Source organism: Streptococcus sp. Marseille-P7376 (assembly GCF_902460385.1).
GTDB classification, from domain to species: Bacteria; Bacillota; Bacilli; order Lactobacillales; family Streptococcaceae; genus Streptococcus; species Streptococcus sinensis.
Map to the genome: position 1 here is coordinate 1 of NZ_CABPTS010000008.1, position 80,827 is coordinate 80,827.

Consider the following 80,827-nt stretch of genomic DNA (forward strand, 5'->3'; position numbering starts at 1 on the left):
ACAGATTTTCGATCAACGTAAGATTGATGTGGAACCTGTCTTTGGGCAGATAAAGGCTTATTTGGGTTACAAGAGATGTAACCTAAGAGGCAAGCGTCAGGTGAAAATTGACATGGGTTTAGTGCTCATGGCCAATAATCTCCTTAAATACAATAAGAGAACGGTTCGAATTTAAAAAGCTAGAGTTCCATAATTGGGAATCTCTAGCTTTTTTGTGACTGAGAACTATTTTGTCTCAGACTCTTTAGTTATTCAAGTTTTTAGAAAGATTCCTTACTTTTCTAAATCAAGTCATCTAGCCCACTTTCACTGATAATGACTATTTCTGTCCTATAATGAAAATCCTTTATTGGCTAGATAACATTAAAATCTTTCTAGCTATACATCATTAGCAAAAGAATTCCTGTTGCATTGCCAAGAATATGAGAAAGTGTAGAAATCAAACAATTCCCAGACTTTTTATAAATCATTGCATAAATAATACTATCAACAAAAATCATGAAAATATCGTAGCTTACAAGTCCAACGCTTCCACTAGAAATATGGGCTATCGCAAACAATAAAGACGACACAATAGCACAAAGCCAAAATGGAAAAATTGTCATTGACTTACCAAGAAAGAAACCTCGCCATGCGATTTCTTCTCCTAAGGCTGCAATTATTACTTGAACCATGAGCAGTGGTATTTTATCAAAAGATAACATAGAATCTGTTCTTCCAACAATATGACTGGTGAACGCACCCTTAAATACCAAATCACCAATAATTAACGTTACTACAGCGGTTCCTATCGGGAGTAAAACCAAAAGAATTACCCCTTGTTTTTTCAAATCATTGAAAAATGATTTAAAATGTAATCCCGACTCTATATTTGATTTTTTCTCCAAATATTCAAGAACAAAGAAAAAGAGAGTACCAATCAGTACGGTGAGACCTGATACAGAAAGTTCAGGTATTATCTTTGTCAAAGACAACACTGCCATTAGAAACAAACCAATGATTGTAGTATATACAAACTTTTTATCTATTTTAGCAAAATTAGGCATAAATATTTCTCCTTAACGTTAGTAGGGCGACATGGTTATTCTTTTGTCTTGAATTGTCAAATTAAGTGCACAATTCAAGACTTAAAAAACTTTCGCCAAAAGGTCTCCTAGGCTTTCACGAGCAGAGCTACACACTCAGCGGTTCGAAATTACCGTATCATCTGTAAAAAAGCAGTCTTTCCGAAATAAAGGAAAGTCCTTAGTTTTGATATTGTTCCATTCGTAAACAGAACCTACAATGTCTCCAACAATTGCTCCGAGCATCCGTTTCCTCCTTATGGCATATCAGATTCGTTACACATTTCTAATGAATCACTCTTTAAAAATGGCACTACCAAATCAATCCACTCATAAGGCAGGTAAGCTGATAAATAGCCGTGGTTATAGCCCTTTGCTTCATACAAAATTGTATTTGAATGTAGCTGATGAAATAATTTCGCTGATTCTTTCACACAGTTCAATTCTTTTTCACCATAGATATACAGAACCTGAGCCTTGCTAGCAGAAATCATATCTTTCAGCTTGTAACATCCCATATAGTTTTTGTAAATGGTCACCAATGTTTTGACAGGGATCCTTGGCAAATCCTCCAAATAATAAGCTTTTATTTCCTCTGGAAAAGCCAGTTTAGGATAGAGTTTGTTCATCATGCTTAACTGAAGTTTGCAAGAGAATTTATTGAACATCAGTTTACCAAATAGAGACACTAGAAAGATGCTGATTTTAGCTAACCTTGATTGAGGAATACAGAGGCTTCCATCTATGATGGCCTTCTCAGCAATTTCACTGTCTAAAGACAAAAGCTCCATGGCAATTTGACCACCAAGTGAAACACCACCGATTGCAAACAATTTCCCACCACAGTTTGCTTTGATATAGTCTAGAATCTCCAAAGCAGAATCTTCAGTAGAAACATAATCAAGTTGATATTCCTCGCCGTGGCCATTCAAAGTTGGTAGAATAATACGGTATTCTTTTGACAAGATTCGTGCTTGACGAAGATAATTCCACCAAGAACTGCCACCACCATGTATCAGTAAAATAGGAGGCAAATTCTTATCACCAAATTCATGGAATTTCATGTTTAAACTCCTTACTGTAGGACTTTCAATAGCTACACCCATGTTTAATCAGCTCGTACAAGCAGTGATACTGCCTCAACATGATGCGTTTGAGGAAATAAGTCAACTGGCTGGACTTTCTTCAGCTCATATCCCAGCTCTTGATAGAGTTTGATATCACGCGCCATGGTGGCAGGATTGCAGGAAATATAGACAATCCGCTGGGGTTCCATGCTGACACTGGAAGTGATAAAGCTTTCTGTCAAGCCCTTGCGTGGCGGATCGACTAGGATGACATCCGCCTTGATTCCCTGATTCAGCCAAGTTTGGATGGCTTTTTCTGCAGGAGCGCACACATAGCTGGCATTGGTGATGCCATTAAGTTCTGCGTTTCGCTGACTATTTTCCACGGCCTCAGGAATAACCTCGACTCCATAGACCTGCTGAACTCGGTCAGCCAGCGACAGACCAATGGTGCCGATACCCGAGTAGGCATCGAGCACAATATCCTCTTTTTTAAAATCAGCAAAGTCAAAGGCCGTCTGATACAGCTTCTCTGCCATCTCAGTATTGACTTGGTAAAAAGCTGGTGCAGCAATCTGGAACTGCTTGCCCAGCATGCTATCAGTGATAAAGTCTTGGCCGTAGAGTGTCCGAAACTCCCGACCGAAAATAGCATTGCCCTGCTGGTCGTTGATATTTTGCATGATGGACTTGATAGCTGGGAAAGCCTCTGTCAAACGCTCAATCAACTGCTCCACTCGGAAAATCTTTGGCCGACTGGTCACCAAAATCACCATGATTTCACCTGAATAATGACCGCGGCGGACAACCAAATTGCGAATTAAGCCAGTGCCTTCCTTCTCATCATAAGGTTTGAGGTCAAAGCGGCGCAGCAAGTCGCGCACAAAAACGATCACTTGGTCAATAACTGGATCCTGAATATAAAAGTCCTCAATCGGCAGAAGGTCATGAGAATTTTTACGGAAAAAGCCGGTTTCCAGCTGACCATTGACACGACGGACTGGCACCTGGGCTTTATTACGGTAGGCTAGTGGCTGATCCATGCCCAGTGTCTCCATCACTTCTACGTCCGAAATGCCAGCTATTTTATAAAGGCAGTCCTGCACCTGCTTGCCTTTAAAAGCTAGCTGGGCTGGGTAGGCCAAGTGCCCCAAATCAGCAATTCCAGTCCGCAGATAGGCTAAATTAACATGCTCATTGCGCTGGTCAGACTTTTTCACAAATTCCTCAACTCGGCCGAAGCCGATTTTTTTATTGACCTTGAGGACACGCATGCGAACCACTTCACTCGGCAGGGCATTTTCAATGAAAAAGACTCGGCCGTCTGCCTTGGCTACACCTGCTCCCTCATGACTCAGGTCCACAATTTCCACTTCAATTATATCGTTCTTTTTTAACATTTCTTTACTTTCTAATCAATCCTGCGCTCAACTGCACTTATACTAAAGCAGGGAATCACAGGATTTTCTACTGTTTATTTCTTTCTTCCTGCCTGAAATGACGTTCAAATTTCTGCTCTGCTATTTTCCAAAAAGAAAAGGAAGAGACAAAATCTGCCACTTCCTATTATATCATAAGAGCCTTATCTTAAGCCCATTTGGCGCAGTCTTTCTTTGTAAGCTTCAAAGTCAATCAAGAGCCCTTGACCGCCATACATGTCATAGGTATCGACCCAGTCTCCATTTTCTGGAATGGTCAAGCGCTCAACTCCATTGCGAGAGCTAAGTAAAAGAGAAAAACTGTTGAACACAAGAAAACTACTAGGAACATTAGTGGAAGTCAAGGCAAAGACCTTACCTAAAGCTTCTGCCCCAGTAAAGAGTTTGGTTGGATCTTTAACCTGTTGGAAAATAGCTGTTAGGACCTCCTGCTGGCGACGGGTCCGACCAAAGTCTCCCTCATCATCCTTGCGGAAACGAGCATAATTAAGTAGGGTCCGACCATCCATCTGCTGCTTGCCGACTTTAATAATCTGGTTTGGCACAACTCCGTCCTTCATGTTGAGATCATCTGGGACCTCAACCTCCGTCACTGGCTCGCCATTGATTGTCGAAAATTTTGCATCCATGCTGACACCGTTTGGAAAAAGAGTGTCGATTGCTGTGGCAAAGGTTTGAAAGTCAACTAAGGCATAATACTTGATATCAATATCAAAGTGATCTTTCAACACCTGACGGACAAGATCGGCTCCCTGATGATTTCCTTGTTCCCCAAATGTATAGGCCACATTTAATTTTTGATCATAATAATCTTCTTGCGAAGGATCCGCATAAATGTTGCTGACACCATCAACATGAATCAAGGTATCACGCATAAAGCTGACTAGTTTAATCTTGTGGTCTTTGTTGCCCACATTCAGAACCATGATCGAGTCAGTCCGTGTCTCCGTTGACTGCTCCCCCACTCTGCCGTCCGTTCCGAGAATGAGGATATTCACCCCATCTGAACTATCTTGTCCATCGAAATGTTCCACATCTGTCACGTTCGAGTTTCCAGCATTAGCCGTCGTATAGCCCTTGATAAACATAGCAATCATCCCGCCTAAGACCAGCAACAAGAAAATTCCGAACCAAAGAAGAATACGTTTGATCCTAATCTTTCTGCGTTTCTTAGGCGCTGGCTGAGGCTGATTAACTGCTGCCGCTGAACTGATCTGTCTGGATTTTTTCTGTCTCCTGCTGCACGAAGGGCGTTCAGGATATTTTGGCAAAAGCCCAGACGAATCTGTCTGCACATTGTCTATTGGGTCAGACGAAGAAATATCCTCTTCTGAATCCGCATAGTCGGCCACAGGCCGGCTATTACTCTCGTGAACATTTCCTTTCGCTTTCTGTCGAAGGTAAGCAAGTTCTCTTTTTTCTTTGTCGTTTAAATAATAATAGTTTTTATAAAGATAGTCTAAACGGAGCTGCTCATGATGGCTAAGATTTTCTGCTCTCCTCATCTTTTCTCCAATCTATTTATCATGAATAAGAAAAACGGTGTAACTGCCAAAAACTTTAAAAGTAATCCCTAAATTTGCAAGTTCTTGGTAGGCAAATTCAACCAATTTTTTCTTTTCGTTATTGATGTCAATAATGAAAAAATATTCACCCAAAGCCGTTTTAAGAGGACGGCTTTCAATCTTAGTCAAGTCAATTCCGCGCCAAGCAAAGGTAGAAAGCGCCTTGTACAAAGCACCAGGCAAATTATCTGGCAGGGTTAAGGCCAGCGTTTGCTTGTCACCTTGTTTGGGCAAATCAAGCTCAGGCACTCTATGTCCCAAAATCCAGAAACGAGTGTAGTTTTCTTCCATTTCCTGAATATCACGCGCAACTACTTTCAAATGGTATTCACTTGCAGACGCCTGAGGCGCAATGGCAGCATAATTCAAATCTGGATGCTCCGCTACAAAACGTGCTGCATTGGCCGTACTGGCAGTAATCTCAAATTGCGCATTCGGATAGTGCTGAGAAATATATTTTTGTCCCTGTGCGATGGCCTGCGGGTGGGAAAAAACTTTTTCAATCGGCTTGTCCAGGCTAGTTGCAAGCAACTGCTGCTTAATCGGCTGGACAATTTCTGCAACAGCTTGAATATCTGCTTGGTGAAAAAGATAATCCAGCGTTTCATGGACACTTCCTTCAATAGAATTTTCAACTGGCACTATCGAATAATCAACTTGCCCACTTTCGTAAGCCTTCATCACTTCAGTGATATTTTTCAAAGGGACTAGGTTTCCCTTGGGAAAGGCTTTTTGAGCCACATGGTGAGAAAAAGAACCCTTAGGTCCTAAATATCCTATAAACATCGAATCTGCTCCGCTATTTCTTCTGGTGTCTTGCCCGCTACATCAATGATATGGGTGGCAATACTTTCGTACAGAGGTAAACGTCCTTCAAAAATTTCCTTGAATTGCTCGCGGCTATTATTCAAGAACAGAGGTCTTTGCATGCCCCCATCGTTTTTAATCCGCTCGTACAGAGTATCAAAATCGACTCGCAGGTAGATATTATAAGGATTCTTCTTCAGCAATTCCCGATTGCGGGGATTGACAACAATCCCTCCTCCGGTCGATATCACATCTACCTCATCACCCAGCAAACGCTCTAGCACGCTTGTTTCAATCTGACGAAAGGCAGCCTCTCCCTCGCAGGCAAAGAAGTCGGCAATAGGCATCCCGATTTCTTCTACAATCAATTCGTCTAGGTCATGAAAATTCGGATCCAAAAGACGACCAATCGTTGTCTTGCCTGCCCCCATAAAACCTAGTAATATTTTAGCCATGTATTAATTTCTCCAAATCAGTGAAAAAGCTTGGGTAACTTGTGTTGATTGCCTCGGCTCGCTCCAGTTTCACTTGTCCTTCCTTGACGAGAAGGGCAGCAATCGCTGCCATCATTCCAATGCGATGATCTCCGAAAGTATTGACAGAAGCACCGTGAAGCGGTGTCTTCCCTTCAATAATCATTCCATCCGCTGTCGGTTGAATGCTTGCTCCCATACTGTTCAAAGCGTCTGCGACCACTTGGATGCGGTCGGTTTCTTTCACCTTCAGCTCCTCTGCATCTCGGATAATGGTGCGGCCCTTGGCCTGCGTTGCTAGCAAGGCAATAATCGGCAGCTCATCAATCAAACGCGGAATCAGTTCTCCTCCGATTTCAGTAGCAGTCAAATCAGAAGTTTCGACAGTAATCGTCGCGGACTTCGCCCTATCATCAATCTGGGATAGCTGAATCTTGCCGCCCATGGCCTTGATGACATCCAAAATTCCTGTTCGGGTTTCATTGATTCCCACATTCTCAAGAGTCACTTTCGACTGCGGGACAATCAGGCCAGCAACCAGCCAGAAAGCTGCACTGGAAATATCGCCTGGCACTGTCACTTGTTGGGCTTTCAAAACTTGACCGCCATGAACACGGATTTCCTTGCCCTCTACAGAAATTTGACCGCCAAACTGGGCAATCATGTCCTCAGTGTGGTTGCGCGTGATTTCCTTTTCAATGATGACCGACTCGCCCTTCGCCTGTAAAGCAGCAAAAATCAGGGCAGACTTTACTTGGGCCGATGCTACCGGCAACTGATAAGCAATTGGTTTCAAATCCTTAGTGCCATGAATAATGAGAGGTGGCAAATCACGTTCAGATTGGCCAGAAATTTCTACGCCCATCTGACGAAGCGGAATCGTTACCCGATCCATAGGACGTTTAGACAAACTATCGTCGCCAAACATCTCAGCTTGAAAGTCCTGACCAGCTAAAACTCCTGAAATCAGACGAATGGAAGTCCCAGAGTTCCCCATATCCAATTTATTTTTCGGGGCTTTCAGGCCATCAAAACCAACACCATGAATCTTGACAATCGAACCATCATCTTCAATTTCAACGCCTAAATCACGAAAAACCTGCATCGTAGAGAGAACATCCTCTCCTCGCAGAATATCACGAACAGTCGTGATGCCTTCCGCTATACTTCCAAAAATAATGGAGCGGTGGCTGATAGATTTATCTCCCGGCACCCGAAGAGAACCTTGTAAACTTCCTGCATTGGTCCGCAATTCCATAGCATACCTCCACATTTATTTCCTATTATTCTAACACAAATAAAGAACTAAAACAAATGAAGATTGAATTTCAATATAAAGCCCTAGCCAAACAAAAATCAAGCCCAGCTAGACAACTGGGCTCGCTAAAAGTAAGCGGGATTTTTAAAAACCTCTTTTCAATCTTCTTTAAATTTCTGCACCTATGAGGGCTTTCCTAATGACACTTACCCAACCCCTCCTATAAATCTACCCAAACATAGCGCTTAACCTCTGAATCATTAATCAAAATCTAAGATGAATACTCACCCTCCTGATACTTGACATTGTCCACAAAACCAAACTTCAAGGACTTAATCAAAGTATCCTGAAACAAAGTTACATCCCCTGGCATAGAAAAACTCTTCCTAAAATTGTTGCTAGACTTACTAAAGCTGAAAACACAGGAATTTCCCGTTTCCTCATTTTTTAAAAGCAACAAATCTCTTACCCTAAAATATTTGAAAATTATGTAAAACATCGATTATACCTGCTATCCCACTAACTAAACCAATGTAGTTACCTAATATTTCAATTATATTTGTCTTTTCATCTTCAGAAGAATTATCATTAGACAAATTATAGATAAATTGCTTAATTTTCATGCTATCACCATCCGATAACTGCCCATCAAGCAATAATTGTTCAAGAGGTTGCAATATTTGATTTTTAGTAATCTGAATATTCTGCACTCCTCTATGGTTTTCAAATTTATCTCCACCAATTTTGTCACCATTTATAAAATCTCCAAAAGTGCTTATAGTTTTAGGAACATTTTTGGGAATAAATCTTAATTCTCTTAAATATCTTGTTTCTCTAGTTCCACCGCCAAATATTTTAGGTGTAACTTTCGAAAAATGTAAGACATCATCAATAACCTTGCCATTGGACAATTCCATTCCTACAGGAAACAAACTCTCTAATATTTGTAGTTTATTTTTTTGCCAAATCCAATAATCTATACCATAATAAACATAATTTCGTTCTCTATCTTCACGTAACTTGATCTTTTTTGCTAAAGAATTTGAATTGTAATTTTTTTTATTATCTAATTTAGTGAAACTGTTTAGTATCATTTTCTCTATAGATATGTATATTAAAGCTACCAACACAACTAAAGCAAATAGAGAAAAGAAGACGAAAAACGGATTAGTAGACCACTGTTTTATTAAATCAAACATCGACAAGTACCTTCTCTCATTTCTTACACCAACTTCTTCATCTCATCAATCCGCGCCACAGTTGCATCGTACTTGGCTTGGTAATCGGCTTGTTTGTCGCGTTCTTTTTGGACGACTTCTGGTTTGGCATTGGCTACGAAGCGTTCGTTAGAGAGTTTCTTGCCGACCATATCCAGTTCTTTCTGCCACTTGGCTAGTTCTTTTTCGAGGCGAGCCAGTTCTTCTTCGACATTGAGGAGATCTGCCAGTGGCAAGTAGATTTCTGCTCCTGTGATGACGCTTGACATGGCGAGTTCAGGTGCAGCAAGCTCTGCTGCGATTTCCAGGTGTTCAGGATTAGTGAAACGCTTGATGTAGTTGACATTATCCTTGAAGAAGGTTTCCAGCACGCTGTCTGTCGTCTTAATCAAGATGGTAATCGGCTTGCTTGGCGCCACATTGACCTCAGCTCTGCTATTGCGCACCGAACGGATCAGATCCTTGATGGCTTCCACGCCAGCTGCCGCCTCGGCATTTTCAAATTCTGGACGAACCACTGGATAAGCCGCTGTCACAATGGTGCCTTCTGAGATTTGACCAAAGATTTCCTCGGTCACGAAAGGCATGATTGGGTGAAGCAAGCGCAGGATTTGGTCCAGCGTGTAAAGGAGGACAGAGCGAGTGATGACTTTCTCGTCGTCATTGTCGCTGTAAAGCACCTCCTTCGTCAGCTCCACATACCAGTCGGCAAATTCATCCCAGATGAAGTTGTAGAGGATGTGACCAGCCACACCGAACTCAAACTTGTCAAAGTTCTCAGTGACCTTGCCAATGGTTTCGTTGAGGTTGTGGAGAATCCAGCGGTCGGTGACATTGCCTGCCTGACCAGCTGCTACCTGAGCGACATTCTCACGCGCCGCATCCAGCGTCAAGCCTTCATTGTTCATAAGGATATAGCGGGAAATGTTCCAGATTTTGTTGATGAAGTTCCAAGAAGCATCCATCTTTTCATAGCTGAAGCGGACATCTTGACCAGGGGCAGAGCCGTTTGAAAGGAACCAACGAAGAGCATCAGCACCGTATTTGTCAATAACATCCATTGGGTCAATCCCGTTTCCAAGAGATTTAGACATCTTGCGTCCTTGCTCGTCACGGATAAGACCGTGGATAAGAACGTTTTGGAATGGCTGACGGCCAGTGAATTCCAAGGATTGGAAGATCATCCGAGATACCCAGAAGAAGATGATGTCGTAACCAGTTACCAAGGTTGAAGTTGGGAAGTAACGTTTGAAATCTTCTGAGTCAACATCAGGCCAGCCCATGGTTGAGAATGGCCAGAGGGCAGAACTGAACCAAGTATCCAAGACGTCTTCGTCTTGAGTCCATCCGTCACCTTCTGGCGCTTCTTCGCCCACATAGATTTCACCCTCAGCATTGTACCAAGCAGGGATTTGGTGACCCCACCAGAGCTGACGTGAGATAACCCAGTCGTGAACATTTTCCATCCATTGGAGGAAGGTATCGTTGAAACGAGGCGGGTAAAATTCAACCTTGTCCTCTGTGTCTTGGTTGGCAATAGCATTCTTAGCCAATTGATCCATCTTAACGAACCACTGAGTAGACAGACGCGGCTCAACCATGACACCAGTCCGCTCTGAGTGACCAACACTGTGGACGCGTTTTTCGATTTTAACGAGGGCACCGATTTCTTCCAACTTGGCAACGACTGCCTTACGAGCTTCAAAGCGGTCCATACCCGCAAATTCGAAGGCAAGCTCATTCATAGTTCCGTCGTCGTTCATAACATTAACTTGTGGCAAGTTATGGCGTTGACCAACCAAGAAGTCGTTTGGATCGTGGGCAGGCGTGATTTTTACGACACCCGTACCAAACTCAGGGTCGGCGTGTTCATCCGCCACGATTGGGATCAATTTATTAGCGATTGGAAGGACGACATGTTTGCCAATCAAGTCCTTGTAGCGTGGGTCTTCTGGATTGACTGCAACAGCAACGTCCCCAAACATAGTCTCAGGACGAGTTGTCGCCACTTCAAGGGCGCGTGAGCCATCTTCCAGCATGTAGTTCATGTGGTAGAAGGCACCTTCAACGTCCTTATGAATCACCTCGATATCAGAAAGAGCAGTACGAGCTGCTGGGTCCCAGTTGATGATAAACTCACCACGGTAGATCCAGCCTTTCTTGTAAAGGTCCACAAAGACCTTGCGAACAGCTTTTGACAAACCTTCGTCAAGAGTGAAACGCTCACGAGAGTAGTCTACAGAGAGACCCATCTTGCCCCACTGTTCCTTGATGGTCATCGCATATTCGTCTTTCCATTCCCAGACTTTTTCCAGGAATTTTTCACGACCGAGGTCATAGCGGGAAATGCCTTGCTCCCGCAAGCGCTCCTCAACCTTAGCCTGAGTCGCAATTCCCGCGTGGTCCATCCCTGGCAGCCAAAGAGTATCAAAGCCTTGCATCCGTTTTTGACGAATGATGATATCTTGAAGAGTTGTATCCCAAGCGTGGCCAAGGTGGAGTTTTCCAGTTACGTTTGGCGGTGGAATGACGATGGAGTAAGGCTTGGCCTTTTGATCGCCTGAAGGCTTGAAAACATCCGCATCAAGCCATTTTTGGTAACGACCAGCCTCAACCTCGGCTGGATTATATTTAGGTGAAAGTTCTTTAGACATGTGTTTGCTCCTTTTTCTAGTTTAATTCTTTAATAAATTGTTTTTTTATTTGTCCTGTAATTATAAAATAAAACAGGAGCCCTCATTGATTTTTTTACTTTTTTATCTTAAATACCTCTTTATTTCTCTAATATATGTATCTTCATAAGCATAAGGTAGATATAAATAGAAGATTTCATACGCAAAAATTAATGCAACACTAATAAAGTAAAAAGGCATACCTAAATTAAATTTATAGATTAGGTTCCATGTTATACAAATATACGGAAACGCATAAAGTATAATAAATATCCAGATTTGCTCTTTTGCTTTTTCAGATGGATTTGAAATAAAAGCATTTGTTATATACTGCTGTAATAAAATTAAAATATACGCAACAAGACTTATGAAAAGATTCATTACATAACACAAATTGGTTAAGTCACTTATATAATTAACAGATACTATATAAAGACAATATATAGCTGAAAAAAACAAAAGTAAATTCAGCACTTGATTTATCATCTTAGTAGGTTGGAATCTTACTTCATTTTTCGAACGTTCCCAATCATATTTTAGGAGCAATTCAATATACAAAGACAATCTATCATAATCAATTTCGTGTTTATCTAATATATCCCAAATATGACCATCCTTCATATAATATGGTTTAGAACATTTAATATCCATATTCTTCCCATAAGGATTAATTTGACTTTTCAACTTCGTTATTGCAACTGTTCTCTTTTCATCATCCGTCAAATCTATTAAAATTTGTTTTAATTGTCTGCGCCACTCTGCCCTCTCTGTTGTAACAAAATCCAAACTATTTTTCTTGTTAAATTGAATAAATGTAAATATTGTACCAATAATGGCGCTTATACCAACCGCACTTATAATAGAAATTAACTGTTCTATGCTTAATTTCATTCTTTCTCCTCTCATTCACTCCTCAATACTCTACACCTCAAATCGTCACAACTATTACCTTGGACATCTTTGTGGTATAGAATGCGTTCTTTGAGAACAAAGCCGAGTTTTTCTGCTACTCGTTGAATTTGAAAATTACAATCGAAATAAGATTCCCTCATTCATTCAAAAAGCGATTAATTCGCTTTTTTAAACTTCACGCCATTTTCTTTTAGTTTTTTGACCGTAGCAGGACCAATTCCTTTTAAAGCTAGGACTTCTTTTTCTGTACAATCTTTGAAATCAGCTGATGTACAGATTCCATTATCTACGAAAATTCGAGCATAATCCATTCGAATATCGTTCATTTCTGGTTCTGCCACAAAAGAAAACAAGCCAGTTAGCTCAATAAAGCCTTCTTCTAGTCCATAAGGAAAGGCAAAGTGCTCCTCATCATCCAATTTTTTCGCTTCATTTGCCAAAAACTGCGTCACAATGATATTTCTTTCTAAAAAATCCAAAAGTGGATAGAGACTCGCCATCAGTGACTCATTTGTGTTTGGGTAGTAATATTCTTGCTCCCCTATATCAAACACTTGAAAATACCAGTCTTCTTCAGCAAAGAAGGCAATCGCTTCAGCGTTAATCTCAACTAACTTTGCAAATAATTTTCTCGCTTCCTCTAGTTTTCCTCGCAAGAAAGCAGCAATAACAGCATGTACTAATATAGTATCATCGCATTTCCCTTTATTCCGTCCATCTTGATAGAAGCGCTCGACCTTTATCTCCTGACCAGTCATATGATACAAGGAAAGCATGCAGAAAACAAAGTTGGGCGGAAAACGTTCTGGTCGCTTACTCAAGTACAGATCAACTATTCCCAAGGCTTTATAGTAACAACCTTCCGCCATATAATATTCAATCAGGAACATCAGTGCAGCTAGGATAGGCCGCGCTTCAAAATAATTCCAATTGTTATAGCCGTTGATTTTCCATTTTTCTAAGACCAGAGTTTCAAATTCTAAGACTTTTTCAAAGGACGGCAAATCAAAGTCTTCAACCTCTGATACAAATAGATGAAACTCCGCTGCAAAATAATCTGGATTGAGCTTTAACACTTGTTTCAACAGTTTATTTCTCTTCTGTTTATTTTTAGTATGCATCGCTTCTCTAAATAAAGCATGATCCTGATGCCAATCAAAAGTTCCTGTTTTTAATTGGTAATTAATTTCCTGAATATTCGGATAGTCACCATACTCATCAGCATATTGCATAATTGCTGTGTGTTGCTCATCAAAGTTTTGAATTCTACGCCGCTCAACTAAGATTGGTTTGTGGGCTATTGCTTCTGTCCACGCAGCCTCTTCTTCAGAAATGACTTTGATTGCCAATTTCTGCTGACGTCTTAATTCTTTTTTACGATTTTTCTTTTTAGCCATCTTTTCTCTCCTCCCACTCACTCCTCAGCAAACCATATATCAAACCGTCACAGCGATTGCCTTGGGCATCTTTGCGGTCTCTGATGCGAGCTTCGAGGGTAAAGCCAAGTTTCTCAGCAACTCGTTGACTTTGAAGATTATAGCCAAAGCAAGACAATTCAATCTTGTGAAGACCCATTTCTTTAAAAGCTAGATCAATCAAGGCTCGCGCTGCTTCTGGGACATAGCCTCGTCCCCAATAGTCTGGGTGCAAGGTATAGCCGATTTCCAGCACATCATCTTCATAGCGATGGTTGAAATCAACAGAGCCGATGACTTTATCAGTTCCTTTAACAACAATTCCATAGCCCGCTGGGAGATTTTCCTTTTGATTACGCTCAGGAAGGATATGCTCCAGATAATAGATCTCATCTTCCAAGGTCTTGACGGGCGGAAAGCCTGCTGGATAGGAGACTTCTGGCCGACTGGCATAGTCAAAGATATCCTCAGCATCAGCCACGGTGCGGATTCGTAAAACGAGACGCTCCGTTTCTAATCGTTCTGGTAATTGTGCTTGCTCCATCTTCCTACCTCACTTTCCATAAAAAAGTCCCTGCCATATCCATGACAGGGACGAATCAATATCCGCGGTACCACCCAATTTCGGGCAGATGCCCGCAACTTTGTTTATTTCAATTTTTCATCTCATCAGCAACCAGTTTTGACACATTTGTGGACTTCTCAGCACCGCCACTTTCTGTAAAATGCTTGACTCAAAACACCTCTGATGAACTTATTCTAACACCTTTCCAGCGAAAAATCAATAATTTCTCTCACCCAAAAGTCCGTCTGGCAGGTCATGAAATCCCTTGCCCGCCTGATAGTTGGCAAATTTCCCTAAAAGGAACTGGTAGGCATCGAGACGACTTTCATAGCGAATGGCCGCTTCCTTAGCCCGCTCGTCCTGGTCCGCCTCGTAGACTGCCTGACTCTCCTTGAGCGCCATCTCGTTAATCATGATCTGGGTCTTGACCCAAGCTTCAAACTCCTGTAAAAATTCCTGTTCGTAACTCATGTTTCTCACTTTCTAACTGCAAATACCTAGTCCAAATCTCGGTAAAAATCACTGTCAATATCACGGAAGGACTGAATGTCCTGCACATACTCCAGCACCCCCTGAAATTCACCAGCCTTATCTCGCACCGCCGCATAGGTCACATGGACAAACTTGCCCCTTGATTCCGACTTGAACCACATCTCAAACTTGTCCCGCTCTCCCTTGCGCAGAGCCTTAAAAATCCGCCGCACCTTGTCCAAAAACTTTGGCGGGTGGCAGAGCTCGACATTGCGCCCTATCTGGGACGGCGTCCGCTTAAAAATCATCTCGTCCGCCGGCACACTGTCATTATAATACTGGAAAATATCGTCCTTATTGACAAAGGTAATCTCCATAGGCAGATGGTCCAAAATCAGATTGGCCTCCGTCACCGACAGATAGCCATGACCAAAAGGCTGCTGGGAGTCCCGATTAATGGCTTGCTCCTTCTTTTCCTTAGGCTTAAAGGAAATAGTGACCTGACCATCCGGCGTATCAATGACCTGCTGAAACCTGCCATCACTTGTCTGTTCTCTACTGGCTGGCGCTTCGCTTCCCTCATCAGCAGCATCCCCAGCTTCCTCCTCCGAGAATGAGTGCCGCGCAGGAATCCATTTCTCCGTTGGCTTGATGATGGCATAGCCATAAGCATCACTCTCCTCAGCAATCTTGAGCCAGTCATCCTGAGTAAAGGATTCGAGGAGAATCATGAGAAGGATGGACTCTTCCTTGAAAATCATAGCTTCAAACTCAGCAGCAAAAGTCTCAAACTTGTCCTTGACTTCTTGAATAGAAGCATCTGGTAGCTGCTCTGCAGCAATCTTAGCCTCTTGGAAGAGGTCTCGAATCTGGTCATCTACCCCCCACATGACCTTGGGCGGCGAATCGTGACCGTAGCTCTCCATGATTGGAAACATAAGCTCTTCCTTGCGCTGATAGTGGATATCAAACTGCCCCACCAAACTTAGCTGGCGCTGGAGTCCTTTGCGGATTTCAGGAAGAAGCTCCTCATCTTCTGTGCTTTCATAGGTAGATAAGAGTCTGCGAACCCGCATGAGGGCAGCCCGCAAGGCTAGATTTTCCTGCTTGAAGACCTGTACCGGATGGCCTGGATGGTCGGTATCAGCCACCTCCACATCCTGAATGGCACCTTTAAAGAGGTTGGCATGGACATTGCAGAGAGACATGACATCTTCAAATGTCACTCCCGTATCCGAGTTCATCAGCTCATGCTCCATCAGGCTAATCTCAATAGCGGACACACCAGCAAAATGCTCGTTGAAGAGCTCCTGAACGGATTCTGCAGAAGCTCCGTTATGTAGGTCCAGCAAGATTGACTTGAGGACTTCAATGCGTTCAGTAGCCATGCCTAAATCCCCACCACTTCATAGCCATTTAATTCCAGAGTTTGCTTGATTTTATTCAGGTCAATGCCATTCATGCTGGCTCCTTTTTTGATAGAAACCACGCGCCCGACTGTATTGCGCATGACAGGATTGGCCAGAGGCTTAAAGCCTAATTCTACCAGAACATCCAAAACCTCAGGCTGCTTCTCAATCACTTCTGCCACTGGGATAGACAAATCAATCACATTATCCATATGCCCTACCTCCGTGTATTTTTTATTATTATATCACAAAAAATGCGTCCAATAAAAAATCCTTTCCACACTTGCTCAAATTCGATCTTAGAGAAGATAACAAATTCTAATAGACTATAAGTTATTGTTATGAAGAAACTAATAAACTAGGTTTCACAATCTTTTATCTTTCTTAAAACCACTTTATCAAGATCCTCCAAAACACTGAAATCAAGCTATAATCCTCTAACTCAAAAACCTGCAAAATTCTGCAGGTTTTTCGCTTTTATTTCAAGCTTGTTTTTGTCGTCGTCTCAAATATGCTTCAACAAATATCTCTCTTACTTGTCTTTTTTGACCAATTTCACAACTGCTTCGGTCCGAGCGGTATGCGGAAACATATCAACCGACTGGATGTAGTGAACATCGTAGACCTGACTGAGCTTGACCAAATCGCGCGCCAAGGTTGAAACATTGCAGGAAACGTAGACCATCTTTTCAGGTGCATAGCGAACAATCGTCTCTAACAGCTTATCGTCCAGACCTGTTCGCGGCGGATCGACAATCAAGGCATTCGCCCGATAACCTTCAGCATACCAGCGAGGAATAATCTCCTCTGCCGTTCCAGCCTCGTAGAGTGTATTGTCAAAACCCATTCGTTTCGCATTACGCTTAGCGTCTTCAATGGCCTCAGGAATGATGTCCATGCCCCGCAGAGATTTGACCTTTTTAGCAAAGGCAAAGCCGATGGTCCCTACCCCACAATAGGCATCAATCAAATGGTCCTCAGCCGTCACATCCAATGCCTTGACCGCCTCTCCATAAAGAACCTCTGTCTGCTCAGGGTTGAGCTGATAGAAAGCCCGAGGCGACAGGGAAAAGTCGTAGTCCAGCACTCCTTCTTGGATGGCCTCCTTGCCCCAGATAATCTCTGTCTTATCCCCATAAATCTCACTGGACTTGCTCGTATGATAATTGACCGCCACAGTCTCCAGCTCTGGAAACTCAGCCACTAGGTCTCGAACGACTGGAGAAAAGTCCAGCTTACGCCCCGTCACAAAAATCATCTGCACCTGACCCGTTTTTCTGGCCCTGCGAATCATGACCGTGCGCACTCCAGAGGTCTTCCTCTCATCATAGATGGGCAGCCTATACTTGCCTAAAAGCCGAGCCACCTTATTGACAATAGCCTGCGTTACCTTGTCCTGAACCAAACAATTTTTCAGCGAGACCAGATAGTGGGAATTCTGGGCATAGAGCCCTGCCTTGACCTCATCCTTGAACTTGCGAGTCTGAAACTGTAGCTTGGCCCGATAATAAAGTGGCTCCTGCATGCCAATAGTAGGACGAATCTCATAGTTTTCATAGCCAACTGGCGCAAACTTTTTCAGAGCCTGACGCAGCAAATCTTCTTTAAACTCCAACTGCTTGTCATAGTGGAGGTGCATGATTTGACAGCCTCCGCAGCTTTCATAAATCTCACAAGGCGCTTCCACCCGAAATTTTGATCGTTTGTTGATTGTAAGGAGCTTGGCCTCGATAAAATTGCGCTGCACCTTAGTCACCTGACAGTAAACTTCTTCACCCTTCAAAGCCCCCGGCACAAAGACCAGTGTTTTCTTATAAAATCCAATTCCTTCCCCATTGATTCCCATTTTCTTGATTTTGAGAGGGATTCTTTGCTTCACTTTTACATTCATGCCTCTATTATACCATGCTGCCTCGCATTAGTTGAGAATATGTTACAATAAAGATGAGAAAATAGTCTAAATCATAAAAATCTCTCGACAACTACGAATAGACACAGAGAGACGATGGAATGACTTTACTCTAAAACATCGTCCAATTGAAAGGACTAGCATGAAAATCACAAAAATCGAAAAGAAAAAACGACTCTACCTCTTGGAGCTGGACGACAGTAAAAAGCTCTATATTACAGAAGACACTATCGTCCACTTCATGCTGTCTAAGGGGTTGGAAATCACGGAGCAGGAGCTAAAAGAAATTCAAGTTTACGCCCAATTTTCCTACGGAAAAAATCTAGCCCTCTACCATCTCTCCTTCAAGCAAAGAACTGCCAAGGAAGTCAAGGACTACCTGACCCAGCACGATATTCAACTAGACATCATCAGCCAAGTCTTGGACGCTTTGAAAAAAGAAAATTGGATCAACGACAGAAAATATGCTAATTCTTTTATCCAATCCAACCTTCTCACTGGAGACAAGGGCGCTTTTGTTCTCAAGCAAAAACTCAGTCAAAAAGGGATTTCTAGCACTATTATCGAAGAAGAGCTAAGACAATTTGATTTCGCTGAAGTAGCCGAGCGAGTTGCTGAGAAACTTTTAAAGAAATACCAGGGAAAACTTCCCAGCAAGGCGCTACAAGATAAAATCCTCCAAGCCTTGATAAACAAAGGATTTTCCTATGAACAAGCCAAAGAGGCCTTCCACCATCTAGACATCGAAGAAGACCAGGAAAACCAACAAGAACTGCTCTATACAGAGCTAGACAAGCAATACCGCAAGTACTCCAAAAAGTACGAAGGCTACGACTTAAAACAGCGTCTGACCCAAGCTCTAGCCCGCAAAGGGTATGATTTTTCGGACATTGCCAGCGCTCTAAGAGAATATCTTTAAGATTTTCTATGAAAACTTAGGCATTTTTATGAAAATATGTTACAATAAAGAGGATAAACTTATAAATTGTAGAAAGTTGGTAGGTTATGAAACTTCCCAAAGAAGGCGACTTTATTACAATTCAAAGTTATAAGCATGATGGGAATCTTCACCGCACCTGGCGAGATACCATGGTACTAAAGACAACAGAAAACGCCATTATTGGCGTGAATGACCACACACTGGTAACAGAAAGTGATGGCCGACGTTGGGTAACACGAGAGCCTGCCATTGTCTATTTTCATAAGAAATATTGGTTTAATATCATTGCCATGATTCGTGACAATGGCACTTCATACTACTGCAACCTCGCCAGCCCCTACTATCTGGACAATGAAGCCCTAAAATACATCGACTATGATTTAGATGTCAAGGTCTTTGCCGATGGTGAAAAACGCCTGTTGGATGTAGAAGAATATGAACGGCACAAAAAACAGATGCACTATTCTGATGATTTGGATTTCATTCTCAAGGAAAACGTCAAAATTCTGGTTGACTGGATCAATAAAGAACGTGGCCCCTTCTCCGATGCTTATGTGAAAATTTGGTACAAACGTTATGTTGAACTAAAGAATCGATAAAGTTGTCAAAGAGCGCAAGCTCTTTTTCTTTCTCTCTTTCCTCCTAATCTCCTACCCAGCAAAGGAGAAATTCCTTGCAATTCCCACTTATTTCTTGTATGATAGAACCAACAATGTTGCTGTGTCAATACTAAATGACTGATATTTGGTCTACAGCAGCTCAGTTTTCAGAAAGGAGTGAGTCTCATGGCTTTTACCAATACTCGTGGTCGCTATGCCAGCTTTGGCGTTATCACTAGCTTGCCAGATGATGTGATTGACACTTTCTGGTACATCATCGACAACTTCCTTAAAGATGTCTTTCCCCTGAATAACCTGATTCGCTTCGAATTGATTAATAACAAGGGCAAGCTGACCTTCCGCTTCTCCGAGGATCATCTCGACACACTCATCTCCTTTGACTTCGCCTATACATTTGACCCCTTCTATCCTCGAATGATCTACGTTGTGGACAATGACGGTAGAGAAACAGTCATGCTAGCTGATGAATACTCCATGTTTTAAGAAAACAAAATCCAGTTGAGACACCGTCACTAAGAGCGGTTCCTTCAACTGGATTTTTTATTTGTTGTAAATCATTTTGATGTGGGGCGTTGATTCAAAGATAAAAGGCTCTCCCTGAGTTACAAAACCGAATTTTTCATAAAGGCCTACGACCTGCTTCTGGGCTTCAATCTCAATGATTTTTTCAGGCCACTTTTCAGCACAAAGATTCAGAATTTCCTCTACTAAGCGACTGCCTAATCCTTTCCCCCGAGCTGACGGAGCTGTCACAAGGCGGCCGAAAACGACTTTCGCCTTTTCCTCAAAGACACGCGCATAGGCATCGACCTCTTCTTCCTCATTCACATGGAAAATGTGCACAGCTGTTAGATCTTTCTCATCCAATTCATGATAGATTCGCTCTTGCTCGACGACAAAAGTATCGATCCGCAGTTTTAAAATCTTGTAAAACTCTAGTGTATCCAACTCTGGCAAATATTTTTTATACCACATACTTGTTTCCATCCTTGCTTTATTATATAATGATCGTAAATGCAACTATAATAGGAGTTCTTATGAATTATCGTCAGTTATTTCGCCAAATGGGAGCCATCTCCCGTCAAGCTATGATGAAAATGAATCAGGAAGCCAGCCAATACGGGCTAGATAATAATCTCTTTCTAATTCTTACTCGCATTGTCGAACATCCTGCCATCCATCAATCCCAGCTAGCAGAGCTGGTTCAGATTGACAAGACTACGCTGAGCCGCTCTTTACGAAAACTGGAGGAAAGAGGCTTGATTGTCAAAAAAACCAAGGCTCAAAATAAGAAATTCAAGGAGCTCTATCCAACGACTTCTGCTCTAAAAGTATACGACAAGCTGATTGGCTTTGAGGATAGGTATATTCAGACGAAGCTGCATCAATTAACTTCCTCTGAGCTTTTTCAGCTCCAAAATATTCTAGATAAAATAGACACACCTAAGTTATAAGCAGTATAACAGAAAATAGTTGCACTTGCAACTATTTGTTTTTTCTAATTTAGTTTTAATTTAACAAATTAACAAATTTTCAAATCAATCTATCTAAAAAATGGCTTACCACTAAAGGGCAAAGCCATTTTATATTTTCAAAACTTACTTGGCCTCAAAGCCTTGAGCTACTGCTTCTGCGAAGTTTTCTTCGACAATTTGAGCACAGTGATCACAGACAAGTGCATTGTAGCTGCGTTCTTGAACAGTCGAATCAATGCGGCGGCAACGTTCACAGACTTGCCCCTGCGCATGCTCTACTGTGAAAGCCACATCTTCAAAGGTTACAGCACCTTCAGGAGCAGTTTCTTCAGCAATGGTCAACTGAGAAACGATGAGAAGTTGAGCTACGTCGCTATTAACTGCTGCCAGCAAGGTCTTAATGACTTCATTTGGATAGACGGTCAGGTGTGCTTCCAATGACTTCCCGATAACCTTTTCATTGCGGGCTTCTTCCAAGGCTTTCTGAGCCTGGCTGCGGAAGTCCATAAAGGCAGACCAAGTGTCCAAGATTTCTTCTTGATTTGGGAAAGTCAGAGCTTCTGGCAATTCTGACAATTGGACAAAGTCTTCTACTTCAAATTCAAGATATGACCAGATTTCTTCTGCTGTGTGTGGCAGAATTGGCGTCAACAACTTAGTAATCTTAACCAAAATGTCATAGAAAACGGTCTGCATCTGACGACGCTCCAATGATTTAGCAGCTTCGATATAGACTACATCTTTCGCAAAGTCCAGATAGAAAGCGGACAAATCAACGGTCACAAAGTTGACAATCGCTTTATAAATTGTCAGAAACTCAAAGTCTGCATAAGCCTTGCGAATAGTGCTCACCAACTGATTGAAGCGGATCGTCATGTACTTATCAACGGAGCGAAGTTCTTCGTAAGCTACGGCATCCTCAGCTGGATTGAAGTCAGCTGTATTGGCAATCAAGAAACGAAGTGTGTTCCGAATCTTACGGTAGGTTTCAGAAACTTGGCTCAAGATATCCATGGAGATACGAACGTCGTTGCTGGAGTCTACACTAGTTACCCAGAGACGCAAGATTTCCGCACCAAATTGTTTTTCTACATCACTTGGAGCAATGGTATTTCCAAGAGATTTAGACATCTTTTCACCCTTGCCGTCCAAAGCAAAACCTTGTGACAAGATTTGTTTGTAAGGGGCCACACCATGGTTGGCAACTGATGTGATGAGTGAAGAGTTAAACCAACCACGGTATTGGTCTGAACCTTCTAGATAAAGATCTGCTGGGTAAGTCAACTCTGGACGGTTAACCACCACCCCATTCCATGATGAACCCGAGTCAAACCAAACATCCATGATGTCTGTCTCTTTTTTGAATTCACCATTTGGAGAACCCGGATGGGTAAATCCTGCTGGCAAGAGGTCTTTAGCATCTCTCTCCCACCAAACGATAGAGCCATGCTCTTCAAAGAGCTGAGCCACGTGTTCGATGGTTTCGGCCGTCATGATTGGTGTTCCGTCTTCAGCATAGAAGATTGGAAGTGGAACTCCCCAAGCCCGCTGACGAGAGATAACCCAATCGCCACGGTCGCGAATCATGTTGTAGAGGCGTACTTTACCCCATTCAGAATGGAATTTAACTTTTTCAATTTCGTCCAAAATTTCTTGACGGAATTTGGAAACAGATGCAAACCACTGTGGCACTGCCCGCCAGATGATTGGCTTCTTGGTACGCCAGTCAAATGGGTAGGAGTGAGAAATTTCTTCCTGAGCAAGGAGCAGGTCACCAAGCTTTTCAATAACAGTTGGCACAACCTTGTCATAGAATTGGCCTTCAAAGTCAGAGCCAGCATTTGCCATCATGATACCGCGCTCGTTAACCGTCACAGCGACTTCAAGACCGTTGGCAACACCGACATTGTAGTCGTCCTCACCAAAACCAGGGGCTGTATGGACAATACCTGTACCAGAGTCTGTCGTAACATGGTCACCCAAAATCACCAATTCATCAACTGCTGTATCCCAAGGGTGTTCCGTCACGATGTGGTTCAATTCTTCCCCACGGTAAGTCGCCAAAACTTGAACATCGTCCCAGCCAAATTTCTCAGACAAACTACTCAATAATTCAGATGCTACAATAAACTTGCGACTTTCACCCGCTGGTTGAGCTAAAACGTAATCGATATCCGCACCGACTGTTAAACCACGAGAGGCTGTAATGGTAAATGGAGTAGTTGTCCATACGACGATGTAAGTTTCTGTGTCCAGCACTCCCTTACCATCTTTGACGCGGTTAGCATAGTAGAGAGAGGTTGAAACCAAGTCATGGTATTCAATTTCCGCTTCAGCCAAAGCTGACTCAGAAGACCAAGACCAGTAAACCGGCTTAGCACCACGGTAAATGTAGCCTTTCTTAGCCATTTCACCAAAGACGCGAATCTGAGCTGCTTCATAGTCAGGGGTCAAAGTCACATAAGGATTATCCCAGTCACCAGAAACACCCAGACGCTTGAAGTCTTCTTTTTGCTTTTCGACTTGGCTGAGGGCATAGTCCCGACACATATTGAGGTACTCTACCAAGTCCAGTTCTTTACGCTTTACACCTTGCTTGGCCAATACCTGCTCAATCGGCAGTCCATGCGTATCCCATCCTGGAATGTAAGGCGCATAGTAGCCAGCCATAGACTTTGAGCGGACAATGATATCCTTGGAAATTTTATTCATGGCATGGCCAACGTGAATATTTCCGTTCGCATAGGGTGGTCCATCATGCAGGACAAAATGCGGTTTGCCTGCATTTAATTCTTGACGGCGCTGATAAAGCTTAGCCTCATCCCATTCTTTTTGCCAGATTGGTTCTTTATTTGGCAGGCCAGCCCGCATTGGAAAAGCAGTTTTTCCAAGATTCAGTGTTTCTTTGAGTTTCATCGATTCTCCTCATAAATATCATTTTTCAAAATAAAAAACCACAAACTTCTCCTAAAGGACGAAAATTCGCGGTACCACCTTTGTTTAGACAGGAAAAAGCCTGTCCCTCTTAGCCCGTAACGTAGGCAGACGTCATATCTTACTCAGTTCAGATATAATTAGGCAGAATGATAAATCAAACAAAAGGGATTACAGGACTCTCACCATCACCTGCTCGCTGAAAATATTTTGTCTGATTTGTGTTTCTACAATTATAGGATATTAATTGGAATTCTTTGACTGCCTTCAGAATCATCTTCTTCATCTGATTCAGTTCTAAAAAGTTCCTCTTGATGCGCTTTTACTATCTCTTCATCTAGGGGAGCAAAAGATTGAGTTGCAGCCAATTCTCTATTGGCATGTTCAATCCGCTCTTGCAATTCAGCTAATTCTTCCGGAGAGAATTGGCGAGTGACGTCCACTTCTTCCGGAGTAACAACCGTTTCTCCCAGAGCTTCTTCAATAACTTCTTTAAACGCTTCATCGCTGGTCTGAAGATAGGTTGCAGTCGGACGCAAAATTTCTTCCCACTCTGGCGAATCCACAATCGTCAGCTGACTCTCAATCGTCGACTTGAGACGCTGATGGAAAACACGTGTCTTATTTTTTAATTCTTCTGTTTCAACCGCTACTTTTTTAGCATTATCAGTAGCTTGACGAAGAATCTCGTTGGCCTTATATTTAGCGCCATCCAATAGATGCTGTGCATCCTGCTCTGCTTGACGAATAATATTAGCTGAGCGCTCATTCGCCGCCTGTTTAACACGCTCGGCTGTATCTTGAGCAATCAATACAGATTGGCTGAGAGAATCCTTCATCTCGTCAAAATAGATTAAGCGTTCTTCAAGATTACGAATCTTTGCTTCCTTTTCATGATTTTCACGAACCAAATCTTCATAATCCCTTACAACAATATCAAGAAACTCATCAACTTCTTCGACATTGTAGCCTCTGAATTTCGTCGCAAAAGATTTGTCTTTAATTTCTAATGATGTTAATGTCATATCTTCTCCTCATTTACTAGATAATAATTCAACAGTTAATTTATGCTTCCCATTTTTTGAAAAACCGTTCTCGCTTAAAACTTTTGCTCTTCCAAATCTTCTAACGCTAATCAAATCGTCTAGCTCAATCTGCTGATCCGGCTTGTCGCTTACAGCATAGTTTAGCTTCACATGCTTTGCTGAGATGAGTTGAACTGCCTGACTTCTTGACAATTTAAAGATACTTGCCACTAATTTATCTAAACGCAAACTAGAAACCAGTATATCTTTTGTAACTGTCACTTTCTGTTCAATCAGTTGCTCTTCTAGCTCAACCTCTTGTAGCTTCACTGGCGATTTAGAAATCTTCAAAACATTATCAATAAAATATTGAGCTAATTTTTTATCAACAAAAATCTGAGCTCTATCTTCGATAACGAGAATATCTCCAAAAGTCTTTCTTTCAATCCCTAATTGATTAAGAAGCGTTCCCATTATCTGAGAATGGTTAATTTTATAAAATTTGCTTGCATAAACTATCTCCAGCAAGCTAATCTCAAAATCTTCAGGATTGAATTCATAGTAAGGAGGGGCAATAAGAACCTTTGCCAACTCGCTTGGAAAAAAATCTGAGCTGACAAATGCTTGCAAATCATATTGCTTTCCGATATTCCTCATAATTGCAACTTGATGAGGATTTAAGAAGGAAGTCGTTTCAAAGTGATAATAGTCTTGAACCCTCTGGAATATTTCTAAACTTCTATCAATAAAATCTTGATCTTCTTGAGCAAAATGCTGATGAATATTTCTTACCATAGTAGTGATAGATATCCAACCAGCCATAAAACTAGAACGTTCAAAAATTTTAGAACAAAGAAAGCTACCATAACCGTGAAATCTATTCTTCCAAATTGTAAAGGTAAACCTCGAAATAGACGGAGAAATGGCTCCACTACACTAATGACCAACTTCCCTAAAGCTGTTTCATATCCTCCAGGAAACCATGATAAAACTGCATAAATGAGCATCACCAAGGAATAAACGTTGATGGCATTAGAGATTATCCTAATAATAAAATAAGTCATCTATTATCTACTACGCTTCATATCAAAGTCAAATTCACTTAATTCAACATCGTTTGGAAGACGAATATCCTCAATATTGACTACAACATTGATTGGCGTCAGCAAGTACATGGTACTCGCAACCTTTTTCAAATTACCTGCTAAAACATAACGGGCACCATCAAGATAATCCAAACAACGACGTGCCTGAACCTCAGTCATATACTGAAAGTCAATCAGAATGCTTTCATTTGCCAAAAGCAAGTCTACAATCTCTGTCGCTTCCTCATACTTTTTAGGATAGCGCACATCAATCGTAATCTTCTCATCAACCTTAGCGCGGTTTTGAGCCAATTCTTGCTGGCGAGCATGTAATCTCGTAATATTTTCTGTAGAAGACTGCGGCTGCGGTTGAGCAGGAGCTGTACGAGGAGACTTAGCCTCTTTTACAGGCTGAGACTGCAACAATTCAGGCTTTTGCGAACTGCTTGGAAGCTTAGCTGCCTGTTGCGGGACAGCTGTATCCTCTCCATCTTCTGTAAAATAATCTATAAATTTATCAAATCTATCTTTAAATGACATAGTTCTTTCCTATTCAAAAAATGCGGTACCGATTCGAACATATGTTGCCCCATTGGCAATAGCCTCTGGATAATCTCGACTCATCCCCATACTCAAATCGGTAAATGGCATATTTTTCAACTGCTTCTTTTGTAATTCTTTTTGAAGTTGGTGAGTTGTCTCAAAAATGTGATTCAACTCATCATGACTAGCCTCAAATGGAGCCATTGTCATTAATCCAACAAGACGAATATTTTCTAATTTTTCAAGTTCAGACAACACATCATCAAGTTCTTCCACCTGAAAACCATGTTTACTTGCTTCCTTAGAAATATTCACTTGTAAAAAACATTGTATCACATGTTCCGCTCGCTTATCAATCTCTTGAGCTAATTTTATAGAATCTAAAGCGTGAAAATAATCAACATAATTAATTATATCTTTTACTTTTCGTCTTTGCAAACTCCCAATTAAGTGCCAAGTAAGATTTTCATTTTTTAAAGCTTGATATTTTTCCAAAAATTTATCCACACGGTTTTCACCGATATGCTGAATCCCTGTGTTTACAAGCTGGCGAGCAGTCTCACAATCAACATATTTCGTGACTGCAATGATTTTTACTGAATTTTTTAAACGATTTGATTTTTCAGCAATTCTTTCAACCGAACGAAAAATCGAATCTTTATTTTGTTGTAAATTCATTTTCTAGATTAACGATTTCTGAAAAATGGAGGTGTTTCAAGTTCATCATCCTCTTCATTTGTTTCAGCGTAACGCTCCACGCGAGTTGAAGAAGCTGGTTCAGCTGGACGAACTATCGCTTCTCGACGTAAATCCCAATCGCCAAAGGCAGAACCCTTTGGAACATCTGCTCTTGGACGGCTAGGAGTTGGCATGTCAACCTTTTCAGTCAAATCAAAATTACGATCAAAGTGTGCTGAACGAACTTCGCTATGTTTTGACTCAACTTGCGGACGAGTACTTCCTTGTGTTTGGCGAAGGCCGCTGACACGATCAACCTTATCTTGTCGGACACCTGTTGCCACAACTGTAACACGGATTTCATCTTTCATTGACTCATCGATTGATGTACCCAACCAGATATTGACACCATGGCCAGCTGCTTGGTTGACAATTTCAGAAGCTTCTTCTGCTTCAATCAAGGTCATATCAAGACCACCTGTAACGTTGACAATCACATCTTCTGCACCATCAATCGTTGTTTCAAGAAGTGGTGAGTAAATAGCCTTACGAGCTGCTTCAATAACACGTTCTTCACCGTTACCCAGACCAATTCCCATAAGGGCGTCACCCTTATTAGCCATGACAGTTTTCACATCAGCAAAGTCCAAGTTAATCAAGCCTGGGCTGGTAATTAAATCCGTAATTCCTTGCACACCTTGGCGAAGAACATTGTCTGCTTCACTCAAAGCTTCCAGCAGCGGTGTCTTCTTATCTACAATTTCAAGCAGGTTGTTGTTAGAAATGATGAGGAGAGTATCCACATGCTCACGGAGTTCATTAATGCCCTCGATAGCAAAATTACCACGTTTGGTTCCTTCAAAACCGAATGGGCGAGTGATAACTGCAACTGTCAGAGCGCCTATTCCTTTGGCAATTCGTGCAATCACAGGAGCAGCCCCTGTACCTGTTCCTCCACCCATACCTGCAGTAATGAAGACCATGTCTGCTCCTGCAAGTGCTTCTGTGAGGACTTCTTCACTTTCTTCGGCAGCTTTACGGCCAACCTCAGGCTGTCCTCCGGCACCAAGACCACGAGTCAATTTAGGGCCTAATTGAATAACAGTTTCTGCTTTAGCACCGCTAAGCGCTTGAACGTCTGTATTTGCGGCGATAAATTCAACCCCCGCAACTCCTTCATCAATCATGCGGTTAATGGCGTTTCCGCCACCTCCACCAACACCAATTACTTTGATAACTGCTCCCTGAGCAGCCATAGCGTCAAATGAAAATGTCATAGTTTATTTTCTCTCCTTAATCAAACATATTACCAATTAAATTACGTACACGATCTGTAATCGAAGTTTTTGGTTCTTGGTTTGGAACACTATTACTTAATGGCGGAATATCCGTTTCTGTTTTTTCTGCCGTTTCCTCTACTGACTTATTGTTAAAACGTGGCAAAGGCTGAGCAGAGCGTTCAAAGGCGATAGGTTGATGACGAAGCTGTTCATCACCACGGACAGCCATTTGAGCTAACATATCCACATCAGTCAAATTACCCGCATATTCTGATAAGCTAATCACATGGGCAAAGGCTGGATTGCGAATACCGATTTGATTTGGAACATAGAGCTTCACATTGACACCAAACACTTCTTGGGCTAACTCTACTACTCCTGGAAGAATCGCTGTTCCACCAACAATCACTATGCCACCTGGTAGCTCAAGCAGATGTCTTCTATCCAAATCACGCTTAACCTGTTCAAAGATATGTCTGATTCGAGCGGAAATGATTTCAGCTAAGTAACTTTCTGTTACTTCTACCGGTTCAACTTCTCCAATCACTTCTACTTGGAAAGTTTCTGAACCAGCTGCTGGTACATAAGCTTCCCCGTAATTAAATTTCAAACTTTCAGCTAATTTTTGTGAAGTTTTCAAGACCTTTGAAATATCTTTGGTGACGTAATCGCCGCCTTCTTGGTAGATATTGGTGAATTGCAGTTCTTGACCACGAACAGAAGCTACTGTTGTCTGACCTCCGCCCATATCAATAATCGTTGCACCGAATTCACGCTCTCCCTCGTTCAAAATAGACTTGGTCATAGCAAGAGGTGAGATAATCACATTTTCCAGCTGGACACCTGCACGCTCTACTGTTTTACGAAGATTATGCAAAATCGTACGAGGTCCTGTGTATAAAAGGCCGCGCATTTCCAAACGGATTCCCATCATCCCTCGCGGATCGCGAATACCTTGGAAGCCGTCTACTACAAATTCCTCTGGAATGAAAGTAATTACTTCACGATCAGGAGTCATACTCTTAGTCAGAGCTGATCTGACAACGTTCTTAACATCCTCATCTGTAATTTCTTGTGATTCACTCGTCACAGGAATCATCCCTTGCGTTGGTTCAATTTGCAATAGATTCGCAGGCAAGCCGACATTGACCAAACCAATTGAAATCCCAGCTTTTTCCTCTGCTTGAGTGATAGCTGACTTAATTGCTGCCGCTGCAGCTTCAATATCTACAATAATTCCATCTTTTACGCCAGCACTTTTTGTATTACTGACTCCAATAACATTCATTTCACCGTTGATGTGCTCTGCCACCAACACTTTGATTGAGCTAGTTCCTATATCTAATCCAGTAAAAAAGCCGTCTCTAGCCATTACATCAGTCCTCTCTATCTTCCATGTTTCCGGTCTATACAATAACTCTTGAGAATAGAGTTATCCAAACTTTATTATATCATAAAGAAAATGAAAATGGGCAGTTTTTCTCAACATAATTAGTTATTTTCAGCATTCTCATTATTTTCTGTTTGATTTTGAATTTCAGGATTCTCGTCATCCGAAGCCGCTTCCTCTATTTTGTCTTCTGTTTTCTCTTCTGGCTCAACAGAAGGCTCTTCATTCTGTGCGCCCTGCAGATAACTAAAGATACCAGCTTCCATATCCACCACGCTTGGAAATTCTAGCTGAGGCTGAATCCCCTCGTAGTAGGGGAGTTTTCTTGCAATTTGTGAAATAGGAACCAGAACCTGATGTTCGTCTCCCATTGTCAAAGTAGCTAAGTCCTGCGTCACCTTACTTGGGGTTATTTGAACTGTTCGGATATTGTTTTTTACAGAATCTGGTACTTTTTCCAACTGACTGACGAGCGATTTAATCAGCTGTCGATCAGAAAATTCCACAGAGATGTAGGAAGCAGGCAAGGACTCAGGAGCAACTGCGTCCTTGATAACCTCTCCACTAGTCAAAATAGGATAGTAGTTTTCATTTTCGTGCAAATATCCCAGAACCCCATATTCTTTTACTTTGACATTGAAGGTAAAAGGAAACTGATAGGTCATATCTACCGTATCAATCCAAGGGTTGGAGAATTTCATATTGCGTGCATGGTTCTTTTGATTGATAAAAGTTGTCAGAGTGTAATCCCTGTCATCAATCTTACTATTTTTTAGCAATTCTTCCTGACTGACCATTTGATTACCAGAAAATAGAATCGTTTTTATATTTGCCAGAGGAGTCAAAAAGTAGAGAGAAAGCAAAATCAGTATCCCGTTGATGATTAGAACTGGCAAGGCACGATAAAGATGGATTTTCTCTATCGGAATGCGATTAGCGTCTCCTTCAAGTTTGACCAATCTTTTGAGCTCTTTTTTGCTAAGTTCTTCCCCTTCATCTAACTCAAATCCATCGTTTTCTTCACCTGCAGCATCTGCTTCCTCATTCAGATTAGAAGTTTCATCTGCAGAATCATTTTCGATTTCTTGATCCTCAGAATCATCAGTAATATCCGATTCATTTTGTTGATCTTTTTCTTCAGCTAAAGCTTGTTCTTGTTCTAATTGCTTCTGCCTTTCTGCTTCTTCTTGAGCCTTCTTTTCAAGATATTCCTTATTTCTTCTCTGCCATTCAGAAAGACTTTTTCTAGCTTCTTGCTGATCATCTTGTTTCCGTTTTGTCATTTTTTCCCTTTGTTGATGTCATTTTTCAAAATTGCATAAAATTCATCTACAGACTTGATTTCATGAGAGTTTTCCATTCTTTGATAATAATGTTCTTTTTCTCTCAACAAGTCATTAACAGCTACTTGAAGATTCACTCTATTTAGGTTTTCTTCATTTATCTTCATTGCGTAGCCTTTCTTTACGAAATAGTCGGCATTTTCAATCTGATCGCCTCTGCTCGCACCAAGTCCTAGAGGTACAATGACCTGTAGCTTCTTCATAGCAAGTAACTCAAAAATAGTATTTGAACCTCCTCGTGTCACCACTACGTCTGCCAAATCCATCAGTGGTTGATATAAATCCGTCACATAAGAAACACGATATAAACCAGTAGAAAGTTCATCTAAGCGACTATCTCCCGTCAGATTGATGAGATTGTACTTAGTAAGCAAATAATTTTTATTTTTGTCTACAAAATTATTGAAAGCTTTAGCACCAGCCGATCCGCCAATAAAAAGGATCGTTGGTAGGTTCTCATTGAAATGCTGACGAATATCGATCAGTTCTCTCGGCTCCTCGGTTTTTGTTCCCCGAACTTTTGTCACAGCCCCTACATGTTCAATTTTTGTCAGAGAATGTTCTTGATCAAAAGTTGAGTACATTTTTCTTGCACATTTATAACCGATTTTATTAGCCAAGCCAAGCGACAAATCAGACTCATGAATGAAGACTGGAACGCCCGTCACTTTCGCCGCAATCACCGGCGGAACAGACACAAAGCCTCCTTTTGAAAACAGGGCTTTTGGACGTATTCTCAACATGATGCCCAGCGACTGGAGAATCCCGCCTGCCACTTTAAAAACATCCCAAAGATTCTGCCATGAAAAATAGCGACGGAGCTTGCCAGTTGCAATCGAATGGAAAACAACAGGTAGACCTAATTTCTGAATTTCCTTGTACTCAATCCCATGGCGGTCACCGATATAATGGACTTCCCAGCCCTCCTCGATAAATTTAGGCATCAGCAAAAGATTGAGGGTCACATGGCCAACTGTCCCTCCGCCTGTAAATACTATTTTTTTCATTTTATCCCTTTAATTCTTTAAATACTGCAAGGAATTCATCGCCCCGCACTTCAAAATTCTTATACATATCCCAGCTGGCATTGGCTGGACTGAGAAGGACAATATCCCCAGTCTCCGCCACAGAAAAGGCTTTGCGAGTAGCATCTCTGACATCTGAAGCGTCCAGATAGCTCACTTCTGCCTGATCCGCAGCCCGCTTGACACGCGCAGCCGATTCCCCTAAAATCACCATTTTTTTCAAGCCTTTGATATCTGGCACCAATTCATCAAATTCATTGCCTCGATCCAGACCACCAGCAATCAAAATAACCTTGCTATTGTCAAAACCTGATAAAGCTTTTTGTGTCGCTAAGATATTAGTTGATTTACTGTCATTGTAAAATTTGACTTGATTGATTTCACCCACATACTGGAGACGATGCTTGACACCACCAAAATGAGCTAGAGTTTCTTTAATCACTTGATTGTCAACCCCACGCAGTTTGGCGACAGCAATGGTTGCTAGAGCATTTTCTACATTGTGACTGCCAGGCACGCCTAGTTCAGAAGCTTTCATAATGGCTTCCCCACGGAAGGTCAGCACATCGCCGTCCAAGTAGGCTCCATCGACTTGTTCTTGAGTTGAAAAAGGAATCACCTGGGCTGCCGTTTTCTTAGCCAATTCTTTAGCCAAATCTTGATTGAAATTCAAAATGACATAGTCAGAAGCGGTCATATTTTTTTGGATATTCCACTTGGCTGCCACATAATCTTCAAAAGAGCCGTGATAGTCAAGATGTGTCGGCATCAGATTTGTAATCACCGCTATTTCCGGATGGAAAGCTTCGATTCCCATTAATTGGAAGGAAGAAAGTTCCATAACCAGAGTATCTGTTTCACCCGCATCTTGAGCGACTTGACTAGCTGGAAATCCGATATTTCCTGACAAAAGACCATTTTGTCCGCCTGCTGTTAGCACTTCCGCAATCATGGTCGTGGTGGTGGTTTTTCCATTTGAGCCAGTAATCCCGATAATCGGCGCATCTGAAATCAGATAAGCCAGCTCCACTTCGGTAATAACGGGAATCTTCTTTTCCAAAGCTCTTATGACCATAGGATTATTGTAAGGAATGCCTGGATTTTTTACCATCCACTCAAAATCTTCATCCAGCAGTTCCAAAGGATGACCACCTGTCACGACCTTAATTCCTTCTTCGAGCAAAGATTGGGCTGCTGGATTTTCCTCAAAGGGTTTCCCATCATTGACCGTCACAATCGCCCCCAGTTTATCTAAAAGACGAGCAGCTGACTCCCCAGATTTGGCCAAACCCAACACCAAGACTTTCTTATTGGCAAATTTTGAAATATTTTTCATCATAGACCTCTTCATTCATACTTCATTCTATTTTACCTTTTTTTGCGAAAATAAAAAAGCCGAAACAGTTTTTTATTTTTAGCTGTTAAGAAGATTTAACTTTTGTAACAAAGCATTGCCGCTTTAGTCAATAATTGTGATATTGACAGCCAAATTTTTGATTTATCTCACAATAACTCATTATTCCAATAAGAACACTGTGACACATATCAGTACGCTTTGGACAGCTTGACAAAGTGCTGGAAATGAAAACTGCCCAACTCATCAAAGCTGGGCAGTTATTCTATTCATAATGATTTTCGTCCACGAAATCTCGCCGTCTGACTTTAGGCTTTAAGCGCTCAATATCTCTCAGCGCCCACACAGTCAGAATCATCAGGAAGATTCCTACAAAAAATTCTGAAGGCAATTTAAAAATCTGAAAGAGTCCTAAAGCAAACAAGATAATCAAGGCAACCAGCAAAAGCACAATTGTCAAGATATTCAGCGTTCCTTTAATACTAGCCGGAACGGCAAATACATAGAAAAGCAGGATCAAAATTCCAATGATAAAGTAAACCATGCTACTCCTTTCTGCCGCCAGATAGCTTAGATCGCTTATTCTGCCGCTTGTTTTTTCTTGTTTTTATTAGCTTTTTCACGTTCTTGTTTGTTCAAAATTTGCTTGCGCAGACGGATGGACTCTGGCGTTACTTCCATATACTCATCGTCATTCAAAAATTCCAAAGATTCTTCCAAGGTCAAAATGCGCGGTGTCTTGATGACTGCCGTCTGATCCTTGGTGGCAGAACGAACGTTGGTCATCTGCTTGGCTTTGGTGATATTTACTGTCAAATCGTTTTCGCGTGAGTTCTCACCGATAATCATTCCCTCATACACTTCTGTACCTGGATTGACAAAGATGGTTCCACGCTCTTCGATAGACATAATAGAGTAGGTCGTTGCCTTACCAGCATCAATAGATACCAGGGCACCGCGATGACGGCCACCGATTTCACCTGGGATGAGTGGTAGGTATTGATCAAAGGTGTGGTTCATGATTCCATAACCACGAGTCATAGACAAGAACTCAGTTGAGTACCCAATCAAGCCACGAGCTGGAACCAAGAAGACCAATCGAGTCTGACCGTTTCCAGTAGCCACCATATCCAGCATTTCACCCTTGCGCTCAGAAAGGCTTTGGATGACCGAGCCTTGATATTCTTCAGGTGTATCGATTTGGACGCGCTCGAATGGCTCACATTTGACACCGTCGATTTCTTTCACGATAACTTCTGGACGAGATACTTGCAGCTCATAACCTTCCCGACGCATTGTTTCAATCAGGATTGACAAGTGCAACTCACCACGACCTGAAACGATCCACTTGTCTGGTGAATCAGTTGGCTCAACACGTAGCGATACATCTGTTTGCAGTTCAGCCTGCAGACGCTCTTCCACTTTACGAGAAGTCACCCATTTTCCTTCACGGCCGGCAAATGGTGAGTTGTTGACCAAGAAAGTCATCTGCAGAGTAGGCTCATCAATATGTAGGATTGGCAGAGCTTCTACTGCGTCTGTCGGTGTAATGGTTTCACCGACAAAGATATCTTCCATACCAGAAACGGCAATCAAATCACCTGCTTTTGCTTCTTGGATTTCACGACGCTCCAAGCCAAAGAAACCAAAGAGTTTTGTGACACGGAAGTTCTTGGTTGTACCATCAAGTTTAGAGAGGGTTACTTGGTCACCCACCTTAACAGTACCACGGAAAACACGTCCAATACCGATACGGCCGACGAAGTCATTGTAGTCCAAAAGAGAGACTTGGAATTGGAATGGCTCGTCAGAATTGTCCACTGGCGCTGGGATATGCTCAATAATCGTATCGAAAATCGGTGCCATGGTGTGCTCTTGGTCTGCTGGATCATCTGACATAGATGAAGTTCCATTGATAGCGGAAGCATAAACCACTGGGAAGTCCAGCTGGTCATCATCCGCTCCAAGCTCAATAAAGAGTTCCAATACTTCATCCACTACTTCTGCTGGACGAGCAGACGGCTTGTCGATTTTATTCACCACTACGATTGGGACAAGGTCTTGCTCCAAGGCTTTTTTCAAAACAAAGCGGGTCTGAGGCATGGTTCCTTCGTAGGCGTCCACAACCAGAACAACTCCGTCCACCATCTTCATAATCCGCTCTACTTCTCCACCAAAGTCCGCGTGCCCTGGCGTGTCCATGATATTGATACGAGTACCTTCGTAAGCCACGGCTGTATTTTTAGCCAAGATGGTAATACCGCGCTCCTTTTCGATATCGTTTGAGTCCATTGCCCGCTCTTGCAGCTCTTTACGCTCATCCAGCGTATGAGATTGCTTCAGCAACTCATCGACTAAGGTTGTTTTCCCATGGTCAACGTGAGCGATAATAGCGATATTGCGAATATCTTCTCTAAATTTTGTCATTTTTTCCTCTAAATCTTATTATTTATTTCCAACTAAAAATTATAACACAGTTTTTTCCAAAAAACACGAGCCAACCAAGTGTAAATGTTTTCATAAGAAAATCGTAAACTGCAGTTCTTTTTGCATTTTTGCTTCTGAAAGAGTATGATAAAAGAAGAAAATCGAGAATTAGATTTACGCTAAAACCTCGCTTTCTTGCTCTGTGACCTTTCACCATTCTCTAAATTGCAAAACGTCCAAACCTTTGAAAGGAAAACTCATGCGCCTTGATAAATTCTTAGCTCAAGCTAAGGTTAGCCGAAAAGAAATGAAACAGAAACTTCGACTGAGGCAGATTATAATTGACGGTCAGCCTGCTCGCTCTCTTAGTCAAAATGTCGATAGCGGACTCCAGTCCGTTAGTCTAGCGGGCCGTTCCTTAAGCCAGCCGGCTCACCGATATTTTCTGATGAACAAACCTGCCGGTGCTGTCACTGCCAATTCTGATGCAGATAAGACAACCGTTCTGGATCTGATTACACCAGAAGATTTTAACGACCAGCTCTACTCTGTCGGCCGTCTAGATCGTGACACACGCGGCCTGCTCCTGATTACGGATAACGGGCCACTAGGTTTTCAGCTTCTGCACCCGCAATACCATATCAAAAAGACCTACTATGTCGAAGTCAACGGTCCTCTTGCCCAAGCAGCTACAGCCACTTTCCAGCAAGGCATTGTCTTTCTGGACGGAACTCAATGCAAGCCAGCCCAGCTTCAGATTCACACGACTAGCCCCAATCACTCCACAGCCTCGGTTACCATCTCTGAGGGTAAGTTTCATCAAATCAAAAAGATGTTTCTGGCAGTTGGTGTCAAGGTCACCTATCTCAAACGCACACATTTTGGTGATTTTCAGCTGGATCCGAACCTAGCAGAAGGAGAATATCGGCCACTGAGGGCTTCCGAGCTAGAGATTATAAAAATATACTTAGAGCAAACTTGGTAAAAATAAAAAGGCTTATCACAAGCCTTTTTATTATCATTCATTACATTAATCCATTCACGGTCAAAATAATTCCTGCAATCCAGTTGACGATAGAAATCACAATGCCGATGATGTTAAGATTTTTTTCTGTTTTATAATCCAATTGAGTCTCTTTTTGGTGTGAATTGACCAAACCCAGACCAATAATACCTAAAATAAGACCCACTAATGGAATCAACAAGCCCAAAACAATGGACAAGATACCTAAAACAAGAGAGGATTTTTTCTTTTCTTGCATCTTATAAATACTCCTTAAAATTAATATTAGTTCATTTTGATATAAAACTTAAGTTTTATGTATACGATAATAACCCTTTATACTCTATCAGCTTGATTTTACCTTGCCATTCCAAGAATCCAGGCCGTAAGACAGGATATAAATTTCATTAAAACCTTGCTTTTTCAAGTAAATCGCTGCATTGGTCACCAGCTGTCCTCGGCTATTCTCATAAATAAGAACTGGTTTGTCTTTGCGAAGTGCATTGATACTGGACTTCAGCTGTTGAGACGGGATGTTGCGCGCGCCTAAGATATGCTTGCGGTGAAAATCCGATGGGTCACGCAAGTCAATCAACTGTCCCTGACGAATCAAGCCTTCAAACTCACTATTATCTACTATCTTAGCTGCACGACGAATACGAAAATAATTGAAACCCATCCAAGCCAACATCCCCAACAAAATTGCCCATAAAATCCAAATTCCCATTCTAGTTTCTCCCTTTATTTTCTAAATATTTCAACTCTGTTTGATGCTCTCTACGCAGGACAGCCTCAGCCTCCAGATAATCAAGCTTATCCATCAGACCGGCATCGTAAATCCTCTCCAACTCAATTTTCATCATCTCAATATCATAAAGACGCTTGCCCATATAAATAATGATTCCGAAATTTTTAAGAAATTGCTGCACATCGTAGAGTGTTTTCATGAGCTATATTTTATCAAATTTTGCTAAAGTTTTCAAGATGGCAAAACAGAAAAGACAGCCTCGGAGGCTGCCTTTTCGGGAGATTATTATGAAAAAGAAAAGTTTAGGAGTTCTATCAAACAAAGTTAGGAGGTCTTCATCTGATACTATTAGTATAAGGGAGTAAGCTTAAATAATCCTTAAGAAAAACAAAAGAGGCAAATTTTTTGCCTCTTTTTGAATTTCATTTTATAAACCTGGTGCTTGACCGATTTCAGCTGTCAACATCCAGATGGTCTTTTCAAGATCTGCCTTGGCACCAACGAAGATATCATTGGTCACATCATCGCCTTCTTCATCTGTCACATCCATCGCTTCTTGGTAAAGATCTGTCAGATAACGGAAGATTTCAATCACGCGCGCCAAGCTTTCTTCTACATTCTTGCTGAATTCGCCCGCTTTTTCTTCGATCTTGCTGTGTTGGATAAACTCTGTCAGAGTTGAATAGGGCTTGCCACCCAGAGTAATCAAGCGTTCGCTGACTTCATCCAAGGTCACATCTACCGTGTCCATATATTCGTCCATTTTTGGATGCCATACCATGAAGCCTGCGCCACGCATATACCAGTGAACTTGGTGAAGAGCGATGCGAGCTGTATAAAGGTCTGCTACTACTTGATTGAGAACTGCTTTCGTTTTTGGTAAAGAATTTTGGTTAGTGAAAGTTGCTACATCTGCTGCAGCGCCATATTTTACTTGAGTCATAATGATACCTCTCTTTTTATTTGTAATTATTCTAATCTTTATTGATTATGTTTTAATTATAATGCTTCTAAATAAGAAAGTCAAGTCTTAAAACTCAAAATTTTACTTTATTAGAAAAGTTGTAAAATTTCAAAATTTTTCTGCTCAAAATCACGAATAAACAAGTATGATACATCTATACTTTTTTCTGGTCGGAACGATTTTAGCTTCATTCTTAGGCTTGGTCATTGACCGCTTCCCTGCACAGTCCATCATCTCTCCAAGCAGTCACTGTGACAACTGCAAGCAGATACTCAAAGCACGGGATTTGATTCCAATCCTTTCTCAGCTTCTTAATGGCTTTCGCTGTCGTTTCTGCAAGATTCGTCTTCCTGTCTGGTATGCTGCTTTTGAATTAGTGCTGGGCTTGCTTTTTCTAAGCTGGAGTTTAGGCTATCTTTCGCTAGCCCAGCTCTTACTGCTCACTATGGGCTTGACCTTAGCCATCTACGATCAGCGCGAGCAAGAATACCCTCTCCTAATCTGGCTGATTTTTCAGTTCTTGCTGATGGCGACAGCGGGTATCAATCTGCTCATGCTCTTCTTTTTAACCCTAGGATTTCTAGCCTTCTTTTATAATCTTCGTATTGGAGCTGGCGACTTTCTATTTCTCGCTTCCTGCGCAGCTATTTTCAGCCTGACAGAAATTCTCATCCTCATCCAAATTGCCTCTTTCTCTGGCCTCGCCTGCTTCTGCTTTAAAAAGACAAAAGACAGGTTAGCTTTTGTGCCCTGTCTTTTAATCGGTGTGGGGATGATTATTTGCTATAAGTTATGGCTATTTTACTAAGTCAATGAAATTCTTGATAGACGACAGACCATCCGGCGTACCAATACTTTCAGGATGATACTGAAATCCATAAATGGGCAGGCTCTTGTGCTGGATAGCCATAATCGAATTATCATCAATTGCCCGCGCTGTCACTTCAAAGTTCTCTGGCATCTCCTCAATCAATATTGAATGGTAACGCATGACCGGCTGACCATCTTCAATCCCCTGATAGAGAGGAGAACTTGCTTCAAAGTGCAGAATACTTTGCTTGCCGTGCATGACCTTTGGAGCCAATCCTAGCTTTCCACCAAATACTTCTGCAATCGCCTGATGCCCCAGACAAATACCTAAAATCGGTTTCTTACCAGCAAAATCACGGATAAGCTCCTCCATCCGTCCTGCATCTGCGGGCCAGCCTGGACCCGGGGACAGAACCAAAGCATCTGCCTCTTCTGCCACTTGATAAAGGCCAGCATCATCATTTCGCAAAACCCTGACTTCCGCGAAATGGCTGATATACTGAGCTAAATTATAGGTAAAAGAATCATAATTATCAATTAGTAAAATCACTGCATATCTCCTATATTGACCATAGATTTGGTCTGCCCAGCAACCACAGACTCTCTGAAAGGATGGACGTTACTACTCTTCTGCTAGGTATATTATTTTCGTTTTTCTAGATAGTCGGCAATGGCTGCCACATCCTTGTCTCCTCGACCAGATACATTGATAATGATGATTTGGTCAGATGACAGTTGCGGAGCTCGCTTGATAGCTTCAGCAATGGCGTGAGAACTTTCGATTGCTGGCAATATTCCTTCCTTCTGTGTCAAGAGAAGCAAGGCATCCACAGCTTCATCATCTGTCGCAGCTACGTATTCTACTCGACCAGAATCTTTAAAGAAAGCATGTTCGGGACCAACTCCAGGATAGTCCAAGCCGGCCGAAATGGAGTAAACTGGTGCCACCTGCCCATCTTCAGCAAAGACAGCGTAAGTCTTCATACCGTCCACTACTCCGACACTTCCCTTGCTCATAGTTGCTGCATGTTGGTCGGTATCTAGGCCGCGTCCAGCCGCTTCAACACCAACCAACTTGACTTCTTCATCCGCCACATACTGGGAGAAGGCACCGATAGCATTGGAACCACCACCTACGCAGGCAATAACATAGTCCGGCAACCGGCCTTCCTTGTCCAAAATCTGCCGGCGAGATTCTTCACTAATCACCTTTTGGAACTCATGGACAATGGTCGGATATGGGTGAGGACCGACAGCCGAACCCAAAACATAGAAGGCTTCTAAATCACTCATCCAAGCCCCAAAAGCTGCATCCACTGCATCCTTGAGTGTTTTGGTTCCTGTTTCCACAGCGTGAACAGTCGCACCCATCATTTCCATGCGGAAAACATTAAGGCGCTGGCGTTCTACATCCTCTGCACCCATGTAAACATCGCACTTCATACCAAACTTCGCTGCGGCTGCCGCAGTTGCCACACCATGCTGACCAGCTCCAGTTTCAGCGATTACCCGGGTCTTACCCATGCGCTTAGCTAAAAGAATCTGCCCCAAAACATTATTGAGCTTATGGGAGCCCAGATGATTGAGATCTTCCCGCTTCAGATAAATCTTAGCTCCGCCCAGGTGCTGAGTCAGGCTTTCGGCAAAGTAGAGCGGAGTCTCCCGGCCTGAATAATCCGCCAAATAATGTCGGTATTCATTTAAAAATTCTGGGTCATCCTTATACTTCTCAAAAGTCGCTTCTAATTCATCCAGCAAGGCTTGGATCGGCTCCGGTACAAAAGAGCCGCCGAATTGTCCAAAATATCCTTTAGTTTCTGTCATCTTAATTTCCTCTTTTCTTTATTTTCAAGCAAAACAAAAACCCACACACAGAAAAAACTCTGCGTGAGGGCGTAAAATCGCGGTGCCACCTCAATTATGGAGAAAAGTACAGACTACCTCCATATCTCTGTCTTGTCTAACAACAAGTCGCACTGTAAGGTGTGCTCACCAAATTTTTATTGTTTCAAATTCATTTTTTCCATCAGCCCACTTCATAATCTTCCGCCGCCTGTTTCCACCAACCACAGGCTCCCTGAAAGTAGAAAAAATTATTACTTTTCTGATGATTAACTAAAATTATAAAGCTTCGAAAATCTTTTGTCAAGAGAAAAACGAAAAAAGAATAAATTTTTACAAAAACTCTCCCTAAATCCGAACCTTCGTCTCCCTAATTTAAGTTGAAAGCGTCGTCTTGACGATTTTTCAAAAACTTCTGACAGAGTTGAAAAGTCCGCCAAGCTAGATAGCCACCTAAAGTGTTGGTCCAGAGATCATCAATCTCAAAGACTCGGTTGGCGTTGATGAGAAGATCCAGCAAGATCTGAGTCATTTCAATGGCCAGGCTCATAGCAAAACTGAGCCAAACAATTCTCTTTGTGCTCCGCAACTGAGGAAATAGCCATAGGAGCTGAAAAATCAATGGCGACAGCAGAAAGATATTGGCTAGATTTTGGACAAAGACCTTGACCAACTGCAACCAAGAAGTAATCTCTCCGAGATTGACAAAAGAGTTAAAAGGAATCAGCAGAACCACTACTCGACCAAAGTACTGGATGCCCGGTGTCTCCATTCCTGGCTCTGGCGTTTGTGGCAGGAAGCACATGAGGCAGAGCATCAAGAAATAGAGCCCGCACCCTCCTATCAGTAATCTCCGTCCCTGAGCTGTCAACTCACCGTCTGAAGTCAGATAATTTTTAAGGCTGAACATTTTCAACAAGAGCTTTCTCACGGTCACGCTTCATCGTATTGGAGCGCAACTGACCACAGGCTGCATCAATATCTGTACCGTGCTCCTGACGCACCACACAGTTGACTCCGTTTTTCTTGAGGGTATCGTAGAAGGCCATCACGCGCTCTTTGGGACTGCGACTGTATTGGTCGTGCTCGCTAACGGGGTTGTAAGGAATGAGATTGACATAAGACAGCTTCTTAATGTTCTTGAGCAGCTCAGCCAGTTCCTTAGCCTGCTCTACCCCGTCATTGACTTCATTGAGCATGATGTACTCAAAGGTCACCCGGCGATTCGTCGTCTCAATATAGTATTCGATAGCTGCAAAAAGCTTTTCGATAGGGAAGGACCGGTTAATCCGCATGATGCTAGTCCGCAGATCATTATTCGGGGCATGGAGGGAGACAGCTAGATTGACCTGCACACCTTCATTGGCAAAGTCACGAATCTTATGAGCCAGCCCTGAAGTCGAAACCGTGATATGGCGGGCACCGATAGCCAGACCCTTATCATCATTGACCGTCCGTACAAACTTCAGTACATTCTTATAGTTATCGAAAGGCTCACCGATTCCCATAACCACGATGTGACTGACTCGCTCATCCTGACCACGCTCGTCAAAATACTTTTGAACCAGCATAATCTGAGCAACAATCTCACCATTATTGAGGTCGCGTTGTTTTTTAATCAAGCCGGAAGCACAGAAGGTGCAACCGATATTGCAGCCAACTTGGGTGGTCACACAGACAGAAAGTCCATAGTGCTGGCGCATGAGTACCGTCTCAATCAGCATACCATCCGGCAGCTCAAAGAGGTACTTGACCGTACCGTCAGCCGACTCCTGAACAATGCGCTGTTTAAGCGGATTGACGACAAATTGATCATTTAGCTTGGCAATCAAGTCCTTGGATAGATTGGTCATCTCTTCAAATGACTGGACACGCTTGCGATAGAGCCACTCCCAAATCTGGGTGGCACGGAATTTCTTTTCCCCTTGAGCCTCAGCCCATTCAATCATTTCTTGACGCGTTAAGCTATAAATAGATGGTTTCATTTTTCTCCTTTATTCTGGCGAATAACAAAATGGCGCTGAGACTGGTTAGTTACTGTCTGTTTTGCCTGTTTGCCTTGTTTATGTTGTCTGTTCTTGGTTGACTTCTGACGATTTTTTTGCTGATTGTCCCTGCCTTTTTTAGACCCATGTTCTTTAGAAACTTCTGGATGTCTCTTGCTGTCCGATTTTCTCTTGTGATGGGATTTTTTGTCAAAGGCAGCCCGTCTTGGCTGAGCATTTTCCAAAACAAAATAGGCGCAGCCATAATTACAATACTCTAGCAGATAGTCTTCCAAACGGCTGATTTTCTCGGCATTCTCCTTGGCTTTCTCATCACGATAAAAGCCACGTAGCCGCAACTGTTCATTGCCCCAGTCACCAACAATATAATCAAACTTGTTAAGAATTTCTGAAAAGCGTTGGTGAAAGGCCGTCAAATCAAAGGCCTCTTTGTAATTCTCTACCAATTCAAACTCAAATTTTTCTGCAATTATCTTGCTGCCCATTTGCTTAAATTCTGGGCCAGGAAATTTATTGTAATTATACAACTCAGGGGAAATCTCTTTACGCATACCTATCCTTTGTCACTTATCTATCTTACTTCATATTATTTTATCACAAAACAAGGGGAATTTATATTTTTTCACTAGAAAAAGATTTTTCTGTAAAAAGTCAGGCGATTTAATAAAATCTTCCAATCTTTTTAGAAAGCAAATCCCTAGTCAATACCTAAAATGCAAAAATCTTAGCCTAGACTAAGATTTTTTGGTTTTTTCTAGATAATCAATTGCGTCCTGAAGGGTTTTGACCGGCACAATTTTCATATCCGTTTTGATTTCCTTGGCTGCTTCAAGCGCCGTTTCATAGTTTGTCTTAGCTTTGGGATTAGCCTTTTTTTCTTCTTCGCTGACAAGATTATCTGGGGCAAAGAAGATGGTCGACCCAGCCTTGGCAGCAGACACTACTTTTTTGTCAATCCCACCAATATCACCGACCTTACCTTCTCTGTCAATGCTGCCCGTTCCCGCAATCACTCGGCCGTCTCGCAGGTCGGGATTGGCCAGCTGAGTATAAATGGCTAGGCTAAACATAAGGCCAGCACTGGGACCACCAATGCCTTCGGTCGAAAATTCAATCGGAACACTGCTGTTGACTTCCGTGCGGTCAATTAAACTAATGCCAATTCCATTTTTGCCATTTTCCAGCTTGATGATTTTCCCCGTCGCTGTCTTAGTTTCTCCATCTTCCTCATAGGTCACCTTGACACTATCGCCCAAGGCCTGAGAATTCACATATTTGACCAAATCTTCCGAGCTTTCAAAAGTCTTGTCATTGACTCCCGTCACCGTATCCGCAATGTTCAAAATCCCTTTGAAGGTCGAATTCTGAGCTACTTTCAGAACATAGACACCCAGATAGTTCATCTTGATGTCTTTTCCTGCGGCTTTAAGACCTTGGTATTTGGCCATATTCTGCGAAGTTTCCATAAAAAATTGATTAATCCGCAGATATTCCTCATCGCTTGAGCCCCCCGTCATATCCTGAGCTGAATAAATATCCGTAAAAGGCGTCAGCCAAGCGTAGACCAGATGAGCAAAGGTCGCATGCTGGATCCCAACCGTCACAAAATTGTAGGAACCTGCCGCCTGATCCTCTTTGCCGTCCACAGTCAGGACCTGCCGAATGTCTTCTGCTCCCCCAGGTACCTCAATATAATAGGGCAAAGGAACAATAAAAGAAAAAAGGAAGAGCACAAGAACGAGAATAGTCGTCACTCCCGCACAGCCGGCTAATTTTAAGCCGTATTTATTTTCCTTCGTCATCGTTTTCGGATTTGTCATATCATTATTCATCTTTTTTCTCTAACTCCTCAATTACACTTGCTGGCACATAGGCAGAAAGATCCTGCTGAAAAGTAATCAATTCCCGCATTCGTGAAGAACTGATATATTGATAGGCTGGCTGACTCAACAGAAAAACGGTCTCCAAATCAGGTGCCAATTCCTTATTAAAAAAATGCAGACTAGCTTCATAGTCCAAGTCTTGACCATTGCGTAGACCTCGGACAAGAGCGGTCACACCCAGCCTTTTTGCCACATCGACCGCCAATTCATCATGCGAAGTGATGACTTCCACATTTTCCAAATGTGCTAAAGCCGCTAGAACCATTCTTTTTTTCGCATGGATGTTAAAAAATCCTTCTTTGTGAGGATTATAGAAGATTCCCACATACAAGCTATCAAACAGCCGACTAGCTCGCTCAATCAAATCCACATGTCCGTTGGTAATGGGATCAAATGACCCTGTAAAGAGTCCGATTTTATCTGACATAGACCGTCACCTTTGAAATTCCATATATTTTTTGCTTCCAGATACCCAAGTCTGCGATTTCTTCTGGCAAATCAACCGACTTGTCCGTCTCACAAACAACCATAATATCCTCGCTCAAGAGCTTGTGCTCCGCTATTTTCTCAATATCTGAGATAATCTGCTCCTTGGCATAGGGCGGATCCAGCAGAACCAGATCAAACTGGCCAGTCAACTGCTCCAAGGCTCGACTCGACTCCATCTTGAGCAGCTCAAAACGCGCTGCTTCCTTGGTCATGGCAATATTTTCTGCCACGATAGCTTGTGCCCGCCGATCTTTTTCAACCAAAACAGCGGAATCCATGCCACGAGATACCGCCTCAATCCCCAGACTGCCGCTGCCTGCATACAGATCCAGCACCCGGCCGCCATCAAAATAGGGACCAATCATATTAAAAATCGCACCCTTGACCTTATCTGTCGTAGGTCGCGTTGTCTTTCCATCTAATGTTTTGAGGGGTCTGCCCCCGTACTTCCCTGAAACAACTCTCATAAAAAACATTATAACAAAAATATTAAAAAGCTGATAGTAATTGCTAAGGCTGGACTTTATTCTCTAGCAAAAAACGGAAACAAGGCTATTTCCGTTCTAAGTCTGTTTTAGAGTCATTTCGCCGAAGACTAAAATGGTCTGGGACTGGATCGTCCCCTTCCTCGGACCAGGGATGACAGCGGCCAATTCTTGCCAAGCCCATCAGTATCCCCTTGGCTCCGTGTTTTTCGATTGCTTCAATCATGTAATTGGAACAGGTTGGCCGAAAACGGCAGGAAGGCGGAAAGGCAGGGGAAATAAAGCGCTGGTAAAAACGAACCGGCGCTATCAATATTTTCTTAATCATTTTTTCTTAGTCTTAGTCACAGCCAAGTGATGCAACTGGCTGACTTCCTTTTTACTCAATCGACGTGCTTCACCCGGCTTGAGCCCAGTTAAATCCAGATGTCCAAACTGAGTCCGTGAGAGCTTGTCCACTGGAAGCCCCACTGCTTCAAACATCTTCTTGACCTGATGATTGCGTCCTTCGTGGATGGTCAACTGAACAACCGAACGATTCTTCACTGGATCGACTTTCAGAATCTCATAAACAGCTGGCTTGGTTTTCTTACCCTCAATGACCAGACCGTGGGTCAGCGGACGCAGAATTTCCTTATTGGCCACACCCTTGACACGTGCCACATAGACCTTGTCAATTTCATTTCGCGGGTGAATCATTTCATCCGTGAAATCACCATCATTGGTCAAAATCAAGGCGCCAGAAGTATCCCAGTCCAGTCGGCCAACAGGATAAATCCGCTCCTTGACCTGCGGCAGTAAATCAACGACTGTTTTGCGCCCCTTGTCATCGGTTACGCTGGAAATCACCCCGCGCGGTTTGTTGAGCAGGTAGTAGACCTTTTCTTCATTGTAGATAGGCTGGCCTTCCACTTCTACTCGGTCCCCCGACTTGATGGTAGTCGCTAGCTCACGCACCACCTGACCATTCACGGTCACCAGCCCCTGCTTGATCAGTTCCTCAGCCTTTCTCCGGCTGGCAATTCCCGCATGGGCAATGTATTTATTGATTCTCATCGATATTGTCCTTTCACAAGATACAAAGACCATTTTCACAACCTTAACAGCTGGAAAAATGGCAAATAGGGAAAGCAGTGCCTCCCTCAAAGCTTGGTAGTATTCAAAAAAGGTCCCTTATAGGATGAACTTGTTACTCTCCGAAAAGTTGACTTTCCTCAGCAATGAGCTCCTCTTCATCCACAATAGGCAATTCGTCCAAATGATTGATGCCCATATAGTCCAAAAAATAATCCGTCGTCACATAGAGATTGGGGCGGCCAATGACTTCCTTCTTGCCATCTTCCCGAATCAGCTCAAAGGCTAGTAACTTCGAAATCGCCCCGCTGGAATTAACTCCGCGAATATCATCAATCTCCACCCTTGTAATGGGTTGCTTGTAAGCAATGATCGACAAGGTTTCCAGTGCAGCTCGGGATAAGCTCTGGTTAATCGGTGCCCGCGAATATTCCCGTAAAATCTCAGCAAATTCAGGCTTGGTAACCAACTTATAAATCTTTGACGTTTCCAGCAAGGTCAAACTGGAGTCGGGATTTGCTTGATAGTTCTCCGCCAATTTTTCTAAACTCTGGATGACACCAGTCGGCGGTAAGGAGAGGATTTCTGATAGCTGATGAACTTTGAGACCATCTTCCCCCGCCACAAAAAGCAGGGCTTCAATCTCTGCTAATTTACTCATTCTTTCTTCCTACTAAATAAATATTTCCAAAGTTTTCCTCCTGAATAACCTGCACTTCCTGCACCTTGACCAACTCCAGGGTTGCTAAAAAGAGCGTAATCACTTCATTCATGTCTTTGGTTTCTGCAAAAATATCCTGCAGGGCAAGGCGTTTTTGAGTCCGACAGCGCTGGCGCACTACTTCCATCATGTCCTCGATCTTATACTCGTCACGCACAATGGTCGTGTGGCTCTTTGAAAACTCCTCCTGCTTTTTGGTCATCACCTTGGAAAAAGCCAAGAAAAGATCAATGGTTGACTTGTCGTGTAGGAGCTCAGCGTCTTCATAAACCAGCTCCAGCTTGGGCTTGGAATAATAAAGAGCCCGGTCATCATGCTGAAGGGACATTTTCTGGCCCAACAGCTTGAACTTCCGATATTCCTCAATCTGACTCAGCAAGTCCTGCTCCAGATCGTCCTCCAAATCCACCTGATCTACCACTTTAGGCAAGAGCTTACGACTCTTGATCAGCATGAGCTGACTGGCCATAACCATGTATTCTCCCGTCACTTCCAGCCGCATGGCCTGCAGAGTACACACATAAGCCAGATATTGCTCGATGACCTCGGTAATGGGCACATCGTAAATATCCATCTGATATTTGGATACGAGGTGCAGCAACAAGTCCAGCGGTCCCTCAAAATCTTTTAACTTGATATCCATTCTTATCTGTATTTTTCTAATGTAATCACTGTCTTCAAGCCCAGATCACGAGCAATGTCGTAGATGCCGACACCTTTTTCCCGCTGGCGCAAAATAAACTGCTCCCGCAGGCTTTGGGCTGACAAGCTGGCCTGCCCTTGCTCAATCAAGAAAGCTTCCAGCTGGCGAAAGCCCCATTGGCGTGAATAGGACTTGCCATTCTTTTCAAATAAATAAGTCCCTGTCAAATAGTCACCTAACTCATCCGTCAGACTTTCAGGGATTTTTATTATCCGCTTCTGCCCAGCCTTCTCAATCCGCAAAACCTGAAAGTCAAGATTAATATCCTCAACCTTGACCTGCAGGATTTCACTTGGCAAGAGACCCATTTCCAAAATCAGAAGCGCCATTAGTCGGCCATGCGGAACCGCAGAAGTCTCCCAAAAAGCTGACAAGTCCATCAGCTCGCTTTCAAGTTCCTTGGAAATCGCGACCTTGGGCAAGGTCAAGCGGTGAAATTCTCCAATCATCTTGTTCTCGTAAAGATAATAGAGAAATTGATTAACCGCTGAGAGCTTTCGCTTCTGGACAGCCGCCTTAAAATCCTTGATGGAAGCTTGATAAATCCGCAAATTGGTCTCCGTCACCTTGCTGTGGATTTCATTGACAAATTGCTCCAAATCGTAGGAATAGGCTAGTTTTGAATTTTCCGAGATATTTTTTTGCTCTAAAAAAGGGGTGATTTGTTCTTTCATTTTTTGGAAATCTCATACTGACTCGTGAAATTATGCATCAGCGAATTCACAGCTTTCAAAATCGATTTTCTGGTAATAATCCCATAAAAGCGATGTTTTCTACCCACAACAGGCAAGAAAGACTCATCTACCAGCTTACGCAGGACATCTGAAATCTGGTAATCTGGCTCAACGGTCAGACCATCTTTTCGAGTCATATGGACAATATCCATTGACATAAACTCTTCCTCCGGTAGCTCATGCTGCATCCGATAAGCCATGATATCTGTCAGAGAAATAGTTCCGACAAACTTTTTCTTCGCTGTCACCACTGGAATCCGCGAGTAGGTCATCTGACTCAGTAAGAGAATCGCATGGTCTACATTGTGGGTATCAATCATCACTGCCAGTTTGGATTCTGGCGTCAAAAAAGTGTCTTCCAAATTCAAAAGATATTCTTCAAATTCCTTAGCAATCATCGGGCAAACTCCTTAGATAAGCTTGGGTAAAGCTCATGATTTCGCGTATAAAAATCAACCTTAAAACGATCCTCATCAATCTCTACCTTAGCGTAGAGACGTTCATTGATCGAGCCACGAGGCTGGCTAATGGAGCCTGGATTAAGAAAGAGAGTCTTCCCTTGCATCCAAGCATCTGGAACGTGTAAATGCCCATATAGACAGATATCTGCCCCTACTTCCTGAGCCCAGAGATCCAGCTTTTGGAAGCTAAAGTTGATATTGAAAAGATGACCGTGGGTCTGGGCAATAATAGTCCCATCCAAATCTGTCACCAGTCGCTCTGGATAGCCAGGATAAAAGTCCATATTGCCTGCCACGACATGAATCCCTTTCCAGACTTCATCCTCAAAAGGTAACTCTGAGTCCCCGTCGTGAAAAATAGCATCTACTTTTCCTAAATAACGATTTTTAATCTCTTCGACAATGGCACGATCCCCATGGGAATCACTCATCACTATGATTGTTTGCTTTGCCATGCTGGAAATACCTCCACTAATTTTTGCACCGCTTGCGCACGATGAGACTGGGCATTTTTCTCTTCGATCGTCAGCTCAGCTGATGTTTTTCCTGTCTCTCCGACTAAGAACAAAGGATCATAGCCAAAGCCATCTTCACCTTTGGGCTCATGGGCAATGTAGCCCGACCAATCCGCTTCGACAACTAAGGATTCCTTATCTGGACTAGCCACCACCAGAGTTGTGTGGAAATGAGCAGAGCGGTCTTTAATGTCAAAGACCATAGCCAGTTCGTGCAGAAGCTTGATATTGTTTTCATCATCTGTCGCACCAACACCAGCAAAGCGAGCCGACCAAACACCTGGCAGGCCGCCCAAAACATCCACCTGCAGACCTGAATCATCTGCCAACACCATTTTGCCAGTCAATTGACTAATCGTTTCAGCCTTGAGACGGGCATTTTCTTCAAAGGTCATGCCTGTTTCAGCCACTTCTGGCAAATCAGGATAATCATTCAGATTTTCCACCTTGTAGCCCATCTTTCCAAAAAGCTTCCGGAACTCCGCCGTCTTGCCCTCATTGCGAGTCGCAATCAAGAGGGTATCCTTGATATCTTTTGCTCCCAGAAAGGCTTGTAAATCTACACCAGTTTGCGGCAGATGAACATAGAGCAATTGTCCTGCTTCAACCAAGAGGAGTGCTCCCTGTCGCTGCAACAATTCTAACTTTCGGCCTGTTTCTTGATTTAAAATATCCAGCAAGAAGGTGAGAAAGCGAAAGGCTGAGCCGTAGCGAATGACCGTGATATTTAAGGGCAGGCCTAGTTCTTCTTCCGCCAAAATACTCTCTAAGCGGTCTAAAATCTCAGAAGCTTCTGCAGGCACTCGCTCAAATTCACTGTAAGAGGCACTTTTCCCCCATTCAGCCACATACCAGTCAGAGGCATCTTTGTATTCATAAATGTTCTTTGTCATAAGGTCACATGCTCCACATTGACTTTCAGATTCAGCCAGTTTTCTGCGATTTCCGCAAATCTCTTAGCACTGGCTGTAGTATAAAAACGATGATTCAGTTCGTGCTTCTCGCGGCTACGATTGATTTCGAAATAATTGAGCAGGACAGAAATATCCCGTACACACTCAGCTCCGCTGTCAATCAACTTGACGCTTGGCCCCATCATATTTTGAATAATCGGCCGGAGCAAAGGATAGTGGGTACAGCCCAAGACAAGAGTATCAACCTTGCCCGCCAGAGGATGCAGAGTCTCATAAACCACCTTTTTGGTCAGGCTGGACTGGAGCTCATTGGACTCCACCAGCGGTACAAACTTAGGACAAGCCAAGCTCTGCACCTGCATCTCAGGAGATAGAGCCTCAATCTTTTTTCGGTAAATATCGGACTGAACCGTCATAGGAGTCCCGATGACTCCGATCTTGCCACCAACAGTTGACTTAATTGCAGCGCTGGCTCCAGGCAAAATCACACCTAGGACAGGAATATCCAGCTTTTCCTTGATTTCCTCCCAGACAACAGCTGTCGCCGTATTGCAGGCAATGACAATCATCTTAACATCTTTGGTTAGGAGAAAGTTGACCAGTTGCCAGGTATAAGCCCGAATCTGCTCTGCCGGCCTAGGACCATAAGGAGCTCGAGCCGAATCACCTATATAAACCACTTCCTCATGGGGGAGCTGCCGCATCAGTTCACGGACAACAGTCAGACCGCCCACCCCAGAGTCTAAAAATCCAATCGGTCGGTTATCCATAAAGTCTTCTTTCTAAAACAAGGGATTGGAAGCTTAGCCCAAATCCCCATTTTTTTATATAGAAATTTCCTATCGGCTTTAAGACAGCCAAGAGAGGAAAATTTATTTTTTGTTTTTATTTTTTGTTTTTATTTTTAGCAAGTGCTGCCTTTTGTTGGTTAATGATTTGACGGTAAACCTGCTGTACTCTCGCTTCGCTTGGCTTTTGTCCGCTGGCACTGAGCAGCGTCCGCACCGCTTCCACATTGAGACGTGGATTTTCCGCAAATTCCTTTTCAACCTGACGGCGAAGCAGGTACATACCAAGCAAAATCCCGCCAAAGAAAGCTAACATAATCAATACAATCGCTAACAATGTATTCATAATAATCCGAACTCCTATTTCAATTTTTTCATTGCTCTTTATTATACCAAATTATCTCTATTTTTCAAAATCAAAGCCATAGAGAGTCGCGAAATAATCTTCTGGCCTCTCTGCCCGACGAATCATGCGAGCCTGCCCATTTTCCTCTAGGAGAATCTCGCTAGAGCGTAATTTGGCATTGTATTGGTAGCCCATGGAGAAGCCGTGGGCACCAGTATCGTGAATGACCAGTGTATCGCCGATTCGGCTGACAGGCAGCTCCCGCTGGATGGCAAATTTATCGTTGTTTTCACAGAGACTGCCGACCACATCGACAATCTCTGTCGGTCCTTCTGTCCGATCCATATTGGTAATATGGTGATAAGCTCCGTACATAGCAGGACGAAGGAGATTAACCGCAGAAGCATCCACTCCCAGATAGGTTCGATAGATCTGCTTTTTGTGAGTAACCTTGGTCACCAAGAGACCGAAAGGCGCCAGCATAAAACGTCCCAGCTCGGTGAAAATCTTGACCTGCCCCAGACCAGCCGGTGTCAGGATTTCCTCGTAAGCCTGGTGAACTCCCTGACCGATGACCGCAATATCATTTTCCTCACCTTCAGGCTGGTAGTTGACCCCGACACCCCCAGACAGATTGATAAAATCTAGCTCAACCCCGGTCGCTTCTACGACCTCTACCGCTAACTCAAAAAGCTGACGAGCCAGTGCCGGATAGTAGGCATTGCTGACAGTATTGGAGGCCAAGAGAGCATGGATACCGAATTTCTCTGCTCCCAACGCCTTGAGTTCCTTAAAGGCCTGAATCAGCTGCGCCTTGGTCATGCCAAACTTAGCTTCCTCCGGATGATCCATAATGCTGGTACCCAGCTCAAAGACACCGCCGGGATTGTAGCGACAGGAAATCACCTTGGGAATGCTAGCTACTTCCTCCAAGAAAGCCACATCCTCATAGGCATCTAGGTTGATGGTCGCCCCCAGCTCCCGCGCAAGGCGAAATTCATCGGCTGGCGTATTATTGGACGAAAACATAATCTCATCACCTGCAAAGCCCAACTTTTGGCTCATCATCAGCTCTACATAGCTGGCACAGTCCACCCCGCAACCTTCCTCCTTGAGGATTTTTAAAATAGCAGGATTCGGTGTCGCCTTGACAGCAAAATATTCTTTAAATCCCGGATTCCAGGCAAAGGCTTGATGCAGAGCCCGCACCCGCGCCCGGATCCCCTTCTCATCATAGAGATGAAAGGGTGTTGGAAACTGCTCGGTCAGCTCGGCCAAGCGTTCACGACTGATAAATGGAATTTTCATACACATCTCTGCTTTCTCTTTTTCTGAGAATATTATAACATAAATGATGACAAAGCAGAGAAAAAGAAGTTACAAGAACTTCTCTTCACTACATATCCTACTACAAGTTAACAATGGGCATAAATTTCATACCAAAACACCCCTAAAGTTAGATTTTACTTAGCCAACTTTAGAGGTGCAGTTATGGATTAATTTTTTATGTCATTAATCATTTCTTCCGAAAATCCGAAGGATGCTGAGGAAGAGATTGATAAAGTCGAGGTAAAGGCTCAAAGCGAGGGAGATTGACCAGCCCAGACCAACTTGACCGCCAGTTTGCTCATAAACATAACGAATTTTTTGATTGTCCCAGGCAATCAAGCCAGAGAAAATCACAACACTGACATAACTGACGATATAGTCCACCATCTCGCTACCAAGGAAAATATTGACCAGACTCGCAATCAAAATCCCAATCAAACCAGCAATCATGGCACGTCCCATGCCAGACAAATCTTTTTTGATAACAATTCCCATTGCTGCCATAACAATGAAAACTGCCGCACTAACAGCAAAGGCTTTAAAGACCACTCCTCCTGTATAGAGAGCCACAATAAAACTCATGGTGAAGCCATTTAAGGCTGAATAACTCAAAAAGAGTGGCATGGCTGCCGGACTATTGCGAAGGCCCATGCTAGAAGCTGACCAAACCAAGGCCAACTCAAGGAAAATAGCCCCATAATAAATCCAACGATAATTGAGCAAAATATCGACCATGGCCATCTGAAAGGTCGTTAGCATTAAGCCTGATACCAAGGCAGAGATAGCAATTCCCAGCCCGACAAATCCATAGACTTTAGAATAAAAACTAGAAAGTCCGCTGTTTTCTTGAATAACTGTATTGTTCATAATGTCTCCTTTTCACATTTTAACTTCTCAACATCTTACGATGATACTTTTTGCGTCCGCCCATCTTACGCCGCCAAGGTGCAGTCACTTCCTTGACTGCCCAATATTTATCCACCATCGTCACAATATAAGACTCCTTATAGCGCGGCGGAGCAATGGTTGCCCCCCACATGTGCTTGATGATAATATCTTCCTCAACTCGATTGAGCTTGGTAATCTTGCGGGCATTACGGACTGCTAGACGGGGATGCACCCAGGCATGACTCTTTTTAAACTTGGTTTCACGCCAGTCATAGTAAAATAGGTCATGAAGAAGAGCACCTCGTGCTGTACTACGAGCATTCCAGCCAAATTTTTTAGCAATCTTATAACTAGTATAACTGACATTAATCGAATGTTCAAGTCGGTTGGAATGGATATGATGAGTAATCTCTTTCAGGCGCTGCACACTGGGTTTTTCAATTAAATGCCCCACATAAGCCATAAATTCTTCATCTTCTCTGTAAGGCATAACATCACCTCCGTTTAGTTTCATTATAGAAAGATTTCTAAAAACTAGCTTAAAGCAAACATCAGAATTCCAGCTGCCACAGCGACATTTAGACTCTCTGCTTGGCCTTTCATCGAAATATGAACCAAAACATCGGCCGCATCCGTTATTTCTTGGCTGATTCCCTGACCTTCATTGCCCACGACTAGGACAAAATGCTCATTTTTTTCGACTCTTTGATAGTCAACGGAATCTTCTGATAAAGTCGAAGCCAGAAGTTGCAGCTTATTTTTACGCGCAAGAGCAAGCATTTCCCCTCTGCTCACGCGATAAATCGGCAAATGGAAATGGCTACCCTGCATGGAGCGCAGCGTTTTTAGATTGTAAATATCAGCAGAGCGACTGGAAATGAACACCCCCTGATAGCCTGCCGCATCCGCTGTTCGGATGATAGTTCCGACATTGCCAGGATCCTGTACATCCTCTAAAAAGAGATAGGCTCCCTCAAGCTTCTCAGGAATATTTTGCTCCTCAAAGGCTAATTCTGCGACGATTCCCTGAGGGGTCTTGCTGTCTGCCAAATCACTGAGAATCTCGGGACTGACAAAAATCGTCTGAGAAAATTCCGCCAAACGCTCCGCATAGTCCGCCAAAGCAAAAATTCGAAGAATCCTCGCCTGACTGGCAAGTGCTTCCTCAAAAAGATGCCATCCCTCAATCAGATAAGATTGTCCGCGATATTTTTTTTGATGCAGTTTTTTAGCTTTTTTCACCACATTATTGGCTTTTGAGGTTATAATATTCATAAGTACATTATACCACAATCTAGCGGTTTTGGACTCATCCTCCAGACTTATCCGCAAAGAAAATCTCAACCTGCTCAGTAGGCTAGGGAAAACGGAGAAGCTGACGGTTGAGTTCTGGCCCGTTACAAAAGGAGGCAGCTATGCAAAAAGTAAGAATGATTGCTCAAGGACGTGTCCAAGGTGTCGGTTTTCGCTGGGGAGTCTATTCTTTAGCTCTAGAAATCGGCGGGATTACCGGTCGTGTCTGGAATAACGATGACGGCACTGTCGAAATTTTGGCCCAAGCCGAAACATCTGCTCTCATGGCCAAATTCATTCAGGAAATCCGCAAAGGCCCGACTCCTTTTTCTAAAGTAAGCTATCTAGATGTAACCATGGCCAATTTTGATTCCTATACCGACTTTAAAATTGCAAATTAGGTCTGCAGAACTATTGTATATTTTGCAAAAAAACAGTAGAATAGATAGGTATTATTTTTTAGAAACAAAGGAAATGAACTCGTGAAAAAATTTAAACGTATTTTATTCTCTGGAATGAGCTTGTCCCTGCTCCTTTTATTGACTGGATGTGTCGGACGAGACAAAGCCGGAAATCCATCTGGAATCATCTGGAACCTGTTGGGGCATCCTATGGGAGAAGCCATTAAGTTCTTCGCCAATAATATGCATCTCGGCTTTGGGATGGGGGTCATTCTTGTCACTCTGATTGTGCGGATTATTATCCTCCCTCTCGGGATTTACCAGTCTTGGAAGGCTACTCTTCAGTCGGAAAAGATGAACTACTTCAAACCTATCTTTGCGCCGCTCCAAGAACGGGTCAATAATGCTGAAACGCAAGAAGAAAAGCTACAGGCTCAGCAAGAATTGATGGCAGCTCAACGAGAAAATGGCTTGAGTATGTTTGGCGGTATCGGCTGCCTGCCTCTGCTCATTCAAATGCCTTTCTTCTCAGCCCTCTTCTTTGCTGCTCAGTACACTGAAGGCGTGGCAAACAGTACATTTCTTGGTATTGACCTTGGAAAATCAAGTATTGTCTTGACTCTCATTGTTGGGGTGCTCTACTATCTTCAGTCTGTCCTCTCCCTTCATGGTATAGAAGACGAAGCACAAAAAGAGCAGATGAAACGCGCTTCTTATATGAGCCCGATTATGATTGTTGTCTTCTCCTTCATGTCGCCAGCAGCTGTAACCCTCTATTGGGTTGTCGGCGGTTTCATCCAAATTATTCAGCAATTCATGATCAACTACTTGATTCGCCCACGGATTAGAAAACAAGTGGCTGAAGAGTATAAAAAGAATCCTCCAAAAGCCATGAGAAACTCAGGACGAGTAAAAGATGTAACACCAAAAGCTAGTCAGGCCATCAGCCATAGCACTAAAAAGAAAAACAACCGTAACGCTGGGAAACAACGTTCTAGATAAACAAATAAAAATCGCTCTTCTAATTCACACAAAAGAGCGATTTTTATCTTCTTAACCTTTTTCGATTTGCTTTCAGGATGCTGCAATAGACGAGAAGACTGTTGAAATTTTCGTCAAATCAATCTCGAAAACAAAACATTCTAAGAATCATTTTACCCCGAGTCTTATCTTTAAAAAGCAAAAGAGTATCCCAGTATTTTCTGAGTTTAAAACGAGGGGATGCAACCGAAAGACGATACAAGCTGACCTTCTGCAAGCTGATTTCAACTGCTAAATCAGGATTGTAAAGCTGATGAAGCCTTTTTTATAGCTGGCTGCGATTTTTCCTTTAAAAAGATTGACCAGACTTTCAGCCATGGAGAGGCCAATTCCGTAGCCTGCCTGCTTATGATTATGGGATTCATCTTCGCGGTAAAAACGGTCAAAAAAGCGACTATAGTCGACATTTTTCCCATCAGCATAGCTATTGGAAATAATCAAGCGTGCCCGTTTTCTACGCTTGGCCTTAGTCAAGGTCACAAAAATCTGGCCGTCCTCATCGCAATATTTGCAGGCATTGTCAATCAAAATGCTGATTAATTCATAGAGTTCATCCTGACTTGCCTTGACATGGATATCATCCTGAACCCTGATTTGATAGTCCTTCCCAGCTTTTTCAGCTACAGATTTGAAATCTTGAGCTACCTTTTGGACAAGGCTGGAAAAGTCCACATCTACCAAAGCCATATCCGGTTGCTCCTCCAAACGAGCCAGACTGACCATTTGGTTGATTAGATTACTGAGGCGATTGACCTGATCCTTGGTGCTTTCCGTCCACTCATTTTCTCCCGTCATCAATTCCTGCAACTCTGTATTAGCCGAAATGATCGCCAGAGGCGTTTTCAATTCATGACCAGCATTGGTGATAAAACGCTTCTGCTTCTCATAATTCCTGACATAGGGACGAATGGCCCAACTAGACACAACGGAAATGACGACAATAAAGAAAATGACGCTATAAAGAGCCGAACGAATGGAAACCCACAGAAAGTCATTGCGGTCCTCAAGATATTTGGTCGAGTCCAGTACGACAGCCAAGTAGCGCTTGGTCTTTGCATCCCGCGTCACTTGATAAGAGTAATACTGACCACCGATAGTAAAAATCCCATTTTTTCGGTGCTGTTTGACGACTGATTTGGCAGATTTTAAAGCTTGCTCCTGAGAAAGGTTAGAAATATTGTTCAGATTCGAGGAATAGACCGTTCCATCTTCATTAAATACAGCGCTAAAGTAACGGTACTGATAAATGGTATCAATCGAAATGCGGTCATTATCCAAAGCCTGAGCCGTAGCCTGGACACTGGGAAACTCACCCTGATTATCTGACAAGATATTCAATACTGCTTGGATTTCTCCAGTCGTTTGAAGAAATCGGACTGAGTTAAGAGCCCCAACCAGAAAAAAGAGGATGCCTGTGACAGCTACTGATGCTATGAGGATAAAGCGAACTCTAAGTTTCCGAAACATGCTTGTCTCCTTCCACTGGCACTAAACAAAAACTGCCATTTTCCTCACCTAAAATAGCCAGGTCTGCATTGATGGCCTTGAGCTTTTGGCGGAGATAGGAGATATAGATCCAGACAAAGCCTTCATCCAAGTCCTCGCTTTGCTCGCCCTTCCAGACATGCTGAAAAATTTCTTTTGTTGTCAGTTTTTTGCCACTGTTTAGCATCAAAAACTCCATCATTTTGGATTCCTTACTAGCCAGACGGATGGAATTTGAGCTGGCTAATTCATGCTCACCGACATCCAGACTGGTCCGACCAACCTGCAAAAGATTGGGGGTGAAAGCCTCCAAACGACGCGACATAGACCGCAGACGGGCTAACAATTCCTTGAGGGAGAAAGGTTTGGTCAGATAATCATCTGCACCCGCATCTAGGCCTGTGACCCTGTCGTCAATTTCTGACATCGCCGTCAGCATGATGACATGACTCGTATTTCCTGACTGACGGATTTCTCTTAGGGCTTCCAGACCCGTTTTCTTCGGCATCATAATATCTAAAATCATCAAGTCATAGGCATTTTCAAAAGCTAAGTCAACAGCTTTTTGTCCATCAAAAGCCGCATCCACCTCGTAACCTTCGTGGATCATGGCTGTTTGTAAAACACGGGAAAGCTGCTCCTCATCTTCTGCTAACAAAATTTTCATATTTTCTACTCACTTTCTCGGATCAGATTGCGAATGGTCTGCATAGTCACATCACAGGAAGCCAGCTCATCCGCACAGCGCTTCAGCTCTCGAACAATCCGCTTGGTATCCTTAATTTCATGCTTGTATTTCATCTGATGCTCCAGACTAGCCCAAGAATCCATGGCAATGGTCCGCAGCTGGACTTCCACAAAATAAGAGCCAGGCTGATTGCCCAAACAGTCTTCGTAGGGCGTTTCCACTTCTAAAATCAAATGATAGGAGCGGTAACCATTTGGTTTGGCCGACAGGATGTAGTCCTTCTCAAGGATAATCTTGCAGCCCTCCAACCCCCGAATGATGTCAATCGTCTGATAAATATCGTCAATAAATCCACAAACAATCCGAATCCCAATCGCATCGCGAATTTTCTTGAGAGCAGACTCAGGAGTCGGTGGCAGATTCTTACGATTACATTTTTCCAGCATGCTGGCCTCATCCTTGACACGAGCATTAAAATGCTCAAACAGCTTATGTCCCGTTTCCTGCTTTATTTTTTTATTCTCAGCTTTGATACGCTGACTGATATCTTCTAGTATTTTGGGCAAATAGTCACCGTATTTGCCATAAATAGCTTGCTCTTGCATGATCCTCTCCTCATTTTTCCTTTTCTCATTATAACATATCCATCTGTAATTTCCCTACTTCTACCCTATAGTCATTCCGTTTATCTTTTATTATGTAGTTAGCTTAGTTTGCCGTACTCCCCTACTTAAATGCTATTTTTCTCATTCCTCCCTGACACTTCCCAAGGTCGCCGTCTTTCATTTCTGTTTTATGATAGTCGGTTGGTTTTCGCTTACTAAGCATAAAGGTCGGGGCTAAAAAATATCTTAGACTATTTCAATCTCTCGTACCGTTTGGCTACAGAATCACTTCATCAACCTACGGAAAATCTCTTTTTACCCTTAGAGCTCCATCATACACATTCTGACTTAAACAAATCGAAAACAAAAAAAGCTGATTGTTCAGCTTTTAGATTTTCAAATTCATTTAGACTGTTTTTTCAACTTTTAAGATTTTAACATCATAGCTGCCAACTGGTGTTTCAACCGTTGCAGTGTCACCGGTTTTCTTACCAATCAGAGCTTGGCCAATTGGACTTTCATTTGAAACTTTACCAGCAAAAGCATCTGCTCCAGCAGAACCAACAATGATATAAACCTCTTCTTCTGTTTCACCGACTTCTTGAATGGTAACTGTTTTCCCGATAGCAACTTCATCCTTGGCAACTGCATCACTATCTACAATCACAGCATAGCGAATTTTAGTCTCAAGACTGGAAATCTGACCTTCCACAAAGGCTTGTTCATCTTTCGCTGCTTCGTATTCACTGTTTTCTGACAAATCTCCATAAGAACGAGCAATTTTAATGCGCTCTACCACTTCTGGACGTCGGACCAATTTTAATTCTTCTAATTCTTTTTCTAATTTTTCCTTTTCCGCAAGGGTCATCGGATACGTTTTTTCAGCCATAATTTTTTCTCTTTTCTTTTATTTTATTTTTTAATAAAACAAAATTATGTGGAAAACCACATAATTTTGTTAGAACTGTCGCTTTATTGGGTTAGCTTGCTATTGACATGTTCTTCTACATTCTTAGCATGTTCTTCGTATGTGTTTGCAAAGTAGACAACACCTGTTTCCACGTTGGCTACAAAGTAAAGATAGTCTGTCTTACTTGGGTTAATTGTAGCTTCTAAGGCGGAGAGGCTTGGGCTATCTACCGGTCCAGGCATCAGACCTTGATTCTTATAAACATTGTATGGAGAATCAATATTGGTATCAATCTCAGCATCTTCTTTGAGAGTCGTCTTTTTTCCAAGCTTTCCTTGAGCATAAAGGAGCGCAATATTACTTTGAAGCGGCATTGCTTGGTTCAAACGATTATAAAAGACACTGGCAATATCTTTACGATCCTGGTCAGTTGAACCCTCTTTTTCAACCAGTGAAGCAAGAGTTAATACTTCATTGACAGTCAGGTTTTTGGACTCAATCGTTGAGTAATACTGCGACAAATTCGTATTCATAGCAGCCAACATTTGGTCAATCAGTTCCTCAACTGTGGTTTCCTTCCCATATTCATAAGTAGCTGGGAAGAGATAGCCTTCCAGTCGGTACTTGACCCCACTGTCCTTTCCAGGAAGAGTTGCTAAGAGTTGCGGATATTTGGCAAGCATTTTCGCAATAAAGTCCTCATCTTGAACTTTATTTAAGAAATCTTCCTTGCTAAATGGTGTCTTAGCATTCTTTTTTGAAGTTGCAGCTGCATTGGCAGTGACCGTCTCCGCAATCTGCTCAAGCGTATAGCCTTCCGGAATGGTAATTTTCCCAAGAACTGGTGGCTGTGGCGTTTCCGTACCACCTTCTTGTAGCTGCTTAGCAATAGAGTCTAAGTCCATGCTCTTTTGTAGATTATAATAACCAGATTGGTAATTGCCGTAACTTCTGATTTTTGAATAAAGATTAAAAACTTGAGCGTTCTTAATCAGGCCATTCTTTTCAAGAATTTCACCGATTTCTTTAGAGCTTGATCCAGCTGGAATTTCGACTGTAACGTACTCCGTAGAATTTGCATCAATCGGTTTCAGAGCAGAAGAGAAATAGTTGTAGCCAACAAAACCTGTAACCCCAACACCTATCAGAACGATAAGTAGAACAGTTAGAACAATATTCCGTGCCACCTTGTTCTGACGCTTCTTTTTCTTTGTATTTCTTGCCCGATCGGCACGAGATAGATTTTCGCTTATCTTTTGAGCTGGCTCTTCTTCTACTTGAGGCTCAGGAGCTGCTTCTCCTGAAACTTTATAAGACACTGGCACCTTTGAAGAAGTCATTGATTCACCATCACGTGTTTCAGGCTCGGCAACTTTAACTTCCTGAGCATCCGCAGCTTGTGCTTCTGTGTCCAAATTAGCTATCAAGCTTTCCAGTATCATGGTTTGGCCATCTTCAGCTTTTTCCTCTTCCGAAGTTTCTGTGTTTACCAGACTATCAGCTGCAGGTGTTTCTTCAGAAACCTCCGCTAAAGCTTTATGAGAATCCTCAACAGATGAAAGAAGGGATTCAATGTTTTCGGTGAGCATCGCTTCTTTATTGTCAGCTGCTGGTTCTAAGTCCGAAGGCTGTCCCTCCCCACCAGCTTCCGCCAATTCATTTAAAATCTGTTCCTTAAAACTCAGATTTTTCTCTTTATCTTGTGAATTTTCAGTCAAAAACTTGACCTCCTTGTTCATAATCCTTAATATTATATCTTAAAACCTTGATAAATGCAATATTATTCGGATTTTAGGGCTTGTTTATTGTTACATTTTGATTACACTTTGTGACAATTTGACTGAGGATTATCCCAGACCATATCATACCAAATTTCATCGGCATAGGTTGACTTTGACTGCCCTTCATTGACGAAGTCGTGTCTTTCATAATAAGCTGTCAGATAATCATGGCAGGTCAGATTGATGCCGTGGCGTTCATCTGCAATAGCAATTTCCTTCATAGCTTCCAGCAAGGCTCTTCCTACACCCAAGCCTTGTGCTTCTTTCGAAATAGACAGACTGGTAAGAGAGATAAAGCCGCCGTCGATAGAATAGCAGTCCTCTATCTCCAGTGTGAAAGAAACATCATGCAAGTGTCGTTCTGGTCGAATGGGTCCCTCTAAATAGCCCAGAATCTTGCCATTTTTTTCCGCAACCAAAAATGTCGTGGAAATCGTTTCAATATGCTTTGCCAATATCTCACGACTAATAGCTTCTTCTGGACTGAAATTCTCCAGTTCAATTCTATGAATCGCATCCAAGTCTGCTAGACTTGCTTGACGGATAATCATTGTCTCTCCTTAAAGTCGGGATTGTCCCAAACCATATCAAACCAAGGGGCTCCGCTGTGGAAAGATTGGGAAATGCCTTCATCGACAAAACCATTCATCTCATAATAAGAGATAAACTCATCATGACAGATTAGGCTGATACCCTGGCGGTTTTGCTGAACAGCCGCCTCCTTGAGGGCTGCCAAGAGCAAAGTTCCCATACCCTGACGCTGAAAATCTGGATGGACAGACAGGCTTTGGATGGCAATAAAGCCACCAGTTGGAGGATTGGCTGTCACTCTGGTAAAGAGGATATCAGTTAGATGACGCGAGACAAGGACAGGACCAACGACATAACCCACTATTTGCCCATTGAGCTCTGCAATCAGAAAGGTATCTGCAATCAGTTGAATCCGCTCTTTCAGCGCTCCCGGACTAGCTGCCCCTTCTTTAGAAAAATTCAAATTCTCAATATGAACAACTTCTTCCCAGTCGCTCAACTGGGCTTGCCTAATCTTGATGTATACTTCCACAGTTACAGCCTATTGGACATTGTTAGCCAGATTAGACAGGAGACGCTCAAAGGAATATTCATAAGTCTGGATGTCACCAGCTCCCATAAAGACATAAACTGCGTTGCTGTGGTCAAGAAGCGGAGAAACATTATCCACATCAATGACCTTGGCCCGCTTGACAATCTTTTCAGCTAGATCCTCGACCTTAACATCGCCATTGTCCACCTCACGCGCAGATCCATAAATCTGAGCTAGATAGACCGCGTCAGCCTGATTGAGGGCTTCTGCAAATTCGTCCAAGAGAGCAATAGTCCGAGTGAAGGTATGCGGCTGGAAGATTGCCACGATTTCCTTGCTTGGATACTTCTGACGGGCTGCATCCAGAGTCGCAATAATTTCTGTCGGATGGTGGGCAAAGTCATCAATGATGACTGTTTCGTTGACAATCTTCTCTGTAAAGCGACGCTTGACTCCGCCAAAGGATTTCAAATGCTCGCGAACTAAATTCAAGTCAAAGCCAGCAATATAAAGGAGCCCAATCACAGCTGTTGCATTCATGATATTGTGACGACCAAAGCTCGGAATTTGGAATTCGCCCAGTTCCTGCCCGCGGAAGGAAACTTTAAAGATGGAACCGCTAGTCGAACGCAACAAATCATGCGCGACAAAATCATTGCTCTCTTTCTGGAATCCATAATAGTAAATCGGTGCATTGGATGTTATCCGACGCAGCTGCTCATCTTCTCCATAGATAAAGAGCCCCTTAGTGATTTGCTTGGCATAATCATTGAACGCATTAAAGACATCTTCCAAGCCAGTAAAATAATCCGGATGGTCAAAGTCAATATTGGTAATGATCGAATATTCTGGATGATAAGGCATGAAATGGCGCTCGTACTCGTCTGACTCAAAGACAAAATACTTAGCATTGGCCGATCCACGACCTGTACCATCTCCAATCAGATAGCTAGTATCCGTAATATTGGACAGAACATGGGAGAGAATACCCGTTGTAGAGGTCTTCCCGTGGGCACCAGCCACTCCTAAGCTGACAAAGTCACGCATAAAGCCACCTAAAAATTCATGGTAGCGTTTGTAGCCGATACCGTTAGCATCTGCGTAAGCAATTTCTACATTGTTATCTGGACGAAAGGCATTGCCAGCAATGATTTCATAGTCTGGCTGGACATTCTTTTCATCAAAAGGCAGGATGGAAATGCCAGCCTGCTCCAGACCGCGCTGAGTGAAATAATATTTATCAACATCGCTTCCTTGAACCTTATGGCCCATCTGGTGCAGCATCAATGCTAAAGCGCTCATACCAGAGCCCTTAATCCCGATAAAATAATAGGTTTTCGTCATGATAGCTTTTACTCCTTATCTAATTTGGTCAAGTTCAATTCTTGAGCCATTCTATGTTTCTTGTGCTCTTCCTGAGGATTGCTTTGCTTATAGACTTGACTGTTCTTCAAAAAATCATAGGTATTTTTCTTAGATTCTTCCTTGAATTTTTGAGTCTTAGGTCTGTAAGCAGGCTTAATCTCTGCTAAAATATAGGATTCTTGTTTGAGTTTATTTCCAAATTTAGCAAACTCTCCCGCAGCATTTTTCTGGAAAGTTGCAGTCGGCTTTGGCTGCTCCGTGGTCGAATGAGCAACAGCCGAAACTTTCCTATTCCGAATCTTATTGGGAATTTCACTGGTCAAATAAGGAGCCGAGCGTTTCTTTTTCAAATCAGCTCTAGCTTCTTCACGCGCCTGCTCAGCATAGCGAATAGCTGGGGCACTTTTATCAATTGGTCTTTTAAAATCTTGAAAATTCGCCTGTTTTTTAACCGGTCCTTTGACAGTTAGGTTGGCAGCAGCTGGTGCATGCTTGCTAGAATCAACAATCGGCGCCCACTCTAAATAGTTACGGTCTGTATAGTCCCCAATAATATTGCTGATGAGGTCCAATTCATCATACAAATTCATGTGTGGCATCTCTGTCAGCATGATTTCATCATCAGCAACTAGAGGAAATTGTTTATCAGTCATATTGATTTTCCTTTCAACTCTTCATTATTATAAACTATTCAAACTATTTTTCAAGCGATTCTGGTGAAATTCCGAGAATTTCTCGAATTTCCTCCAGCGAAAGACTAGAGCGTGCTTCTGCCCCATCCAGAATAGTTGAAACCAGATTTCGTTTAGTCTCCTGTAATTCCTGGATTTTTTCTTCAATGGTTCCCCTCGTAATCAGCCGATAAACTTCGACATTGCGTTCCTGTCCGATACGATGGGCCCGGCCGATGGCCTGAGCTTCTACCGCTGGATTCCACCAGAGGTCCACCAAAATAACGGTATCTGCACCAGTCAGGTTGAGACCGACACCGCCGGCCTTGAGAGAGATCAGAAAGGCTGACCGTTCTCCTTGGTTAAAAGCCGTTGTCATCTCCTGACGATCTTTTGCAGGGGTTGAGCCCGTGATTTTGAAGGATTCCATCCCCATCTGATCCAGCTCGGCCTCGATGATATCCAACATTCCACGGAATTGTGAAAATATCAGAACACGATGATTGCCGTCTTGGATCTGCTCCAGCAGCTCACGCAAACTCTCCAGCTTACCGCTTTCCCCATCGTAATCCTCCATAAATAACTTAGGTGTGTCACAAATTTGACGGAGCCGCATAAGACCTGACAGAATCTCTATCTTGCTGCGATTGATTTCCTCCTCCGTTGCATGGAGAATTCGCTCCTGCATTTGCTTGAGTAAGGCTAGATAAATCGTTTTCTGGCTGTCTGCTAGTTCGTTACGGTAAGAAACCTCAATCAAATCAGGAAGCTCCTGCAAAACTTCTTCTTTCTTGCGCCTCATAACAAAGGGTTTGATATAGCGCGCAACCGTTTCTGCCGACATCTTCAAAAAAGCTTTCTTGGCCGGTAACAAGCCCGGAAGGACAATCTGGAAAATAGACCAGAGCTCGCCGAGATGATTTTCAATCGGCGTGCCAGACAAGGCATAAGTCCGCTCCACCTCAAATGCTCTCAAATATTGAGCAATCTTGCTCTGGTCATTTTTCATGACCTGTGCTTCGTCCAATATCAAATAGTCAAAATGAAGCCCCTGATACTCTTCAACATCTTGTCTGAAAGAAGCATAGCTGGTAATCGTAATCTGATGATTTTCTGCAATCGCAGCATCTCGAACATTTTTCAGCCCATACACAACGGCTACATCCAAGTCCGGAGCAAATTTGGCAAACTCATCACTCCAGTTGTAAATCAGGCTAGATGGTGCTAATATCAAGACTTTCTTAGACTTGATCAAATGAGCAGCCAGAAAAGAAATGGTCTGAAGAGTCTTCCCCAAGCCCATGTCATCGGCTAGAATACCGCCGAATCCATATTTATTCAGCATGGATAGCCATTTTACACCCGTTTCCTGATAATCCCGAAGCTCAGCCTGAACTTTCAGCTTAGGCAGAGGAAAATCCTCAGGGTGGGTCAAATCATAAGCCAGCTGGCGAAAATCCTCCGACAAGTCAACTCTTTCCTGATCTTTGAACAATTCAGAGAGTTGGTAGGCGGCCAGACTATGCGTTTGGATAACCCCATTTTTAGAATGTTTGCTTCGCAATTGTTGCAAGGTCTGGCTGATTCGCTTACTATTCTCATCAAAAATCAAGACCTGACCCGTCTTGCTGATAAAGTAATCCTTTTGGCTCATCAGCGAATCTAGAACATCATCCACTTCAGACTGATCAATACCAGTAAAATCAAAGCCAATATCCAAGAGACCACCGTTCATACCGACGGAAACTCTCGGAGGTTCTGTGTAGGACAAGGCTTGCAACTTATCTGATAGGTGGACATTGCCCAGTGCTCTAAAACGCGGAATCAAAACGGAGAAGAAACGGTAAATTTCTTCTGGTCGCAAAGGCGGACGCTGGCTGATAAACTCATCTGCAAAACCCGCCTCCAGCATTTCTTTAAAAACCTGCTGTTCTCGCTCAAAATTGCTAGCGAAAGGCAGGTTTCTTAGTTCCTCACGACTGGTTACGGTCTGACTGCCATAATCAAAAACAAGATCCAGTAATACTTGCTTGTCCGCCCCCAAATTAAATTCGAAATCCACGGTAAAGTCATGAATGAGCAGACGCTCAGGTGCTGTCACACGGCCAATCTTTTTAAACTCGACCAAACTCACTGCCAGTTTGGACTGCTCAGATACATCAAATTGCAGGCGCTTTACTCGTTCCTGCTCAATCGGCAGTTCCTGTAAAGCCTTGATTAATTTCGTCTGCTGAGCCGTCAGTTGATAGAATGTCTGATTATGAAAGATAAATTGCCCCCCATAGAGCATCTTATAATTCTTTTCTGATATCAGTAGCTCAAAATAGTTTTCACGCTCTTGCACCTCAAACTGATAAATCTCCGCCTCTTCATGCAAGTCCTGAAAAAATACCTCCGAATAATCATAGAAGCTATATTCCAAACGAAATGACATGAGATTCATCAAACGAGTCACACCTTCTTCAAAAAGACTGGCTGGAAAATAGAGGTGCCGCCCTGCATTGGGAAAGACTAGCGAAGAATCCTGCCCCTTATAATCCGCTGCCAAGCCCCGTAAGAATTCTAGCAAATCTTGACTGGCCTCATCAAAATTCTCTATGCGGATGGGCTCATAATAACTCTTTCCAATCTGATAATGGCCGCCCTTGTCCAAGGTTCTCAAAAAGGACAAAATATCACGTACCACATAAGAACGCTCATCTGGCAGTCGACTGATCCGCAGACTCCATAAGAATTGTCCTGTGTAAGTATCTTCCTGACCGGTCGCCGATAGCTCATAGCAGATTTGCTGCCCGGATTTATCTGGCAAAATCTTATCCAAAAAAAGACTGCCAAAAGAGACTAACTTCTGGGTTTCCTGACTGGATGACTCCTTTTCTTCCATCTTTTCTAGTAGGTCTTTGCCAGCCGCATCATTTTTCAGAAAATATTCTAAGGCAGCCAGATGGACACAATACTTCTTCTTTTGAAAAAAATCACAGGAGCAGAAAACTGCATCATCATCTAGACTATAGCGTAGATTGTATTGATCCACGCGCGTGTACAAAAAGGAATCCTTGACTTCAAGAATTTCAACCTTTTTGCTGTCACAGAGCGCAATCCCTTCTGTTCGAATTTTACCAGGAATTAATTTAGCCATAATTACCACCTAACGTTTATCCTTTTATTATACCATATTTTGAACACAATAAGAAAAAGCAAGCATCAACTTGCTTTCTTTATGTATAGAATGCCTATGTCTAATCACTCATTTACTTTTTGGATATGTGATACTCCACCTCAGACTTTGGTAGAAGCGGATACCAAGCTTGATAAGATTGCACATATCCACTTAAAGACTGGTACTACTCGTTCTTTTTTCACACAGTTCAATCTGGCTTTTCCGATAAGGAGAGGAAGCAGCCAAGTAGGTTTTATATACGTCCTAAAAGGCTTCTCTTTTAAAAAATCCCTCAGCTTCAAAATGGTTTATTTCATCACTGGCAGCAACTGAATTAGATATAACTTGTTCCTATCTGGATTTACTAGCTGGTGAAACTAGAACCCACCTAAAAAAACTCAGACTTGATTCGCTTAAAGCTCCTACTTCCGCTTCCTTGCAATCAAGTGAATCGGGGTTCCTTCAAAGACAAAAGCTTTGCGGATTTGATTTTCCAAGAAACGCAGGTAAGAGAAGTGCATTAGTTCTTCTTCGTTTACAAAAATGACAAAGGTCGGCGGCTTGGTCGCAACCTGAGTCGCATAGAAAATCTTGAGACGTTTGCCCTTGTCAGTCGGTGTCGGATTAATCGCGATGGCATCCATGATAACATCATTGAGCACCGCTGATGGAATACGGGTATTCTGACTCTGACTGATTTGCTTAATCATGTCCGGCAGCTTATGGAGACGCTGCTTGGTCAGGGCAGAGACAAAAATAATCGGTGCATAAGACAGGTATTGGAACTGATCACGAATATCTTCTTCCCAGTCTTTCATAGTATGGTTGTCTTTTTCCAGCGTATCCCACTTGTTGACTACAATAATTAGACCTTTCCCAGCTTCGTGGGCAAAGCCAGCGATTCGCTTGTCGTACTCACGGATTCCTTCTTCAGCATTAAGCACCATCAGAACAACATCTGAACGGTCAATGGCTCGCATAGCTCGCATAACAGAGTATTTCTCTGTATTTTCATAGACCTTGCCTGACTTACGCATACCCGCCGTATCAATCATGGTAAATTCCTGACCTTCACTGTCTGTAAAGACCGTATCAATAGCATCGCGCGTAGTACCAGCCACTGGACTGGCAATGACCCGGTCTTCACCCAAGATGGCATTGATCAAGCTAGACTTACCGACATTGGGACGGCCAATCAAGCTAAACTTGATCATATCAGGATTTTCAACCACTTCCTCGTGAGGAAGATTTTCGACGATAGCGTCCAGAACATCTCCTGTACCAATCCCATGGACAGAAGAGACTGGGAAAGGATCGCCCAAGCCCAGTGCATAGAAATCATAGATCTCATTGCGCATCTCGGGATTATCCACCTTATTGACCGCTAAAATGACCGGCTTATGGGTCTTGTAAAGCATCCGAGCGACATATTCGTCCGCATCCGTGATTCCTTCCTTACCAGACACGACAAAAACAATGACATCAGCCTCGTCCATAGCAATCTCAGCTTGGTGCTTGATTTGCTCCATAAAAGGCGCATCAACATCGTCAATTCCGCCCGTATCAATGATACTAAACTTACGATTAAGCCAATCTGCCGTCGCATAAATCCGGTCTCGGGTGACTCCTTCGACATCTTCAACGATGGAAATTCGCTCACCAGCAATCCGGTTGAAGAGTGTTGACTTGCCGACATTGGGACGGCCGACAATGGCAATAGTTGGTAAAGCCATTACTTACCTCTCTTATTCTAGTTTAATAATTTCTTCTCTTTCAAGATATCCTGACTGGCCAAATTAGGCTTTTGACCAAATTGAGCCGCTAGACGCTGACTCCAGGTATCCTGAGCTCTCTCTCCAGCATAATCAGCCTGAACGCGGTCATAGGCCTCAATGGCAGAGCTTCCCTGCTCTTGGTAGCTTTCTTCAAAAACAACAGCTTCATAAGGCAGACGCGGTTTAACCGCATGGTTCTGATTGGGTTTCCCCAAAGCCATGCCAAAGACTGGATAGGTGTAATCTGGCAGCTTTAACAGCTCTGCTATTTCTTTAGAAACATAGCGAGCCAAACCAATAATGACACCACCATAGCCCATGCTCTCAGCAGCCAAAAGGGTATTTTGACCCGCCAAGGCTGCGTCAACAGAAGTTATGAGAAGGTTTTCTATGCCCTCTGAGTAAAAATCTTCTGTATGTAACCGAACGCCTTTTTCTGCTCGATTAAGGTCACCGACAAAAAGCAGAAAGGCTGAAGCCTGGAGGATAGCTTTCTGGGGCACTAGCTCAAAAAGAGCCTCTTTTTTCTCCTGACTGCGTATCACAATGATGGAATAAGATTGAAAATTTTTCCAACTAGAAGCTGCCCGTCCAGCATTGATAATCATTTTCAACTCTTCATCTGAAATCTGCTCCTCTGTAAAACGACGAACAGAGGTATGGGATAACATTAAATCAATTGTTTCATTCATCTACGATTCTCTCCTTCTAGGCGAACCTCCTGAGCCAGATAGCGAATTCGTTCCATGACCCGCTTGGCCTGCCAAGTCTCATCCCCATTTCTCGCGGTGGCAAAATGTCGTTCTAAATCAACAAAACTAAAATTAGAAGTAAAGAAAGTTGGCAGATTTTCCTGCATACGATGCTGGAGAATAACTTGCAGAATCTCATCCCGCATCCAAGGGCTGGACTGTTCAGCTCCAATATCATCCAGAATCAAGACCTGAGCCACTTTGACATCGTCAATTTTTTCTTTGACTTGACCAGAACTAATGGCGTTTTTGACGTCCAAAACAAAGCTAGGATAGTGTAGCAGAGTAGTAGATACGCCTCGTTTTTCTGACAAATCATGAGCCAGAGCCGCCATCATATAGCTTTTACCAACACCAAAATCTCCATAAAGATAGATAGCCTTTTGGTAGTTTGGATAATCCGCTACAAAATTAGTCAAGAGTTCAAAAGCTTGATAGCGGCCTATATCATCCAAGTCAACCTGAGCCAAACTGGCTTCCTTAAGACTGGCCGGCAGATTAATCAAATTTAGACGACCACGAATAGCTTCCTGACGTTCCTGCTCAATCAACTCAGGAGTTTCCTCATAAGACACATCTGCATAGCCTTCATTTTTAATCAAAATGGGTTTATAACCCTTGGCAATATAGGCTTCATCCTTGAGCAAAAAACGATTGCGCTCAGTGATATACTGGTTAAATTTGGAAATACTGCGTTGGATTTCAGCCTGCGATAACTGCTCTTGCTGAATAAAGGCAGCTATGTCCGGATCTGCCAGAATTTGCTTGACCAGTTCTTGGTAATCAAACTGCCTAACCTTATTCATGTGAGGCATCGCCTGTCCGACTTTTTCCATTTACTCACCGCCTCCTTCCAATTTGGCTAATAGTCTGCGTTTCTGCTCTTCCAGCTCTGCTTGTTTTTCTAGACTAGTTTCATTTTTATAATCAGGATTGCTCCATTCAGGTACATTGCTGGACTTGCGCTTCGGTTCAGCCTGGTTACCAACAGTTTGCTGGTGTCTCTCGCGAATTTTTAGAACAGCTTCCTCAGCAGAAGTCACCTTTTGATAAGCAAAATCATTAGCCACTTTTAAGGCGTATTTTTCGTTCAGATTGGCCGAATCAACCTTGTTAAAGGTTAGAAGTAGGACGAGGTTAATCACTTCATCCAAAAGGCCTAGTTCTGCCATATCTTGTAAGAGTTTTCGCTCAGTCCGAGTAATCGCTGCCTGACGGGTTTTCTTAATTTCGGCTAAAAAAATCAGCGACGTTTGACGTTTGGCTTCTCTAATGATGGACTGTTCCTGCTGACTAAATTTACCGTCAACTGGCTTTTGATTCAGTTTCTGTCGCATACGTTTGGTCGAGATAACCTGAGAAATAGCAGTTTCTCTGGCCAAAAGATAAGTTTCATACCAGGTCCATTTCTTTTGCTCGGCAATGGCAAAAAGTTCTAAGAGATCTTCCTTTTCATCTGCAAAACGTAAATTTTCCTGAGCCATTCGCTGTTTGAAATTTCCTAAATCAAAATCTTTCATTTTTCGAGAGAAATCAAGACGCTCAGCTTCCAAACCAAAGACCTGCACAAATGGTTTTTCAAGCTTCTGTCCCTCAGCCCTGCTAGGTTTCAAGGCATCTGTTGCTGCTTCGCCAATTTTTTTCTCCAAGAGTTTCGTATAGACGTTATGCTGAAAAAAATCATCCGCTGCTAGAGGGGCAGAAAGGCAAATGTAATAATGATCGTCCTTCTGATAAAGAGCTAGGAGTTCCATAGCCGCTAGACGCTCTAAAGCTCTTTCTAAAACATCCATGCCAAAATCCAGATGATTGAGAATATGCCCAAAGAGATGATCCTTTTGCCCATTATCCCAAAAGGCAAGCAGATAGAAATACAGGGTCGCCGCATCTCTGCCAACAATCGGCAAATATAGCCTAGTAAAGTTTCCCACATCCTGATGAATCCGATTATTTCGTAAGAAAGAAAAATGACTGTTTGGTTTCATTTATTTTTCCTTTTTCTTTTTGGATCCCTTAGTAATCTGCTTCAATAGACTTTCCAGCTCGCCGACATCCTTGAAACTACGATAAACACTGGCAAAACGTACATATGTGATTTCGTCTAATTCTGCCAACTCATCCATGACGAGAGAACCAATATACTCGCTATGAATTTCATTATCACTTTGGCTTCGGACCTTTTGTTCAATCCGATTTACAATCGCTTCAATTTCATCGCTGGAAACAGGGCGTTTTTGAGCAGATCGAATAATGCCATTAAAAATTTTATCTCGCGAAAACTGTTCACGTGTCCCATCTTTTTTGACAACTACCAAGGTTCTCTCTTCGACACGCTCATAGGTCGTAAAGCGGTGCTGACATTCTTCGCACTCGCGACGACGACGAATAGTATTTCCATCTTCTGCCTGTCGGCTATCAACTACACTTGACTTACTTCCACCACATTTGGGACACCGCATGACACATCCTCCTAGAATCCTAATACTTCATTATACCATGTTTTGAAAAATAACAAAAGGCAGTTGATTGCTCTATCAAGTTCTAATTCATACTCAAAACCCGCTAATGCTACATAATCGCCCCTCATTACTAACCCCAAATACTTCTCTGTACCGAAATCCATTGTTGCTCAATTTTTCCCATCCAAAAAGCAGCCTGTATCTCTTACAAACTGCTTCAACAGCTACTATTTCTCTAAACTTCTGACAAAGGCTTGATAAGTCTGCTCCATCAGCATAGTAATAGTCATCGGGCCAACACCTCCAGGTACAGGGGTAATCAGACTGGCTATTTCAGCTACTTCATCAAACTTAACATCGCCAATCAGCTTGCCATTCTCATCTCGGTTCATACCGACGTCGATGACAACAGCCCCCTCCTTGACAAAGTCCTTAGTTACAAAATGTCCTCGTCCAATAGCCACAACTAAAATGTCCGCCTGCTTAGCAGTCTTAGCTAGATTGTGGGTCCTCGAATGTGTCAGTGTTACCGTCGCATTCTTAGCTAAAAGCAACTGAGCCATGGGCTTACCGACAATATTACTCCGCCCGATGACGACCACTCGCTTACCTTCCAGTTCAACGCCATATTCATGAAACATCTCCATAATACCTGCAGGAGTAGCCGGAATCATAACAGGATGGCCGCTCCATAGTTTGCCCATATTAAGAGGATGGAAGCCATCAACATCCTTGTCTGGATCAATAGCCAGCAGCACAGCTTCATCATCAATCTGATCAGGTAAAGGCAGTTGGACTAAAATCCCATGCCAGTCAGGATTTTGATTATAAGTTTCAATCAAGCTCAACAACTCTTCTTGACTGGTCTCTTCCGGTAGACGATCTACCTTACTCCGAAAGCCAGCAGCTAAAGCCGAGCGCTCCTTATTACGCACGTAGATTTGACTGGCTGGATTTTCCCCAACCAAAATAACTACCAAGCCAGGAACCTGCCCTGTTTCTTCTTTGAGTTTCGCTGTTTTTTCTGCTAATTTAGCTTGAAGTTTTTCCGCTAAAGCTTTCCCATCAATAATTCTAGTCATTACTTTCTCATTTCTTTTTCAGTATCTTATCCATTATACCAAAAATCTCCCAGTCGCACTTATACATTTTTCTTATAAAAACTTATAAAAATAACCAGCTATCTTTTAGGATAAAATAAAAAAGCAGGTCTCTGCTTTTTTAGTACAATAATTCATAAATTTCCATTGCAATCAAGTCGATGCTATCGAAAGTGTAGGTCTCACGCGCTGCAACATCACGCAGGGTAAAGACTGGACCGTTTTCTTCGTCGTAGCTGTAAGCTACTTCCGCGACAACAACTCCTTCACGCTCAAAATTACGTTTTAAATTTCCACCATCTTTGGCCATAGCTTCCAAGCGATTGATGATTCTAACTAAATGTGATTCCATTTTATTTCTCCTATTTACTTGGTTCTTTCCTATTTTACCACAAAAAGAAACTGAAATACCAGTAAAAGGGCATCTTTTTCTTATTTTTTCGCCAAAATTCTTGCAAATTCATCGGTCTCCAGTAGGATTTTATACTTAATTCTTGCAATGTTTTAAAATACTGATATAATGAAATTATAAAAACTTTGACTATTTTTGACCATTTAAAAATAGGCAATTTCGCTTCCTATAGAAAGAGGTAGAACATGCTTTGTCAAAACTGTAAAATCAATGAATCAACCATTCATCTCTATACAAATGTAAATGGAAATAAACAGCAGATTGATCTCTGTCAAAACTGCTACCAAATCATGAAAACTGACCCTAACAACTCTTTACTCGGCGGTCTTTATAACACAAACAATCAAAACATCGATCCTATTGACGATTTCTTTAACAGCCTCAGCAATTTCCAACATCCTCAGGAGCCAAATCCAAATATCCCTCCAACTCAATCAGGAGGAGGTTATGGAGGCGGTGGTTATGGTGGGTCCAGCCGTGGAGGTGGTCAACGTCAGCAAGCTCCGCAAAAAACCAAAGGACTTCTAGAAGAGTTTGGTATCAACGTGACCGAGTTAGCTCGCCGAGGCGAGATAGATCCTGTTATCGGACGTGATGAAGAGATTGTCCGTGTCATCGAAATCCTCAACCGCCGCACCAAGAACAATCCTGTCCTCATTGGAGAGCCCGGAGTCGGAAAAACAGCTGTGGTCGAAGGCCTTGCCCAGAAGATTGTTGATGGTGATGTGCCTCATAAACTCCAAGGCAAGGAAGTCATTCGCCTAGACGTTGTCAGCCTAGTACAGGGGACTGGTATCCGTGGCCAATTCGAGGAACGGATGCAGAAGCTCATTGATGAGATTCGTTCTCGTCAGGATGTCATTCTCTTTATTGATGAAATCCATGAAATTGTCGGAGCAGGCTCTGCTGGCGATGGCAATATGGACGCTGGGAACATCCTCAAACCAGCGCTGGCTCGCGGAGAACTCCAAATGGTCGGAGCGACTACCCTCAATGAATACCGTATCATCGAGAAAGACGCAGCACTGGAGCGCCGGATGCAGCCCGTCAAGGTAGACGAGCCGACGGTAGAGGAAACCATTACCATCCTCAAAGGGATTCAGAAAAAATACGAAGATTACCATCACGTCAAGTATACAGATGCGGCCATTGAAGCCGCTGCGCTTCTCTCCAACCGCTACATCCAAGACCGCTTCCTGCCAGACAAGGCTATTGACCTCTTGGATGAGGCTGGTTCTAAGATGAATCTGACCCTCAACTTTGTTGATCCTAAGGTTATTGACCAGCGGCTGATTGAGGCCGAAAATCTCAAGGCTCAGGCAACCCGTGACGAAGATTTCGAGAAAGCGGCTTACTTCCGCGACCAGATTGCCAAATACAAGGAACTCCAGCAAACAAGTGTGCTAGACAAGGATACTCCGATTATCAGCGAGAAAACGATTGAGCACATCGTAGAGCAAAAGACCAATATTCCAGTCGGCGATCTCAAAGAAAAAGAACAGTCTCAACTAGTCAATCTCGCCAGCGACTTAAAAGCCCATGTCATCGGTCAAGACGATGCCGTGGATAAGATTGCCAAGGCCATCCGCCGCAACCGGGTCGGATTAGGAAGTCCTAATCGCCCAATCGGCAGCTTCCTCTTTGTTGGACCAACTGGTGTCGGTAAGACTGAGCTGTCTAAGCAATTGGCTATCGAGCTCTTTGGCTCTGCTGACAGCATGATTCGCTTTGATATGAGTGAGTACATGGAAAAACACAGCGTATCTAAACTAGTCGGTGCACCTCCGGGCTACGTCGGTTATGACGAAGCTGGCCAGCTGACAGAACGCGTCCGCCGCAACCCGTATTCGCTCATTCTGCTGGATGAGGTAGAAAAGGCACATCCCGATGTCATGCACATGTTCCTGCAGGTGCTAGATGATGGCCGCCTGACTGATGGTCAAGGTCGGACTGTCAGCTTTAAGGATACGATTATTATCATGACATCCAATGCCGGAACTGGTAAAGCTGAAGCCAGTGTTGGCTTTGGGGCAGCGCGTGAAGGCCGAACCAACTCCGTTCTGGGGGAACTGGGCAACTTCTTCAGTCCTGAGTTTATGAACCGCTTTGACGGCATTATCGAATTTAAGGCACTCAGTAAGGACAACCTGCTGCAAATCGTCAATCTCATGCTGGATGATGTCAATCAACGCTTGGCTAGCAATGACATTCATCTAGAAGTCACCGAAAAAGTCAAGGAAAAACTGGTGGATCTGGGCTACGATCCGAAAATGGGTGCTCGCCCACTGCGCCGCACCATCCAGGATCATATTGAAGACGCCATTACTGACTTCTATCTGGAAAATCCAAGTGAAAAAGAACTCAAAGCTATCATGACCAGCAACGGCAAGATCCTCATCAAATCAACTAAGAAAACTGAAAATCCTACTGATGAACCCAGCAAACCGACAACAGATGAAACCGAACAATAAAATATAAGAAAAGAAACCCAACTTAGGATTTAAACTAGGTTGGGTTTCTTTATATATAGAATAGATGTAATATTTCTAGGAAACTACTTATTTACACAAAGGCAAAGTCCAATCGTCACCTTTGCAGCATTCGTTTTAAACTCCTGCATATTGTCTGAGATGTAAAATAGTCTATAATTCCTAATGCTAAACAAGTTTCTTGTCAATCTAGTGCCTACACTTTGTGCTTGTCCATCCATCTGAATTTAAATAACAAGCAGCGACTACTAGACAAAATTTTTGTCATTTGGGGGTAATTTTCTTATTATTAATATCTTGTAACTTCAAATATATTTCCAACAAGATAAGAGAATAGTATCTAACTGCTCTTTGAAAACTTCAAAATAGATTTTACTGGAACTTTCACTCTATTTTCTTATCAAGAAATCAAAAAAATACTAGTAAAGTCTTGACAGAGGCTCTTCAGTCCTTTATGATAATAGTAAACTTACTAGAGAATGAGGAAAATCATGACACTCCCAACCTTTGGATTAAAAGAAGAAAATGTAGAATATGTGACCCGTTACGGAGTCTATGCTGTTATTCCCGATGAGAATAAAGAAAAAATTATTCTAGTTCAGGCACCGAATGGAGCTTGGTTCCTTCCAGGTGGTAAAATTGAGGATGGCGAAGATCACCTAACAGCTCTCAAACGAGAATTAATCGAAGAACTGGGCTTCACAGCTCAAATTGGAGAATATCTTGGCCAAGCAGATGAATACTTCTATTCCCGACACAGAGACACCCATTTTTATAATCCAGCCTACATCTACGAAACAATTTCCTTCACTGCGATACAAAAACCTGTTGAAGATTTCAACAATCTAGCTTGGTATCCAATCGAAGAAGCAATCAAAAAAGTTAAACGTGGCAGTCATAAATGGGGAATTGAAAAATGGAAAAGCATCCATAAAGCCTAAAGAGAATCGTTCACAATTTTCCAAAAAGATGTTATAATACTAGCAGATACAATGTAGGAGGAAATCGCATGAAGCTTATTAATACAACAAATAGTCACGCCGAACTTGTGAAAAGCCAGCTGGAAAGCACAGACGCGACACTAGTAGAGGTCTATTCAGCAGGAAACAGTGATGTTGTTTTCACACAAGCTCCTCTTCACTATGAAATACTGATTTCAAATACACACCGTGCTATACGAGAACAAGAAATTGAAAAAATTAGAGAATTCTTTTTAAAAAGAAAAATCGATTCCAAAATGATTGACTCATCTGCAATCCGAACTATTTACGCTAATAATCTAATAGAAATCTCAATCCCTGTTAAAGATTGAACTCCCAGATATAGAAGCGTATAAAGCAAAATAACTTATTATCAACTAAAGTGAATGGTCAATTTTAGCATTGAGAGAGAACCTGGGTTCTCTCTTTTTTATATGTTGAGCATTAACTAGAAAATATACTAAATCTGATATTCTGCAATTTCACAGATACCTATTGTATAATATGTCATATTGTTTTCTAATATTAATGTTAAAAAGCATATCATCTATACCTATAAGCGATGGAGATCTGATACCAGAGATGTCATAGTAGATTTCAAGCGTAACCTTCATAGACCAAAACTCCGGCTCTATAATTTCTGTAGTGGGTAACTCCACTGCAGGGATTATGGAGCCTATTTTGTTGTCTTGAATATACAATATAAGTGCACAATAAAAACTCATAAGATTTTCTAGTAAAATAGAATTGAACGAACTAGTTACAAAAGGAAATCTTATGAGCTACCACCATTTTACCATAGATGAGCGCGAAAGTATTCTGATTTACCGTACGCAAGGTCAAAATTTTTCTCAAATCGGAAAATTACTTCATCGTCATCCTTCCAGCATTAGTCGGGAATGGAAACGTCATACGAAAGAAAATATCTATTCTCCCAACAAAGCACAAGCAGCTTATAAACTTGCTAAATCACATTGTGGGCGAAAGAGAAAGCTGGATCTAGACTCGAATCTAAGCAAAATAGTCAAGCACCTTTTTCTCGATTGCCAATGGTCTCCTGAGGAAATAGAAGGCCGTTTGTGCCTAGAATATGGGAAATCTGTTATTAGTTATCAAACGATTTATAGAGCCATCTATCGCGGTCACTTTGACGACAAGCTTTCACATGGTGCTCGTGGTGTGGGAGGATAAACTAAATAATAGATCACGAAAGTGTCTCAACTGGAAAACTCCTTATGAAGTATTTTATGGTGAAATTGTGCACTTATATTGTATGTTCAAGAGAAAAAAAGTCCCATAAGACCTATAATGAAAAGCAACGAAACCATCATT

General features: G+C 42.6%; 87 protein-coding genes, 1 pseudogene and 1 other annotated feature. Of the genes and pseudogenes, 13 read left to right on the forward strand and 75 right to left on the reverse strand.

What is annotated here, in order from left to right:
• Positions 1-175 (forward strand): transposase (locus FZ952_RS05500; RefSeq protein WP_148880909.1); only part of this gene is annotated, 175 nt, incomplete at its 5' end.
• A 199-nt stretch (positions 176-374) separates the two neighbouring features.
• Here FZ952_RS05500 and FZ952_RS05505 read toward each other — a convergent pair.
• The 18 genes and pseudogenes from FZ952_RS05505 to rlmD (FZ952_RS05585) all read right to left on the reverse strand — a co-directional run bounded on the left by FZ952_RS05505 (position 375) and on the right by rlmD (FZ952_RS05585) (position 18,225).
• Positions 375-1,046: a CPBP family intramembrane glutamic endopeptidase gene (locus tag FZ952_RS05505; RefSeq protein WP_148880910.1), complete on the reverse strand. Its 672-nt coding sequence runs from the start codon at positions 1,044-1,046 to the stop codon at positions 375-377.
• A 135-nt stretch (positions 1,047-1,181) separates the two neighbouring features.
• Positions 1,182-1,310, reverse strand: a complete 129-nt coding sequence (locus tag FZ952_RS05510) for an ADP-ribosylglycohydrolase (RefSeq protein ID WP_148880911.1) — start codon at positions 1,308-1,310, stop codon at positions 1,182-1,184.
• 11 nt (positions 1,311-1,321) lie between these two features.
• Positions 1,322-2,128, reverse strand: coding sequence for an alpha/beta hydrolase (locus tag FZ952_RS05515; RefSeq protein ID WP_148880912.1), 807 nt, complete (start codon positions 2,126-2,128; stop codon positions 1,322-1,324).
• Between the two features lie 44 nt (positions 2,129-2,172).
• On the reverse strand, positions 2,173-3,531 hold the full coding sequence (gene rlmD, locus FZ952_RS05520) for a 23S rRNA (uracil(1939)-C(5))-methyltransferase RlmD (protein ID WP_148880913.1): 1,359 nt from the start codon (positions 3,529-3,531) through the stop codon (positions 2,173-2,175).
• 182 nt (positions 3,532-3,713) lie between these two features.
• A complete protein-coding gene (locus tag FZ952_RS05525) occupies positions 3,714-5,075 on the reverse strand; it encodes an LCP family protein (RefSeq protein WP_148880914.1) in 1,362 nt (453 codons plus the stop codon).
• A gap of 12 nt (positions 5,076-5,087) precedes the next feature.
• The gene (pheA, locus tag FZ952_RS05530) at positions 5,088-5,921 is read right to left on the reverse strand and encodes a prephenate dehydratase (RefSeq protein ID WP_148880915.1); all 834 of its coding nucleotides are present in this window, start codon (positions 5,919-5,921) and stop codon (positions 5,088-5,090) included.
• On the reverse strand, positions 5,912-6,397 hold the full coding sequence (locus FZ952_RS05535) for a shikimate kinase (RefSeq protein ID WP_148880916.1): 486 nt from the start codon (positions 6,395-6,397) through the stop codon (positions 5,912-5,914). The genes pheA and FZ952_RS05535 overlap by 10 nt, the downstream gene beginning before the upstream one ends.
• Positions 6,390-7,673 carry a 3-phosphoshikimate 1-carboxyvinyltransferase gene (gene aroA, locus FZ952_RS05540; protein ID WP_148880917.1) on the reverse strand — a complete coding sequence of 428 codons (1,284 nt, stop codon included), beginning with the start codon at positions 7,671-7,673 and terminating at the stop codon, positions 6,390-6,392. The genes FZ952_RS05535 and aroA overlap by 8 nt, the downstream gene beginning before the upstream one ends.
• A gap of 470 nt (positions 7,674-8,143) precedes the next feature.
• Positions 8,144-8,872 carry a hypothetical protein gene (locus FZ952_RS05545; protein ID WP_062199056.1) on the reverse strand — a complete coding sequence of 243 codons (729 nt, stop codon included), beginning with the start codon at positions 8,870-8,872 and terminating at the stop codon, positions 8,144-8,146.
• Positions 8,873-8,895: 23 nt separating this feature from the next.
• The gene (locus FZ952_RS05550; RefSeq protein WP_148880918.1) at positions 8,896-11,544 is read right to left on the reverse strand and encodes a valine--tRNA ligase; all 2,649 of its coding nucleotides are present in this window, start codon (positions 11,542-11,544) and stop codon (positions 8,896-8,898) included.
• Between the two features lie 102 nt (positions 11,545-11,646).
• Positions 11,647-12,453 carry a hypothetical protein gene (locus FZ952_RS05555; protein ID WP_148880919.1) on the reverse strand — a complete coding sequence of 269 codons (807 nt, stop codon included), beginning with the start codon at positions 12,451-12,453 and terminating at the stop codon, positions 11,647-11,649.
• A gap of 11 nt (positions 12,454-12,464) precedes the next feature.
• A pseudogene (locus tag FZ952_RS11780) lies at positions 12,465-12,605 on the reverse strand (GNAT family N-acetyltransferase); the annotation flags it as partial.
• A gap of 24 nt (positions 12,606-12,629) precedes the next feature.
• Positions 12,630-13,871, reverse strand: a complete 1,242-nt coding sequence (locus FZ952_RS05560) for a helix-hairpin-helix domain-containing protein (protein WP_148880920.1) — start codon at positions 13,869-13,871, stop codon at positions 12,630-12,632.
• Complete coding sequence (locus tag FZ952_RS05565) at positions 13,864-14,433, reverse strand: GNAT family N-acetyltransferase (protein WP_148880921.1); 570 nt, start codon at positions 14,431-14,433, stop codon at positions 13,864-13,866. Before FZ952_RS05565 ends, FZ952_RS05560 begins: the two co-directional genes overlap by 8 nt.
• 237 nt (positions 14,434-14,670) lie before the next feature.
• Entirely contained in the window at positions 14,671-14,925 is a 255-nt protein-coding gene (locus FZ952_RS05570) for a DUF1912 family protein (RefSeq protein ID WP_148880922.1), read from the reverse strand.
• 26 nt (positions 14,926-14,951) lie between these two features.
• Positions 14,952-16,313, reverse strand: coding sequence for a DUF438 domain-containing protein (locus FZ952_RS05575; protein ID WP_148880923.1), 1,362 nt, complete (start codon positions 16,311-16,313; stop codon positions 14,952-14,954).
• A 2-nt stretch (positions 16,314-16,315) separates the two neighbouring features.
• Positions 16,316-16,546 carry a DUF1858 domain-containing protein gene (locus FZ952_RS05580; RefSeq protein WP_005590851.1) on the reverse strand — a complete coding sequence of 77 codons (231 nt, stop codon included), beginning with the start codon at positions 16,544-16,546 and terminating at the stop codon, positions 16,316-16,318.
• A 320-nt stretch (positions 16,547-16,866) separates the two neighbouring features.
• On the reverse strand, positions 16,867-18,225 hold the full coding sequence (rlmD, locus tag FZ952_RS05585) for a 23S rRNA (uracil(1939)-C(5))-methyltransferase RlmD (RefSeq protein ID WP_148880924.1): 1,359 nt from the start codon (positions 18,223-18,225) through the stop codon (positions 16,867-16,869).
• Between the two features lie 160 nt (positions 18,226-18,385).
• On the opposite strand from rlmD (FZ952_RS05585), the gene recX reads away from it, so the two are divergent.
• The 3 genes from recX (at position 18,386) to FZ952_RS05600 (ending at position 20,286) form a co-directional block, all read left to right on the forward strand.
• The gene (gene recX, locus FZ952_RS05590) at positions 18,386-19,162 is read left to right on the forward strand and encodes a recombination regulator RecX (RefSeq protein WP_148880925.1); all 777 of its coding nucleotides are present in this window, start codon (positions 18,386-18,388) and stop codon (positions 19,160-19,162) included.
• An 86-nt stretch (positions 19,163-19,248) separates the two neighbouring features.
• A complete protein-coding gene (locus tag FZ952_RS05595) occupies positions 19,249-19,782 on the forward strand; it encodes a DUF402 domain-containing protein (protein WP_148880926.1) in 534 nt (177 codons plus the stop codon).
• A gap of 186 nt (positions 19,783-19,968) precedes the next feature.
• Positions 19,969-20,286, forward strand: coding sequence for a DUF960 domain-containing protein (locus tag FZ952_RS05600; protein WP_148880927.1), 318 nt, complete (start codon positions 19,969-19,971; stop codon positions 20,284-20,286).
• Between the two features lie 57 nt (positions 20,287-20,343).
• On the opposite strand, the gene FZ952_RS05605 is transcribed toward FZ952_RS05600, so the two are convergent.
• Positions 20,344-20,778 carry a GNAT family N-acetyltransferase gene (locus tag FZ952_RS05605; RefSeq protein ID WP_148880970.1) on the reverse strand — a complete coding sequence of 145 codons (435 nt, stop codon included), beginning with the start codon at positions 20,776-20,778 and terminating at the stop codon, positions 20,344-20,346.
• Between the two features lie 62 nt (positions 20,779-20,840).
• On the opposite strand from FZ952_RS05605, the gene FZ952_RS05610 reads away from it, so the two are divergent.
• Positions 20,841-21,257, forward strand: a complete 417-nt coding sequence (locus tag FZ952_RS05610) for a MarR family winged helix-turn-helix transcriptional regulator (protein WP_148880928.1) — start codon at positions 20,841-20,843, stop codon at positions 21,255-21,257.
• 144 nt (positions 21,258-21,401) lie between these two features.
• On the opposite strand, the gene ileS is transcribed toward FZ952_RS05610, so the two are convergent.
• The 13 genes from ileS to typA form a co-directional block, all read right to left on the reverse strand.
• A complete protein-coding gene (ileS, locus tag FZ952_RS05615; protein ID WP_148880929.1) occupies positions 21,402-24,194 on the reverse strand; it encodes an isoleucine--tRNA ligase in 2,793 nt (930 codons plus the stop codon).
• Positions 24,195-24,445: 251 nt separating this feature from the next.
• Complete coding sequence (locus FZ952_RS05620; RefSeq protein WP_037615981.1) at positions 24,446-25,237, reverse strand: DivIVA domain-containing protein; 792 nt, start codon at positions 25,235-25,237, stop codon at positions 24,446-24,448.
• A 9-nt stretch (positions 25,238-25,246) separates the two neighbouring features.
• A complete protein-coding gene (locus FZ952_RS05625; RefSeq protein ID WP_148880930.1) occupies positions 25,247-26,032 on the reverse strand; it encodes an RNA-binding protein in 786 nt (261 codons plus the stop codon).
• On the reverse strand, positions 26,026-26,301 hold the full coding sequence (locus FZ952_RS05630; protein WP_037615977.1) for a YggT family protein: 276 nt from the start codon (positions 26,299-26,301) through the stop codon (positions 26,026-26,028). Before FZ952_RS05630 ends, FZ952_RS05625 begins: the two co-directional genes overlap by 7 nt.
• Positions 26,302-26,304: 3 nt before the next feature.
• Positions 26,305-26,862 carry a cell division protein SepF gene (locus FZ952_RS05635; protein ID WP_148880931.1) on the reverse strand — a complete coding sequence of 186 codons (558 nt, stop codon included), beginning with the start codon at positions 26,860-26,862 and terminating at the stop codon, positions 26,305-26,307.
• A 9-nt stretch (positions 26,863-26,871) separates the two neighbouring features.
• Positions 26,872-27,543, reverse strand: a complete 672-nt coding sequence (locus FZ952_RS05640) for a YggS family pyridoxal phosphate-dependent enzyme (RefSeq protein WP_148880932.1) — start codon at positions 27,541-27,543, stop codon at positions 26,872-26,874.
• An 8-nt stretch (positions 27,544-27,551) separates the two neighbouring features.
• A complete protein-coding gene (ftsZ, locus tag FZ952_RS05645; RefSeq protein WP_037615971.1) occupies positions 27,552-28,820 on the reverse strand; it encodes a cell division protein FtsZ in 1,269 nt (422 codons plus the stop codon).
• Positions 28,821-28,836: 16 nt separating this feature from the next.
• The gene (ftsA, locus tag FZ952_RS05650) at positions 28,837-30,195 is read right to left on the reverse strand and encodes a cell division protein FtsA (protein WP_062199091.1); all 1,359 of its coding nucleotides are present in this window, start codon (positions 30,193-30,195) and stop codon (positions 28,837-28,839) included.
• A gap of 119 nt (positions 30,196-30,314) precedes the next feature.
• Complete coding sequence (locus FZ952_RS05655) at positions 30,315-31,496, reverse strand: cell division protein FtsQ/DivIB (protein WP_148880933.1); 1,182 nt, start codon at positions 31,494-31,496, stop codon at positions 30,315-30,317.
• Complete coding sequence (locus tag FZ952_RS05660) at positions 31,493-32,563, reverse strand: UDP-N-acetylglucosamine--N-acetylmuramyl-(pentapeptide) pyrophosphoryl-undecaprenol N-acetylglucosamine transferase (RefSeq protein ID WP_148880934.1); 1,071 nt, start codon at positions 32,561-32,563, stop codon at positions 31,493-31,495. The genes FZ952_RS05655 and FZ952_RS05660 overlap by 4 nt, the downstream gene beginning before the upstream one ends.
• Before the next feature lies 1 nt (position 32,564).
• A complete protein-coding gene (murD, locus tag FZ952_RS05665; RefSeq protein WP_037615956.1) occupies positions 32,565-33,917 on the reverse strand; it encodes a UDP-N-acetylmuramoyl-L-alanine--D-glutamate ligase in 1,353 nt (450 codons plus the stop codon).
• A 283-nt stretch (positions 33,918-34,200) separates the two neighbouring features.
• The gene (locus tag FZ952_RS05670; RefSeq protein WP_037615954.1) at positions 34,201-34,479 is read right to left on the reverse strand and encodes a DUF3165 family protein; all 279 of its coding nucleotides are present in this window, start codon (positions 34,477-34,479) and stop codon (positions 34,201-34,203) included.
• Positions 34,480-34,514: 35 nt separating this feature from the next.
• A complete protein-coding gene (gene typA / locus FZ952_RS05675) occupies positions 34,515-36,362 on the reverse strand; it encodes a translational GTPase TypA (protein WP_148880935.1) in 1,848 nt (615 codons plus the stop codon).
• A 259-nt stretch (positions 36,363-36,621) separates the two neighbouring features.
• Here typA and FZ952_RS05680 point away from each other — a divergent pair, with 259 nt between their 5' ends.
• Entirely contained in the window at positions 36,622-37,347 is a 726-nt protein-coding gene (locus tag FZ952_RS05680; RefSeq protein ID WP_148880936.1) for a pseudouridine synthase, read from the forward strand.
• A gap of 40 nt (positions 37,348-37,387) precedes the next feature.
• Here FZ952_RS05680 and FZ952_RS05685 read toward each other — a convergent pair whose 3' ends face one another.
• From FZ952_RS05685 to FZ952_RS05700, 4 genes are all read right to left on the reverse strand, one after another.
• A complete protein-coding gene (locus FZ952_RS05685; protein ID WP_148880937.1) occupies positions 37,388-37,624 on the reverse strand; it encodes a DUF4190 domain-containing protein in 237 nt (78 codons plus the stop codon).
• 87 nt (positions 37,625-37,711) lie between these two features.
• Positions 37,712-38,092 carry a rhodanese-like domain-containing protein gene (locus tag FZ952_RS05690; RefSeq protein WP_148880938.1) on the reverse strand — a complete coding sequence of 127 codons (381 nt, stop codon included), beginning with the start codon at positions 38,090-38,092 and terminating at the stop codon, positions 37,712-37,714.
• A gap of 1 nt (position 38,093) precedes the next feature.
• Positions 38,094-38,312, reverse strand: a complete 219-nt coding sequence (locus FZ952_RS05695; protein WP_062199107.1) for a YqgQ family protein — start codon at positions 38,310-38,312, stop codon at positions 38,094-38,096.
• Between the two features lie 228 nt (positions 38,313-38,540).
• Positions 38,541-39,056 (reverse strand): Dps family protein, encoded by a 516-nt coding sequence (locus tag FZ952_RS05700; protein WP_037615936.1) that lies wholly within the window; start codon positions 39,054-39,056, stop codon positions 38,541-38,543.
• Positions 39,057-39,222: 166 nt separating this feature from the next.
• On the opposite strand from FZ952_RS05700, the gene FZ952_RS05705 reads away from it, so the two are divergent.
• Entirely contained in the window at positions 39,223-39,885 is a 663-nt protein-coding gene (locus FZ952_RS05705) for a prepilin peptidase (protein WP_148880939.1), read from the forward strand.
• On the opposite strand, the gene FZ952_RS05710 is transcribed toward FZ952_RS05705, so the two are convergent.
• The 22 genes from FZ952_RS05710 to FZ952_RS05815 form a co-directional block, all read right to left on the reverse strand.
• Positions 39,874-40,437 (reverse strand): aminodeoxychorismate/anthranilate synthase component II, encoded by a 564-nt coding sequence (locus FZ952_RS05710; protein ID WP_062199113.1) that lies wholly within the window; start codon positions 40,435-40,437, stop codon positions 39,874-39,876. The genes FZ952_RS05705 and FZ952_RS05710 overlap by 12 nt on opposite strands.
• A 92-nt stretch (positions 40,438-40,529) precedes the next feature.
• Positions 40,530-41,711, reverse strand: a complete 1,182-nt coding sequence (gene trpB, locus FZ952_RS05715; protein ID WP_062199115.1) for a tryptophan synthase subunit beta — start codon at positions 41,709-41,711, stop codon at positions 40,530-40,532.
• Positions 41,712-41,773: 62 nt separating this feature from the next.
• Positions 41,774-42,012 (reverse strand) — a binding site (T-box leader).
• 87 nt (positions 42,013-42,099) lie between these two features.
• Positions 42,100-42,639, reverse strand: a complete 540-nt coding sequence (locus FZ952_RS05720; protein ID WP_148880971.1) for a VanZ family protein — start codon at positions 42,637-42,639, stop codon at positions 42,100-42,102.
• A complete protein-coding gene (gene rlmN / locus FZ952_RS05725) occupies positions 42,626-43,714 on the reverse strand; it encodes a 23S rRNA (adenine(2503)-C(2))-methyltransferase RlmN (protein ID WP_148880940.1) in 1,089 nt (362 codons plus the stop codon). Before rlmN ends, FZ952_RS05720 begins: the two co-directional genes overlap by 14 nt.
• Complete coding sequence (locus FZ952_RS05730; protein ID WP_148880941.1) at positions 43,711-44,286, reverse strand: YutD family protein; 576 nt, start codon at positions 44,284-44,286, stop codon at positions 43,711-43,713. The genes rlmN and FZ952_RS05730 overlap by 4 nt, the downstream gene beginning before the upstream one ends.
• A 183-nt stretch (positions 44,287-44,469) precedes the next feature.
• Entirely contained in the window at positions 44,470-45,555 is a 1,086-nt protein-coding gene (locus FZ952_RS05735; RefSeq protein ID WP_410468288.1) for a SepM family pheromone-processing serine protease, read from the reverse strand.
• A 4-nt stretch (positions 45,556-45,559) separates the two neighbouring features.
• Positions 45,560-46,045 carry a pantetheine-phosphate adenylyltransferase gene (coaD, locus tag FZ952_RS05740; protein ID WP_148880942.1) on the reverse strand — a complete coding sequence of 162 codons (486 nt, stop codon included), beginning with the start codon at positions 46,043-46,045 and terminating at the stop codon, positions 45,560-45,562.
• A complete protein-coding gene (gene rsmD, locus FZ952_RS05745; protein WP_148880943.1) occupies positions 46,035-46,574 on the reverse strand; it encodes a 16S rRNA (guanine(966)-N(2))-methyltransferase RsmD in 540 nt (179 codons plus the stop codon). The genes coaD and rsmD overlap by 11 nt, the downstream gene beginning before the upstream one ends.
• A gap of 85 nt (positions 46,575-46,659) precedes the next feature.
• Positions 46,660-46,920, reverse strand: a complete 261-nt coding sequence (yidD, locus tag FZ952_RS05750; protein WP_187423874.1) for a membrane protein insertion efficiency factor YidD — start codon at positions 46,918-46,920, stop codon at positions 46,660-46,662.
• A complete protein-coding gene (locus tag FZ952_RS05755; protein WP_148880944.1) occupies positions 46,917-47,648 on the reverse strand; it encodes a pseudouridine synthase in 732 nt (243 codons plus the stop codon). The genes yidD and FZ952_RS05755 overlap by 4 nt, the downstream gene beginning before the upstream one ends.
• Positions 47,649-47,781: 133 nt before the next feature.
• The gene (gene scpB, locus FZ952_RS05760) at positions 47,782-48,327 is read right to left on the reverse strand and encodes an SMC-Scp complex subunit ScpB (protein ID WP_148880945.1); all 546 of its coding nucleotides are present in this window, start codon (positions 48,325-48,327) and stop codon (positions 47,782-47,784) included.
• On the reverse strand, positions 48,320-49,030 hold the full coding sequence (locus FZ952_RS05765; RefSeq protein ID WP_148880946.1) for a segregation/condensation protein A: 711 nt from the start codon (positions 49,028-49,030) through the stop codon (positions 48,320-48,322). The genes scpB and FZ952_RS05765 overlap by 8 nt, the downstream gene beginning before the upstream one ends.
• A gap of 2 nt (positions 49,031-49,032) precedes the next feature.
• Complete coding sequence (xerD, locus tag FZ952_RS05770) at positions 49,033-49,764, reverse strand: site-specific tyrosine recombinase XerD (RefSeq protein ID WP_037614629.1); 732 nt, start codon at positions 49,762-49,764, stop codon at positions 49,033-49,035.
• On the reverse strand, positions 49,761-50,222 hold the full coding sequence (gene cbpB, locus FZ952_RS05775; RefSeq protein WP_148880947.1) for a cyclic-di-AMP-binding protein CbpB: 462 nt from the start codon (positions 50,220-50,222) through the stop codon (positions 49,761-49,763). The genes xerD and cbpB overlap by 4 nt, the downstream gene beginning before the upstream one ends.
• A complete protein-coding gene (locus FZ952_RS05780; RefSeq protein WP_148880948.1) occupies positions 50,219-50,740 on the reverse strand; it encodes a metallophosphoesterase in 522 nt (173 codons plus the stop codon). The genes cbpB and FZ952_RS05780 overlap by 4 nt, the downstream gene beginning before the upstream one ends.
• Positions 50,719-51,693, reverse strand: a complete 975-nt coding sequence (locus FZ952_RS05785) for a nucleoside-triphosphate diphosphatase (RefSeq protein ID WP_148880949.1) — start codon at positions 51,691-51,693, stop codon at positions 50,719-50,721. The genes FZ952_RS05780 and FZ952_RS05785 overlap by 22 nt, the downstream gene beginning before the upstream one ends.
• Positions 51,690-52,484, reverse strand: coding sequence for a glutamate racemase (gene racE / locus FZ952_RS05790; protein ID WP_148880950.1), 795 nt, complete (start codon positions 52,482-52,484; stop codon positions 51,690-51,692). Before racE ends, FZ952_RS05785 begins: the two co-directional genes overlap by 4 nt.
• 115 nt (positions 52,485-52,599) lie before the next feature.
• Entirely contained in the window at positions 52,600-52,848 is a 249-nt protein-coding gene (locus tag FZ952_RS05795) for a YneF family protein (protein ID WP_148880951.1), read from the reverse strand.
• A 57-nt stretch (positions 52,849-52,905) separates the two neighbouring features.
• Entirely contained in the window at positions 52,906-54,156 is a 1,251-nt protein-coding gene (locus FZ952_RS05800) for a diaminopimelate decarboxylase (protein ID WP_148880952.1), read from the reverse strand.
• Positions 54,157-54,360: 204 nt separating this feature from the next.
• Positions 54,361-55,044 carry a Bax inhibitor-1/YccA family protein gene (locus FZ952_RS05805; protein ID WP_148880953.1) on the reverse strand — a complete coding sequence of 228 codons (684 nt, stop codon included), beginning with the start codon at positions 55,042-55,044 and terminating at the stop codon, positions 54,361-54,363.
• Between the two features lie 19 nt (positions 55,045-55,063).
• A complete protein-coding gene (locus tag FZ952_RS05810; protein ID WP_148880954.1) occupies positions 55,064-55,555 on the reverse strand; it encodes an HDIG domain-containing metalloprotein in 492 nt (163 codons plus the stop codon).
• Between the two features lie 44 nt (positions 55,556-55,599).
• Positions 55,600-56,340, reverse strand: coding sequence for a TrmH family RNA methyltransferase (locus tag FZ952_RS05815; RefSeq protein WP_148880955.1), 741 nt, complete (start codon positions 56,338-56,340; stop codon positions 55,600-55,602).
• A 140-nt stretch (positions 56,341-56,480) separates the two neighbouring features.
• Here FZ952_RS05815 and FZ952_RS05820 point away from each other — a divergent pair, with 140 nt between their 5' ends.
• Together FZ952_RS05820 and yidC are read left to right on the forward strand one after the other, a co-directional pair.
• On the forward strand, positions 56,481-56,759 hold the full coding sequence (locus tag FZ952_RS05820) for an acylphosphatase (RefSeq protein ID WP_037614650.1): 279 nt from the start codon (positions 56,481-56,483) through the stop codon (positions 56,757-56,759).
• Positions 56,760-56,840: 81 nt separating this feature from the next.
• The gene (yidC, locus tag FZ952_RS05825) at positions 56,841-57,761 is read left to right on the forward strand and encodes a membrane protein insertase YidC (protein WP_148880956.1); all 921 of its coding nucleotides are present in this window, start codon (positions 56,841-56,843) and stop codon (positions 57,759-57,761) included.
• A 270-nt stretch (positions 57,762-58,031) separates the two neighbouring features.
• Here the strand turns inward: yidC and FZ952_RS05830 are convergent, their stop codons facing one another.
• The 17 genes from FZ952_RS05830 to FZ952_RS05910 all read right to left on the reverse strand — a co-directional run bounded on the left by FZ952_RS05830 (position 58,032) and on the right by FZ952_RS05910 (position 75,966).
• Positions 58,032-59,267, reverse strand: a complete 1,236-nt coding sequence (locus FZ952_RS05830; RefSeq protein WP_148880957.1) for a sensor histidine kinase — start codon at positions 59,265-59,267, stop codon at positions 58,032-58,034.
• The gene (locus tag FZ952_RS05835; RefSeq protein WP_148880958.1) at positions 59,251-59,952 is read right to left on the reverse strand and encodes a response regulator transcription factor; all 702 of its coding nucleotides are present in this window, start codon (positions 59,950-59,952) and stop codon (positions 59,251-59,253) included. The genes FZ952_RS05830 and FZ952_RS05835 overlap by 17 nt, the downstream gene beginning before the upstream one ends.
• A gap of 5 nt (positions 59,953-59,957) precedes the next feature.
• Complete coding sequence (locus FZ952_RS05840; RefSeq protein WP_148880959.1) at positions 59,958-60,578, reverse strand: GTP pyrophosphokinase family protein; 621 nt, start codon at positions 60,576-60,578, stop codon at positions 59,958-59,960.
• A gap of 406 nt (positions 60,579-60,984) precedes the next feature.
• Complete coding sequence (greA, locus tag FZ952_RS05845) at positions 60,985-61,467, reverse strand: transcription elongation factor GreA (RefSeq protein WP_037614661.1); 483 nt, start codon at positions 61,465-61,467, stop codon at positions 60,985-60,987.
• A gap of 83 nt (positions 61,468-61,550) precedes the next feature.
• A complete protein-coding gene (gene mltG, locus FZ952_RS05850; protein WP_148880960.1) occupies positions 61,551-63,227 on the reverse strand; it encodes an endolytic transglycosylase MltG in 1,677 nt (558 codons plus the stop codon).
• 80 nt (positions 63,228-63,307) lie between these two features.
• Positions 63,308-63,820: a GNAT family N-acetyltransferase gene (locus tag FZ952_RS05855; RefSeq protein WP_148880961.1), complete on the reverse strand. Its 513-nt coding sequence runs from the start codon at positions 63,818-63,820 to the stop codon at positions 63,308-63,310.
• Positions 63,817-64,332, reverse strand: a complete 516-nt coding sequence (locus FZ952_RS05860) for a GNAT family N-acetyltransferase (protein ID WP_148880962.1) — start codon at positions 64,330-64,332, stop codon at positions 63,817-63,819. The genes FZ952_RS05855 and FZ952_RS05860 overlap by 4 nt, the downstream gene beginning before the upstream one ends.
• Positions 64,333-64,341: 9 nt before the next feature.
• Positions 64,342-65,676 (reverse strand): UDP-N-acetylmuramate--L-alanine ligase, encoded by a 1,335-nt coding sequence (murC, locus tag FZ952_RS05865; RefSeq protein WP_148880963.1) that lies wholly within the window; start codon positions 65,674-65,676, stop codon positions 64,342-64,344.
• Positions 65,677-65,684: 8 nt separating this feature from the next.
• A complete protein-coding gene (locus FZ952_RS05870) occupies positions 65,685-66,350 on the reverse strand; it encodes a cystathionine gamma-synthase (RefSeq protein WP_148880964.1) in 666 nt (221 codons plus the stop codon).
• Between the two features lie 43 nt (positions 66,351-66,393).
• Complete coding sequence (locus FZ952_RS05875; RefSeq protein ID WP_148880965.1) at positions 66,394-69,507, reverse strand: DEAD/DEAH box helicase; 3,114 nt, start codon at positions 69,505-69,507, stop codon at positions 66,394-66,396.
• 443 nt (positions 69,508-69,950) lie between these two features.
• Positions 69,951-71,261 (reverse strand): ribosome biogenesis GTPase Der, encoded by a 1,311-nt coding sequence (gene der, locus FZ952_RS05880; protein ID WP_148880966.1) that lies wholly within the window; start codon positions 71,259-71,261, stop codon positions 69,951-69,953.
• Between the two features lie 17 nt (positions 71,262-71,278).
• Positions 71,279-71,995, reverse strand: a complete 717-nt coding sequence (locus FZ952_RS05885; protein WP_062199162.1) for an NADPH-dependent oxidoreductase — start codon at positions 71,993-71,995, stop codon at positions 71,279-71,281.
• Positions 71,992-72,891: a primosomal protein DnaI gene (gene dnaI, locus FZ952_RS05890; RefSeq protein ID WP_148880967.1), complete on the reverse strand. Its 900-nt coding sequence runs from the start codon at positions 72,889-72,891 to the stop codon at positions 71,992-71,994. Before dnaI ends, FZ952_RS05885 begins: the two co-directional genes overlap by 4 nt.
• On the reverse strand, positions 72,892-74,040 hold the full coding sequence (locus FZ952_RS05895) for a DnaD domain protein (protein WP_148880968.1): 1,149 nt from the start codon (positions 74,038-74,040) through the stop codon (positions 72,892-72,894).
• Positions 74,041-74,514, reverse strand: a complete 474-nt coding sequence (gene nrdR / locus FZ952_RS05900) for a transcriptional regulator NrdR (protein ID WP_037614692.1) — start codon at positions 74,512-74,514, stop codon at positions 74,041-74,043. It abuts the gene before it with no gap.
• A gap of 227 nt (positions 74,515-74,741) precedes the next feature.
• Complete coding sequence (locus FZ952_RS05905; protein WP_062199168.1) at positions 74,742-75,596, reverse strand: bifunctional methylenetetrahydrofolate dehydrogenase/methenyltetrahydrofolate cyclohydrolase; 855 nt, start codon at positions 75,594-75,596, stop codon at positions 74,742-74,744.
• 139 nt (positions 75,597-75,735) lie between these two features.
• Complete coding sequence (locus FZ952_RS05910; protein WP_037614573.1) at positions 75,736-75,966, reverse strand: DUF1797 family protein; 231 nt, start codon at positions 75,964-75,966, stop codon at positions 75,736-75,738.
• 245 nt (positions 75,967-76,211) lie between these two features.
• Here FZ952_RS05910 and FZ952_RS05915 point away from each other — a divergent pair, with 245 nt between their 5' ends.
• The 4 genes from FZ952_RS05915 (at position 76,212) to FZ952_RS05930 (ending at position 80,686) form a co-directional block, all read left to right on the forward strand.
• Complete coding sequence (locus FZ952_RS05915) at positions 76,212-78,497, forward strand: ATP-dependent Clp protease ATP-binding subunit (RefSeq protein ID WP_148880969.1); 2,286 nt, start codon at positions 76,212-76,214, stop codon at positions 78,495-78,497.
• A gap of 509 nt (positions 78,498-79,006) precedes the next feature.
• Positions 79,007-79,456 (forward strand): NUDIX hydrolase, encoded by a 450-nt coding sequence (locus tag FZ952_RS05920; protein WP_037614568.1) that lies wholly within the window; start codon positions 79,007-79,009, stop codon positions 79,454-79,456.
• 68 nt (positions 79,457-79,524) lie between these two features.
• Positions 79,525-79,827, forward strand: a complete 303-nt coding sequence (locus tag FZ952_RS05925; RefSeq protein WP_037614566.1) for a DUF1827 family protein — start codon at positions 79,525-79,527, stop codon at positions 79,825-79,827.
• A 445-nt stretch (positions 79,828-80,272) separates the two neighbouring features.
• Positions 80,273-80,686, forward strand: coding sequence for a helix-turn-helix domain-containing protein (locus FZ952_RS05930; RefSeq protein ID WP_262366337.1), 414 nt, complete (start codon positions 80,273-80,275; stop codon positions 80,684-80,686).
• Positions 80,687-80,827 lie beyond the last annotated feature (141 nt).

What these genes read in the sequence shown, in the direction of transcription:
- FZ952_RS05905 (WP_062199168.1), bottom strand. Translation starts at nt 75,596, where the DNA reads ATGACTAGAATTATTGATGGGAAAGCTTTAGCGGAAAAACTTCAAGCT.
- FZ952_RS05795 (WP_148880951.1), bottom strand. Translation starts at nt 52,848, where the DNA reads ATGAATACATTGTTAGCGATTGTATTGATTATGTTAGCTTTCTTTGGC.
- FZ952_RS05550 (WP_148880918.1), bottom strand. Translation starts at nt 11,544, where the DNA reads ATGTCTAAAGAACTTTCACCTAAATATAATCCAGCCGAGGTTGAGGCT.
- FZ952_RS05635 (WP_148880931.1), bottom strand. Translation starts at nt 26,862, where the DNA reads ATGTCATTTAAAGATAGATTTGATAAATTTATAGATTATTTTACAGAA.
- FZ952_RS05640 (WP_148880932.1), bottom strand. Translation starts at nt 27,543, where the DNA reads ATGAATTTACAACAAAATAAAGATTCGATTTTTCGTTCGGTTGAAAGA.
- FZ952_RS05670 (WP_037615954.1), bottom strand. Translation starts at nt 34,479, where the DNA reads ATGGTTTACTTTATCATTGGAATTTTGATCCTGCTTTTCTATGTATTT.
- FZ952_RS05570 (WP_148880922.1), bottom strand. Translation starts at nt 14,925, where the DNA reads ATGAGTTACGAACAGGAATTTTTACAGGAGTTTGAAGCTTGGGTCAAG.
- FZ952_RS05855 (WP_148880961.1), bottom strand. Translation starts at nt 63,820, where the DNA reads ATGATTATCCGTCAAGCAAGTCTAGCAGACTTGGATGCGATTCATAGA.
- scpB (WP_148880945.1), bottom strand. Translation starts at nt 48,327, where the DNA reads ATGAGTAAATTAGCAGAGATTGAAGCCCTGCTTTTTGTGGCGGGGGAA.
- FZ952_RS05835 (WP_148880958.1), bottom strand. Translation starts at nt 59,952, where the DNA reads ATGAAAATTTTGTTAGCAGAAGATGAGGAGCAGCTTTCCCGTGTTTTA.
- FZ952_RS05685 (WP_148880937.1), bottom strand. Translation starts at nt 37,624, where the DNA reads ATGCAAGAAAAGAAAAAATCCTCTCTTGTTTTAGGTATCTTGTCCATT.
- FZ952_RS05895 (WP_148880968.1), bottom strand. Translation starts at nt 74,040, where the DNA reads ATGAAACCAAACAGTCATTTTTCTTTCTTACGAAATAATCGGATTCAT.
- FZ952_RS05560 (WP_148880920.1), bottom strand. Translation starts at nt 13,871, where the DNA reads ATGGCTAAAAAGAAAAATCGTAAAAAAGAATTAAGACGTCAGCAGAAA.
- FZ952_RS05625 (WP_148880930.1), bottom strand. Translation starts at nt 26,032, where the DNA reads ATGGTAAGAAATATTCATCAGCATTTTGCTCAAGAAGATCAAGATTTT.
- racE (WP_148880950.1), bottom strand. Translation starts at nt 52,484, where the DNA reads ATGGATAACCGACCGATTGGATTTTTAGACTCTGGGGTGGGCGGTCTG.
- ftsZ (WP_037615971.1), bottom strand. Translation starts at nt 28,820, where the DNA reads ATGACATTTTCATTTGACGCTATGGCTGCTCAGGGAGCAGTTATCAAA.
- FZ952_RS05920 (WP_037614568.1), top strand. Translation starts at nt 79,007, where the DNA reads ATGACACTCCCAACCTTTGGATTAAAAGAAGAAAATGTAGAATATGTG.
- FZ952_RS05610 (WP_148880928.1), top strand. Translation starts at nt 20,841, where the DNA reads ATGAATTATCGTCAGTTATTTCGCCAAATGGGAGCCATCTCCCGTCAA.
- recX (WP_148880925.1), top strand. Translation starts at nt 18,386, where the DNA reads ATGAAAATCACAAAAATCGAAAAGAAAAAACGACTCTACCTCTTGGAG.
- rsmD (WP_148880943.1), bottom strand. Translation starts at nt 46,574, where the DNA reads ATGAGAGTTGTTTCAGGGAAGTACGGGGGCAGACCCCTCAAAACATTA.
- greA (WP_037614661.1), bottom strand. Translation starts at nt 61,467, where the DNA reads ATGGCTGAAAAAACGTATCCGATGACCCTTGCGGAAAAGGAAAAATTA.
- FZ952_RS05505 (WP_148880910.1), bottom strand. Translation starts at nt 1,046, where the DNA reads ATGCCTAATTTTGCTAAAATAGATAAAAAGTTTGTATATACTACAATC.
- FZ952_RS05755 (WP_148880944.1), bottom strand. Translation starts at nt 47,648, where the DNA reads ATGAGAATCAATAAATACATTGCCCATGCGGGAATTGCCAGCCGGAGA.
- murD (WP_037615956.1), bottom strand. Translation starts at nt 33,917, where the DNA reads ATGAAAAATATTTCAAAATTTGCCAATAAGAAAGTCTTGGTGTTGGGT.
- FZ952_RS05555 (WP_148880919.1), bottom strand. Translation starts at nt 12,453, where the DNA reads ATGAAATTAAGCATAGAACAGTTAATTTCTATTATAAGTGCGGTTGGT.
- FZ952_RS05600 (WP_148880927.1), top strand. Translation starts at nt 19,969, where the DNA reads ATGGCTTTTACCAATACTCGTGGTCGCTATGCCAGCTTTGGCGTTATC.
- FZ952_RS05695 (WP_062199107.1), bottom strand. Translation starts at nt 38,312, where the DNA reads ATGAAAACACTCTACGATGTGCAGCAATTTCTTAAAAATTTCGGAATC.
- FZ952_RS05735 (WP_410468288.1), bottom strand. Translation starts at nt 45,555, where the DNA reads ATGACAAATCCGAAAACGATGACGAAGGAAAATAAATACGGCTTAAAA.
- FZ952_RS05810 (WP_148880954.1), bottom strand. Translation starts at nt 55,555, where the DNA reads ATGCCTTACAGAGAAGATGAAGAATTTATGGCTTATGTGGGGCATTTA.
- FZ952_RS05700 (WP_037615936.1), bottom strand. Translation starts at nt 39,056, where the DNA reads ATGACTCAAGTAAAATATGGCGCTGCAGCAGATGTAGCAACTTTCACT.
- FZ952_RS05785 (WP_148880949.1), bottom strand. Translation starts at nt 51,693, where the DNA reads ATGACAAAGAACATTTATGAATACAAAGATGCCTCTGACTGGTATGTG.
- FZ952_RS05800 (WP_148880952.1), bottom strand. Translation starts at nt 54,156, where the DNA reads ATGAAAATTCCATTTATCAGTCGTGAACGCTTGGCCGAGCTGACCGAG.
- FZ952_RS05780 (WP_148880948.1), bottom strand. Translation starts at nt 50,740, where the DNA reads ATGGCAAAGCAAACAATCATAGTGATGAGTGATTCCCATGGGGATCGT.
- FZ952_RS05915 (WP_148880969.1), top strand. Translation starts at nt 76,212, where the DNA reads ATGCTTTGTCAAAACTGTAAAATCAATGAATCAACCATTCATCTCTAT.
- FZ952_RS05545 (WP_062199056.1), bottom strand. Translation starts at nt 8,872, where the DNA reads ATGTTTGATTTAATAAAACAGTGGTCTACTAATCCGTTTTTCGTCTTC.
- FZ952_RS05690 (WP_148880938.1), bottom strand. Translation starts at nt 38,092, where the DNA reads ATGGGAATTTGGATTTTATGGGCAATTTTGTTGGGGATGTTGGCTTGG.
- cbpB (WP_148880947.1), bottom strand. Translation starts at nt 50,222, where the DNA reads ATGATTGCTAAGGAATTTGAAGAATATCTTTTGAATTTGGAAGACACT.
- xerD (WP_037614629.1), bottom strand. Translation starts at nt 49,764, where the DNA reads ATGAAAGAACAAATCACCCCTTTTTTAGAGCAAAAAAATATCTCGGAA.
- coaD (WP_148880942.1), bottom strand. Translation starts at nt 46,045, where the DNA reads ATGTCAGATAAAATCGGACTCTTTACAGGGTCATTTGATCCCATTACC.
- trpB (WP_062199115.1), bottom strand. Translation starts at nt 41,711, where the DNA reads ATGACAGAAACTAAAGGATATTTTGGACAATTCGGCGGCTCTTTTGTA.
- nrdR (WP_037614692.1), bottom strand. Translation starts at nt 74,514, where the DNA reads ATGCGGTGTCCCAAATGTGGTGGAAGTAAGTCAAGTGTAGTTGATAGC.
- FZ952_RS05930 (WP_262366337.1), top strand. Translation starts at nt 80,273, where the DNA reads ATGAGCTACCACCATTTTACCATAGATGAGCGCGAAAGTATTCTGATT.
- FZ952_RS05730 (WP_148880941.1), bottom strand. Translation starts at nt 44,286, where the DNA reads ATGCGTAAAGAGATTTCCCCTGAGTTGTATAATTACAATAAATTTCCT.
- FZ952_RS05575 (WP_148880923.1), bottom strand. Translation starts at nt 16,313, where the DNA reads ATGGCTACTGAACGCATTGAAGTCCTCAAGTCAATCTTGCTGGACCTA.
- der (WP_148880966.1), bottom strand. Translation starts at nt 71,261, where the DNA reads ATGGCTTTACCAACTATTGCCATTGTCGGCCGTCCCAATGTCGGCAAG.
- ftsA (WP_062199091.1), bottom strand. Translation starts at nt 30,195, where the DNA reads ATGGCTAGAGACGGCTTTTTTACTGGATTAGATATAGGAACTAGCTCA.
- FZ952_RS05875 (WP_148880965.1), bottom strand. Translation starts at nt 69,507, where the DNA reads ATGGCTAAATTAATTCCTGGTAAAATTCGAACAGAAGGGATTGCGCTC.
- rlmN (WP_148880940.1), bottom strand. Translation starts at nt 43,714, where the DNA reads ATGAAACCATCTATTTATAGCTTAACGCGTCAAGAAATGATTGAATGG.
- FZ952_RS05580 (WP_005590851.1), bottom strand. Translation starts at nt 16,546, where the DNA reads ATGGATAATGTGATTGATTTGTCTATCCCAGTGGCAGAAGTGATTGAG.
- aroA (WP_148880917.1), bottom strand. Translation starts at nt 7,673, where the DNA reads ATGGAATTGCGGACCAATGCAGGAAGTTTACAAGGTTCTCTTCGGGTG.
- FZ952_RS05655 (WP_148880933.1), bottom strand. Translation starts at nt 31,496, where the DNA reads ATGACAAAACGGAAACAAGATGATCAGCAAGAAGCTAGAAAAAGTCTT.
- FZ952_RS05535 (WP_148880916.1), bottom strand. Translation starts at nt 6,397, where the DNA reads ATGGCTAAAATATTACTAGGTTTTATGGGGGCAGGCAAGACAACGATT.
- FZ952_RS05705 (WP_148880939.1), top strand. Translation starts at nt 39,223, where the DNA reads ATGATACATCTATACTTTTTTCTGGTCGGAACGATTTTAGCTTCATTC.
- pheA (WP_148880915.1), bottom strand. Translation starts at nt 5,921, where the DNA reads ATGTTTATAGGATATTTAGGACCTAAGGGTTCTTTTTCTCACCATGTG.
- FZ952_RS05925 (WP_037614566.1), top strand. Translation starts at nt 79,525, where the DNA reads ATGAAGCTTATTAATACAACAAATAGTCACGCCGAACTTGTGAAAAGC.
- FZ952_RS05565 (WP_148880921.1), bottom strand. Translation starts at nt 14,433, where the DNA reads ATGGAGCAAGCACAATTACCAGAACGATTAGAAACGGAGCGTCTCGTT.
- yidD (WP_187423874.1), bottom strand. Translation starts at nt 46,920, where the DNA reads ATGATTAAGAAAATATTGATAGCGCCGGTTCGTTTTTACCAGCGCTTT.
- FZ952_RS05660 (WP_148880934.1), bottom strand. Translation starts at nt 32,563, where the DNA reads ATGAAAAAAATAGTATTTACAGGCGGAGGGACAGTTGGCCATGTGACC.
- FZ952_RS05525 (WP_148880914.1), bottom strand. Translation starts at nt 5,075, where the DNA reads ATGAGGAGAGCAGAAAATCTTAGCCATCATGAGCAGCTCCGTTTAGAC.
- FZ952_RS05515 (WP_148880912.1), bottom strand. Translation starts at nt 2,128, where the DNA reads ATGAAATTCCATGAATTTGGTGATAAGAATTTGCCTCCTATTTTACTG.
- dnaI (WP_148880967.1), bottom strand. Translation starts at nt 72,891, where the DNA reads ATGGAAAAAGTCGGACAGGCGATGCCTCACATGAATAAGGTTAGGCAG.
- FZ952_RS05870 (WP_148880964.1), bottom strand. Translation starts at nt 66,350, where the DNA reads ATGACTGATAAACAATTTCCTCTAGTTGCTGATGATGAAATCATGCTG.
- FZ952_RS05840 (WP_148880959.1), bottom strand. Translation starts at nt 60,578, where the DNA reads ATGCAAGAGCAAGCTATTTATGGCAAATACGGTGACTATTTGCCCAAA.
- murC (WP_148880963.1), bottom strand. Translation starts at nt 65,676, where the DNA reads ATGACGAAAACCTATTATTTTATCGGGATTAAGGGCTCTGGTATGAGC.
- FZ952_RS05805 (WP_148880953.1), bottom strand. Translation starts at nt 55,044, where the DNA reads ATGAACAATACAGTTATTCAAGAAAACAGCGGACTTTCTAGTTTTTAT.
- rlmD (WP_148880924.1), bottom strand. Translation starts at nt 18,225, where the DNA reads ATGAATGTAAAAGTGAAGCAAAGAATCCCTCTCAAAATCAAGAAAATG.
- FZ952_RS05815 (WP_148880955.1), bottom strand. Translation starts at nt 56,340, where the DNA reads ATGAATATTATAACCTCAAAAGCCAATAATGTGGTGAAAAAAGCTAAA.
- FZ952_RS05620 (WP_037615981.1), bottom strand. Translation starts at nt 25,237, where the DNA reads ATGACATTAACATCATTAGAAATTAAAGACAAATCTTTTGCGACGAAA.
- FZ952_RS05605 (WP_148880970.1), bottom strand. Translation starts at nt 20,778, where the DNA reads ATGTGGTATAAAAAATATTTGCCAGAGTTGGATACACTAGAGTTTTAC.
- FZ952_RS05910 (WP_037614573.1), bottom strand. Translation starts at nt 75,966, where the DNA reads ATGGAATCACATTTAGTTAGAATCATCAATCGCTTGGAAGCTATGGCC.
- FZ952_RS05680 (WP_148880936.1), top strand. Translation starts at nt 36,622, where the DNA reads ATGCGCCTTGATAAATTCTTAGCTCAAGCTAAGGTTAGCCGAAAAGAA.
- FZ952_RS05630 (WP_037615977.1), bottom strand. Translation starts at nt 26,301, where the DNA reads ATGACTTATTTTATTATTAGGATAATCTCTAATGCCATCAACGTTTAT.
- FZ952_RS05765 (WP_148880946.1), bottom strand. Translation starts at nt 49,030, where the DNA reads ATGGATATCAAGTTAAAAGATTTTGAGGGACCGCTGGACTTGTTGCTG.
- FZ952_RS05820 (WP_037614650.1), top strand. Translation starts at nt 56,481, where the DNA reads ATGCAAAAAGTAAGAATGATTGCTCAAGGACGTGTCCAAGGTGTCGGT.
- FZ952_RS05510 (WP_148880911.1), bottom strand. Translation starts at nt 1,310, where the DNA reads ATGCTCGGAGCAATTGTTGGAGACATTGTAGGTTCTGTTTACGAATGG.
- typA (WP_148880935.1), bottom strand. Translation starts at nt 36,362, where the DNA reads ATGACAAAATTTAGAGAAGATATTCGCAATATCGCTATTATCGCTCAC.
- FZ952_RS05595 (WP_148880926.1), top strand. Translation starts at nt 19,249, where the DNA reads ATGAAACTTCCCAAAGAAGGCGACTTTATTACAATTCAAAGTTATAAG.
- FZ952_RS05720 (WP_148880971.1), bottom strand. Translation starts at nt 42,639, where the DNA reads ATGTTCAGCCTTAAAAATTATCTGACTTCAGACGGTGAGTTGACAGCT.
- FZ952_RS05830 (WP_148880957.1), bottom strand. Translation starts at nt 59,267, where the DNA reads ATGTTTCGGAAACTTAGAGTTCGCTTTATCCTCATAGCATCAGTAGCT.
- ileS (WP_148880929.1), bottom strand. Translation starts at nt 24,194, where the DNA reads ATGAAACTCAAAGAAACACTGAATCTTGGAAAAACTGCTTTTCCAATG.
- FZ952_RS05885 (WP_062199162.1), bottom strand. Translation starts at nt 71,995, where the DNA reads ATGAATGAAACAATTGATTTAATGTTATCCCATACCTCTGTTCGTCGT.
- mltG (WP_148880960.1), bottom strand. Translation starts at nt 63,227, where the DNA reads ATGAACAAGGAGGTCAAGTTTTTGACTGAAAATTCACAAGATAAAGAG.
- rlmD (WP_148880913.1), bottom strand. Translation starts at nt 3,531, where the DNA reads ATGTTAAAAAAGAACGATATAATTGAAGTGGAAATTGTGGACCTGAGT.